Source organism: Polynucleobacter finlandensis, from assembly GCF_018881755.1.
GTDB classification, from domain to species: domain Bacteria; phylum Pseudomonadota; class Gammaproteobacteria; order Burkholderiales; family Burkholderiaceae; genus Polynucleobacter; species Polynucleobacter finlandensis.
The window spans coordinates 1-99,654 of sequence record NZ_JACVPS010000011.1 but is presented as its reverse complement, the minus strand read 5'-3'; the positions used below and the strand labels follow the sequence as shown (position 1 = coordinate 99,654).

Genomic DNA, 99,654 nt, shown 5'->3' with positions numbered 1-99,654 from the left:
GGGGGGTATTTTCACCGCCATTATTGCTGGTGGACTCATTTCACTATTGGGTGGCAGTCGCGTACAAATTGGTGGTCCTGCTGGTGCCTTCATCGTGATTGTGTACGGTATTGTCGACCGCTATGGTGTGGCCAACCTATTACTAGCCACCGCCATGTCGGGCGTATTTCTGTTTGCCATGGGGCTACTTCGCCTTGGCACTCTAGTCCGATTTATCCCTATTGCCGTCATTATTGGCTTTACTAATGGCATTGCCTTCCTAATTGGACTGTCTCAGATTAAAGATTTTTTTGGTCTAGCTATCCCAAAAATGCCAGCCAATTTCTTTGGCAGCATTCAAGCGCTTTATAGCGCAGCCGATACAGTGAATCTGATTGCACTTGCTTTAGCAACAGGAAGTCTATGCTTGCTAATCTTCTGGAGGAAATTTCAAAGTCATCTAGGCTGGTTAAGTCACCTACCTGGCACGGTGGTTGCAATGGTACTAGCAACCATCATGACATCGATGATGGATCTTCCTGTGGATACGATTGGTAGTCGTTTTGGGGGGCTACCTTCCGGTCTCCCCCATTTTCAATGGATCCCTGTGAGCTGGGACACAGCACAATTTGTCATCATGCCCGCCCTCACCCTTGCCTTGCTTGGCTCGATTGAATCGCTACTCTGCGCTAGAGTGGCTGACGGCATGATCCATGCTCGTCATGAGCCAAACCAAGAGTTAATGGCCCAAGGCATTGCCAATTTAGTGAGTCCGTTCTTCGGCGGCATGCCAGCAACCGGAACAATTGCCCGAACGGTAACCAATCTGCAAAGCGGTGGCAGCACACCGCTTGCGGGTATCGTGCATGCACTCACTCTGCTACTAGTCATTTTATTTGCAGCGCCTCTCGCAAAGAATGTCCCCCTAGCCAGTCTTGCCGCCATTCTGATGTACGTCGCCTGGAATATGGGTGAGTGGAGTAAATTTTTTGATTTGAAACAATTTCGTCTCGCTTATCGATTCACGATGCTGTGTGTCTTCGGGTTAACAGTGATTCTGGATTTGACAGTGGCAGTGGAGATAGGTCTGCTGCTTGCATTTATCACTTTCATCTACCGAATTTCTAGTCTGTCTCGTTGCGAGCCTGCTGATCTGAAAGATTTTCCAGTACTAGAAAATCGAGCAGGGGAAATTGATGCCTACCGTATCTATGGCGCTATATTTTTTGGCGCAGTGCAGTTGCTAGAAAGTATAGAGAAAAATTTACCGAGCGAAACTTTAATACTCGACTTAAAAAATGTGATCTACGTGGATGCGTCCGGCATGGACACCATTATGGAATTGAAATATCTATGCGATGCTGCCTGCATTAAATTGATTATTTGTGGCTTAGCTCACCAGCCTCATGATGTAGCTGAACGCAGCGGCTTATTGGACAAGATAAACGCTGACTGTTTATATCCTGATCTCAGTTTAGGTATTCAGGCAGCCACCAAGTCCCTCTAAGAAAAACAAAAACCACCCTTTAATAAAGCTTCAGGCAAAACCCAAGCTCGATAAAGCCCAAATCCTCCAGCCATCAAAAACAGGGCAGCAGACAAATACCGCACCCAAGCGTAATGACCAAACTGAGTCAAAGCTGCTGAAAATTTTGAGATCAGCAATAGGTTCGGCAATGTGCCCAAACCAAAGACAAGCATTAAGGCGGCACCAGTCAATACGTCACCCGATAGAAAAGCTAAGGGAAGAACGCTATAGACCAGGGCGCATGGAACCAAGCCCCAGAGCATCCCACTAAACCACCGCGAGGGGCGGCTAGCCATTTGCCCAAAGTAACGGGCCCAATAGCTTGCTATTTTTGCCCCAAACCACCTACCTGGAGAGGCCTGAGTGGCTCGCCCCCTCCATAACAGACGAATCCCCATCCACACCAAAATAAGGGCAGTAAAGGCGTATAGAGGGCGCTGGAGAGGGATAAGGTCTTGTTGCCAGATAACCACCCCCACCCAAGCAGCTAGGGTCCCAAGGAGCATATAGGTCGTCAAACGTCCTAAGTGCATGATTAATTGGAGGAAAAAGAGTTCTGACCGACTGTTAATGCGAGCTGAAACCACGGCTGGGCGCTCTATCGCAGCCGCAATACCACCACACATCAGGGCGCAGTGCCAACCACTCACCAAGGAGCCCAAAAAAATGGCCAATAGGAGGCTTACCGTCAGCATTGAAGGGCGATAAAACAGGGAAGAAAAGGCTTAGTAATCACCCCAATAGAATAAACTGGTCTCATAATTAGACCCAATATGAATTACACGACCTCAGACTCCCCAAACAGCAAATGTTCAGTTTGCGTTTTAGGGCAATTTTGTCTACCTGTTGGTCTAAGCGCTATCGACGTCAGCAGAGTTGATGCACTAGTCAAAGAAAGAGTTCATCTACAAAAAGGTGAAAGTCTCTATCGCCATGGTGATCCGCTCAGCGCTGTTTATAGCGTTCGCTTTGGCACCCTCAAAACTGAGTACTGCCTCCAGGACGGTCGCCAACAAGTCATTGGCTTTCATTTGCCTGGTGAGATCTTAGGTTTAGACGGTATTGGTGAAAGTCAATATCAATCAGACGCAATTGCGCTGGAAGAAAGTGAAGTCTGCATCATTCGCTATGATGCTTTTGAAGATTTAGCCCAACAGATACCAGTACTGCAGCAACAGTTTCATAAAATCATGAGTCGTGAGCTTACTCAAGATCAACGTCACCTTCTCTCGCTAGGAACGATGCGTGCCGAAGAGCGCTTAGCTGCTTTCCTCTTGAATTTATCGCAACGTTTAGCTGCGCGTGGTTACCTCAATAATGAATTTGATTTACGCATGAGTCGCGTGGAGATCGGCAGCTATTTAGGCATTCAGATTGAGACTGTTAGCAGAATGCTTTCTCGGTTTTCTGAGGCTGGTTTGATTCAAATCAAACAACGTCATATCAAGCTGATCGATATGAATGGCTTATACGAATTAGCTGGCTCCCCAAATCCAGATCGAGGCGGCAGCGCCTGCAGTCCTGAGGCCCAACTAAAAAAAGCTTAAATTAAGCCGCGGTCGACCGGCTTGCCATCTGCGGGAGCTTCTATCCCCGGCAAAATATAAGCAGTTAAAGCGCTCGAGAATGCACAGAACATCCAGATAACAAAGAATCCAAGGGTGTAGATCCCCTCATCAGAAATATCAGGATGGTGGCCAAAGAATAAAAGTTCAGAGGGATGGACCACGCTGAACAATAAGCCCTCAGCCAATCCTGCTACCAGGAAGGATGGCCACATGATCCAAATCAAGAGGCGGTATTTCATTTTGCGACCTGTTCGACCTTTAGGCCTTGCTTCACAACACCGTCACGCAGTGGTTTATCGGCATATAGATTGACTGCCAACCAAATAGTGATGGCACAACCCACCATCGCCACTGCCGGACCGCTAATTAATAACCAAGGCCATAACTGCTTCCACCACGGTTTCATTGTCTGCTGATCTGTCATATTCATATCTCCCTAATCCGCCCTTAAGTCTAACGGGGAATAATAAAAGTGGATTTTTCTTCGCGAGTTCTCAAGATAGGTTTATCACCGTCCATCTCCTGCGCGATTACATCAAAATGAATCGGATAATTTCCCGGATCATTCTCACCAATCGTAGTGCTAATCTTCACGGGCAAAAGCTGATTACTTGCTGGACCCACTGCAATCTCCGTAATTTCTTTGCCTTGAGAATTCAAAATCCTCAAGTCTTTCAAACCAGATGCCTTCACTGCAACCTTCATTGAATGCTCAGAAGCGTTCATGATTTGAATGCGGTAGATATTTTCAATACGCACCCCATCCACCTCACGCGCCAAAGCACCGCGGTCACGCATCACATCCACTCGCAATGGATTGCGCGTCATCAACGAAAACAAGAATGCAGCAGTTAAAACAGTAATGAAGGCGGCATAAATTAACACTCGAGGACGCAAGATATGCCTAATGGCACTTTGATTCGATTCTTTATCTTCAATCGCGCGTTCTGTTGTATATCGGATCAAGCCCTTTGGATACTCCACTTTTTCCATGACCTGATCGCAAGCATCAATACATGCGCCACAGCCGATGCACATATATTGCAAGCCATCCCGAATATCAATACCGGTTGGACAAACCTGCACGCAAATACTGCAATCAACGCAATCACCCAAACCTAAAGATTGTTGATCGGCCGATTTACTTCGGCTACCTCTAGGCTCACCACGCACTTTATCGTAGGTCACCAAGAAAGTATCTTTATCCACCATTACGCTTTGGAAGCGTGCATAGGGGCACATATATTTACAGACTTGCTCACGCATAAAGCCTGCATTGCCCCAGGTAGCAAAACTATAAAAGCACAGCCAAAATAACTGCCATGGGCCAAGCGCTAAATGGACGATGGCGGTGCCTAAAGTCTCAATTGGCGTGAAGTAACCAATAAAGGTGAAGCCAGTCCAGAAAGCCACTAAAAGCCAAATCACATGCTTCGTAATTTTGATACGCCACTTACGAATACCCCAAGGCCACTCCTCACCATCTAAACGAATGCGCGCAAAACGATCGCCTTCAATCTTGCGCTCGATCCACATGAAGATTTCGGTATAGACAGTTTGCGGGCAAGCATAGCCACAGAACAAACGGCCAGCGACTGCTGTAAACAGAAAGAGTGCCAATGCTGAAAGAATCAGCAAGAGCGTCAGATAGATCACATCCTGTGGCCAGAGAACTAAGCCAAAGATATAAAACTTACGCTGAATTAAATCAAAGAGAATTGCCTGGCGACCGTTCCAACTAACCCAAGGCAGGCCATAGAACAGCAGCTGGGTAGCGATAACCAGCACATACCGCCAGCGGGCAAAGAGCCCGCTAACAGAACGTGGATAAATCTTGCTTCGAACCTCGTAGAGGGATTCCTCTATGACGTTAATGGGAATAGGCTTCCCAACTGGCGAATCAGACACGACTACTTAGCTGCTGGTGCTGGCTTATTGTTAGATAGACCCCACACATAAGCAGTTAATAATTGAATCTTCTCAGGACTTAATACTTTGTCCTGAGCAGGCATCATTGCAGTACGACCCTTGGTCACCGTTTCAACAATGGTGGCTTCGGAGCTACCGTACAACCAAGTCTTATCAGTCAAGTTCGGCGATCCCAGAGCAATATTGCCCTTGGCATCTGCACCGTGACAAGCTACGCAATTGGCTTTAAATACTTCAGCGCCACGCGCCGCTTTTAAGTCATCAGCAGGAAGTCCAGAAAGGCTACGAACATAATTGGCTACATCAACGATTTGCTTGCTATCCAATTGTGGGAATGGAGGCATCACACCACCGCGACCATTAGTAATGGTTGTCTTGATGTTCTCTGGTGAGCCACCATAGAGCCAGTCACCATCCGTTAAGTTAGGAAAGCCTTTTGCTCCACCAGCATCAGAACCATGGCACTGAGCACAAGAGTTCAAGAAAAGGCGTTGACCCATTTCACGCGCTTTTGGATCGGCTGCAACTTGTACTACATCCATCTTCACGTACTTAGCATAAACAGGCTTTAACTCATCATTGGCTGTCGTCATAGAGCTCATCAGGGCGCCATCAGTGCTGTAGCCCAAGATACCTGGGAATGAACCTAATCCTGGATACAAAACCAAATACAGCAAACCAAAGATGCAAGAGATCAGGAACATCCACTTCCACCAGCCTGGCAAGGGATTATTGAGCTCGCGTAAATCATCATCCCAAACATGGCCTGTATCTGCAACCGCACCGTCGGCCGTATGAATAACCTTCGCCTTGCGTTGGGAGAATAACAACCAAATACACCAAAAAATACCAAGCAATGCCACTAAGGCGATATAGGTACTCCAGCCGCCACCAAGAAAGTCACTCATGATTTGTCCTTACTAAATTCATCCGGAAGATCAAATGGAAGCTCCGCTGAGGCTTTGTTTTCTGACTGCCTCTTTGGAGACCAGGCCCACCAAACAATTCCCACAAAAAAGATAATGCCAATTAATGTTGAAAATGCTGAGAGGTAAGGTGTGATCTGTTCCATTTGATTTATATAGCTTTAAATTAAAAATATTAGCAATTACTTCGCAACAACTTCATCAACAGTGATGTATCGACGCGAGATACCCATGCCCTGAAGGTATGCAACCAATGCATCAAGTTCAGTTTTACCCTCGAGCTCTTTAGGTGCATTAGCAATCTGCTCATCGGTATATGGCACACCTAAACGACGCATTGCCACCATATGGGACGCAATGGTGTCAGCATTAGCGCTGTTCTTAGCAAGCCAAGGATACGCAGGCATATTCGACTCAGGAACGACATCGCGTGGATTATTCAAATGAATCTGATGCCATGCATCTGAATAGCGACCACCAACGCGGGCTAAATCTGGACCAGTACGTTTGCTACCCCATAGGAAAGGATGATCATATACAGACTCACCGGCTAAAGAGTAGGGACCGTAACGCTCTACTTCTGAACGAAGGGTACGGATCTGCTGGGAATGACAACCTACGCAACCTTCACGCTGATAAATGTCACGTCCAGCTAAACGCAATGCTGTGTAAGGCACAACGCCAGGGCTAGGCTCTGTCGTGGAGTGCTGGAAAAATAAGGGAACGATTTGAACTAGGCCGGCAATCGACACAACAACAATTGTCGCGATGATCAACCAACCCACGTTCTTTTCCAGCGTTCCATGGGAAAAGAATTTATTTTCGGTAGACATTTTCTTCTCCTCTTAGTGGTTAGCAGTGGCCAAAGGAATCGGCGCATTGATAAAAGTTTTACCCTGGACTGTTTTGAAGACGTTGTAAGCCATCAAGAACATACCGCTGAGATAACAGAGACCGCCCATTAAACGAATCACATAGAAGGGGTAAGTTGCTTTCACAGACTCAACAAAGCTGTAAGTCAAAGTACCATCCGCCTCAAAGGCCCTCCACATCAAACCCTGCATCACGCCGGCAATCCACATCGCAGCAATGTACAAAACTACGCCAATCGTTGCAATCCAGAAATGGAGCTCGATCCATTTCACGCTATACATTTCTTTTTGACCAACCAAGCGTGGAATCAAGTAATAGAGAGAACCAATCGTAATCATGGCAACCCAGCCTAAAGCGCCTGAGTGGACGTGACCAATGGTCCAGTCTGTGTAATGGGACAAGCTGTTGACAGTCTTGATCGACATCATCGATCCTTCGAAAGTCGACATGCCGTAGAAAGACAAAGCCACCACCAAGAACTTCAAGATTGGATCACGGCGTAATTTATACCAAGCGCCAGATAAAGTCATGATGCCGTTGATCATGCCACCCCATGAAGGAGCCAACAAAATCAATGAAAATACAGTGCCTAAAGACTGAGTCCAATCTGGCAAAGAGGTGTGTTGCAGATGGTGAGGGCCAGCCCACATATAAGTAAAGTTCAAAGCCCAAAAGTGGACGATGGACAAACGATATGAGTAGATTGGACGCTCAGCTTGCTTTGGAATGAAGTAATACATCATGCCTAAAAAGCTGGTGGTTAAGAAGAAGCCAACTGCGTTGTGACCATACCACCACTGCACCATGGCATCCTGAACACCAGCATATGCTGAATAGGATTTCCACATGCTTGCAGGCATCTCGAGATTGTTGAAAATATGGAGAATTGCGATCGTCAGAATATAAGCGCCAAAGAACCAGTTAGAAACATAGATATGTTTCGTTTTGCGCTTCATGATGGTCCCAAAGAACACCACAGCGTATGCCACCCAAACGACAGTAATCAGAAGATCAATTGGCCACTCTAATTCTGCATACTCTTTAGAGGTAGAAAGGCCTAAAGGCAAAGTCACAGCCGCTAAAACAATCACCGCTTGCCAACCCCAGAATGTAAAGGCGGCTAATTTGTCACAGAAGAGTCGCGCTTGGCAGGTACGCTGCACGATGTAATAAGACGTTGCAAAGAGCGCTGATCCACCAAAAGCGAAAATCACTGCATTGGTATGTAATGGACGCAAACGACCATAACTTAACCAAGGGATGTTAAAAGTGATTTCGGGCCAAATGAGCTGAGCAGCGAGGATAACCCCCACCAACATGCCCACAATGCCCCAAAGCACCGTAACAATGGCGAATTGGCTGACGACCTTGTAATTGAAGGTATCTTGATTACCCCCCACGGTAAGTCCCATGGTTTCTCCTTTTTTGTGACCAAACAGCGACATAATTCAAATGAACTGGGTTCATTATCGAATTAAGCTATATAACGAGTTTTGATCTACATCAAAAAGAGATTGGTTTTACCCCCCATAAACCCCAAACAAGCTCAAACTCAGGCTTTTTGAGCGGGATCGTGGACTTTATCCGCCTTAGGCAGATCATCGTCCATCAAGATGGCCTGACCTGGCCCATCTAGGTCATCAAATTGACCGCTTTTAATCGACCAATTCAAAATCCAGACCAAAAAACCTACCAAAAGTAAAGATATGGGGATGAGTAAAAATAAGCTTTCCATCTCTCAAGTCTAAGGCTTTCTCAGACGCCAAGCATTTAATGTGACAGCCAAGGAAGATAAAGACATACCGACTCCGGCGATCCAAGGATTTACCAAACCCATCATTGCCGCCGGAATGGCTACTAAGTTGTATATCAAAGCCCACAACAGATTCTCTTTAATGACCATTTGGGTTTTATCGGCTAGTAATAATATTTTTGCCAATGGCGTTAGAGAGCTCGCCGTCAAAATCGCATCCGCACCAGCAGAAGCAAGTGGAGCACCAGCACCAACCGCAATAGAGATATCGGCACGAGCTAACAAAGGGGCATCATTCACACCATCACCAATTGCCCACACAAAGCGCCCTGCACTTTGTAATCGCTCGATATAGTCGTACTTATCTTCAGGTGTGCATCCACCTTGATAACTTTCAATACCCACTTTTTGAGCCCACCAAGCGACTGTTGCTGGATCATCTCCTGAGACCAAGTGCACAGTAATATTTCTTGCGCGCACGGCTGATAAAAAATCTTGTAAACCGACTCTTGGTGTATCTAGAAAGATAAAACTCGCAATCAGTCCTTGCTCGTCAGCTAAGTGCACCTGACCATATTGCTCAGTCTGAAGCTCTTGATGTGCACCAATCCAGCTTGAGCTACCCAAGCGATAGGCCCCAGAACTCAAACCTTTACCGAGTTGATTTATCACGGGCCCGGATAAAACTGGCAGTGAGAGATTTTCAAGTTCAGCGGCACGTAGCAAGGAGAGCGCCAAAGGATGTCGCTGACCTCCCTCAAGAGCAGTTGCTAAAGCCAAAGCCTCTTCACGGCGATACCCAGGGCGAAGATTCACAATCTCTTTCAGCTCAGGTTGACCCATGGTTAAGGTGCCAGTCTTATCGAGCACAAGATCACTTGCTTTAATCAAGCCCTCCATCACATGCCCACGAACAATCAATAGACCGAGTCTGGTAACAGCGCCCTGCGCTGCGGCCATCGCTGTTGGCACGGCAAGCGATAGGGCGCAAGGGCAGCTTGCTACCAAGACGGCTACTAAAACTGTCCATGCTTTGCTAGGGTCGATATACAGCCAGATTGCTGATGATAAGAAAGCACAGAGCAATAAGAAGCCCACAAAATAGCCGGCCCACTTTTCTGCAAGACTCACCATCAATGGTTTTGCTAACAAGGCTTGATCGAGTAAAGAAGCAATGCCAGCAATTCTGGTGGACTGCCCTACCGCATCTATTCTCATGATGAGGGGATTGAGAATATTGTGAGTCCCCGCATAAATACGATCACCAATCTTTTTATCGATTGGTTTTGATTCACCAGTTAAGAGAGACTCGTCTACCGAACTTTCACAGGCAATCAACATGCCATCAGCTGGCGCCACCTCACCTGGAGAGACTCTCAATATTTCACCGGGCATACAGTTCACAACAGGAACCAATTCAATCTGCTGAGCCTGTGGGTAATCCAGCACGCGTTCGCACGTTGCAGGAAGTTGTTTAGCTAAGGCCTCGGCACCTCCCTGTGCATCTTGTCTTGCGAGTAATTCAACATAACGCGCTGCCAAAATGAAAGCAACAAACATGGTGATCGAATCAAAATAACTTTGACCGGATCCTGTCACTAAATTGATCGTGCCCGCAATAAATGCCAGCGCCAAAGCTAGTGCGATCGGCACATCCATACCCAACATGTGGGTTTGCCTAAACGATTGAACACTGCGCCACGCAGCCTGAAAAATTGGCCCTGCTGAATACAGCATCACTGGCACTGTCAGCACCCAACTCGTCCAGCCCAATAGTAAATCGTATTCAACCGTGATGTCATTGGCGCCAACGTATGATGGCCACGCATACATCATGACCTGCATCATTCCTAATAAAGCAACCCCAAGCCTAGTGAGTAATTGGCGCTTTTCCTTCTTGGATCTCTCAACAGAAAGTGATGGTTCGAATGGCCAAGCTTCATAGCCAATGCGCTCAATTTCAAAAAGAAGTCTTGCCAAGCTAACCTGCTTTGGTGAAAAAATAATCTTCATCTTTTGCGTGACGTAATTAATTTGTACGTCTTGCACTCCAGGGCTACGGCGCAAGTGTTGCTCGCATAACCAAACACACGCAGCACACCTGATTTTCTCAAGACGTAGCGTTGTTTCAAGATCGCCCTCATCACCGACCGGACGAGTGAAGCGACCCAGCAATGATGGATCATCATACGGCAACAGCTTGGCAGGGATTTGATCAGAGGCAAGGTATGCAGATGGCTTATCGCTCGATTGCACCCGTCTTGCATAAAAGACTTCTAAGCCTTCACCATGAATTGTTTGCGCAATTGCCATGCACCCAGCACAACAAAATGATCTTGAGACACCATTCAAATCTGTAGAGTAAGCCTCATTGGGAAGCAATGAACTTCCACAGTGATAGCAAATACTATTCAAACTCTTGCTCATGATGTCGGCTTTTGCCCAACCCAGCCATTGCGGCGCTCATATATTACGAACAGCACACCCCAAATCACTACTGCTACATATGCCCAAACCCAAGAGATCTGAGAAGTTCTAGAACCTGTTAAATCCAACACAAATCCAAAGATTGCTGGACCGAGTAATCCGCCGCCAAAACCCATTAAGGAATGCAAACCCATTGCTGCGCCTTTAATGTTTTCCTGAGCGCTAGTCACCAAGCCCGCAGTGAGTGTGGCGGAGTCCGCCATAATGAAAATGGCATGCCCAATCGCTAGAGCAACAATTAACCACCATGATTTCCCAGTGGAACAAGCCAAGGCAATACCCATCACTGCACTCATAAGCATCACAAAACATACCCATTTCTGACGCCCTATACGCAAAGCAATCTCATTACCCAAAATGGAGGATGGCACTCCACAGAAATTAATCACACCCGCTAAAGTAGTAGCAGTTAGGAAGAAAGCTTCTCCAGAGACTGCTGCGCATAAACCAAAGAAGGCCACAATCCAACTTCTAGAAGCAAACAACTCTAAAGAATGGGCTGTGTAACCAAAAATGAATCCTGAAGCCTTTTTATCCTGGAGCACTAAACGCCATTTATCCAAGGGGAAAATATCGCGCATGCGAATGCGTAATGGGCCACTCCACTTTTGATGCTGCAGTGGCGGAATCAATAGCCACACAATTAACAATGCAGCGAATGGCCCCATAGCAATCACAGAAAATACATAGCGCCAACCAAAGCTATGCAATATCCATCCGGAACATAGATAAGAAAAGCCAGTGCCGATGCCAAAGAAAGCGGTATAAAACGCGATATGTCGTGTGAGCTCTCCAGACTGGATGCGATCAGACAAAATTTTGAGGCCTGGCATATAGGTGCCAGCTAGGCCTGCACCATTGAGCGCCATAAAAAATAATGCCGTGTAGAAATTATGGGCAAATAAACCCATTCCCAATAATCCACAGGTTGCACAGATGCCTCCGACTAAATACACCTTGCGTGCATCCACTCGATCCGTCAAGGCAGTGGCTAGAGGTACGGCCAACATATAACCAAAGAAGAATGCGCTAGCGATTAAGCCTGATTGGAAATTACTAAGTTGCCACTCGTCTTGCAAAGGGGTTAACACCACCGCATAACAAGCAAAGCCTAAGAGCGCACAAGTCTGCGCCATAAGCATAAGAGGGGTATATCCAGCGGATCGAAAGCGCATAGGGGCTCACTAAAAGACTGTTCATTCTACTCGCCCCAACAGGGTCAAGAACCGCTACACTAGGCAAAATAAGATGGAGACCCCATGAATACCCAATACACCCATAATCGTTTTATTCAATGCTGCGCAGCCTTCTTGCTGCTACTGACAAGCAACATCGTTTTAGCAGATGGCTACCCCAATAAACCCATTAAAGCGATTGTGCCTTTTGCAGCAGGGAGCGCCACCGATCAAATTGGTCGAGCCTTCGCAGTCAAAATGGCTGAGACCTTAGGTCAGCCAGTGGTGATTGAAAACAGGCCTGGTGCAAACGGGATGATTGGCGCAGATGTTGTCGCTAAAGCGCCTGCAGATGGCTACACTCTCCTCTTTGGCACTAACAGTACGAATGCGGCACTGAAAAGTCTTGTCAAAAATTTACCTTATAACCAAGACACTGCATTTACGCCCATTGGTTATTTTGGGTCTGTACCCCTGATCGTGGCCGTTAATAATGATGTGCCAGCTAAAACACTTGGTGGCTTTGTTGCTTTAGCAAAAACTGATCCAGGGAAAATGACTTTTGCTTATGCCAGCACCTCCCAACGCGTTTCCTCAGAAATTTTGGCCAGCGTTACTGGTATCAAGATGACTGGAATCTCTTATAAGAGCGGGCCTAATGCGATGACAGATTTGATTGGCGGTCAGGTCAATATGTTTACTGCAGACTTTGCAGTAATGCTCCCACAAGTCCAAGCTGGTAAGGTGCGCGGTCTTGCAGTGACTTCTCTCAAACGCTCGCCTGCTATCCCTGAGTTGCCAACAGTCAATGAATCATTGGGAATTAAAAACTATGAGTTGATTGCATTTTTTGCAGCTTTCGGTCCGGCCGGCATGCCTAAGGATGTTGTAGCAAAACTCAACAAAGCTATTAACGAGGCAGCTAAATCAAAAGATCTAGTCGATCGCTTTGCTTCATTGGGATTTGAATCTCAACCTGGCAGCCCTGAAATGCTGGACAAGAAAATCAAACTTGAAACTGTGAAGTGGGCTAAGGCAATTAAAGATGCCGGTATGGAGGCTGAGTAATCCATTCAACTCGGATCGATCTCCATCGCTAAGAGCCAATAAGAAAGGCTTTTGCCGTGGGTATCGAGATTGAGAGATAGATTGACTCCGCCCTCCAACACATCATCCATCACAAAATTCAGTGCGCATAAATTTGGCAATTCATATCGCTGCACGGCTGTAGGCTTTCGAAACGAAAAGTGTTCACGCACCTTTTCAGCTGTCACTTCTCTGAGTAAGATGGCAAAATCTTCAGGCCGATAAGCAATCACACTAATGTTTGAGCGATTCCCTTTGTCGCCAGTTCTCGCATGAGCCAATTCATACAAGGGGACTCTTGTCTTAGTTAAATTCATTGTTCACCCGCAAAGAATTCATAAGAGGATTTCACTAGATCACGAGGCACATAAGCCACCAAAGTATTTAAACGAGGCCGCAGACTAGTGCGCACGCCACCGCCTCCCGCTGGTCCGCAGGTATAGAGCGCCGTTAACTCTCGACAAAGCTGATTAGCAATCACTTTATTCATATGAGCCGCAGCAACACGTAGTCGAATATCTTCAAACCCGCCTTGCGCCCTGAAAGATGGTCCACTGCCATCTTCACTTGGAAATACGCTTGCAGACCCGATATAGTCAATCCTTAAATCCAATATATCCGACAATCTCTCGCGAATAATCTGGGCCGCCAATTGGGCACGCTCATAAGCATGATGGCCAGCATAAGAAATTTCCGCTTCAGCCAACCAACCACCATCAATACAAATATTTGCCTTCAAGGTAGCGGGCTTTTCATGACCCAATACCTTGTTGAGTAAAACCTTATTCTCTCCGGTAAGCTCTAATTGGGCTTGGCTGATATCCGCAATCACATCCGGCGTGAGATAGCGAGCCGGGTCATGGACCTCATAGAGAAGTTGCTCAGTTACGGTCATGAGACTCACCACGCCACCAGTATTGGGAGCCTTGGTAACGTAGCAGTTTCCAAACTCATCAAATTCAATGATTGGAAATCCCACACTAGCTAAGCCTGGAACATCTTTTACCCCGGGATCTGCAAAGTAACCGCCCGTAACTTGAGCACCACATTCAAGCAGGTGCCCAGCCATCGTTGCCTGAGCTAAAAAATTCCAATCACTCCAAGATTTTTTGAAATGGGCCATCAAGGGCCCAACTGTGAGCGCGGGATCAGCAACCCGCCCAGTGACCACTACTTGCGCTCCATCATTCAATGCATCCGCAATTTCGCGGGCACCTAAATACACATTCGCACTGACGAGGCTACTATTAGATAAAGCTTCTTGGCTCTGCTGATCGAGACAAGCCATAAAAACTGAGGCAGAAATCTCATCGCCCCTCACAATCGCTATCTTGATGGATGGGAAACCTTGAGCTTTAGCCAGCTTCGCAATGAGGGATGCAGCGCCCTCAGGATTGGCAGCGCCAAAGTTGCCGACAATTGGAATATTATTTAACAAACAATCGGCTAGGATGGGTTCCAGCATTTCTGCTAACAAAGGCTCGAAGCCAAGCGCAGGATTTTGTCGACGATCCAGCTGAGCAAGCGCTAAAGTTCTTTCAGCCAAACTCTCAAAGATCAAACAAGCGGGCTCGCCCAATCTTAAGAATTCATCTACGATGGTTCGAGCAACACCGAGGCGATCACCAGAAAATCCAGCGGCACAACCAACCCGATAAAGAGTGCTCATATCCGGATGAAGTGCAGTAAGTCAGACTTACTGCTGCCCACCATTTGGGGAGTCCTGGAAACCATTTGAGCGATAAGTCAGCACTAAGGTATCTCGATGGCCATGCGCTCCAACCGGCTGTATAGGAGTGGATTCATGAATCATGCGCTCATCATTCATGAGCAACAAAGACCAAGGCTGGCTGAGCGTAAAACGCAAGCCAGCTGAACCATTGGCTTCAAAGACACGTGTTTCACCACCCTTAATACCAACGCGATCTAATATAAAAACTGCTACAAAATCATGGCCGTCACGATGAGCACCCTCAGGTGTTGGGCGACCAATTCCATCGGTGGTATCAATTCTGAATTCATGCGCTTCGACAAACCAAGTATTGACTGGCTTGAGGCTACTTAATACATGCGCCATGCCAAGTAATAATGATTTCCAAGCAGGGCTACTAGTTAACGGCGCTTGCATTGGCTCGAACCAGCGCTCAATACCACCATGTAAGGCGTTGTAATCTACTGACTGCCAATGGGCGCGGTGAGGTACTGCTACAAGAGCATCGCCTTTAATTTCATAACTAGCATGACGGCGATAACGATAGCGACCTCCATCTTTCAAATAGGGATCGCGTGGCAAATCATTCCAAAAAACATTCAAGGCCAAAAGATCTGATAACGAGGTCTTAGTGATCTCTGCAACCGTTTCGGCAGAAACTACTACATAGCCGTTAGTGCGCAGAGATTGAACTAACTCCTTAGCGGGAGTTAGTGGCGGAGATAAGGTTGAAATAGTCATCTTTTGATTTTAGGTCAATCTAACTGAGCACCCGAGGCTTTTACAATTCTTACCCACTTCGCCAACTCGTCCTTTAGTAGTGCGCCTAACTTTTCAGGGGGGACCGGTGTCAAATCTAAACCTTGGGCCATCAGCCTCTCTCTCACTTCTGGCATAGCCAGGGTGGTCTTCATGGCAGATTGAATTTTCTTGACGGCAAACGCATTGGTTCCTGCGGGAGCAAAAATGGCCACCCACACCTCACCCACGCAATCAGGGTAGGTTTCGGCAATCGTCGGAATATCTGGCGCCGCACTAGAGCGCTTAGCAGAGCTAATAGCGATTGCCTGTAGTTTTCCAGCCTTGATGTAATTCAGGGCTGAAGGCAGACTTGCAAAAGCCAGGGGCACCTGGCCACCCAAGACATCATTAATTGCTGGGGCTACACCTTTGTAGGGGATGTGCTGCATCTCAATACCGGCGCTGGTATTGATCATTGCACCCAACAAGTGACTAATCGTGCCATTGCCGGCTGACGCATAAGATAGCTCACCGGGTTTTTTCTTTGCTGCTGCAACAACATCCGCTAAGGTTTTCAACGGGGATCCTGGTGGTGCCACTAATACGTAAGGTGTGGCGCCAATGTAATACAGAGGTACAAAATCATTAATTGGATCAAAGCCGGGATTTTTGTACAAAGCTGGATTAATCGCTTGTGCGCTATTGATAGTCAGAAGGAGTGTGTATCCATCCTTGGCTGCACGCGCTACGCTTTGGGTGCCAATATTGCCACCGGCACCAGGTCTATTCTCAACCACAATAGAGGCGCCTAGCGCCTCACCCAGACCAGGCGCGATTAATCGCGCAACAATATCATTCGTACCGCCAGCCGCTTGTGGCACTACAAGATTGATGGGCTTATTGGGATAAGTCTGCGCAAAAACGCCCGTCGCTAAAGCACTGATGATCACTGCTACGCTTATTTTTACTAGCGTTTCTTTAAGCATGTTGTCTCCTATTATTGTGACCAAGCAGATCACTACTCCATTAAATTCAACCTCTGGCGAGTGTCACCAACGTGTGCTTTTAGGTCATACAACTCCTTAGCATCTAGCCTTGCCACCTTCATATGGGCTACACGTTTTTCGATTGCTGCCAAATCTTTAAAATTCTTCTCACGCAAATCGAGATTAGAGGCATTCTTTTCTAAAATCTTTAGCTCCTCGTAAACCTGAGAAAGCTTCAGCCGCAAAATTAAATTCTTAGCTGCCGGAATGTAGGTAAACAAAGGAATCAAAATCACCAGCAGCGGGATCACAATCTTCACAAATCGACCGACCCATACCGCAGTCCAGAATGGTAAATAGCGATGCAAGAATGATGGCCCATCTTTTAAATAAATATCAGCATCAGCATGAAGCGGAAAATCTAATCCTACCCCCGATGGAAACTCACCAGGCTTTTGTAATCGAGAATACGATTTCAGAATATCGTATGTATCCCCCAACAACAAAGTCACGAGAGCTGGGCTAATATCCGCGTGTCCTACTAGGGTTGCAGTTGGTGCAAGTACCACGATATCTTGCCTTGGCAAATCATTGGCAATGCTCACTACCCCTCTCGGTATGTTTACCTTGGATAGATACAGTAAGTTTCGCGTATAGGCATCGGCCTGCTCAAAACTCATTAAGCGGACCCCTGGAATGGTATAAAACTTTTCCAAGATAGGTGCTTCAGCTGCAGCAACGATAAATACCGCGTCCAGCTCACCATTTTTTAACTTGGCCAAGGCTTCATCAGGCTTGAGTTTTTCGACATGTAATTCCTCATCACTAATGCCGCTAACCTGGAGCAACGCATTGCTTAAGGCCAATGTGCCACTACCAACATTACCAATCGAAACACGCTTGCCTTTTAATTGACTCAAGACACTCAATCGTCCACCATCAGATTTAAAGGCCGGCTCACGATACCAAATCCATATTGGCTCATAAAACATTCCGGCGATGGACACCAAATTCGGGTACTTGGCAACATCAGCGACTCCACCCTGGACCATTGCAAAATCAACCCCAGAGCTTGGATCATCCAATAAGGCCAGGTTATCAATCGTCCCACCAGTAGTCTTCAGATCAAGTGTCACACCCTCTTTAGCAAGGGCGCTTTTTAAACGTTCGCCGAAGTGGTAATACAGGCCCGTAGGAAAACCTGTGGCCATCTCAATGGTCTTTGGTGGTGGCGGTACCAGGACCCACAACACCCCAAATAGGGCGGCAATCAATAAAATGATCGCTACACCAATAGCTATAGGGTTGTAGAGTTGTTTGCGTAGGAAATTCATAGAAATCTCTCGTATAAAATCTCTGATCTTTTTTGCATTATGCCCCCATGCCAAAAATACACAAAAGAATCAACTCTAGCCAAATAATCCGCGATAAGATGTCATTTTTAAAACAATAGTCGAGACAGTAATGAGCCAAGTACAAAATAAGATTGCCCTAGTAACGGGCGCTGGAGCTGGAATCGGCAGGGCTGCTGCCAAAGCACTTCTCAAAGGCGGCTATAAGGTAGTTCTCACTGGCCGCAACCTAGAAAAGCTACAAAAAGCCATTGTTAATATTGGCGGTGATGCAACAGATTGTCTCGCAGTTGCATGCGACGTTGGAAAGCCAGAGCAAGTTAAATCCCTGTTCTCAGAAATTCAGAAACACTATGGTCGGATTGATGTACTTTTTAACAATGCCGGAATGGGTGCCCCAGCTATTCCAATGGAAGAATTAAGTTACGAGCAGTGGATGAATGTCGTCAACGCCAATTTGTGTGGCGCCTTCCTTTGTTCACAACAAGCCATTCGGATGATGAAAGCACAATCTCCACAAGGCGGCAGAATTATTAATAATGGCTCTATCTCTGCACATGCACCCCGCCCGATGTCAGCGCCCTACACTGCTACAAAACATGCCATCAGTGGATTGACCAAAACGATCGCCTTAGATGGGCGCGCCTTCAATATTGCTTGCGGTCAAATCGACATTGGCAATGCAGCGACTGAGATGACCGAGCGTATGGCTAACGGCATCATTCAGGCTGACCTCTCAATTAAAGTTGAACCCCGCATGGATGTAGATCATGTCGGCGAGGCAGTCCTCCATATGGCTCAACTGCCTCTTGAAAGCAATATCCTATCCATGACTATCATGGCCACGAACATGCCTTTTGTAGGTAGGGGCTAATTACCCACAACTGCCTAAGTGTCCGCATTGGGTGCAGTAGTCGCAGCCATCCTTGCGGATCACAGCGTGTGCACCGCATTCAGCACACTTCTTCCCGACCATCACTGGCGGAGTAGATGCTCCACGAATAGGCGCCTCTGAAAGATCATTCGTAGCGCCACCATTACGGCGCTCAATAATATTTTGAATGGCGTAACCAATCGCAGCCACTTCAGAGTCATGCCATAAAGGCATGCGCGTACCATCAATTTTCTCGAAAGTGCCCAGTCTTACTGCACCTCGATCCCAAGCAACTTTGCGCATATCACTTAAAGCGCGCTCTAAAAATCCTCCACGCGCCGCTAATGAAAGCAAACGCATACTTGACGTAATCCATTGTTGCGATTCACCATTTTGGCCAACCGGCATAAAGAACTCGATCGCACGCTCAATTGAGCCACCAGCTTCACCCTTCAGAGGAATCGCAATAAATGACACCACGAGATATAAGGTCTTATGCCCCTCTTGTGTCCAATATTCAATTTTTTCAGCGACCGCAGGCAAGATTCCTTTAGGGCGACTTTCCACCACGATTCTCATCGGGTCGGCAACATCATCATTGGATAACGAAGGCTCTTCCTTATCAGGACCAAGATCCAAGACCGATCCCAAAATACTATTCGGGCGATAAGTAGCTAAGCCCTTCAGGTTCGCACGCCACGCTTGGGTATACAGGCTCTTAAAGTCATCGTAAGGATAATTTGCTGGCACGTTGACGGTTTTCGAGATGGCGGTATCAACAAAAGGTTGCACGGCCTCCATCATTGCAATATGGTCAGTAGCGGACATCTCCAAAGCGGAAATGAAATACTTGGGTAGATTTTCAACATCACCACCCAAATCTCGATACATGCGCCATGCATGATCTTCAACTGCGTACTCACTAGTACTACCATCTGCTTCACGCTTCTTGCGACGATACACCCATGAAAATGCTGGCTCAATACCATTAGAAGCATTATCAGCAAATGCCAAACTCACAGTTCCCGTTGGTGCAATCGAGAGCAAGTGGCTATTGCGAATACCAAACTGACGAATATCATTTTTTAGTTTGTCATCTAGTCGACTCACAAAACTATCACTACCAAGATATTTTTCAACATCCAAATTGGGGAACGCACCCTTCTCTTTTGCCAATTCTACTGATGCCTCATATGCAGCATCGCGCATGACGCGAGCAATCTTGGCAGCCACAATGCGCGCACCTTCTTCGTTGTATGGCAACTTCAGCATGACTAGTGCATCACCAAGACCAGTAAAGCCCACACCAATACGACGTTTAATCCTGGCCTCTTCAGCCTGCTCAGGCAAGGGCCAGTAAGTAGCATCTAAAACGTTATCCAGCATCCGTACCTGAATCTTTACAACCGAGATGAATGCCTCAAAATCAAAGCTTGGTTCGCCAGCAAAACCAAAGGGGTTTTTGACAAAACGCGGGAGGATGACCGGACCTAAATCACAACAACCATATGGTGGTAATGGTTGTTCACCACATTGCCCAGTGACTAAACCATTAAAAATAACTGTGTTGTTGTCATCTTGAGTAACATCAAATACCGGTTCAAAGCCAACAGATTCAATTGAAATAATCTCTGACTGAAAGGATTGCGTCTTAACCAATGCCTTATCTTTCGCCCATTCATTATATTTTTCTGTTTTTTTGGGAAGCACAAAACCAATTTCAAGCATAAAGCGCTCTCGTGATTCACCATCAATCACTAACTCAAAATTATCCTGACACAAATACCCCCTATTTCCTCCTTTGCCGTCTGGTAATTCCCTAATGGCAGACTCTCTTCTTAAATGAATGGCGCTATAGATTCCAAAATTTGATAGAAGAATTTGTATTTCACTGAGCAATGGTTCACAAGAAGAATTTAGGCGAATTGAACAACTATTAGAGTTGGAGCTGACATTAACCGTTCCATCAGCCTGAAATAAACCTCGCAAGTAAGCTTTGACACACTCCTCAGTACCCTTCCATATCACCTCAGGAACGCTTAATTTAGTTTCACCATTAAAACCATAAATATTCAAAATTCTGGCTAATATGGTCGAGCGTATAAATACCATATCCCGCTCAGGAACGGCTACTGGGCGCAGTTGATACTCTCTTTTATTATTTGATTGACCACCAACAAGCGTTTGAATGATTTCGCAAAGCTGTGTTGCAAGCGCTTGATCCTCGCCCCATAAACTAACTACAGCAGCTTGCACACCCTTCCCACGATTAGTAAAGTGTCCGTCACCAGTAATCAAGCCCATCAATAACCCTAAGTCATTGTTACCAGATTTACCAAACTGACCTTTACCAGATTGAATGTATAGAGCATCACCCACAACAAGATCAGACAACTTCACCTTTCCCCTGGAGCAATAAAAATCATGCCAAGCAGTCGCTTTGATAATGTAGCCTGCAGATGTAATGACTTCAAATACTTCTGCATTGTGGGATGTTAAAAAAGCAGGCGTAGCTTTCCTTACCTGCGTACCACCGACTTCTAAACCTAAAGCGCGATTATCTACAGTCACCTCTAGATCTTGACCTGAGGTAAATAATTCTCCTATACGCATCAATCCAAATTGAGTGGCCAATCGCGTATCGGCTGTAACACATGGGTTGGTCGCTGAAATGCTTTCGCAATAATTTAAGTTGTTATCACGATTAATGTTATCTAAAAATAAAATGCCGGGCTCTGCAAAATCATAGGCAGACTTCATGACGGCTTCCCAGATTTCTTTTGCGTCTACCTTGCGATAGACCCATAGTCCATCAGCTCTTTGATATGCACCTCCAGCGATGACATTTTTAGCTGGCTTTGCCTTATGAATTAATTCCCATGATTGATTGCCTTCTACCGCCTTCATAAATGCACTAGACACGCCCACTGAAACATTAAAGTTATTCCAACGACCGGTTGTTCTCTTGGCGGTAATGAACTCAAAAATATCGGGATGATCAATTCGCAGAACACCCATTTGTGCCCCACGCCTTGCCCCAGCACTCTCCACTGTCGAACAAGACATATCAAAGACGTTGATGTAGCTACAAGGGCCAGAGGCTATAGAAGCCGTCCCTTTAACCTCAGCGCCCTTTGGGCGAATGCGTGAGAAGTCATATCCCACACCGCCACCACGACGCATTGTCTCTGCAGCTTGCTTGAGGGCCTCATAGATTCCTGGGAAGCCTTCAGCATCAAAACCTTGAATGCAATCCCCTACCGGCTGTACAAAACAATTGATGAGCGTCGCCTGAATATCCGTGCCGGCTGCACTCATGATGCGGCCCGCACCAATTGCGCCATTACGCAGGTTCTCTAAAAAGAGTTTCTCAACATCGGCACGAATAGCAATGTCTTCTACTACTGACAAGCCTTTAGCAACACGTTGAAAAATTTGGTCAGGTTCATACTCGCCATCTTTGGCGTATTTTTCAATAAGTACATCAGTGCTAATTGGCTGGATTGACATAAGCTACGGGCTCCAAAGATTTTTCTAAAAGTTTGTTGATTAATTCGGAAACGGATTTAATTTGATTACCAAATGGTAGCGTTCCTGCACCGCGGAAAAAGAGGCCTTTCTGTACATTACCAGCTAAAGCGCTCCCCAGTACTTTGTCTATACAGAACTGACCCCACTGATCATTGCCATCACGCAGGCCACAATCATGCAGACAATCAAAAATCATCGTACAGCGTGGTTTTTTCCTGGCTACAGACTTTAAAGCAGGAAGAACCTCAAGGTATTTTTTAAGCCAAGGTGTTTTGACTGCTCGAGCTGGTAAGCCAGCAGCACTCAGAAAATCCACCATATCTTCTGGACCTGCATCTGCTAGAACTTTTTTAAAACTATCACTCGCATCACCTTCAATAGTCACTGCAAATGCGGTACCCAACTGCACGCCGGATGCACCAAGATCCTGCAATCTCTTAATATCTGCGTAACTAGTAATACCACCCGCGGGTATCAATGGAATCTTGCCCTCCAATCCCATTGTTTTGAATATCGCCAGCGTTTCTGGGATGACATTTTCAAAATTGAACTTGGGATTGTGGATATCTTCAATGTTTGCTGCGCCAACGTGGCCACCAGCTAAGCGGGGATGCTCGATGATGATGGCATCAGGTAAGCGCCCTTTTTTCTCCCACTTGCGCAAGAGTAGATGAATACCTCTAGACTCCGAAAGAATCGGAATCAAGGCGACATCTGGAAAATCGCTTGCAAGGTCAGGTAAATCTAGCGGCAAACCTGCCCCAACGACTAGGGCATCAACGCCATTTTCTAGGGAACATTGCACATAAGGTGCATATTCATTAACAGCGCGCATGATATTGACTGCAATCATCCCGCGACCCATTGCTGCTTCTTTAGTAGATTGAATTTCCCTAGCAAGTGCCTCAATATTTGCTTCATTAATCAGCGCCTTGCTTTCGGGGGATGGCAGCAAAGACTTTGTCTTTTCCATTAAATCCGGATGAAGACGTCTCAAATCAATCGAAGAGATCGTGCCCATGCCACCACATGCAGCTACTGCACCAGCTAGCCTGTGTGCAGATACTCCAACACCCATGCCACCCTGAACAATTGGAAGAATGCGTTTGCCCTTAATGGTGAGTGGATGTAAGCCACTGCTGATTAAAGGAAGCTCAAAACTGACTGGTACCCGGACCTGCATTAATCTACTCCCGGCACCAAAAGGCACCTACTCTGACTTATAAAAAATTCCACCATCAGAGCATGATGAAGGCAGTCGCTATCAACGCTTTTGATACATATCAAGAAAGGATTTGGTATTTTTTTAGACTTACTTTAAGCCTGAAATACAAAGCAAAAAGTACTTCAGAATCAATGCTCAGGAGAATTGGAAGCGCAAGTTAGTTGTAGCACCAAGATAGTGAAATTAAGCCTTGACTGCGCCTATTCTGAGTCGCATTTATGAAAAGGGGATTGCTTCTGTTTTGTTGCCAAAACAACGCCATCTCGAATGTTGAAAACACCGTTCATACTCTGATCCAAGATCGATTGCACTTGGAAGTCATCTGAGAACTGAATCAAAGATATTGTGAGATACGTTTCCTTGGTTTGCAAGTTCTCTGACTGAGCCACAGTCTTAATGACTAAGCTAGATTCATCAAACACATCGATGGATTTATAGGTGCCACGCCGAACCACTTGAACCTGATTATTGCTTGGTAGCCTGAGCTCATTAACAAGCTTACCGGCTTTATCGTAGAAGTAGTAAACGCCAGCGCCCTTGAATTTAGGATTAGCACACATGGTCTGACTATCTACTACCCACCTGCCAATAAGCTTTGCTTCGAACTTATTAGGGCTCTGAGCTAGAACTCCAGTAGTAAGGATTAAGCCAAAAACAAGACCGAGGGCAACAGCTAGGCACCTCATTATCCGATCTTGGTTTGAGATATTCACTAAGGTCTAACTTGATCGACCACAACCTTCAGATTATTCGTGCCAACCTTCACCGTCTGGATCTCAGAATACAAATCCCCGGGTTCAGCCTTAGCTTGGCCTGATTTAGAGATCCGCACCTCGATCGTTGCTTCGCTCAGATTGGAGATCAGGGCATCTGGAGTCATTGCCAGGGCATCGTTCAAGACAAAACGCAGAGGAAGATCAGCAGCTTTACCTCGCATAATGGCTACCGGCATACGGGCGCCAGGAGCACGAGCAATCACCATCACGATGTAGTCTGGTTTGATTCTGGATTTGAGATCAGGGTTGATTTCAACAGTGCCATTAATATTTTTACCGCTCACAGCAACAACAGGGGATGTCGCTTGACTTACTAAAGGCTCCGGAGGCAAATTAGCCTTACCGCGAGCTTCCATAATAGAGCCCTGAATCATCTTCATGTCTTCAGAATCAGCAGGCAGTAACTTCGCTAAGCGACCCCAAACTTGTACGGCCCCTTTGTAATCACCCCGATTGTAATCAGCGGTACCAGCCAACCAAAGCGCCATCATGTTATTGGGATCAGCCTTCAAAGCTCTATTAATAATTGCCTGAGGTTTACCTTCAAAACTACCATTGGCATTACTGGCAGACACGTCTGCATAATCAGCCAACAATTGGGGGTCGGTATCCAAATAGGAGCCTGCACGGTCGTAGGCTTTTTCAGCGTCTTTTGGACGGCCCATCACCTTATAGGAACGGGCTAGCATTGCCCAGCCTTTTAGATTGCTTGGATCTTGCTCCATCTTAGCCGCCAATCCAGCCACCATCTTCTCAACATCTTGTTGAGCGACCTGTTGCTTAGCGCCACCATCAGCGATCTGCTGAGCGCTACCTAACCAAAAATACATCGCAGCAGCAATCACTGGAATAAAAATGGTCAGCGCAATGATGGTTTTCTTGGGAGAACCTAATACCGCCACGCCATCATCCTCGCTAGTGTCCTGAAATAAACGCTGACGCATCTCTGCATGAGAGATCTCATAAGTTGCGCCATCAATCAAACCTTCAGAACGCTCTTTCTCAAGCTTAGCAATCTCTTCTTTATAGATGGCTGCGTTTAACTGTTGGCGAGAAGCGTGATGAACAGTCGTCTTCCAAAAGAATGGGCGAAACAAGGCTGCTAGAACGAGTAAAACCAAAACAATGGCGGCAATATAAAAAGTAATCATTTGTCATCTCGCAATAGAGCATCTATGCGCTTATTTTCATCATCAGAAAGTGAGGTAGTGGCCACTTGAGTGTTTCGGCGACGTAAGTACATCAACAGCGCCACAATGCCTGCAAACATCAAAACAAATGGTCCAATCCACAGCAACCAAGTAGTGGGCTTGACCGGCGGACGGTACAAAATAAAATCGCCATAACGATCGACCATAAAGGTCCTGATTTCTGCATCGGTCTTGCCTTGCTTAATTAGATCCCGAATTTCTCGACGAAGGTCTTGCGCTAGTTCTGAACGTGATCCTGAGAGAGATTCGTTTTGACACACTAAGCAACGCATCTCTTCTGAGATAGAAACCAACCGTTGCTCTAGCGCTGGATCGGAAGCTAAAGGGGTAGCTTCATCTGCATGCGCAATATGAATAAATAACGCCAAACAGATACAAGATAGAAATTGCTGAAGTTTGATGAATTTAATATTCATTGCTTATTCCTTTTTCAACTGAGCAATGATGGGATACATCGACTTCTCCAACACCTCTTTGGTAATTGGACCAATTTGCTTAAAGCGAATGATCCCCGCTTTATCAATCACGTAAGTTTCAGGAACACCATATACACCATAGTTAATACCAACGCGGCCATCATTATCGAATGCCGATAAGTTGTATGGGTTACCTTGTCTTGCCAGCATTTCCATCGCATCAGTACGCTTGTCTTTGTAATCAAGTCCAATTAAAGGCGCCACTTGAGACTTACTCATCTCAACCAACATCGGATGCTCTTCACGGCAAGCTACACACCAAGAAGCCCAAACATTTAAAACCCACACTTGCCCCTTTAGATCTTCTGGAGAAAATGACTTGCTTGGGTCCGCTAACTGAGAAACCTTAAATGCAGGTGCAGGCTTATTAATTAAGGGTGACGGCACTTCACGTGGATCACGATTTAAGCCAACTGCCAAGAATCCCACCAATACAATAAAGAGTATTAGTGGAATAACAAATTTTGCTTTCATATTGACTGATCTATTCGTAAGTAAATATGTTGAATTATTTCTTGAGGCGCAGACGATAGCGCTTATCCAATACTGCGAATAGGCCCCCTAAAGCCATTAATAAACAGCCGCCCCAAATCCAATCGACAAATGGTTTGTAGTAAACGCGTACAGCCCAAGCATTGCCTTCCAAAGGCTCGCCAAGAGAAATATAGATATCCCGTGTCAAGCCTGCGTTAATAGCCGCCTCAGTCATTGGCATCGTCGATGAATCGTAATTGCGCTTCTCAGGATATAAAACCTCTTCGGTCTTACCATGACGACCTAACTCAAAGGTGCCACGAGTGGCTTGATAGTTAGGCCCTTGAGCAGGACGCACTTCCACTAACCGAATCTGATAACCACCAACTGACACTGTATCGCCAGGCGCCATGCGCACATCTTTTTCTTCTTGGTATGCGCCCACCATCGTGACGCCAATCACAAATACTGCAATACCAATGTGACCTAATTGCATACCAATAAAGGAGCGAGTCGGCTTGCCAACCTTGAACTGCCGAATGATTTGCAATACACCGGAAGCAATAATCCAGAATGAAAGCAAGAAGCCTAATGCAGTCAAGATCGTGAATTCACCCATCATGCGTGGAATCAAGATGGCTGCAACGACTGCAACGACTGCTGCTAACCATAAGCGCTTAAGCAATGCATTGAGATTGGTGCTCTTCCAATTGGCCCACGGACCAATCGCCAGCAAGAACAGAACGGGAACCATGATCGGTACAAAGACCGCATTAAAGTAAGGGGGGCCTACGGAGATCTTGCCAAGATTCAAGGCATCAATCAGCAATGGATATAAGGTTCCCAGGAGCACAGAGCCTGCAGCCACTACCAAGAAAACGTTACCCAAGAGCATTAATGTTTCGCGTGACATCAAAGAGAAGGCACCGCCCAATGTGCTCTTTGGGGCTCTTAAGGCATACAGGAACAAGGATGAGCCCACTACCAAAGAAAGCAGAATCAAAATAAAGATGCCGCGACGTGGGTCGGTAGCAAAGGCATGTACTGATGTCAGAACACCAGAACGCACCAAGAAGGTTCCGAGCAAGGACATTGAGAAAGCAATAATGGCTAGAAGTACTGTCCAGTTTTTAAAGCCACCGCGTTTCTCAGTCACCGCTAAGGAATGCAATAAAGCAGTGCCAATCAACCACGGCATGAATGAAGCGTTCTCAACCGGATCCCAAAACCACCAACCGCCCCAACCTAATTCATAGTAAGCCCACCATGAGCCGAGCGCAATACCGAGTGTTAGGAAGATCCATGCGGTAGTTGTCCATGGACGCGACCAACGTGCCCAAGCGGCATCAAGCTTGCCAGACAACAGAGAGGCGATTGCAAAAGCAAAGGCTACTGAGAAACCAACATAGCCCATATAGAGCATTGGCGGATGAAACACTAAACCTGGATCTTGCAAGAGTGGGTTTAAAGAACGGCCATCTTGTGCTGCAGGCAATAAACGCTCAAAAGGATTTGAAGTAGCCAACACGAATAGCAAGAGTCCTGTTGCGACTAAACCCAACACGCCCAGCACGCGGGCTACCATGAACTCATCCAATGTTTTAGAGAGTTGCGCAACCGCAAAGGCCCAGCCTGTTAATAAGAAGATCCACAACAATAGAGAACCTTCATGACCACCCCAAACAGCGCCTAAGCGATAAACAGTCGGCAGTTGTGAGTTGGAGTGCTCTGCCACATAGAGGACAGAAAAATCATTGACATAAAAGCACCAAGCTAAGATGGCAAATGAAATCGCCAACAGCACAAAAGAAATCTGGGTTGCAGGTCTAGCCAATACTAGCCATTCGCGACGACCTTGTTGGGCGCCAATCAAAGGCAACACACCTTGAATAATTGAAACGCCAAGAGCGAGGATTAACGCGAAATGGCCGATCTCCGGAATCATTGAGTATTCCATTATTTGGCTCCGTTTTTCTGCGCTTGCTCTAAAGCATGCTTTGCCTCTGGCGGCATGTAATTCTCATCATGCTTAGCAAGCACTTCGCTAGCAACGAATTGTCCATCGGGATCCAACTTGCCTTGGACAACAGCGCCCTTGCCCTCTTTAAACAAATCCGGAAGAATGCCTTTATAAGAAACAGGAATCTCTTGAACCAAATCAGTAATGATGAAGTGCACCACCAATTCATCGCGCTTGAGTGAGCCATCTTTCACCATACCGCCAATGCGGAATGTTTGACCCTTGGGCGCTTTACCAGCAGCAACTTCACTAGGAGTGACGTAGAGGGCAATATTGCTATTTAATGCATTGAGAATCAGAACTGCAGCAATGGCTAATGTCGCTAAGGCACCAACAATCATCAGCGCCCGTTTATGTCTTGGTTTCACTTCATTCCTTCTTTATCGAATTTCTCAGCACGAATCTCGCGCTGCAATCTTTGCACAATCTTTTTACGACGCGCATTAATGGCAATGGGCTCAAGCACCAAAATCAAAGCACAGACTCCAAAGCTACTCCATACATATAAGGCGTATCCGCCCATAGCAAAAAATTCCGCCGGTGAATTCCACATGATTACTTCACCCCTTCCAAAGTTCTCACCCAATCAGAGTGAGACTCACGCTCCAAAATAATCGTTCGCACTCGCATCAACGCAATCGCAATCGAATACATCCAGAAACACAAAGCCACTAAGAGCATTCCCCACAACATGGTGTGCGCCATTGAGGGTGATTTGTTAATAGAAACCGATGCGCCTTGATGCAAGGTATTCCACCACTTCACCGAAAAGTAAATTATTGGAACATTGACTACACCAACTAAAGCCAAAATGGCGCCCGCTTTATCTGCGCGACGTGGATCATCAATCGAGGCCTGCAGGGCCATAAAGCCAAGGTATAAAAAGAGAAGAATGAGTTCAGAAGTGAGGCGGGCATCCCATACCCACCAAGCACCCCACATGGGCTTACCCCAGAAAGCACCAGTCCACAGTGATATGAAGGCCATTAACGCACCGGTAGGCGCTAAAGCTTGAGCCATCATGGCAGACAGGCGCGTATTAAACACTAACCCTAAGCCAGCCCAAATCGCCATCATGATGTAGATAAACATCGACATCCACGAAGCTGGTACGTGGACAAAAATGATGCGGTAGCCTTGTCCTTGCACTGCGTCTACTGGCGCAACGAAGAAGCTAATCCATAAACCAGCAATACCGAAAATGATTGCGAGCGCCCAAAAGAATGGAATGAGTTTCCCGGCTAATGGATAAAAAGTGGCGGGACTGGAAAACTTAAACCAATTGACTAACTGGTTAGTGCGGCCAGAACGACTATCAAGAATAGAACTCATTCGATTGCAATCCTTACTGCAGCGGTGGTTGCCCAGGGAGCAAAAAATAAAGCCAAGACTAGCAAAGCGCCTAATAACGAATAATGTCCACCCACATCAAGCCCAACACTTTGCGCATAGACAGCACCAGCGCCAAAAATGAGCACCGGAATGTAGAGAGGGAGAACTAAAAGACTTAATAAGACGCCACCACCACGCACACCCAGGGTCAATGCAGCGCCAATCGCTCCAATCAAAGACAAAATCGGTGTACCTATTAATAGTGTCAAAATCACAGTTCCTAAGGTGCTGGCATCCAGATCAAACTGAATGCCGATCACCGGTGCCAATAAGGCCAATGGCAAACCGCATACCAACCAGTGTGCAGCAATTTTACCCCCCACGAGCAGGGCCAATGGAGTTGGTGAAAGTGCCATTTGTTCCAGGGTCCCATCGGCAAAATCCGTGGCAAAAAGGCGTTGTAGGCCCAACATGGTCGATAACAAGGCAGTGACCCAAATCACCCCAGGGGCAATCTTACGCAGAAGCGCTGTATCCGCCCCAATGCCCAGCGGAAACAGACTAGTCACAATCACAAAGAAGAACAAGATAGTGAGTACTTCGCTCTTGCGGCGCATTACCAAGAGCAAGTCCCGGCGAATGATGGCTAAGAATGCGCTCATAGCTGGACCACCCTGCCGTTCGGCATCGGAATCTCTTGATGACTAGTCATGATTGCCATGCCGCCAGAAGCAATGTGTTCCAAGATTAATTCGGAGAGCATCTCAACAGCACGCACATCTAGAGCGTTAAAGGGCTCATCCAAAATCCACAGTTTTGCCTGGCGCAACAGCAATCTGGCCAGAAGCACCCTACGCTTTTGGCCAGCTGATAAACAATTAACGGGCAAATCCTCTCGCCCCCTTAAACCAAAGCGATGCAAGGCCAGCAAGATCTTATCTTCAGTAACAGCTATCCCATCCAATGCCGTGGCAATGGAAAGATTTTCAAGCGCAGTGAGATCTTCCTTGAGAGAATCTCGGTGACCTAAAAAGAGAAGATTGCGATGGTACTCAGAAGGATCAGCAGAAATCAATTGCTCATTCCAAAAGATTTCACCTGCCGCAGGTTTTGTTAAACCAGACAAGAGGCGCAACAGGCTAGTTTTACCAATGCCATTTTCGCCACGAACATGCAACCACTCACCAGCAGAAACTTCCAAATCTAAACCCGTAAAAAGGGTGCGCTCACCCCGAACGCAGGTTAATGCATTGGCGCGAAGTGAGGATGGCTTCAAAGACAAATTAGGAGGTTCTGAAATATGAGTAGTCATGAATAGAAAATGGCCGGGATTGAACCATCCCAGCCATTGTCCAAGAGCCTTAACAGGCTGTCAAACCTTAATCGTCAGACTCTTCATACTCTTTAGGCAGTTGATGCGCAATACCCTTATGGCAGTCAATACAGGTCTTGCCAGACTCTTTTGCCTTCATATGCTTCTTATAAGGCGTCTGCTTCTGCAATTCTGGGCTCATCGCATCAAAATCATGGCAGTTACGGCATTCGCGTGAATTATTCCCCTTCATACGCGCCCATTCGTGGCTAGCCAACTCCATACGCTTAGCCTCGAACTTCTCACGCGTATCGATAGAACCCGTAATCTTGCCCCAAACTTCAAATGCAGCCTGTGACTTGCGAATCATCTTATGAGTCCAGTCTTTTGGCACATGGCAATCAGAACAAATAGCACGTACACCAGTACGGTTGCTATAGTGAATCGTTTCTTTGTATTCCTGATACACGTTGTCACGCATCTCGTGGCAAGTGGTACAGAAAGCCAGAGTATTAGTCGCTTCCATTCCAGTATTGAATGCACCCCAGAACAAAATACCCGAGATAAAAGCAACGGAGAAAATGGCCAGTATGGAATACTTGGCACTAGGTTTCTTAACGAAAGCCCAAAAACGCTTTAATGCACCTGGTTGTTTAGTTTCCATAATTTAATCCGTTCTTTTATTTAAAGGTATTCCGAAGGTATCAATCAAAGGTGTAGGTGTAATTAACTGCGAATACATTTACGTTATAACTTGGGGCTGTTTGGTTTGTTGGCATTACACCAGTTGGTGCGCTTCCATACTGATAAGCGTTGTAATAGTAATCATTGCTATACAGATGTTGATACCAGTACATCAACCCAACTTTTGAATTTTTATCAACCTGGTAACTACCCCCCAACTTAATGATCCCCAGATTATTCTGGATGGCAGGCAACATGCCACAGTTATATACTGAGTTTGGGGCGGAACAGCCCGCCGCTACCGTAGCAATTCCAGAACCACTTCCAGCAACCGCATAAGGAATTCCTGTGCTGTATTGTGACGCAGCAAAAGACATTGTGGCATCACCTGTTAGAGTCAATTTGCCCTCAATAAGGTCAGCCTGCTTAAAGCCTACGCCTACAGTAGTAGCCTTGTTTGTCAATGAATTATTCCAAGCACCCGTTGTAGTACTTTGCAAGTTAGTCATTGTTCGGAATTGATTTTGTTGCGTAGCATAAGCAGAAACTGTGCCCTTCTCAGCATAAGCATATGTACCATCTAAATTCAAGCTCCAAGAATTACCATTTTGAACGCCATATGTAGAGTCAGGATAGAGATCATTCGTATATTTTCCACCCAAGGTAATGCCAAGATTTTCAGTCGCTTGCCAATTAGCATTTGCCTTGCCCAAGAATTGCTTGCGAGAAGCTTCGAAGTAAGGCTGGAAGCCGATTGCATTAGCGCCGTTGTAGCCAGGAGCATAACTACTACTGCCATTAATGTTGTTATCCACAAATGCTGCTAATGCCTGCTGATTCCACTGCGTTTTTCGATTACTATAACCGGCTATCGCTTTAAAATTTAAATCTTCATTTGCCTTTAGTTTATAGGCTAAGTTCGCCACGTTTTCGTTACTGCTGGTGGCATTGACACAATTTGTGCCTCCTGGATAGTTGGCTGCATTTCCACCCAAACTATTTGCTGCCCCATACTGATTACACCAGCGTTCAATATTATTGTTTGCCAAAGTCAAATTCAGTTTTTGATCTTTAGTCAAACGATAGTCTCCACCCAATGCCAGTTGGAGCTGCTTATTACTCAAAGGAGTATTGGGATACAGACCCGCAGTCCCGCTCAATGAGGAGAAGTTATATATATTGGACTGGGTTAAATTATTTCTTTCGTCATACTTTGCGCTTGCAGACAGGTTCAAATCTTTAACAGATTGATCCGTAAGTTTAATATCCGCATGAGTTGTATTGACTAAGCCATTCATTGAAGAAGTAGGTAAAGCATATGCAGACTTCAAAGTGCTGTTTTGGCTTGGGGTCACCATGGCAGCATCATATGTGCCACCGAAACCTTGATTTTGAGTATTTTGACCAATTGAAATATTGCTTGTTAATTTAGTCTTCGATGAAAAATCATATCCGCCGTTTAAATTTAATTGATTAAAGGCATTGCTTGGGGCCGTACTCATCGTCTGCATTGGGGTAAGTGCTGTCGAGCCCGATGCATTTGTACTAAAAGCCTGCCAATTAACAGAGTTGTAATTATCTTTGAAGAAAGATCCAAAATACGAGGCAGTTACAAATGAATTCTCACCCTTCCAATTAACTGCCAAATTCAGAGTATCAGTTTGATAATTCGTTGGATTCGGTAGGATGGATACAACTTGAGCATTACCGCTATTTGAACCTGTTCCATTCCCATAAGTAGAGCCGCCAAAAGCCATCAATTTGGCGCCCGTTTGAACCAAATTATTATATTCAAATGTGAAATTAAGGCTCTTATCAACAATCGCAGTACCGTTAAGCGTGGTGTTATATCGAGTAGTTGAAATACCCATACCTTGTAAATCTGAACTTACTACCGATTTGTTTGTACCAACTCCGGCTGGTGAAAATGGTTGACTACCTGGCTGCGTTTTATCAAGACCATTAGGTGATGAAAGGTTGCTTGGCAAGGTAAAGGTATTACCCCCCATAGATCCGTTATATGGGGTCTGATATGTATTCGTAATATTGTGCTGAAGTTGGTCAAAGTTAACTCCAAAATTCCAGCTACCCTGTTCCGCAATAGAGGCGTTAGCAGAGCGCGATGTTAGGCCTAAATTTTCACCAGTGACTGAATAACGAGTGGTGTCACCCTGCTCATTATTGGTATAACCATTACCACCTTTGACACTAAATCCGCCATTTGGATAGGCACCAGATGGATGCCCAGCTAGGCCGTTGTATTCACCGAACTTGGCAGAGTTTTGATCAACCCCAATCATCTCCACCTGGACTGAACTTTTGGGCTGAGTTAGCGCCTTAATTTCCTCATCATCTGCCATCGCAGAACTTACCGCAAACAACCCAAGCACACCTACAGTAATTGCGCTTAGCCGTAAATTAAATTTAGATCTGTTTTTCATACAAGCCTCTTATCGATCAACTGTGTTCATTAACGTTGGAAGAATCCACCAGCAGGACTATTGGAGCCATGAACCATTACGTGACAATTCATGCAAGCTCTACCCATACCGTTTGCACTTGGCTTGCCTTGATACCCACCCTGAACGCCGGTGATATTAGGACCGTATGCACTAGGACTAGCGTGTGGGCCATCATGACAATCCTGGCATAAGAATGGAGGACGATCTTTCAGCAATGGACTGATATTCGAGCCATGAGGCGTATGGCAGTTTGCACAGTTCTCAACCACTGGTTGATGTTCGAACAATACTGGGCCGCGTTTCTCTGCATGGCAAAGGAAGCAGGTTTCATTCAGAGTATTTTTCTTGAGTAATGATGGGCCTGCAGAACCATGTGGGTTGTGACAGTCGGAGCACACTACTTTGCCTACTTCAATTGGATGGGTAGATGTTTTGTAGCTATCTGCACGTTGTTCTTTATGGCAGGTATAGCAAACCTGAGTTTGAGTCTTTTTAACCCTGACCTTGTCTACTGGGTTATGCACTACGTGGCAATCGTTACAGGCCACATCATTCACCTGGTGCTGTGAGCCGTTCCAGTTAGTACGCTTTTCTCCTTTGTGGCAAGTTTGGCAGCGATCCATACGATCTTGACTTGCGCTCTTATCGTAAACGCCCTTCTTAAAGACAAAATCTGGTGATGGACGACCCTTGCCGTCTTTATCGCCAGCCAAGTGTTTGTCACTTTGACCATGACAAGACGTACAGCTTGGTGTGCGGTCGTCACCCTTCACACCATGCTTGGTTTGATAAATAGACAGTACAGGAGCATTTTCACTCTCGTCGTGGCACTTGGTGCATTTGGCATCTTCTTTAAATGCGGCTTTTGCAATGTTCGCTTTTGACTGACCTAAATCAGGCAAGTTATTTTGTGCAAATGCAACGGGCGCCAAACCAATGGCACCCATTACCGCGCTAATTACTAGAAGTTTTTTGAAGATCTTCATTTGCTTTCCTCGTGCTTACGATTTCGAGTGAGTTCTTATTTCTTTGTTTGGTTCTTACTGAGCCAAAATCCACTGAACCAAATTCTTAATCTGCTCTGGATCTTTTGGTGGGGATGTTTTTACAATCTTGTGCTCTTCTTCATGACCATCTGGGAACTTTGCTTTTTCACCAGAAGTAATGTGATTGATTAATTTGGCTTCAGCACCTGGTTTGCCTTTGTATTTCTCGGCAACGCTGTGATAGGACGGGCCATCTTTATCTTTATCGACCGCATGGCATTTGAAGCAGTTGTTTTGCTTGGCCAGTGCTTTAGCAGCATCTGCATCAGGGGCAGCGTGCGCGATTGATGTGAATGCCAAAGCTGCAGCAGCGATTGCTACAGTGCGGATGATTTGTTTAGCTTGCGTCATTTAATTCTCCTTTAGTTCTGGCTCGGGAATACCCAAGGCTTCATTACTTAAGGAGAATTTTATTTTTTGACGCGTCCTATAGATATAGGATTGCTAAGGTAAATAACTATAGGAATATTCCTATAGGAGATAGGACAAATCTGCTTATTTCTGCTTATTTGTCTAAATCGAGCAATTTATGCTCGATGGCATAGCGAATCAGGTCAGCCTGGCTCGCTAAACCCAACTTTGAAAGAATGTGGGTTTTGTGGGTGCTAATAGTCTTAATGCTGAGCGAGAACTCATCCGCAATATCAGTCAGGCTGATTCCTTTAACAATGCGGACCAGAACCTCATGTTCCCGATTAGAAAGTTTGCTATGTGCATGTGTGTGTGCGGCCCCAGGAGAGGCATCCGCAGCTAGTAATTCAGCGACTTTAGGGCTAATGAACATGCCGCCTGCTGCCACTCTACGGATTGCAGGTAAGAAGTTATCACTATCTTCTTCTTTCGACAGATAGCCAGAGGCGCCCGCCCGAATAGCCCGCACTGCATATTGTTCTTCTGGGTGCATACTGAATATCAAGATTGGCAACTTAGGACGCTCAGCCTTGATGAGCTTGATCAATTCAATACCGCTTCTGCCAGGCATGGATAAGTCCAAAATTGCCATAGCCCAATCGCGCTCACGTACCTTCTCCAAGGCTTGATTACCGTTAGCGGCCTCACCAGCCACCACCAAATCATCCGTATCTGCCAATATCTTGCGCAGGCCATCACGAATGATGGCGTGGTCATCAGCAACTAATACTTCGTACTTCATGCATTGGCCTCAGTAAAGATCGGTGAATCAAGTGCAAATTCCACTCGAATAGTAACGCCCTTCAGTTTACCGTTGCTAATAGTAAATTTGGCGCCCAAAGCATTGGATCTTTCGCGCATGCTCACCAAACCAAATCCTCCGGATTGCAATTCTGGAGGGAGACCTACACCATCATCAGAAATGAGGAGCACTAAATGGCCGTTATCTTTATCAAGAGAAATATTGACTGCAGTGGCTTGGGCATGTCGTGCAATATTCGTCAAGGATTCCTGAACAATTCTGAACAGCGCAGTTGCTAAGTTGGTATTGCTGACTCGGACTTCCTCTTTAAGCTCTAAATTAACCGGAATATGAGTGCGTTTGGTAAATTCGCCAACCAGCCACTTAACAGCCTCTTCAAATCCTAAGTCGTCCAAAATAATGGGGCGTAATTCTGTAGAGATGCGACGAACAGATGCAATGGCGCCATCCAATTGCTGCTTCATTTCAGTAATTCGATCTACCGGGAGAGCGTGCCCGTCTTTCACGCGAGTGCTTAACCATGCGAGCTCAAGCTTTAGCCCAGTAAGCTGCTGACCCAGGTCATCATGCAACTCCCTAGCAATTCTGGTTCTTTCTTGCTCACGAATATTTTCTAAAGCCTTTGACAATCCGCGCAGTTGCAGATTCATCTCACGCAACTCAGTCTCGGCCTGACGTCTTTCAGTCACGTCTCGGAGTACCGCAGTCAACTGCTTTTTACCGTTGATCACCGTCTGAGAAATAGTGGACTCAATTGGGAACTCGGTGCCGTCAGCGCGCAGCCCGACAATCCCGAGCTGTGGCCCCATAGTGCGAGAGCCACTATCTGTTTTCTTAAATTTCTGTACATGCGAATGATGGGCGCCACGAAAACGTTCTGGCAATAGCACCAGTAAAGACTCGCCTATCACATCAACAGCCTTAAGGCCGAACATGCGTTCAGCTGATGGATTAAACAAAATGATATTTTGCTCTTCATCTACCGCAATGATGGCATCCATTACGGATTCAATCGTATGCTGATAGCGGTTATGTGCAGCGCCTAATTGATCAGCCAATTTCTGCTGACGCACCGCTTCACGGATCAATAAGCCGGCGGCGGCGATGATAAAAAGACTGACCAATACAGCGCTCATCACAATTGGAATAGCCGTCTCACGTGATGAGGCCAGCGCCTCTTCCTCATCATTGGTCACTGAAATAAATAGTGGGAACTTGGGAACGGCACCCAAGGCGAATAACTCAGCTTCTCCATTACTCTTTTTATGGCTAGAAAATTCAATCTTTCCCGATTCAATGACGGGCAGATACTCTCCTAATTCAGGAGCCCTCTCACCCATGAGACTTTCTCGATGGGGAAAGCTTGCTAACAAAACACCATCATCGCGATACAGTGAAACTGGCCGAGGGTAATCCAACTTCAACAATTGATAAATATCTTCGAAATGGGCAATATCAATTGCGCCAACGACTATCCCCTTAAAAGCACCATCTTGATCTTGAATTTTTCTCGCAAGATACAAGGTCCATTCTTTTTTCTGCGCATCACGAAATGGCTTGCCGATAAAAAGCCCGCCATCTTTTTTATTAGCAAATGCTTTAAAGTAATCTTGATTAACTACAGATATCTTCTTGCTAGGAAATTCAGCGGAAGAATTAACCAACCTTCCATTCGGATCAATCAAAAACAATGCATCTAGCTGCCGCATTCCTAGGACACGGGTGCCAAGCAATAAATGAACCTCGAGACTATCCAGAGGAAACTGAACACCAAATGTTGAGTTCAATCGATCCTGTACGCCCCTTAAGACAAGATCGGCACTCTCAAAACTGCGCTCGGTCTGCTCTACAAAGATTTTGGTAACCCCAATCGTCTCCATACGGGTGTGGGTCAACTCTCGTTTACGCAAGTCCCATAACAACAGGCTCGTAGATACAGCCACGATAACAATGGTGATGGTGGCAAAAAAGCCGATGGGATAGGCAGGACGCCCATGAAAATTCATGGTTTTATCTTAACCGATTGAAGGGGTTTGATCCATATCAACAAATGGGCTGAAATCTCTATTAGCCCATTTGCAAGTCCAATCACTCTTCTTATACTGAATGTCACCAGAGTGTGATCCCATTTGCATAAAAGGATAGATAAGATGAAAACATTAATGTGCCCTCGCTTACATGAGGCTGTGCGTGTCGATATCACCCAAGAGAATTGCATTGCATTTCATGAGTGCCTCGATGATGATGCCTGCCCACTAGCTGGCTGTTTCTCTAAAGAATCAGCGGGCGCTAGGGGCAATGAAACCTATAGCCCATCCAATCCAGCCTGCAAGTTTGGTGACATAGCCTAGTTTTTAGATTGGCCTGCTTTAAGCCCTTGACCCAATCCCTCTTTTTAGGATGTTGGGTAATACACTGAGCTCACGTTTTAGTTCATCTACTTTTTTCTGAATTAACTGATCAACTAACTTCAGATTTTTATCTTGCAGCTTTACTAAGGACTTAATTTCCATTTCGGTGAAAGGGGTCTGCTTGAGGCGCTCCTCCACTACAAAGCTTGGTACTGAGAAAAACCGGCGACTGCCCTCTACCTGCACTAGCTTGCGATAGGTGAGCGCTAAATTCTGTAGCTCACCCTTTTTAATAGCGCCAGATATGCACCCCAAGTAAGCGTCACCAAACTGCTGGATGAGTGCTGTATCGGATTCCAACTCTATCGGTAAGGCTACTAACAGTGCTGGTTTATCAAACTGATGAATCCAGCAGTACTTTAATAACTCAATCAGGTTAAAACTCTTGATAGGCTTTCTGGAACAGAAGGCGTTATCGCAAAAATAAGTGGGGATGGGTTGCTCTGATAAACCATAAATAGAGAGCAAGGCTACCTCAAGGGTGCGCTTGCGATCATCTAAGGTCGGTTCAAAAAAGAGGTACATTCAGACTCCTACTGGTCTTGAAAAATGTACTCCCTATATCTTGCTAGATATTGATATAGCTCAAACTTATAGCGGGTAGTTAGCTATTAGGCTATTTAGAGCTCACTGAAGCATCTTCAATAATGACTTCATAGGCGTAACCGTGACCAAAATCTTTGTCAGTACGCAAGATGCCCTTCACCGTCACTACAGCGCCTACCTTAGCCTGATCCTTGGTGGTAAGTACCAAGTCATTGTTTTTGGCTGCAGCAGTACCAGATCCGTCCCGCAAATGAATCCAGTTTTTACCCATAATCTCTGGGCTAAATTTAACCACTTTGCCCCGCACCAGCACCGGCTTGTCCTTGAGGCTTTTGGATTGGTCGATGATCTCGGCAACCGTATAGGCATTTTGACCCACAGCCTTAGTCACATTGACATCGCCGATCTCAGCGGCGCTAGCTACCGCCCCGTGCGGCGAACTACCGTGGGGGTTCACCATGGGGGCATCGGCAGCATAAGCCAAAGAAGTTAAGCTCAGTAATCCAGCAAGTAGCAGTGTTTTCATAATATTGATCATTAAAGGTAGATTAAAAGTTCAGTAGTCATATTAACCATACTTACAGGGTATGGGTCACAATTTTAAAATCAGGATCTTCTTCAAATTCTTTTACTTTGTACCCAAGACCCGTCATTAATTTGAGCATTCCATGATTGTTAGCCAAAACCAGGCCATCAATTTCTTTTAAGCCTTTGTCGCGGGCAACGTCCATGATGCTCAACATCAGACGTGAACCCAAGCCTTTGCCACCAAATTCATCGGCAACTAACAAAGAGAACTCACAGCTTACGACATCAGGATTGGTGATGTAGCGCGATACCCCAATAATTCTTTGGGTTTCAATCGAGACGCCCTCTTCGTTCACTTTGCGCTCTTTTAATACTGCAACTAGCGCCATCTCGCGGTCATAGTCAATCAATGTAAACCGAGAAAGCATTGCTGGTGAGAGTTCAGAAATAGTCGCCACAAAACGGAAGTACCGACTCTCTGGTGATAGTCCAGCCACCAACTGCTGCAACATATCGGCATCATCTGGATGTATAGGTCGAATGACATACTCGCCACCACCCTTCATGGGCCAAACCTGCTCATAGCGCAATGGGTAAGGGAGAATCGCCAGATGACTGTATACCCGTGACTTTCCATCTACTGGTTGAGGTGGCCGTTCAATCACAATCCGCGCATCTACTGCTACAGCGCCAGCTTCATCAACAATAATTGGGTTGATATCCATCTCGCGCAGTTGAGGTAACTCGCAGGCCATCTCAGACACGCGTAAAAGCACTTGCTCAAGTGCCGCTACATCTACAGCGCTGGCGCCACGCCACTCTCCTAAAGTTTCAGCAACGCGTGAACGCTCGATCATCCGGTGCGCCAAATATTGATTCAGTGGCGGTAGCTCCATGGTTCGATCATTTAGTAACTCAATCATGGTGCCACCGGCGCCAAAGGCAATCATTGGCCCGAAGGGCTTATCTGTTACCAAACCAATATAGAGTTCGCGCCCTCTTTTGCTACGCGCCATCTTTTGCACTGTGACACCATTAATCCGTGCCTTAGGGGCTAGCACTGAAACGGATTCAATGATGCTGTTGTAGACATCACGTACTCCGGCGGCATTCATAATATTGAGCGCTACACCATTCACATCAGACTTATGGCTAATATCCGGTGAATCAATTTTCAAGGCAACGGGATAACCTAACTGCGTTGCAATCATCATGGCCTCGTTTGAGCTAGTTGCCAAAATAGTTTGTGTGACTGGGATATGGAAGGCTGCAAGTAGTGCCTTAGATTCCATCTCCGTCAAGATATTGCGCCGCTCGGCGAGAACGTTCTCAATCAACAAGCGAGCTCCTTCAACATCAGGTTGAGCTAAATGAGAGAGAGGTGGTGGTGTTTGCTGAAGTAAACGTTGGTTTTGATAGAAGCTAGCGATATTTCCAAAAGCACCCACTGCGGCTTCCGGCGTTCTAAAACTCGGAATATTGGCGTTCGCAATCAGATCGCGCGCACTCACGACTGAAGAGTCCCCCATCCAACAACAGAGTAATGGTTTACCGATCTTGGATTTGACATCGACTATGGACTGTGCAATCGCTAAACCATCTACACCTAGCTTAGGCGAGTAAATCACCAATAGGCCGTCGATCTCACGTTCTTTATTGGCTGCCTCTATCGCAGCGCGATATTGCTCTGGCGTCGCCTCTTCAGAAAGATCAATTAAATCGACAAGAGATGCGTTTGAAGAAACGAGGGGTTTTAATGCTGCAATCGCTTCAGGCGACAGCATGCCTAATTGCAGGTGAATCTCATTAATCCAATCTGCCGCTAATACACCTGGGCCTCCACCGTTCGTAATGACTGCCAAATGTTTACCAACCGGACGATAGCGTGAGGCCAGACATTTCGCGGCCGAGAATAATTCTACAAAAGAGCGCACTCTGACAGCACCAGCACGTCGTAATGCTGCATCAAATACTTCATCACTACCAACAATGGCGCCGCTATGCGTTTGGGCTGCTAGGTTAGCAGCTGATTTTCTGCCGGCCTTTAGGATCACCACAGGCTTTGCTCTCGCAGCAGAGCGCAATGCACTCATAAAGCCACGCGCATTAGAAATACCCTCTAGATAAATCACGATGCTATGAGTGCGTGAGTCTGAGGCCAGGTAGTCGAGTACTTGAGCAATATCCACATCGGAGTTTGGCCCCAATGAGACGACATTTGAAAACCCTACTTGATTTTGCTTTGCCCAATCTAAGATCGATGCCGTTAAAGCTCCCGACTGAGAAATCAAACCCAATGGGCCAGCTGTAGCCATGGGTCCGATCACGCTAGCATTGAGTTGCAGTGCGGGCATTTGGAAACCTAAACTATTTGGTCCCAGAAGATGAATGCCGTGACGACGTGCAGCCTCATGAATTTCTGTAGCAAGTCCAGCAGATACTCCCGTGCCAATAACCAGTGCAGCCTTACATTTAATACGAGCGGCCATATCTAAAGCGGCCAGAATTCTGTCATGCGGCAGAGTGATGATGGCCAATTCGGCCTTTAGCTTACCCAACTCTAAAAGAGTGTCGGGGGCATAAATATTGAGGTACTGAATGGAGCCCTTAAATTTCTGGGCACTCAAGTCTTCAGTCAAACCTTTGGCAAAAGGACTCGACAGAACTGGATCATCGGCATCGCCAACAAACACCACAATGCTTTTTGGCTGAAATAAGTAAGAAAGGTAATGTTTGTCCATGGCGATCGATCTATGGTTAACCCTCAGTATCGGTCAACCATGGAGCAAGCAATTTGATATAGAACAAACTTTAGTGCACTGCAGTATGAATTTTGAGTCCTAATAGAACTCAAAAGCATATTAACCCCTTGTTACTGATTATTCTGGCTTGATACCAGCCTTTTTAATTAGGGTGACCCACTGATCGATTTCCGACTTTAGGAAGTTGTTATATGCGCTTGAGCCTAGGGGTGGAATAACAAATCCAACTGACTCCAAACGCTGTTTAACCTCTGGCGCTTGCATTGCCTGAATCATGGCTGCTTCCAACTTATCTAAAACAATCTTGGGCGTTCCCTTAGGGGCGCTAATCCCTGCCCAAGATAAAGCCTGGAATCCCGGATAACCACTTTCCGATACTGTTGGCACATTTGGGTATAAGGGATTACGTTGCAAACTACTCACAGCAATTGGACGTAATTTACCAGCCTGCACATATGGAAGCGCTGCATCTTGATTAATAAATTCCATCGGAATTTCATTAGCAAGGATTGCATTCATCAAGGGGCCGCCGCCACGATAAGGGATTCCGACAATCGGTAGCGGTCCACAATTATTTTTCTTTTTGGGATCGCCACAATTGTTAGTTGTTTGTCGAAGTAATTCCATCGCCATATGACCTGATGATGCATAGGTATACCCATAATCCAGCTTACCTGGATTAGCTCTGGCGTAATCAACAATATCTTTTAAGGTTTTAAATGGACGATCCGGATTCACCACCAGCACGTTTGGGCCCAAATCAATTAAAGAAATATTTGCAAAATCTTTTAGGGAGTCGTATTTCAGATTTGGATCTAAACCATGAGCCACTGCATTTTGGCCAACACCAGTCATGACCAAGGTGTATCCATCAGGAGTAGCATTGGCTCCACGTTCAGCACCAATCACGCCGCCGCCACCGCCAATATTTTCAATAATGAAAGCTTGCTTAAAGATTTTGGTGAGCTGATCCGCAGAAATACGAGCCATGACATCCGTAGTTCCGCCAGCAGGGAATGGAACAATAATCTTCACCGGTTTATTTGGGTAGTCTGCCTGGGCAAATGCGATAGAAGCGGAAACTGAAAACACGCTAGCGCATATCAGCGCCCTAAAAAAGGCCATAAATACGGTCATCAAGTCATCTCCATAGTTTTATTAAATATCAGACTAGAATTTGAAGGGTAAATAGGTATAACTCAGAAAACAAGTGCTGATATACCCTCCCCCGCCTACGGTACTAATATAGAAGCATTTATATAAGAAATAAAACAAATGACAAAAAAGACTAAAGAGACACTACGCAGCGCACGATGGTTTGAACCAGATGATCTGCGCTCATTCGGACACCGCTCACGAGCAATGCAAATGGGATATGGACCGGAGGATTGGTCTGGAAAACCGGTTATTGCCATCATCAATACTTGGTCTGATATTAACCCCTGCCACACCCACTTTAAACAGCGTGTAGAAGACGTCAAGCGAGGGGTTTTACAAGCCGGTGGATTTCCACTAGAGCTCCCTGCAATCTCACTAGCAGAACAGTATGTAAAACCTACCACCATGCTCTATCGCAATATGCTAGCTATGGAAACAGAAGAGCTCATTCGCTCCCACCCTGTTGATGGTGCAGTACTAATGGGCGGATGCGATAAGACAACGCCGGGCTTAATTATGGGCGCTCTATCAGCTGGTCTGCCATTTGTTTACTTGCCTGCTGGACCGATGTTGCGAGGCAATTGGAAAGGACAAATACTGGGCTCTGGCTCTGATGCCTGGAAATATTGGGATGAGCGTCGAGCAGGAAAAATTTCAGAAGCCCAATGGCTTGAAGTTGAAGGTGGTATTGCCCGCAGCCATGGCACCTGCATGACTATGGGAACCGCAGCAACCATGATGGGAATTGCCGAAGCTCTAGGCCTCACATTGTCAGGCGCCTCAAGTATTCCTGCGGCAGATGCAAGTCATCCACGCATGGCAGCTGCATGTGGCAGACGAATAGTGGATATGGTTTGGGAAGACCTCACGCCCGCAAAGATTTTGACTAAAGCAAACTTCATCAATAGCATCGCCGTCGCAATGGCAATGGGATGCAGTACCAATGCCATCATCCACCTAGTGGCGATGTCACGCCGAGCTGGAAAAGACTGCACGATTACGCTTGATGACTTTGATACTGCAAGTAGAAAGGTCCCAGTTATTGCCAATATTCGCCCTAGTGGCGAGAAATATCTCATGGAAGATTTTTATTACGCCGGTGGAATGCCAGCGCTAATGAAACAGATGCAGTCGCATTTAGATCTCAATGCGATGACGATATCCGGAACAACATTAGGCAAAAATATTGAGCATGCGCAAGTACACAATGATGATGTCATCCGCCCATTAAATATTGCCATTTATCAAGAAGGTGCTCTTGCAGTTCTCAGGGGCAATCTTGCACCGGGCGGCGCCGTCATTAAGCCAAGCGCTTGTGCTGCAAAATTCTTGAAGCACACTGGGCCTGCCTTAGTGTTTGATAGCTATCCCGAAATGAAAAAAGCAGTAGAAGATGAAAACCTCGACGTTACCGAAGATCATATTCTTGTCCTCAGAAACGCAGGGCCCAAGGGTGGCCCTGGGATGCCAGAATGGGGAATGCTACCAATACCAGTTAAGCTCGTTAAGCAAGGAGTGCGAGATATGCTCCGACTCTCCGATGCACGAATGAGCGGTACAAGTTACGGCGCGTGTATTTTGCATGCCTCTCCCGAAGCCTATATTGGTGGTCCGCTCGCTCTTGTAAAGACGGGTGATCTCATCACGGTAGATGTTGATGCGAGAAAAATTCATTTGGAAGTTTCTGATGCTGAATTAGCCTCCAGAAAATCAGCCTGGATACCACCACCACCCAAATATGAGCGTGGTTACGGCTGGATGTTTAGCAAACATATCCTTCAGGCCGAAGATGGCTGTGACTTTGATTTTCTGGAAACTGGATTTGGGGCACCCGTTCCAGAGCCAGATATTTTCTAAGGCCGTATAAAGAAAAACCCTGCGACTTGCGCAGGATTTTTCTACTGAAGCTGAAGCAAATTAAAACTGAACTGTTTCACCCTCTGTCATAGGAATAATCTTGATAGAGCTTCCCTTCATCGCCTCTTGGAATTCAGCTACCGTGCCCTTGGTCATCGGATTGGAACCATAGTGCATTGGGATCACCATCTTCGGCTTAACCCAAGTACGCAATGCATAAGCAGCATCTTCTGGCGCCATCGTGAAATTGCCACCAATCGGAATCAATACCAGATCAGGTTTGTAATGCTCGCTAATGAATTTCATATCACTAAAGAGACCTGTGTCACCCATATGCCAAATCTTGAAGCCATTCTCTAGTTGGATGATATAACCCATTGGCTCACCAGCAGGATGAGATTCCATCTTGTCAGTGGCTGGATTTTTCCAAACCAATAATGAAGAATGCTCTGCTTGGACTGCAGTTACCTTAATGCCTGGTAATGGAGTGACACTGCCAGTCTTATTAAAACGATGTCCAAGATCTGGCGGCAAAATTCCCAAGGTAGTTAAAGGTGTCACCATATCGGCGGGGCCATAAAGCTTGGTGTTATTCATTTTGGCAATCGCTGGAGCATCACCAAGATGGTCAACGTGTGCATGCGTTACCAATAACAAATCGATTGGCCCAATCGCAGCTAAATCAGTTTTATACATTGGGGGTGTTTTAGGCCCACCAGTAATCCATGGGTCAATCAGAATCATCTTGCCATTAGGGCTCTTAATCCGAAAGCCCGCCTGCCCCAACCACAATAATTCGGTTTTTCCTTGAGCGCCACTTGTTGCAGGTGCCTGCGCTTGTACGCTAGATGTCAAAGCCAGTAATAAGCCCGCAATGAGGGTGGCACCTACAGAACTTTTCAATGAATGAATACGCATAAATCAGTCTCCAGTTGTATTTTTATAAATCTTCTAAAACTATAGCTCAGAAAAGAGTACTTAGCTTATATGGCAGCGCAACAATTTAAGCTTGAAGGCTTAGAATTTGATTGCACTCAAAGATTAAAAATCAATCTCAGGCATCACTTCCAGAAGACGGATGCCTTTTGTGGCTGGCCAGCCTTTATAGAAAGTGCTCGCTTTTGTTCAACGCCCTGATAGCTTGCTTGCAAAATATATTCGCCAGGCTCAATATTGATCAATATATAAGGGCCATCTGCCTGAGCATCAAAGATGATTTTTTTCTGTGTATTAGCAATCTTGATACTAGCGCCAAAGATCCAAATTCCTCGTCCATTTTCAATCTGAGAAAGCTCCAGCATTAACGGCCATTGTTTAGCCTCAGACAAAATCGCAATAGACTCTTCTTCACCAACCCCACCAGAGATGTACGCAACACCCTCAGAGTATTGCGGACTGGGCAGCTGAGCGAATACTGTTAAGCAAGGGATGAGGCAAGCGCACAGAACCGCGAACTTCAAAATCAGCTTCATCATCGCCTCTTATCTTTAATTTACTGAGATATATGACTGCGGCTTATCTAGGCTGTAGTACTTCACCTCTTTTGCATTGAAATCCATTTTCTTCAGATCAAAAGATTGCACATTGGTTGTCTCAAACATTTTGACGTAATACATCATGTTTTTGTTATCGGCCACAACTGTCCACTCAGTAATCTCTATGCCACCTGCACCACCACCATAGGCATTGCTTGCCGGCAAACTAATTGCGCCCGGAGGGATGTCAAAGCTTCCCAAGATATGCCAGGCAGTATTGGTCTGTTTTGCAGTGGTATAGGTAGTAGGGGCTGACTTAGATAAAAATAGCGCCCGAATAAAACGACTTGGACTTAAGTAATCGCCTGGCAAGCCATGCAAGCCACTACCAGAGCTTGGTGGCACATACGTTGCGCCATTAATTACCATCGCCGGTTTTTCAACATTGGTGAGATTTGCGTAATTACCAATGTTATTTAACTGATCTCTAAAGGCTGGATCATTTGTCATTACGCCAGTAGGATTGTCGGTAACAACTAGCTCACCCTTAAGATATTCAATCACAATACTCTTGCCTTTTGCATCATGCAAAGTCATGCGCACCGGAGCTGAACTATTGTTATACGCAGGAATGATGGAGCGATTCACATAAATCTTTTTAAAGCCTTCTTTAACCTCATCAACCGTAGCAAAATTTGTAAGGGCGTACATCAGCATCTGAATGGAGGCGATGCTCTTAGCAGAATCAGCTGGACTGACGACTTGATAGACCGCAGTGTTAGGGGCATTCAGTAGGCCACCCACTAAGCCTTTTTCATTCATGCCATCAACCAATACAGGCATACCCAAGCCATTCATGCCGACGACAGCATATTTTGTAGTCCAATTTAAGCCCGAGCCAGGCTTACTATCAATCCCCACTCCAGGAACCGCTAAATTTCTAGGCATGACCGTCAATTGGGATTTAAGCGGTAAACCAAATTCCATCGTGCGCCCATATACAAATCCGCCATCGCTACCTTTTAATAAAAAGCTGGTGCAGGCATTGCTTGCAAAAGAAGTAAACGCTAAAGAGGCTGCAAGAGCTGTGGCCAAAATTTGTTTAATGAATGTCTTCTTCACTGTTTCCCCTAGATTTATTGGACTAAGCATACATATTACAACTAGAGACTTTAAAAGAAAAAGCCCCGTACAAGTACGAGGCCTAGTGCATCAAAGCAGGATGTCAGCAGCTCATCAAGGGATCATGATGATGGCGCCTGATACCTTTCTACCCTCAGCAGCTTTATGGGCATCTGCAGCCTGCTCCAAGCTAAATTGAGCGCCAATCTGCACTTTGACAGCGCCACTGGCAATTGCCTCAAATACAGCACGGGCATTTTCTTGCAGCAACTCAGGGGTGGCGTTATGCGGGAACACCGAAGGTCTTGTTAAAAACAGGCAGCCCTTCTTATTCAAGATCTCCGGTTGAATCTCAGGAGCAGGACCTGATGCGGCGCCAAATAGTGCCAAAGTACCAAATGGCGCAACACAATCTAAGGAACCTAAAAAAGTATCTTTAGCTACGGAGTCATAAACCACATTAGCCTTACGTCCACCTGTAGCCTTTAACACCTCTTCAACCCAATTTGCTTGCGAGTAATCGACCACTGCATCGCATCCAGCAGCTTTCGCTGCTGCGACCTTGGCTTGTGACCCAACAGTACCCACCACAAATGCGCCCAAGGCTTTTGCCCAACCAGCAACAATCTGTCCAACACCGCCAGCAGCCGCATGAATCAGAACCACATCACCCGCTTTTACTTTGTAGGTTTTTTGCACGAGATACTGAGCAGTCATGGCCTTGAAGAAAACAGCAGCTGCCACCTCATCAGAAACATTGCTTGGTACAGGAACCAATTTATCGACTGACACATTACGGTGGCTAGCGTAAGCGCCAATACCTGCATTCATATACATCACGCGATCGCCGACCTTAAATCTTATTACGCCCTCACCAAGCGCCTCGACTACGCCGACGGCTTCATGTCCAAGCCCGGTAGGCAGCTCCAAGGGATAGACGCCAGAGCGCTGGTAAACGTCAATAAAATTAAATCCAATCGCCGTTTGGCGCAGTTGCACCTCACCTTTTCCAGGTGCAGGCAATTCCTTATCAATCAATTTGATTACGTCAGCGCTTCCCAGTTCATTGAGGCTTACTATTCGAGCAGTTGTCACGTGTCACCTTATATATTTTTTATTTAAAAAAATATCATACCTTAAGAACAGTGAACACGTGATGCCTCGTCATCATGGGGCCGTTTGAACCCTATGCACCCTTTTTAGTGGCGGCTTTTACAGGTTTCTTGGCTTGCGAACTACCAAGGTTAGATACGTTTTCAACGCTCTTTTCAAAGCTATTAAACGAATCTGCCATTGCAGCTCTCACTAATTCAAAATTCTGTAAGGCTGTATTGAAAGAGGTCTTAAATACAGAGACATAAGCCTCAGATCCAGGGGGCGCATTATTTGTGGCTTCGTTGACGAAATGAATCAGATCTACCTTAGACTCTTCAATCATAGATTCGGCAATTTGATTGAGCTCCTTATTACCACTACTCAGCACATCCATTAACTGAGCCTGATATTGAGAAACCTCCTTGGCGGCATCTTGCAACACTTCAGCATGCACATGATCAAATGCAGCCTTTGGATCTTGGGTCTTTAATAGCTCTGTCACTTTTTTCTGAAAAAGTGCAGCTAACTCTTGAGCGGCTTTCTGATTAATCTGAGCAATCGCTTGAGCACTTTCAGCAGCAACCAGGCCTACAGCCTTGGAAGTCTTGATTACCTTTTGTTGATTTGCCATCACATTTAAATCAAATGGTTTCTTGCTCATAAAGAAAGCTCCTTTTATTCAATGATGCATCTTGATCTCAATCCAATCTACTCTTGAATCAGCAGCTTTCTTATAGAGATATACCACTAGGGGAAATTAATTGAGCTTGTGCGGCTTGCCGAATCGTCCTTCATTCGGATATACCGACGTAGTCGAAACCGGTCCCATGCCGATAATCTGAATTTCAGTATCGCCCTTAATGGCGCCATCAAAGTGCACTACCCCTGCCGGGTGAAACATCATGCTGCCGGCTGGTAAGCCAACCGTCGTAGCTGGATCCCAACTAGCGTCAGTGCCTGCATACCAAGTCCCCTTGATCACTGTGACAAAACGATCTTGTGTGTGGAAATGCGGCGTGCTCATGATTCCAGTGGGGAATATATTTCTGACGACATACATGCCGGGTTTATTAGGGTCGCCATATAAAACGGTTGTTTTCACGCCAGCTGGAGCATCACCCCAAACCACCTGGTCCGGTTTGACGACGACAAAATCCTTTGGACCGCTTTGGGCCTGAACTGAGAATGTCGTCGTAGCTGCTGCTAGGGCTAAAAAAGTTACTTTACAAAAATTCAATAGCTTCATCATCATCTCCAAATATCGTTATTTTTAGTTGCTGCCTTTTGAGCCAATCTAACATGCCAAATAGCAAAGCTCCCTAAGGGATTACCCCTGAGCTAAGCTTATAGACGCTTGTTTTGCGCTAAGCTTCTCAGCATAAAAAGAAGTCATAACAGGAGGCAATATGAAATACGTACTTTGTGGCGCGCTCGCGCTCATGGCTAGCACTTCCTTGCTCGCCCAAGGAAAAGTAAATCCAACAGATCCTCAGCCAAGTTGTTATATGTGTCCAGGAACCTTTATTCCGGTCGATGAGCTCAATGCCTATACGAAAAAAGCAATCGAAGAAAGGCATATTGATCAGCAGGTGCGTGATATTGACATTGGCAAAGCTAGAGTGGGTATCGGCATGGTCTACCGTGGGAAGCTTGATGCGCCCAGTCCAGACTCTGTGGCAGAGCATGATCAAATTAGCGAGGTGTATCACATCATTTCGGGATCTGGCACATTGGTTCTCGGGCCAGACATTACCAATAGACAACGCAGACCAGCTACACAAAAGACCGTGGTTGAATTTAATGGTCCTGGAAATAACGGGACTGAGATTTTAAATGGCATCTCTCGTGATCTAAAGCCAGGGGATGTTGTAGTCATTCCTGCGGGAACTGGGCACTGGTTCACCAAGATTGATGACCACATTAACTATCTGATGATTCGCTTTGACCCCGACAAAGTTACCCCATTAAAAGGTGAGGCGCAATCGAAAGAGTATTTATCAAAACCTGCGACACGCTAAGAAGAACAATATGAACACCTATATTCGTAGTATTTTCCTCATTCTATTCATTGCTATTTGTGGCGGCGCGTATGCGCAATCGGCAAGCAAGGCACCCCAATACAAAGTTGATCCTTACTGGCCCAAGCCTTTGCCGAACAATTGGATTTTGGGTCAAGTGTCAGGAGTTGCTACAGATGCGAACGATCACATTTGGATCATTCATCGCCCACTCACTGTCACCGATGATGAAAAGGGTGCCACATTAACCCCTCGTCGGTCTAAGTGCTGCGTACCTGCACCACCCGTTCTGGAGTTTGATAAGCAAGGAAATCTATTGCATGCTTGGGGTGGTCCAGGAGCCGGTTATGACTGGCCTAAAAATGAGCATGGTATTTACATAGAGCCTAGTGGAAATGTTTGGGTCGGCGGCAATGATGTCACTGATCATATGATCTTGAAGTTCACGCCACAAGGAAAATTTCTCCTACAGATTGGTGGCAAAGGAGAAAGTTTGGGTAGCAATAACACGACTCAGCTCGGTCGCCCCGCCCATATGAATGTAGATCCCGCTGCTAATGAAATTTATATTGCGGACGGTTATCTTAATAAGCGTGTCATTGTTTTTGATTCAAATACTGGAGCTTATAAGCGTCATTGGGGTGCTTATGGCAACGTACCGAGCGATGAAAAGATGGCTAATTTCAATCCTACGTCACCACAATTTGCTAACCCAGTGCATTGTGTACGCTTGATGAAAGACAACACACTCTTAGTATGTGATCGTGCCAATAATCGCATTCAAGTATTTGAGAAGAGCGGGAAATTCATTCGTGAGATGGCTTACGAAACTGAAACCAAGGGATCTGGTTCCGTATGGGATCTCATTCCATCCGATGCTAGCCAAAAATACATCCTCATTGCCGATGGCACCAATAATGAGGTCACTGTACTTGTTCGCGAGACCGGTCAAAAAATGGGCTCCTTTGGAAGAAGCGGCCGAAATGCTGGCGACTTCCATTGGGTGCATAACATCGCCGTGGATTCTGATGGAAGTGTTTACACCACTGAAGTTGATACTGGCAAACGCGCTCAACGATTTACTAAATCAAAGTGATTAAAGGCAAAGATTGAAATACATTCTCAGTAGCATTGCCACCATACTTCTCAGCACATCAGCAATGGCACAACTCACCGTCATGATCTCTGGTGGCTTTAGTGGTCCCTATCAAAAAATGCTGCCGCAATTTGAAAAAGCATCAGGGGTGACTGTCACCACCCTATCAGGCGCATCACAGGGCTCTGGTCCCAAAACGATCAAAGCCCAACTTGATAAGGGTGCAAGTGTAGATGTGGTTATCCTATCCAGAGAAGGTCTTGCAGAGTTAATGACGGCTGGAAAAATCATTCCAGGAACAGATGTTGACTTAGCAACCGCGCCATTGGGTGCAGCAATTCCGACGGGAGCAGTAAAACCCAAGATCAGCACAGTTGCAGAATTAAAACAAAGTCTCATCGATACAAAATTGATCGTAGTACCTGGGAGCACTAGTGGCATCTACTTAGTTGATGAACTTTTTCCACGTCTTGGTCTTACCAATCTGATATCCGTTAAGGTAACCGAGCGAGGCAAAGAAGCCACTACGATGTTGGCTGCAAAAGAGGTGGGGATGGCCATTCAGCCGACAAGCGAGTTGGTCAATATTGCTGGGATTGACTATATCGGTCGACTCCCAAAAGAGGTGCAACTAATACAGACTTTTTCTGCCGCAATTGTGACAGGATCAAAAGAGACTAAACCTGCCCAGCAATTAATCCAACTACTGACCTCTCAACAAGCCACGCAGGCCATACAAAATAGCGGTATGGACCTTATTCAAAGATAAGCCTGCAGTACCATTAGAGCGTGAGTGGCAATACGCTATTTGTAGAGCTCAAGTAATATAGGGTTTATGAGCATAAATACCCTACTACCAAGCAAAGTTCCTGGGTGGTTGGCTCCACTAAAGTCATTTCCTGTTTTTCGAGCGCTATGGTCTACATGGCTAGTTGCCAACGTCTGCATGTATACCAACGATGTAGCCGCGGCCTGGATGATGACCTCGTTGACCACCTCGGCGACATTGATCGCCTTAGTACAAACCGCCGCAAATCTACCGGTACTTTTATTGGGTGTTCCTAGCGGGGCTCTGGCCGATATTTTGAATCGCAAGCATTTTCTGGTCTTTACGCAACTCTGGTTAGCTCTCAATGCCACCTTATTATTTTTCTCTTCAGCATTCGACCTGCTTAATCCTACATTCTTATTAATACTGACCTTTATTAATGGCATCGGTTTGGCAATGCGCTGGCCAGTCTATGCGGCAATTGTTCCCGATCTTGTGCCACGAGATTCACTTCATCTTGCTTTGGGGCTCAACTCCATCGCCATGAATGCATCCCGCATTTTGGGCCCGCTGATTGCTGGACTCATTATTGCGAGTATCGGTACTGAGTTTGTATTTGCCCTCAATATGATTCTTTCCTTGGGGATGATATGGATCGTGGTCCGCTGGAAAAATGAGAGTTATGTTTCTACCCTGCCAGGTGAACGCTTCTTCGGTGCCATGCGCCTTGGAGCTCAATACATCAGGCAATCCAAGCCGATGCGTTCAATTCTGCTGAGATCATTCTTATTTTTTATGCAGTCTTCGAGTTTGCTTGCCCTGCTTCCAGTCATTGCAAAAGATCACTTTCATGGCAATGCCAATACCTTTACCTTATTGCTATCGTGCCTCGGATTTGGTGCCATTCTGGTTGGCTCGCAACTTCAAACTATCAGAGCGCGCTGGAACCCAAATCAACTAGCTACCTATGGAATTATCTTTCTTTCATTGAGTTCCGTTGGAGTAGTGTTAGTTCCCAATATTTGGTACGCAGCTCCACTGATGGTGATGTGTGGAATGTCTTGGTTCTCTGTTGGCAATTCACTGAGTACCGCCTCACAATTGTCACTTCCCAATTGGATTCGCGCGCGCGGGATGTCCTTTTATCAAATGAGCCTCATGGGGGGTAGCGCACTTGGAGCATTTGTTTGGGGGAAGATCACTACCGCACATAATGTCACCGTAAGCATTTGCTTAAGTGCAGTATTTGGATTGGTAATGCTAGTCTTGATTCGCAAGCATCCTGTCAATGGCCATGAGGTAGAAGACTTAACGCCTGTTTGCCCAATTGAGCGCCCACATCCATCTCGAGATATCGACCCCGATGAAGGTCCTGTCATGATCTCCATGGAGTATCACGTCAACAAAGGGCATGTAGAGCAATTTAAGAAACTCATGGCCAAGACTCGCAGATCCAGGCTCAAACAAGGGGCGCTATCTTGGAGTCTGTTTGAAGATGCCGAGCATGCCGGCAAGTTCTTGGAATATTTTGTATTTGAGACTTGGGCCGACTATCTCAGACGATTTGACCGCTTCACAGCCGATGACCTAGCCATGCAAGAAGAGCGGCATCGCTTTCATATTGACTCTAGCCCTCCCAAGCTCACTAGACGCATTGCTTCTGCGCTCAAAAGCTAGTCAGCCGTTGCGCCCGACTGCTTAACTAGCAGCTCCCAATAAGGGATTTCCTTTTTTATAAATGCAGCGAACTGTTCAGGTGTTTGCTCGCTATTAATGGAGCCCATTTTTGCTAAGCTTTCAGCAACTTCAGCCGAGACTAGAATCTTGTTGATTTCTTTATTTAAGATATTCACCAGTGATGTTGGAGTTTTAGCAGGAACAAAAATTCCATACCAGTTCTCAACTACAAATTTTGGATAGCCAAGCTCTTTCATTGTGGGAACATCTGGTAAGTTTTTTGCCCTAACGGATCCTGTTGTAGCTAAGGCTCTAACCTTGCCGCTGTTCAGATGAGGCACCATGGCACCGGTCGATTCAAAGGCCATAGGCACTTGACCTGCTAAGACATCAGCAATAGCAGGGCCTGAACCCCTATAAGGAATATGCGTCATATCCAGCTTTTGCTCGAGCTTTAATAACTCACCTAATAAATGATGGGTGCTACCACTACCTGGAGAAGCGAAACTATATTTGCCTGGTTCTTTTTTAATTAAAGCAATCAGCTCCGCGAAAGAATTTGCAGGGACGGATGAGTTGACATATAAGACCATTGGCACTGCCGCAACTTCAACAACTGGCTTCAGACTGAGAATAGGATCGCTTCTGAGCTTGTATAAATTTCTGTTGATCACAATGCCTGTGCTATTCCCCAGCAATAAAGTGCAGCCATCTCCTGCAGCACTGCTGACAAATTCAGTGCCAATATTGCCACTTGCACCAGTCTTATTTTCGACAATAATATTGACGCCCAATTGCTTCGTGAGTCCCGGGACTAAGATCCTCGCCAGAACATCACTGGCACCACCAGGCGGATATGGAGAGACAATCTTCACGACAGAGCATGGGTACTCGGCATATGCCCCACCAATGAAACCAAAATAAACGACTAAAGACAAACTCAAATCTAGTAAAGATTTTCTAAGCTTGGATCTTGGCAACATTGGGCGCCCTCTCGTATAGATGAATTAATGCTTGAGCATTTGCTCGTAATTAAACTGCTTATCGACATCAATCATTGACTGGCCTTGTCTTAAAGCCTCAACCATGGCGAGCTCTTTCTTGGCAATGGCTTCTGCTGCATCCAAAACTAGCTCAAGTTTTGCAGCTGGAATAGCCACTACACCATTCACATCAGCAACCATGACATCTCCAGGAATAACTGGGATATTGCCAATTCTGACTGGGATATTCCATGCCTCTTGCACAATGCGCCCACGGGCAGTAATGGGTACTGTTCCCCGTGCATGCACTGGAAAGCCGAATTCTTCACAGGTATCAACGTCACGTACAGCCCCATCAACCACCACCCCTGAAATCCCTTTTTTAAGCGCACCCATGGAGAGAATCTCACCCCAACAGTTATTGTTTAGGTCCCCGCGGTTATCGATCACAATCACATCGCCGGGTGAAGCTGAAAAAATGGCATCTACGCCCAAATGCGTCTTACTTTCAACAGCTCCCGCGGCAATCATGCGAATGGTTATCGCTCTCCCAACTACCTTCGTCTTGCCCCACTGAGGAAGAATCCCAATCACCGCCGCAGAAATTCCCAGCTTATCGAGGGCGTCACTGAGATTGGATGTTGCTAACTTTTCTAGGCGAGGTCTATATTTTTGATCAAATTCTTGGGATGTCATCTAAAGCCTTTTTACTTAGGAATTCTGAAGTTGATTCTAGAAAATACTGTTCGAGCATTACCCTCAAAGATCATTGATCGATCCTTCTCGCTCAATGACTTCACTTCATCGATATAACGACGCGTATCGTCAAAATAGAATCCAGTATCAGGATCAATATCTTTCACGGCACCAAAGGTTTCCGAGGCAAACAAAATATTTTTCACCGGAATTACTTCAGTCAATAAATTGATACCTGGTTGATGGTAAACACAAGTATCAAAGTAGATATTATTCAGAAGCTTCTGATTGAGGTCTGGAATATTCATATCCTGAGCCAAGCCTCTAAAGCGCCCCCAGTGGTAAGGAACAGCCCCGCCGCCATGTGGAATCAAAAAGCGTAGCTTTGGAAATTTCTCGAACAAATCAGAAGTTAAACACTGCATAAATGCTGTGGTATCTGCATTTAAATAATGTGCACCAGTCGTATGAAAACACTCATTACAGCTGGTACTGACGTGGATCATGGCAGGTACATCCAATGCGGTCATTTCTGCAAAAATAGGATGCCAGTAGGCATTACTTAAGGGCGGATCGCGCCAATGCCCTCCAGAAGGATCGGGGTTGAGGTTAATACCCACAAATCCATACTCATTAATGCACTTACGCATTTCAGGCAAGCAGGTGCTGATATCGACACCAGGTGATTGCGGGAGCATTGCAGCGCCTACAAAATGCTGAGGGAATAACTGAGTCACTCGATAGCAAAGCTCATTACAGATAGCGGCCCAGGTTGCTGATGTATTGAAATCACCAATATGGTGTGTCATAAAACTGGCTTGGGGCGAGAAAATGGTGACATCAATGCCGCGCTCACGCATCCTTGCCAACTGATTCTGCTCTATTGATTCTCGGATTTCATCATCACTGATCTTGAGGTCTGATACTTTTGGACCAAGCTCAGGAGTGCTTAAGTTGGCAACTTGCGCGTCACGCCATGCTTTTAAAGATTTTGGCGCTGTGGTGTAGTGCCCATGACAGTCAATGATCATTCTGCATCTCTCTAGTTATCATTTTATTTTGCAGCAAGACCTTGAATACCGGAGCGCTCAATAATCGCCTTTAATTTCCCTGAGGCAGTTATTTCATCAACAAAGAGATTTAACTGCTCTGTCGTGCCATTTCTATTTAAAGGCGTTCCTAAAGCAAGGTTTTCATAGCCAATAACTACTGGCAGCACTCTCGATCCAGGTGTGCTTCCCGCCATTTCATACAGAATCGCTTTATTACTTGAAAAACCATCGAGTTCACCAGACTTGAGAAGCTCAATAGCTTGCTTCGTCGACGTGGTTTGTACCAGTGTGGCATTCGGAATAAGGCCTGGGAGTTCTCGCGCAGAGTTGCTGCCCATACTATAGCCAATATTGACTTTCTGTTGATTCAACTCAGAAGGTGAATTAATTTTGCTTCGAGGGCCAATTAAATATCCCTTTTCAATCTGAATCACCGTCTTTGAAAATTGAATATATTGCGCTCTATCAGCACTGGCATTCGTAAACACTAAATCGACCTCACCTTTTTTCACGGCTGCCAGAACATCAGCATTCTTTTCAAAAACTACTGGAGAGTATTTAACATCTAACTTGGTGGAGAGATCTCCGCCTAATTCATATCCGATTCCCCGAGGATCGCCACTGGCTAATTTAGCTGGCAAGATTGAAGTTGGTGTGCCTTTATAGAGGCCCATCTTTAATTCCCCTTGAGGGGCTATAGAGTTTTGCGGTGCAGTGGAGCAAGCGCAGAGGATGAGTGAAAAAACGAATCCGCACACCTTGCCCCAGAAAAAACGATATCTCATCAATTTATTTTCTGGGCATTAATCAGGCTGAATATTGGCATCGCGAACCAGCTTTTCGTAACGCTTGCGCTCTGAATTAAGAAAGGCTGTAAATTGCGCAGTGCTACCGGGATTGACCTCGCCGCCAACCGAAGTTAAACGCTCAATCATGTCTTTCGATTTGAGTGCTTTCTCTACCTCTGTGTGCAATGTCTTCACAATCCCTGCTGGTGTTTTAGCAGGCGCAATTAAGCTATACCAAACAGAAGCCTCAAATCCAGGAAATCCAGATTCTGCAATTGTAGGTACACCTGGAAATAATGGGGAGCGCTTAGCGCTCATCACTGCAATGATTTTAAGATTTCCAGCTTTAACCTGAGGAGCAATTTCAAGCATATTCATTGCGACCAAATCTAACTGGCCTCCGATTAAGTCTGTAATGGCGGGTGCGCCCCCTTTATATGGGACATGCTTAAAGGAAACTCCAGCAGCCTGCTCAAAGAATTTCATGGCCATGTGTGGGGTTGCGCCATTGCCTGGTGACCCGTAGGTAATGAAATCCGGATTTGCCTTTGCCGCTTTAATCAGGTCTGATAATTTTTGATACTTACTTCCAGCAGTTGTAGCTATCACTACCGGGACGCTACCAATCATTGCAATTGGGGTGATGTCTTTATCGACATCAAATGGCTGAGGTTTATAAAGAGCCATATTGGCAGCTAAGGCATTGGCTGCAACCATCAGCGTATATCCATCTGGCGGGCTATCAATCAATTGCTTAACCGCAATATTAGTCCCAGCACCTGGCTTGTTTTCAATGACAAAAGCTTGCCCCATTGAGCCAGAAAGACTTTGTCCCAAACTTCTGGCAACTAAATCTACCGCGCCACCTGGCGCATACCCAACCAGAACCTTAATTGGTTTATTCGGATAGTCCTGAGCCATCGAATGGACTGAGAATAGAAACCCGCAAAACAATAAAACATTGGAGATCATCTTCTTCATCATTTTTACTCTCTAGGAGCCCCTGACATTCTGACAATACCTTCGTAACGCTTAATCTCTGATTGAGAAAACTTTGTGAAATCAGCAACAGAGCCACCATCAACCTGTGCACCTATGGATTGAAGGTGCTGCTTCACCTCAGGATCCCTCAGCACTTTATTAAAAGCTGCATTCAGTTTTTCGGTAATATCTTTTGGGGCTCCAGCTGGGAGCATGACGCCATACCAGGCATTAGCTACCATCGGCACACCTACTTCTTTCATCGTGGGTACATTAGGTAATTCAGGAATACGTTTATCAGCAGCTACACCAAGGGCCTTCAGCTTCCCCGCTTTAATATTATTGAGTGACCCAGTATCCAGCATCATGTCAATATGCCCAGCCATCAAATCTACTGCTGCCGGACCACTCCCCTTATAGGGAACGTGACGAATATCCAAACCAGTCACCGTTTTAAATTGCGCTCCAGCCAAATGCTGAGAGGCGCCGATACCAGCCGAGCCATAAGTAAACTTTCCAGGGTTCTGCTTCGCATCAGTCATGAGATCTTTCATGCTGTTCCAGGGTGATGCAGCTGGCACGACCATGATGTTTGGAATCGTGCAGACCAGCACTACTGGCGTGAAATCTTTAGCGGCATCAAATCCCTGGTTCGCAAATAAGTGAGGGCCAGCAGCATTGGTAGAGCTCGTGGCCATCAAAATAGAGTAACCATCAGGTTTATCTTGTACAAAAGCTTGGGTGCCAATGTTCCCGCCTGCCCCACCCTTGTTCTCAACAAATACTGAAACGCCCAGCTCTTTTGTTAAGGGTTGAACCAAGATACGCGCCACCTGATCCGTTGCGCCGCCTGGAGGCCACGGAACCAAAAACTTAATGGACTTATCTGGATATGCGGCAATGGCATTGATCGCTAGGATACTTAAAGCAAAAGTAAATAGGGCTTTTTTCATAGGGCGCCTTTTTGTTTTAAAGTGGCATCCACCCAAGCATCGTTATATTGACCATCCAAAATGGATTGAATGGTTTTGCGTTCAGCCGTTTCTTTTTCTTTACCCAACTTGGCAGCTTCGAGTGCAATGTTTGGAGATAGAGCAATAATGCCATCGCAGTCACCCAAAATCACATCACCCGGATTGACGACCATGCCACCAATACTAATTGAGGTATTAATCGATCCAGGGCCATCCTTATAAGGGCCGCGCATATTCACGCCACGAGCCCAGCATGGGAATTTGTGTTTCTCAAAAGCATCCACATCACGAATAGCACCATCAAAGACACAGCCAATCGCACCTTTCGATTTGGCAACCGTCATCATGATTTCCCCAAACAGGGCACGCGTTATATCGCCACCACCATCCACTACCAAGACATCACCTGGTTTTAGGATTTGCAAGGCTTTATGAATTAAAAGATTGTCCCCAGCACGAACGCTAACTGTTACGGCATTACCGCAAACGGAGACAGAAGATTTATTCACCGGGAGAATACTGACTGCGCCAATCGTCCTGCCCATGACATCACTCACCACTGAGGTTGCCAGCCCCGTTAGAGCGGAGATGCCCTCTTGAAAGGCTTCTTTTCTTGGATGAATTTCAATCCCAGTTGTGCTCATTAACAAATCTCCTGAATTTATTTATATAGTTTTAACCATGTCAATATAACGCAAATATATTGTCTTGTTCCTAAACTTTAAGGCTAAATTCAGCCTATGATTTACCCTTTTAGCTCAAACTAACGAATGCTCAAAATTACACGCTCAAGTGAGCTCTTAGAGCTTGCGCGCTTAAATCAGGCAAGCTCGGAATGCGGCACTTGCAATGCGCTGATGAATCCGGGGTGGGAGTCTGTACCTGGAAGTTTTGACCTGAAGCTCTTAAAAATCATTGGCACACTACGGGATGAAGACAAGCCAGAAACTTGGGAGGAATACCACCCTCATGGGACAAACTCATGGTCTGCTGATGCACCAATAGCTATTGGCTACCACCCTTACACCAGGTGCGATATCTACGAGTGCATGAACTGCACTCGCAAGTACCTAAGGTATGGTGAGTATGGCGGCTACTATGTTGATGAGCGTGTGCGACCGCTTAACGCAGAATTTATTATTGAAGGCTAGCCACCCGAAGACGGCTAGCGTTTCAGCTAAATACTTACTTCTCTGGCTTAAAGCCGCTATCCAAGAATTCCTGCACTCCCGCAAACATCAACATACGATTCTTTTCCATGATGATGGTGTGAGTACCTTCACTGATTTGGAGCATTTCCTTGTATGGCGCATTTTCTAGCTTAGTAAAATATTCATACATCATGTAGCTAGGTAAGTCAGCATCCCACTCAGCATGAACCAACATTACAGGCACCCGAATATCTTTTGGCTCATAGACAGGCTTACCAGCAGTCCAGTACTCACGCGCATCTTGCACTGTTCCGTTAGGTGCTCGTAACTTCTTAGGTGTCTGCGTCTTGCCCCAAGGGTCGGTATCAAAAGTCGCATTAGCCCATTTCTCAAACCAACCTTCTGGAATCAAACTGGCTTTGGCATTTTCTGGAACACCAGTTAACCAGCGATTTTTAGCATCAGCAATTGATGCGACTCGATATGCCCCAAGTGCACCGCCTTTATCCGTTAATGGTGCACCACCCTGACGTAACCACTGAGGTGCGTATAGGACTAGCTTATTAACTTTCTCATTATGTTCAGTAGTGTACTTACCCATAATGGTTGTACCCCATGACCAGCCGAGTAAATTCATCTTCTGAATATTGCGCTTTTTTAAGATGTAATCGACAGCACTGGAAACATCGCTCACAGCAACATCGGTTCGCACTAGAGGTGCGTTTTGTTCTGCAGGTTGATCCATCTCTGGTGGGCGAGTTGATTTTCCATAACCGCGCAAGTCAACCAACCAAACGTCATAGCCTCTCGATGCCATGTACTCCATCCAAGAGGTTCCGCCTAGCGATAAATCAAAAGCAGTTTCTGCTGGATATGTAGAGCCATGCACATACAGCAGCGTTTTCTCTGCTGTGAATTTCTTCATACCAGTTAAGTGCTTATTGCGTACGTAAAGTGAAATGCCAAGTGTATCGCTTTGCACCATGTATTCATTCATTTGAATTTTTCCGGCAGCAAATACCTGACCAATCCCAACGAAAGAAATCAGTAAAGCAAATATCTTGTAAGTGATTTTCATATGATCTCCGTATGAGTTAAAACTCATTTTTATCGTATTTTTAAATTCTACTAGTTACTAACTCTTAGTATCACCTAAAAATCAACATCGCATCGGATGACTGCTTTGCGCCAAGAAAAAAGCCACCCGGAGGTGGCTAAAACTGCCAAAGCAGTAAGGAGACTTCCAACAAACAACAAAAAAATATTTAGCTAGACATTAAAACCGGCAGAACCATCGTTTTCAAAATATGTCTTGTACCAGCACCCCGACTGATGAATGGGAAGCCGATATGACTATGAGCACCCATAACCAGTAAATCAGCACCTTGATCACAGGCGTTGTTGAGTAGCATATCCATCACGCCAATATCATCAATGATCATGGCCTCTGTTTTAGATTTGATGCCATGGCATGAGAGTTGTACGGCAACCTCTTTACAGGATGCTTCTGCTCGGTCAAAGCTGGAATCAAAAGCCAAGACAACGGCTTGGTCACAATTTAATATCAATGGAAGAGCATCATTTAATGCATGAGCAGCTTGGCTCGATGCATTCCAAGCAATTAATGGATGTTTAAATGAGCCAGAGAATTCACCAACATACGGAATGATGAGTACAGGACGGCCTGCGTTGGTTAATACTTCCTCAACAAGCTCGGCTGGGACAAAATTAAGGCCTGATTCCTCATATTGCCCCATGATGACTAAATCAAAATACCTTGCCTTCTCCGAAACCAGAGCCAAAACAGCAGAGTCACTTCCTCGATTGATGTCTACCCATTCAGCATTTAATCCTTGGGTTGCAGATTCAAATGTCTTTTTGCTCTCTTGGCTAGCCTCAACATACTCTTGTGGGGGCCAGCTTGCCATGCTACCGACAAGCTTAGAGGGTCCTTTTTGGGCAAATACCCCAACCAATCTGGCGCCATTTGCTTTTGCTAAAGCGGTAGCTATTTTCAAACGAGCCTCACAGCGAGGGCTTTGATCTAAATGCACCATTAAATTTTTCAACATGACTTCATCCTAGAAAATGTGTAATTAACTTCATTATGCTTAGGCCAGAAATCTTCGATTTGATCCAAATCAAGCTATTGGCCAGTGGATGAAGAAAGCCCTCAGAATCTTGTTTTCACCCTACATGCACGTCATTAGTGTCAACAAATTAAGGGTCGTTGAAAGCGCGCAGCGCCAAAAAAAACCCAGCTATATGGCTGGGGCTGATCACTGCAAACGACTGACGTCACCAATAGGCTTACAAGAACTGGAACATTGTTCTTCTCGTGTTCGTGAAATGAGGTCTAACCCTGTCGCTCCAGCTGGTATGCCTAACTTTTAACCAAGGTTCGCAACCTAAAACTTCTGGAGAAAGAAGGTCATAGAAAGAAAAGGAATATGGCGCATGATCCAAGTTCAAACAGCGAGTAGCACTGACGCATCCAGGGACGGCCGCTAAACCAGGCAAGTGCTCTTGGTCATACCAGGCAAATAACTCTTCTTGCCACCCTGCCTCGGGATCCGTCTCAACCGCATAACGATTGAGCGGGACTTGATCGCTAGAAAATCCTTTTATTGGATTGGCAAACACAATGCGACTCAGCTTAATTTCAGCCAAAAAGTTTGCCGCCTCACCTAAGAAGGTCTGTGCATCAAGAAGCGCAAGTTCTGTCGGACTGTCGAAATAAAAATACCCATAGAGAGCATTCGATTCGACGCTATAAGTCATGATGATTTCTTTAAATTCGGGCTGCTTTGTATTTTTTAATCTACTAGATATCTCAGCAATATGTTTCGAGCCCCCTATCGGCTTAGCTCTAAGCAGTAGTAAGCTAACCTTCTGATCGCTCATTCTAGTGACCTATGTGCAGTGCGTTTAATAATCTTGAGACCATGTTATAGGCCGAGATCGTGGCAACTAATTCAAGAATCTCTTGATCATTGAAATACGGCCTTACTTGATCAAATACAGTATCGGGCACCTGAATATCTTGAGTCATGACATCAGTTAGCTTGAGTATTAAGCATTCTTTCTCATCAAATACATCGCTGATTTTTGAGTCTTTCAGGGACTCAATCTTCTCCTGACTCATGCCAGCCTTGCTAGCGTGCGGAGCGTGTGCATCAAACTCATAATTAGCACGGTTTAAAACCGCTACCCTCAAAATAATCATCTCTCTTATCGCGGGAGATAGTGAATTGCGGTTACGGATGGCTGTCAACAGAGCTTCCCAGCCCTGCGCAATCTCGGGCGCATTTAACAGAATTTGATACAAGGGAGAGATATTTCCACGCTCCTGCAAAATCTTTGCCTCTAAGGCAGCTAACTCCGCCTTAGTGCCAGGAGTGATCGGCGCTATACGTTTGCTCATTTTTATTCCGGCAAAATTTTCTTGGCTTTAATCAATTGGGTCCACTTGGCAATATCTTTTTTCAAAGTGGCGCTCAACTCTTCTGGCGTGGATCCCACTGGCTCACTGCCAGCCTGTGTTAATTTAGAATTTAAAGGATCCTGTTTAACCACCCTTTTGATTGCGGCACTCAGACGATCAATATCCGCCTTTGGTGTACCTGCCTTCACAAAAGCGGCATACCAATTATTGGTGTCTACACCTTTTATGCCCATCTCATTAAAGGTTTTTACATCGGGTATGGCGCTATTGCGCTTATCTGCAGCAAGCCCAATCGGCTTTAACTTACCACTTTTAATGTAACTAATAAGCCCTGGAATATCGCCAAAGAATCCATCCACGTGACCGGCCATCACGTCAGTAATTGCTGGTGCTGCGCCTTTATATGGCACATGCAAAATCTTGACGTTAGCCGAGTCATTTAACTGCTCTAAGGCAAGATGAGGAACACTTCCAGTGCCAGATGACCCCATAGTTAAATCACTTTTTTTGGCCAAAGCTATAAATTCAGCGGCGTTATTTGCAGGGCTAGCTGGATTAACAACGAGTACTTCTACGTTATTGGCAACCAAAGAAACAGCCGCTAAATCTTTCACTGGGTTATAGGCTAGCTTTTCATAAAGGCCTGGATTAATTGCCACTGCTCCGGCACTGGTAAACCAAATGGTTTTGCCATCTGCAGGATTTGCTGCTAGATATTCAGCAGCAATCGCTCCATTCCCACCAGGTTTATTTTCAATCACGATTTGTGAGTTCAGCTCTTTTCCTAAAGGCTCTACAAGAGAGCGCGCCATTGAATCCACCGGACCACCAGGCGGAAAGGCGACGATCATCTTAATAACATTTGATTGTGCTTGAGCTCCGGCAATGGATAAACAACAAAAAACCCCCAATAGAATCTTTTTCATTTCCAACCTCCTAATCACATCGCGCTGACATACCGCCATCAACAATAATTTCTGTCCCCGTAATGAAGCGAGACTCGTCTGAAGCCAAAAATAATGCCGCATTGGCTGTATCACGGCCATCCCCCATGAATGGCAATGGGATGCGTGATTGTCTTTGTTTTAATAGCAACTCCACATCGCCCCCAACACGCTGTTTTGCCAAGCGACTCTCGACCATCGGCGTATGCAATTGACCTGGAACAACCGTATTTACGCGAATATTCTGTTTTGCGTACTGAACCGCTAATACCCTTGAAAATTGAATAACGCCCGCCTTCGTTGCAGCGTAAGCAATTTGTGCAGAGCCAGTCCAGCGAATGCCTGAAGTGGATGCCAAATTAATAATTGAGCCTGATTCCTTTTGAATCATTTCAGGGAGGGCATATTTGCAAGTCATAAATACGCTCTTGAGATTGAAATCTACCTGAGCATCCCAAATCTCTTCAGTCATCTCTACTGGGCCGCCCTTTGCGGAGCCCCCAACGATATTTACCAAAATATCGAGCGTCCCAAATTCTTTAATACAAGAATGAATACTCTCTTCTATCGATCCAGACTTAGTGACATCCAAAACACCGGTTTGAATATTGCCTCTAAACTCACCGGCCAAGTTTAATGTTTCATCTAGGCGCGTTAAATCAATATCCGTTGCAAACACCTTTGCTCCTTCTTGAGCAAATCTCACTGCTGTTGCACGCCCATTTCCCCATCCAGGGCCTACTGATCCGGCCCCAGTAATAAATGCTACCTTTCCTTCTAAGCGTCCAGCCATCATTTACTCCATTGATATTTTTTATGCAAACCGATAAAACTGTTCCGGATTTCTGACCATGAGCTTCTCAATCTTTTCCTGACTATCAGCAATTCGAGGGATCAGATCAATCAAATGCCCATCATCCGGGATGTGGTGGTGATTTGGATGAGGCCAGTCAGTCCCCCATACACACTTCTCTGTAAATTGATCTACCAGAATTTTTGCCAAGGACACACCATCGTTATAGGGATGACTCTTTGAAATGCGATCAATCCCGCTGACCTTGATATGGAAACGGGCGTCATCTAGCAACTTCAAAAGCCCTTGGAAATCGACATGATCACTACCAAGGGAAGCATCCACCCTGCCTATATGATCAATCATCACGGGTACGGCTGATTGTTTTAGAAGGGGTGCCAGTGAATGAACTAAATCGCTAGAGAAATGAACCTGCAAATGCCAGCCAAATGGCTCCATGCGCTTTGTTAATGCCAAAATATCTTCCATAGAATCACTATTTTTTAAGTGCGACATGAAGTTAAAGCGAATCGCACGAAACCCCTGCTGATCCATCTCTGCAATTTGCTGGGAGGTGGTGCTAGCTGGGGCAAGAGCAACACCTAAATAACTGCCTTTACGAGCCTGCATCGCATCCACCACAACAGCGTTATCAAATCCATGGAGCGCGGTTTGAACAATCACACAGCGCTCAATTCCTAAGGCATCGTGCAAAGCAAACAGCTTCTCCTTACCAGCATCCACTGGAGTAAATGCTCTACTCTCAGCATACGGAAATTGGCTAGCGGGTCCAAAAATATGGCAATGGGCATCACAAGAATTTGCCGGCAACTTAAAAGCGGGTTTGCTTGGCGAACTAAGATAGGTTTGTATCAGGTCACTCATATCTCTAGATCTATTTACTCATCTTTCATATTGGCGCTTTTCACAATCGGCTGAAGACGCTTTCTTTCTTCAGTCAAGAATTTAATGAAATCTGCTTGACTGCCTGGCGCAGGTTCAATACCTTGCGGGATCAAGCGGGCTTTGAGCGCATTTGTATCTAGAGCTGCTTGTATAGCAGCATTCATTTTCTGAATAATCTCGTTTGGCGTGCCCTTAGGTGCAAATATTCCCGACCAATGGCCAATGAAAATATTGGGGTATCCCAACTCTTTAGTAGTTGGGACGTTAGGCAAACGTGTGATGCGTTTATTCCAAGTAGAAGCAATGGGCCTGAGTTTGTTACCTTCAATTTGCGGCAAGACCACTACGCTAGCCTCTGAAGTAGCATCCACTTGTTTTGATACGACTGCAAACACGCCCTCTGAACCACTTTTATAAGGAATGATTTCGTAATTTCCGCCCCCAGCATATAGCTTGAGCATTTCAGCCACAAAGTGAGGGGTGCTGCCGCTGCCTGCAGTGGCAAAAGTCAGCCCCGGATTTCCCTGCGCCTTTTTGATTAAGTCTTTCAAGTTCTGAATCGGAGAATCGCTATTAACCACAATGATGGATGGACTCACAGCCATCATACCCACGGGCACTAAGTCTTCTGGCTTGTAGGGCATGTTGTTACGCAACATTGGAATGGTAACCACGCCGCCTGCAGCCCCAGCATAAAAGGTGTAGCCATCAGGTGCACTCTTGGCAACGTAATCACCGCCAACCACTGATCCCGCCCCAGGCTTATTCTCAACAATAATCGGCTGACCCAATTGCTTGCTAACAGCTTCAGCAACAGCACGCGCAACTAAATCATTGGCACCCCCGGGACCAAAGCCCACAATGAATCTAATGGGACGACTTGGCCAGGTATCTGCAAATGCACCGTTAGCAACAAGCATCGCAAAAGCAAGCGCTAGTACTTTAATTATTTTCATGAAAACTTTTTCTCCAATGAGTCGAAATACTCTTTGTTGACACAACTTTGACGCTCTGCAAAAGTAGCTACTAATACTGGATCTTCTTTCAGTTCACCATATTGCTTGAGATGACTCAATGCGTTGGTCATACCACGTACGGCGCCTTGTAAGGCTGCGTTGGCATATAGCACTATCCCAAATCCCATCTGAGATAAATCTGCGAGAGGCAGCGAAGGCGTCTTCCCACCAATCACGACATTAATCAGTTGAGGACAATAAGACTGCGAGGCAATGATTTTGATCTCTTCAATACTTTCAGGAGCTTCAATGAAAGTCATGTCTGCGCCAGATTGCGCATAGCTAGCAGCCCTGTCGAGCGCATCGTCTAATCCATTGATTGTTCTGGCGTCTGTTCTAGCAATAATTAGAAAGTCATCGTGCTTTCTGGCATCTACAGCGGCCTTAATCTTGCCACACATCTCTTCTTTGCTAATGACTTGTTTGCCAGCAAAGTGCCCGCAACGTTTAGGACTAGATTGATCTTCAATTTGGATGGCGCTAGCACCAGCACGTTCTAAAACCTTAACCGTGTGATGAACATTGACCGCATTTCCAAAGCCGGTATCAATGTCGACTATCAAAGGTATTTGCACAACATCACAGATTGCTGAAGTATGGGCTGCCACGTCATTCAGACTAATAAACCCTAAATCTGGGATGCCATAAAACTGATTTGTTAATCCCGCACCGCTGAGATACACGGCCTCGAATCCTGCATCTTCAATCAAACGTGCGGCCAGTGCATTGCCGGCACCAGGAACTAAAAGGCCACGCTTTTCATTTACGAGTCTACGTAAGGTGCTTCCTAAATGTACGGGCACTTGAGCTCCTTTTTGATAGCAATTATGAAGATTATATGGGCTTAGTTCAAATGGGTTTTTACAAGCCCTTGCAACACGACCCGCACGTTCTGCGGTATTGGCGTTGGCTTATTACTGATGCGGTCTACATAAACGTGTACAAAGTGTCCAAGCGCAGAGGCGATGTCATCATCATTTGCAAAGATGGCAACCTCATACTTAACGCTACTATTTCCAAGGTGAGCCACTTTCAGACCTACGTGGATCATGTCGGGATAGGCAATAGATGAAAAATATTTGCACTGGGTTTCAATTACCAAGCCAATCGTTTCACTTTTGGCAATATCTAAAACATTGCGCTCAATCAAATAACGATTTACAGCCGTATCAAAGAATGAGTAATACACCACATTATTAATGTGCCCATAGGCATCGTTATCCATCCACCTGGAATGAACATCTTCAAATGCAACAAACTCAGCGCGTGTTGGTGGAGAAGGTTTTTTGTCGCTCATAACGCTTCTCTATATAAAGCTGCAGCATCAGCCAAAGTAATTTCACGGGGGCTGTTTTGCAATAATCGGGTTTGTAACATGGCATCGCTAGCAAGCTGATTAATGTCATTTGCCGTAATACCAACTTCTAACAGGCGCTGGGGTAAGCCAAGCTCACCTGCCAGACCACCTAAGTAATCGGACAATTGAGCAGCCTGCTCCTTTGTGGACCCCTGCAATCCAGGTTTAATAATGTTGCCCAATTCTGCATACATTGCATGTGCCGCATCTAAGTTAAAACGCATTACCGGGCCCAACATCAATGAGTTTGAGAGTCCGTGTGGGACATGAAATCTTGCGCCAATGGGGTAAGCCAAGGCATGCACACCTGCTACAGGGGCATTGGTAAATGCCATGCCCGCAAGGCAGGCTCCTAGCAACATATTTTCACGGGCGACGATGTCGCTGCCAGAGTTCACTGCTTTATGAAGATTGGCCGCCAGCAATCGCAAGGCTTCTTTTGCCAAACAATCGGATAGGGGATTTTTTAGGCGCTTGGTTGTGAAGGCCTCAATAGCATGGACCATTGCATCAATACCAGTAGCGGCAGTGACATGGGCTGGCAATCCTAGAGTGAGTTCGGCATCTAGCAAGGCGATGTCAGGTAATAGCTGAGGAGAAACAACACCTTTTTTCTCGCTTTCACTCACCGTTACGATAGAAATCGTAGTGACTTCAGAGCCTGTTCCTGCAGTCGTAGGAACCAGGATAAGGGGAAGGCGCGGACCCTTAGCCATGCCTACGCCATAAACGTCTGTCAGCTTTTCTTTTCCAGGCGCCAATAGTGCAACCAATTTAGCCACATCCATTGAGCTACCACCACCAAAGCCAACAATAAAATCTGCTTTGCATTCTTGAGCTACTTTGATAGCGGCATCAATCACCGACACCGGAGGGTCAGCTTGGACATCTGAAAAGATTTGTACCGGTAAGCCAATTTCCTTGAATTGAGGCAAAGCTTTATTCAACAGCCCCGCAGACAAAACACCGGGATCGGTGACGATGAGCGCTGATTGACCGCCACGCTCTTGGATTCTTTTCGCTAAATTGGCAGAGCCGCCTCTTTCAAGGAGGATGGAGCGAGTGGAATGAAAGTCAAATTGCATGTCTTTCTCCTTCATGAAATAGTCTGGTCGCAGTGTTTGTTTTGAAGGTTTTTGATCATTATCTAGCTTACATTTTATTGGCTAATCATAAGTCACAAAAGACAAAACCCCCACCACTTAGGAGGGAGTTTGCTTTTCTGACGAATCCCCAGGATTTCAAGCTGGGACCGTAGGATAGAGCTCTATAAACAAGGGGGGTGCGGTCCGGCGGCGGTGGCACGCAGTTTTATGTATAGTGAGCTTAAGGGTGAAAAGTTATTATTTAAATAAAGCAGTAAAAAACACCCAAAGAAGGTGGCAATACAAAAATACTATTGCAATATCTATTATTCAATAGTGAAAAAAATAAAAAGGGAGACAGCATGAAAAAGAAAGCGATTTTTAGAAATCTGGCACTTGCAATAACTAGTCTAGCGATGGCAACAAGCGCATATTGTGGAACCTATGTTTATATTTCCAATATTGACGATGCTGATATATCAGCTTATGAACTCATAGCAGGGTCAAGCCCACACTTAAATTCAGTGGGTCGTTTTCCTGCTGGAAAATTTGTGATGCCAATGGCTACCTCACCAGATGGAAAAAATTTATATGCCTCTGTGCGTTCTAAGCCGTTTTCTTTATACATGTATCAAATTGATCAAGGTACTGGTCAACTAAAGTGGACAGGCGCAATCCCATTGGCCGACAGCATGGTAAACGTTTCTATCGATAAAACTGGTAAGTGGTTATTGGCAACCTCTTTTGGCGGCCATAACAATAGCGTTAATCAAATTCAGGCCAATGGCTATATCAACCCCGTTCCAGCAGAGGCGTTTCCAAGCGGGGGGAAGAATCCTCACTCAATCGTCTTTGATCAGTCTAATAAGTTTGTGTATGTGCCCCAACTAGGTACAGATGAAATCAAAATCCACACCTTTAATGCGTCTCAACCCAAGCCTCTCTCAGAAACAGCCAGCTCGGTAGCCCTTCAAAAGCAACAAGGTCCGAGACATATTGTTATCTCAGCTGATAATAAGTTTGCCTACGTCATCACAGAGATGACTGGAGAAGTTATTGTCTTTTCTAGGGATATCAAATCAGGGGGCTTAACTCAACTTCAAGCCACTTCAAGCCTCCCAAGTGACTCCAAGCTAGTCCCTGGAAGACCAAGACCTCCAACCGGATCTCCAGAGGCGACTGCTTTTGATGACTCGAACATGATCTTCTCTGCCGAAATCAAATTGACGCCAAACGGTAAGTTTCTCTACACATCAGAGAGAACCAAGGGCACACTAAGCGGCTTTGAAGTAGATCCACAAACTGGCAAAGTAAAGTATCTGTTTACTGTCCCTACAGAGGAAATGCCTAGAGGTTTCAATATTGATCCTAGCGGACAATTTTTAGTTGCTTCTGGTCAAAAGTCAGATAAGGTTTCGCTTTACTCAATCAATCAATCCACGGGTGAACTAAATCTGATTGAGAGAGTCCCTGGAGGTAAAGGGGCAAACTGGGTCACTATTATAAAAACGAAGTGACATGATCATTTTCAAAATTAACGCCACCTTCGGGTGGCTTTTTTACGAACAAGTAGTTCATTACTCCAGCTGAATATTCAGCCGCTTATTCAAAGTCTTAAAGCGTGTGATCTCCGCCTTCATAAAAGCGGCCATGGCCTCAGGCCCTTTATTGGAAATCTCTAGCGATTGAGCCGACATTCTTTCCTTCACTTCTGGCGTATTCATGGCCTCCGATACGGCCTTTGCAAACTTATTAGCAATGGGCTTGGGAACTGATGCAGATAAAGCAACACCATAAAAAACCTCAAAATTTGCTGCCGGCAAATGTAACTCATCCAAACCTGGAACCTCAGGAAGAAAACGTGAGCGGGATGGAGACGTCACGGCAAGTGCGCGTAATTTACCCGCTTTAATTTGGGCCCCGGCTGCTGCAATAGTCTCTAAACCAAAATCTGCATCGCCACGCATTAAAGCCAAAATGGAATCGCTACTACCTTTGTATGGAATGGGCTCAACATCAATTTGCGCAGCACCTGCAAAAATCTCAGTTGCTAAGTGTGGTGTGGTCCCTGGTCCATAACTGGTATATCTCAAAGATTTGGGTTTAGCCTTCGCCTGCGCAATTAAATCAGCAAGCTTCATATAAGGCTTATCTGCAGAAGTGACGACTACCAAAGGCGTTGTCACAGAAAGATTGATTGGGTAGATATCTTTTTCAACGTCATAAGGCAGATTAGATCTCAACGCCGGCAATACAACAAAGCTACTGCTCGCCGATACCAAAACTGTATAGCCATCCGCAGGGGCGCGAAGTGCAGCCATCACCCCAATAACGGTTGAGCCACCTGGCTTGTTTTCAACAACGGCTGGCTGACCTAACTTTGACGGCAAAGATTCTGAAAGCACCCGGCCTAAGATATCAGTAGCACCACCTGGAGGAAACGGGACAATTAAATTCAGGGGCTTACTTGGCCATACTTGAGCTTGCACCACTGCGCTCATCGCAAAAATAATTGCGCCCAAATAGCACTGTTTTAGATTTTTCATTACGGTCATTTTTGAAGCGCTCAAAATATTAATCCCAAGAAGAATTTGCTGTAGAAGATTTTTCACTCAAATCCCAAAAGATGCCAGCCATCATTTGCAGACCCTCGGCGGCGACAGATTTCAGCATATGCTCATTGGGAGCATGCTGATTACAAGCTGGATAAGAATGTGGCACCCAAATCGTTGGCAAACCCAAAATATCGGCAAATACATCGTTTGGCAAGGAGCCCGCAAGATTGGGCAAAACAGTGACTTGCTTACCAGTCGTATTCTCTATCGATGACTTGACCCAATTCACCCAAGGATTTTTCAAATCCAGGCGTGTAGCTGGTGTATGTGCATTCACCTTCACAACAACATCATCAAAACCTGAAGCCACTAAATGCTCGCGAACGTATTCCAATAAATTCTGCCAATCCGTTCCCACAACAAAGCGCAATTGACAGTGTGCGATAGCCTGCGACGGGATAGCATTAACAGGGCGTTCCGATTGGCCAGATCCAAGAGCTAAAATTTCCAGGGTGTTGCTTGCAAATAGTCGCTCAGCAGAAGTTAACTCTGACTGCCCCCAGCTAAGATCTATTTCAGGATCACCCTTGCCATTGCCAACTGTAACTGACTTCAACGCCTCTTTTATAAGGGAATCCACAGCGGGAGCTTTAATACCATCTAATAAAATTCGGCCACGAGCATCAATCAAACTACTTAACGCATGGACCAGGCGAGTAGCTGGGTTCACAAGCACCCCGCCCCAATTGCCAGAGTGGTACGCCTTATCTCGAGCTTTCACCAGCAAGCTAAAGTTGACAAGCCCTCTTGATCCTAAAAAAATGGTTGGTGTTTCCGCATTGATACGGGGGCCATCACTTGCAATTAACAAGTCGGCTTTGAGTAACTCTTTATTGTTCTCACAAAACTCTGCCAAACCAGGGCTACCAGCCTCTTCACCCATCTCCATTAAGACGGTGACGTTGTAACCTAGCTTTCCACTACGAGCCTCTAGAGCTTTTGCCAGACCAAAAAAAGTGATCGTGTGCTGGCCTTTGTTATCAGCTGAGCCGCGACCATACCAGCGCTCACCATCAACTGATAGCACCCACGGATTTAAACCCTCTTGCCAACGTGAATCTTGTCCATTGACAACATCACCATGGGCATAAATTAATAGGGTCGGTAAATTCACGTCCTCAATTAATCTTGCCACTAAGATTGGAGCGGCATCCGGCAAAGGGTTATCAAATACCGTAGAGATAAAACCCATTCCCGTTAAATATGGAATGATTTCATTTTTCAAATAATCCCAAAGCTCTTGCGGGGCTTCGGGCAAGTCACCCTCAGTTTTATACGCAATACGTTTGGCTAGAACCTCTTGTAACTCGCCTTGCTTAAACCAAGCGTCTACCGAGGATAGGAAATTGTCTCTATTCATAATGCCTAACTATAAAGACTTCTGAATACCCCTGCATCAAGTCCAAAGCCCATCCCTGAGCGCATAAAACCGAGCCGAAGCTTAGTATTTTGATTTCCGGGGTAGGCCTGGACTTAAGCTTTGTTTGGACTTACTTCTCGCTATCTTTTGCTAATCTAAAGCCTAAATGGGACATTGGGCTAAATGGATCCGCTCCACGACGCGCACTTGGACGATAGGATTGGCAGTAATCTTCATTACATAAAAATGATCCGCCACGTATGACTCTTTTAGGAGCATTGGGCGGAACACCGTAATCATCCGGATCATATGAGCTGCTAGGCCCCTGGGGATTGTCAATCACACTATTGCCATGCTCTTTAGCTTGCATCGCAAAATAATCAGCACGATACCAATCAGCAACCCACTGCCAAGCATTGCCCGTCATATCAAAGAGGCCATAGCCATTTTGAGGAAATGTTCCCACTCCGCTCGTACCAACTGCGCCGCCAGCTTTAGGACTCACCACTGGGAAGGCTTGTTTTTTCACATCCCAAATATTGGCGGGCAGCTTACCTTGTTGCTCTAATTGATCACCCCATACATAGGTTGCTTGGTTTAAGCCACCACGAGCCGCAAACTCCCACTCCGCCTCTGTAGGCAATCTTTTGCCAGCCCATTTAGCATAAGCCAAAGCGTCTTCGTAGCTAACTTGCACTACAGGGTGATCGCCCTTGCCCTCAATATTGCTTTGCGGTCCAGTGGGATGCTGCCAATTAGCGCCAGGAACATAGGCCCACCACTGGGAGTAATCATTGAGATTCACTTTAGCCTTCGTGCCCACAAAAACCATCGCCCCAGGTACAAATACTGAAGCAGGCGGCTTAGGTGTTCCAGGCGGTAACTGCACTCGAATCGTTTCCCAATCTGGAACTTGCTCAGCAGTTGTTTTGTAATGGGTTTCTTTAATAAATTGGGCGAATTGATCGTTCGTGACATGGGTGGTGTCCATCCAAAATCCTGATACCTTCACTTTGTGTGTAGGCTTCTCATTGGCTTGTGATTTTTGATGATTGCTGCCCATTAAAAATTCTCCCCCAGGAATCCATGCCATTCCTTTGGGGCCATTCACACCATCGCCTAAACGGATTTCTGGAATCGCTTGTTGAGGTTTGGATATGAAATGACTCCAAACCAAATATGCGCCTAGCCCTAAAGCGAAGAGAACTGCAATCCATAACACCCGACCTTGTACATTCTTCATATGACTACTTTCCTAGTGGGATGCTGATGGTTGCAATCGTGGCATACCCTTCAACTCGGTTCTGCGCCCAATACTCTTTATAAGCACGCAAATTGATATAAGCCTGTTTTTTACCAATATTAAATAGATAGCCAATTTGTGGGCCAATGGCCGCCACGCGAGACTTAAAAGCGCCCATCTTATCCCCGCTACCAGAGTCCCCAGTGAGTTGGTAGTAAGCATATCCTGCAATACCCACTTGCCAGTTTTGCGACAAAAATTGAGAAATAGACCAGTCCAAGTGAGAGTCAACACCATTCTTGTAGTTGGTTTGGTTATTCATCCAGTTATAAGTGGCACCCAGTACACCAGAAAACTCAAGGCCAGTCGTATTATTTAAATAAGTGTAGCCCCCACCGGCATCCATTGCAGCATGCCCGATACCAATAGCCGAAAGACTGGTTGCGCTATATGTACCTACTGGAATATCGCCAGTCACATAGGTCATGAAATTATTATTACCTTTGTTCCACGCCAAACTGGCAAGGGGGTAAATATCAGTGCTACCGTTAACAGAATTAGCGCGATTGAATTCGACATTAGGGCTGGCAATGCTTGCAGATGCCGTGGTGGTATTTGCACCAGGACCCCAACCTACTCCAACATATGGTTGACCGCCGAGTATCTTTTCTTCAGCGGAATAACCCAACTGAAATAAGGCAATCGATTCCCTTGTACTTAATCCTGCATTAACACTCTCGCCGTGCTGAAAAGTTTTTGACTTATCTGCACTGCCGCTATAAACGTAAGGCATTAATACCAATGACCAACCAGGGTTGGATGGCACGGCTGCCATGCTGGCATATTGGCCAGACATCCAAAAAGGAACGCCGCCCTCATCCGCCAATACTGATTGTGACGAAAAGAAGCTGATTGAAATCAAAAGAAGTTTAGAAAAAATTCCTAAACTTCTTTTGCAAATCTGGCTATGCACTCAACATTCTCTCTTAACGCTGATTAAAGTTCGTTAAGTTAGCAGGTGGCGGGTTAGGGAACTTCTTAACCGAGGCAAGATACTCTTGAATTGCTTTGAATGCGTTAACTGAAATTGATTCATAATTTACTAACTGTAAGTCTTCATGCGGATCCATTTCAATGTTGTAAACCTTTGGGTAGTACATTGGAACTGAATTAGCAGCTATGCCGCCAAGCATTTGCTGTCCAGTGCCCGTACGATTCATATCCCTAAAATACATTCTCCACTGCTTCCAGCGAACTGCCACTAAGTCCGCACCAATAAATGACATTAAATGTTCGCGATTACCTGTTTTGCTCTTACCAGTAAGCATATCCAATTGATTCACACCATCAATGGCTCGATCTGTTGGTAGCTTAGCGCCTAAGATAGCGGCAAAGGTTGGCATAAAGTCCATGATCGAAAACATGGAATATGAAGTGGTATTTGGGACGATATGACCAGGCCAGCGAATAAAGCAAAAAGTTCGAACAGCGCCTTCAGTAGCCTCGCCTAAGTCCCCTCGAAATGGGCCATTAGATCCCATGTCAGGAGCACCAAGACCTAATCGATCATAAGTCATCATATATTGCCCAGTGCTACCATTATCAGAGGCAAAAACCAAAATAGTATTGCCCTCAATATTCATTTCTTTGAGGGCATCGATGATTTGGCCAACGTGGTAATCCCCCTCCATCAATTTGTCTCCATACTGACCAATGCGTGACTTACCTGCAAATTCTTTAGAAGATAGATTTGGAGAGTGCCCCATCGAAAATGGTAGATACAGAAAGAATGGTTTGCCAGCTGCATTTTCTTGCTTCATGAATGCAATTGATTTTTGAGTCAATTCATTATCAATCTCTGCTCTGACTTCCATCGTAAATGGCTTTACACGCTGAAGAGGTCCATTTCCCTTTTGCTGACTAATCCAAGGCCCCTTTTCATACAAAACCTTGTCGGGTACATTTGAATAGGAATGTGTTTGTATTGCTTGTGCAACGTAGGTCGCAGAGTCCCAAGAGACATCCGGCGGTAAACCGTAATACTGATCAAATCCGTGAGCACCAGGCAAACTCTGAGGTGATGCGCCCAAATGCCATTTTCCAAAAATTGCGGTTGCGTAACCTGCATCTTTAAATAATTGACCCATTGTGTAGGCTTTGCCTGGCAAAGTACTAGGAGTACCTGACTCTGCAACAAGTGACAAACCATTGCGAATAGAGTATTGCCCGGTCATTAATGCAGCACGAGATGGTGTGCATGCTGGCTCTACCAAATACTGGGTCAGCTTCAGCCCACTCTTTGCCAACTCATCTGTGCGCGGTGTAGGAGCACCACGTAATTCACCGCCACCATAAGGACCCATGTCGCCATAACCGACGTTATCCGCAAGAATGAAAACTACGTTCGGCTTCTTTTGATTGGATGCAGGAGTTGACTGGGCAAATACTGCAGGCGCAGCCACTGAAATAGACAAGAATCCAATCAGTAATCTTTGTAAAAACATTTCAATCCCCATGATGTAGTTAACGCAACTGCTTATTTATTCGAATAGCCCTTGAAATCTTCGCCTACTTTGATATTGGGGTATTTCTTCACACTTTGTTCATAACCCTCAATCCATTTAAAGCTCGGAGCATAAACCCAACCCAAGGTCAGATCCGTATACATCAGATTGTTATCTTCATGCGGATCGCTACTCAGGTCATAAATCATTGGAATCTGAGGTTTCACATAAGGCTTTCCAACAGAGGCTGGTGAGTCTGCATAACGGAAGATGTTCTTGTATGTTTTCCACTTAATTGACATTAACTCACCATCGATACCAAAGAATGGATAAAGATCGCGGCCAGTTGTATTGCTCTTGCCCAACATAAACGGGGCTGCATTAATGCCGTCGATAGGCCGATCTTTTGGCACTAAATTTGAGGCGCCAATCATTCCCGCTAAAGTAGGCATCCAGTCGACCGCCGCAAATATTTCTTGAGTAACAACACCCGAAGGTACATGACCTGGCCAACGAATCATCGCAGGAACACGCATACTCCCCTCGAACGGTACGTTGAAGAAATCACCACGCCACGGCCCATTAGTACTCCCTCCAATCTGAGGTTCTGCGCCACCAGTTGCATTGTCGCTACTGAAGACAAAGATAGTGTTGTCCTCAATACCCGCGTCCTTAACCGCTTGCATCACCTGCCCCACGCGATAATCCATTTCAGCAATAACATCAGCATTTACTCCCCCGCGTTCAGTCGACTTGCCCGCAAAGTTTGGATTGGACATTACCGGCGGATGCATTTCCGAGTAACCTACATAAACAAAGAATGGCTTGTTATCTGAGGCATTACGTTTAATGAAATCAACAGTTTTCGGAATAATGTATTTGCCATCAACAATAGGTCGTACTTTTAGATCTAGTGGCATTACTGCCTTGGATTGCTGACCCTTTTTGCCTTCCCAGAGCATTGGAACAGGAACTCCACTCTCTTTAAATAGCGGCCACTGTGTATAGCCAGACTCATCCCATGTATCGGGAGTGCCCCACCATTCATCAAAACCCTGGTCATTAGGCATACGGCCTTGCGTATTACCTAAGTGCCACTTGCCATATAGGGCAGTAGCATAGCCCGAATCCGAAAAGAGTTTGGCTATGGTGTATTCCCATGGAGCCATTCCAGCTTTACCTTGACCAGGCCAAGGTACTGTATACGTTCCCGATCGAACTGGATGACGCCCCGTCATGATGGCAGAGCGCGATGGGGTGCACTGAACTTCAACGTTGTAGTTATTAAAGCGAATGCCTTGACTTGCTAACTTATCAATATTTGGAGTTGGCACTGTTCCACCATAAACACCAAACGATCCCCACCCCGTGTTGTCAACCAGGAAGTAAACGATGTTTGGTTTCTTTTCAACAGAGGCTGTTTGTGGAGCAGTTTGAGCAATTGAGGTGGTTGAAGTCACTAGAAAGATTGCTAGAGACAGGCCAACGATTGAGCGTTTCAATTTACTAAGCTTCATTTAACACCCCTAAGGATTGATACATCTGGAGTACTAGGGCGGTGATTTAAAAAATACTAAATCTGCTCAAAGGACTAATTCTGGAATTTAACATGAAATTGATGTAGATCAAATGACATACACCCACCATTTCTGCTGAGGGTTTGGTTTTCGAGTGGGTCTAGGAGATTTATTACTCTAGCCAAGCAATCGGTACAAAGACCAACCCAAGTTCAATGCAATTAATGCAGTCAGCGTTCCAAAAGTAAACTTCATCCCTAAAACACGCTGACTGAAATCCGGTGGCGGAATATTCATTCCTTTGGCATGAATCAAGCGCCCAATGATCAACGCGATACCGGGAATAGCAACCAAGCACCAAGGAGCACCATTTAACTCAAGACAGGCAACCAGGATGATCCCAAATGGCACATATTCAGCAAAGTTACCTTGGGTACGAATGGCTCTCTCAAGATCTTCATGACCGCCACTTCCCAATCCAACCTTATTCTTTCTTCTTAGGCCAATGACGGCAAAGGAAAGTTTTACAAAGATGATAGTTAATAGAGAAGCAATGATTGAGGTAACTAATAACATCTAGGACTCCTAAAAAATTAGACCCTTAATAGTCTAATCAGAAAATTTGGCTAAGGCATGCCAACCAAAACTCAGTAGTGGCAGCATGTCTGTAGCAAAGCTTGAGACCTGTTTAATTAAGTCTTTTGAGCAAACAATCGATCGGGGCAACTGCTTTCTAATAATCCAACCCTTGAGCTTGATAGCCGATTCAATTTCTTTTGGCACATCAGCGAACCCTCTAGGAATACGGGCCAAAGTATGTGTGTAATCAAGATCGTAACCTTTGCGCTTCAAAGACTTCTCAAGTGATAGCCAAGCTTTTGGATTGTCCAGAATTCCTTGCCTTAGCTTTTTTAGAATATGGGCTTCAGGTTGCATGTAACCTGCTGCGCATCTACTCCCCAAAGGATCTAAACGAAAATATAAAACTCCGGGAGAATGCTTATCACCTGTTCTGGTAAATAAACCACTGGCATGCATGTTGTAAGGGTGTTTTGCCTTTGAAAACCGAGCATCTCGATTGATTCTAAAAAGTGATCTTTTGGGGTCGCCCCACAAAGGAACATCTTTCTTGGTTAAATTTTCTGAGAGCGCATCAGTAAAGTGTTTCATTGGTTCGCGCACAAAGTCTTCATATTCAGAACGATGTTCTGAAAACCACACTCTATTTTGGTTACTCGTTAACTCTTCCAAGAACTTGAAGGCCTTAGGACTAAATCCCAAAAATTCAATTACCAAACTCAAGATAAAAATCCAGTGGATAACCAAGGCACAAAGGCAATTACCAAAATTCCAATCAGTAATGCAAACAAGTAGCCCATGATTGGTTTGACGCCTTCATCAGGATTTACTTTGCCAATCGCACATGCAGCGTAATAACCAACCCCTAAAGGTGGTGCAAACAGACCGATGCCCATAGATAGAATGACAACCATTGCATAGTGCACTTCATTAATACCTAGCTGACGCGCCACTGGAAATAAGAGGGGGCCAAATAGAACGATTGCAGGAATGCCCTCTAGAACTGAGCCCAGGACCACAAACGCCAAAATTGAAATAAGCAAAAATAAGTTTGGACCACCATTAAGGTCGGCCATGATTTGCGTTACCACTTGAGAGAACCCAGACTGGGTCAATCCCCAAGCCATTCCGGTAGCGGCGCCAATGATCAATAAAATGGCTCCTGATAAAGAAGCGGTATCGATCAACATCGGTAGGATGCGCTTCACATCAAATTTTCGGTAAACCACAATTCCACAAATCAATCCATATACGATCCCGATCGTAGAGACCTCGGTAGCTGTAGCTACACCCTCCACCACCGCAGCACGTATGACAAATGGCAAAGCCAGTGCTGGAAGGGCTATCAAGAAAAGCTTAGACACTGCCAAAATCTTTGGACGCGCAACATTTTCAATCTGGACATGACGATTGCGCCACCAAACCAATAAACACAAAATGAGCCCTAAAATAAATGCAGGTAGCATGCCGCCTGTAAAGAGTGCGGCAATTGAAACCCCTGTTACGGATCCAATCGTAATTAATACCAGACTAGGAGGGATAGTTTCAGTTTGCGCCCCAGTAGCCGCCAATAATGCAACTAACTCGCCGGGCGGCGTATTGCGCTTCATCTCGGGAAACAAGGCTGGTGCGATTGCAGCCATATCGGCTGCCTTAGATCCAGATATGCCCGACACCAAATACATGGCACCAACCAACACATAAGAAAGGCCGCCGCGCACATGGCCAAGCAAAGAAGCTAAAAAGGCAATCATTGCCTTAGCCATACCAGTCATCTCCATCAAGAGACCAAGAAATACAAATAAGGGGACCGCTAACAAGACCATGTGTGACATGGCCTCATCCATACGGCCAATGACTACGGAGATAGGCATGTGGGTACTCAAACCCAAATAAGCGACTGTGCCCAGACCAAATGCAAAAGCAATTGGCACTCCCGCCAAAATACTAAAACCTGCCACCCCAACAAAAAATATTAATAAATTGTATTTGCCAAGATTGGCAAACCAAGGCGAGAAGTAATGCAAAATGCCGAATCCCAACAGAAACAACAGTACGCTGAAGGCAACTACTTTTAAGCTTGCAATTCTACCTAGCCGAAACAAACAGAAGAACATCATCAGAATAATGCCTACCGGAATAGCCGCAGCGCGCCAAGCATTTGAGATCTCAAGCGAAGGCGTGGTAACAATAATCTCTTCAAGGGCAAAGTGAAATGCAGGACGTAGGATGATGACGAGATAGAAAAAACAGGCCGCAATACCAAAAGCCTCTAGATATGCTCTTTTGCTCGCGCTTAATCTGCTGATACATGCCGTCATGCGCATATGCTCGCCACGCTTTAAGGCAATGACAGAACCCATCATTGCGAGCCATAGAAATAAAATGGAGGCTAATTCATCAGACCAAACTAATGGAGCATTCAGTAAATATCGCCCCACCACTCCAGAAAATAAAATCCCAATACAAGCCAGCACAAGAGAAGCAGCGAGCCACTCAACTACCTTGGCAACAACTGCTTCCACACCCGAGATAACACCAACTAAACTCACGCAAGCTTGCCCGTGTATTTCTCAAGCAAAGACCATGCTTCGTCCCCGAATTTCGCTTTCCATTCCGAATAAAAACCAGCCTGTCTTAATTTTTCACGGAATGGGTCTGCGTTAGTGGGGTTAATTGCCATACCCTTTGCCTGCAATTCTGCCTGTAGGCCATCATTCATCTTACGTACATCAGCTCTTTGAAGCACAGCGGATTCCGCAACATTACGAGTCACGATGGCTTGCAAGTCTGGGGGCAACTGCTCAAATAATTTTTTATTACCCATGAACCAATAACCATCCCACATGTGGTTTGTCAGCGAACAATATTTTTGCACTTCGTATAGCTTGGCAGTATAAATAATAGCTAAAGGGTTCTCTTGGCCATCGACTACTTTAGATTGAAGCGCTGAATAAACTTCAGCGAAATTTAATGGTGTTGGAGATGCGCCTAAAGCTTTAAATAAAGAGACCCACATTGGGCCAGGAGGGGTGCGCAACTTAATCCCCTTTAAATCCTCTGGCTTATTGATTGGGCGCACACTATTAGTGACTTCGCGATAGCCGTTGTCCCAGATCTTATCGAATGCAAAGATAGTGCCAGTCGCAGCGATTTGACGACGTACATAGGCACCCAACTCGCCATCCATTGCAGCCCATACCTGCTTGTAATCTTTAAATGCAAAACCTACGCCATTAATTTGTGCTTGCGGCACCAGCGAGCCCAAAATCAATGGTGACAAAGTCATAAAGTCCAACGCACCAGAGCGCAATTGAGACAGCATATCCGTATCATTTCCCAATTGATTGTAAGGAAATACTTGAATATCAACGCGCCCTTTTGTCTCCACTTTAATTTTGGACGCCATCTTATATGCATGAATATTTAATGGATGCGTAGCAGGCAAATTACTGCCAAACTTTAAATTAAACTCTGCGCTTTGTGCAAAGGCATTGCCAGCCACTAAAGGTAATGCTGCAATACCAGCATGCTTCATAAAGTCACGTCTTGTAAATGTCATCTTGTCTCCATTGGATTATTTTTAATACACTTTTAGCACCGCCAAATACTCATTTGGCAATACTCTTAATATACGGTCAGATTTTAATTAAACAGGAAAAATCAAGGGAAAACCAGCAGGCTAATCTCCACCGGGGGCTGCCATATTACGACGTAAGGTAGGCAATCCAACGCCAGATGCTTCAAAACCACCATCTACAGCAATGACTTGGCCATTAATAAATGTAGCGGCATCGCTACATAGGAAGCCAACTGTATTGGCCATTTCCTCGGGGGTGCCATAACGGCCCAAAGGAATAGCATCGTAATAATCCGAGCGTATTGCAACGCTATGCACAAGCTTAGCCATTTCGGTATCTACTGGCCCTGGCGCAATCACATTCACTCGGACATTCACATTACCTAGCTCTACGGCGTATTGCTTAGTTAACTGAATTAAAGCGGCTTTGCTTGTGCCATAAGCCACCCGTAAAGTGCTCGCCCTAAGGCCAGAGATGGAGGCGATATTGACGATTGCACCCCCACCATTTTTGACAATCAAACTACCAAATTTCTGGGAACATAAAAATGCACCATCTAAATTGGTTCCTAGTACCGTGCGCCATTCCTCATAGGAAGTCTCCAGGATAGGTTTAAATACAGCCACTCCAGCGTTATTTACCAAAGCATCAACATGCCCAAACTTGGAAATTACTTCATCAGCTGCACGACTTACTTGCTCTGGATTGGAAACATCACAATGAATACCCAAAACCTGATTTGCTTGGCCGATCCGTTCAACAGTTGCGTCAAGCGTAGCGCCATCAATATCTAAGAGAACAACCCTGTACTGATGGCGTAAAAACCATTCACCAATTGCAAGCCCAATTCCTCGCGCGCCACCCGTTACTACCGCTACGCGTTGTTTATCAGGGGAGTCTATATTCATTATGCTTTTCTAAAAATTGAAGCTTATTTAACAAAGTTATTGATTGCCCAATTAATTCTATAGGAATTACCTTTTAATTCTGACAAAAACCAAAAAGCAATCGCTTTCAAAGACCCCAAAAACCCAACATTTCTAGAGAGCGCTCTTGGATTCAAATAACATCTAAAATAAACTTCTTTTAAATCCAACCAATCAAATAAAAACCAGATGCCTAAAGAAGTTGATCTCAATGTTTTAGGGCAGCCTCTCGTCCCCTGCTCTTTTGATCCCTTAACTGGATTCTTTCGGGATGGTTGCTGCAAAACAGATGATAACGATCTGGGCAGACATCTGGTCTGCGCAATTGTTACAAAGGAGTTTTTGCAATTTAGCCTAGAAAAAGGCAATGACCTTATTACCCCAAGACCCGAATTTGCCTTTCCTGGCCTACTACCAGGCGATCAATGGTGCTTATGCATTAACCGTTGGGCTGAAGCACATGAAGCCGATTGTGCGCCTCAAATTAAGTTGGAGAGTACCCACATTAGCGCCCTTAAAACTGTCCCCCTTCAAACGCTAGAGCAATTTGCAGTTGTAGAGTGAAGGCGTTTTATACCGATCATTTTGTCTTACCATTGCCTTCTGGGCATCGCTTTCCAATGGAAAAGTACTCTCGTTTGCATGATCTTGTCGCTACAGTTCCAGAAATTGAACTCCTTGAGGCGCCTAGTGCAACTGATACACAAATTCTATATGCCCACGATCCAGGTTATTTGATTAAAGTACTTCAGGGCAATCTAAGTCCCGGGGAACAAAGAGAAATAGGTTTTCCTTGGAGCGAACAAATGGTTGAGCGTTCGCGTCGATCTTCCGGCGCTACCGTCGCCGCAGCCAAAACAGCCTTTAAAGAGGGCATCGCAGCCAATCTAGCTGGTGGCACACACCACGCTTATCGAGATCAAGGAAGTGGTTTCTGCGTTTTTAATGATTCTGTAATTGCTGCTAGGGCCTTACAAAAAGAAATTAATCCCAAACTTCAAATTGCAGTGATTGATTTAGATGTTCACCAGGGCAATGGGACAGCCTCTATTTTAAAAAATGATTCTTCTATTTTTACTTTATCAATTCATGGTCAAAATAACTTTCCCTTCACTAAGGAGCAAAGCGACCTAGACGTTGATTTGCCTGATGGTTGTGATGATCAAACTTATCTGAATGCACTTGAAGATTCTCTTGAAAAACTCAAGGCGCGCTTTTCAGTAGATTTCATTATTTATTTAGCAGGCGCAGATCCTCATGAACATGATCGGCTAGGAAGATTAAAACTGACTAAAAATGGGATACAAAGACGGGATGAAACAGTCTTTCAATATGCAATAGGACATCAAATACCTTTAGCCCTCTCAATGGCAGGAGGGTATGGAAAGAATATTGAGTCTACGGTTGATATTCATTTTCAGACAATAAAATCCGCGTTGAAATTTCAACTGCGGTACTAGGATTTTTTTCTTTCGTTTTGACTCTTGCTCGAGCGAAACAATATCTTAGAAGAAAGCTAGTAGCCATTTATATCTACACTGTAGGCGCTTTTTTCCTGCAAGCATCTGAGCAATATTTTACCGATTCCCAGTTTTTGGCCCACGACTTTCTCCACGTCATTTCTTTTTTACAGACAACACAAATTTTTCTTGGTAGAAAACTTTTATTACCCTTAAAAGAAGTGCTCATCTCCAACCCTATAGATTGTTCAGATTATTCAAGAGTTGATCGGCATGCTCCACGATCGACTTCTGGTCTTCATCACTAATTCTTTTAAGGTTTGCTGTCATCAGCCTTGCACGTGGGCTTGACTCAAACTGACTGCGATGTTTAATTAAAAAATTCCAATACAAAGTGGTAATGGGACAAGCGGCATCTCCAAAGCGAACATCTGGCTTGTACTTGCAGGAGTCGCAATAATTACTCATGCGCTTTATATAAGCACCACTGGCAATATAGGGCTTACTAGTGAAGCGCCCACCATTTGCGAATAGAGCCATGCCAGCGGTATTAGGAAGCTCTACCCACTCAATCGCATCAACATAAATGGCCAAATACCAATCACATACTTCTGATGGCAGTATCTCCGACAACAAAGCAAAGTTGCCAGTAACCATCAAGCGCTGAATATGATGGGCATAGCCATATCGTAATGTTTGACCAATGGCATCTTTCATGCAAGCCATATCGGTTTTCCCTGTCCAATACCATTTTGGCAAAGATCTTTGGTGGCCATAGTAATTATCTTTAGCCATCCGAGGCATATCAAGGTAATACATGCCCCTGACAAACTCACGCCAACCTAATATTTGCCGAATAAATCCCTCAACCGTGGAAAGATCTAAGGAGTATTTTTTCCATGCCTGCAAAACAGCATTAATCACTTCACGTGGGTTGAGTAACTTTAGGTTCAGTGAGCTCGAAAGAATCGAATGCCAACCAAGCGGGGTATCAGTCCACATTGCATCCTGAAATATCCCAAAATTTCTGAGGCGGTATTCCACAAAATACTCCAAGGCCTCTAAGGCTTGCTCACGGGTAACCGGCCACCAAAAATCATCTAGCGATCCAGGATGATCGGAATAGGTAGCGTTCACAAACTCAAGAACCTCTTTGGTAACTAAATCTGGCTCAAATAAAACTGGAGCCTCAATCATGCCGGGACCCTTTTTAGGATAGGGCTTGCGATTATCTTGATCAAAATTCCATTGCCCACCCTCAGGGTTTCCTTCTGAATCCACCAAAATATTGTGTGTCTTACGCATCAAGCGGTAAAAGTACTCTAGCCTTAGCTCTTTCTTGCCAGCTGTCCATTGAATAAACTCTTGATGTGAGCAATAAAAATGATCGTCTTCACGCATCTCAAGCCCAATCGATAATTCCTTTGCTAGTTCTTCTAGCTGCTGCTTTAAACGCCATTCACCCGGCTCAACACAGATCAAGTGTGTAATTCTCTCTTGGGCTATCTTTTCCTTTAAAGCTGCGACTATTGATAGAGGTGAGGCCTGAATGTATTCAAGCGGGTAATTAAGCTCTTTCAGGCTTTTCGCAAAGTGACGCATGGCCGATAAAAATAAAGCAATCTTTGCCTTATGGGACCAAACATACTGAGCCTCTGGAATTGACTCGATCATGACCACTTCATCGGTCTTAAAATCAAAATCTCTAAGGGCTGCCCCTTTTAAATCTAACTGATCCCCGAGAATCAGGACCAACCTTTTAAGAGAATTCATTTATTTTTATACTGAGTTGGGCAATATGCGCGAGCCACTAGCTTACTTCGAAGAGCAACATGCTTAGTCGCCCTCCCTGTGACGCGCTTACGACATAGCTCAAAAGAGCCTCGCTTGAGTTGATGGCGCATTAATAGGATCACTTGTGACTCGGATAAGCCAAACAATTTCTCGATTGCATCAAATGGCGTGCGGTCTTCCCAAGCCATTTCAATCAGGCGGGATATATCAGATTCAGAAAGTGTTTTTGGAGAGAATTTTGGCACCATGCAAGTTTATGACTTATTTACTAAACTTGTATTGCACATTAATATTTCAAAAAAATTATATGATTGGAAAAATACGCCGAAAGCTAATAACACTTGGGCCATCTCCATGCCCAAAAGAGCTTGAGATTGCGTGCCCTATTTGCGATCGCCTCATCCCAGAATCTCAAAAAGATGCTCATCACCTTATACCTAAATCTAAGGGTGGAAAAACTACCGAGTACCTACACCGCATCTGCCATCGCCAGATTCATGCGCTATTTACAGAAACTGAATTGGCTATGAAATTAAATACGGCCTTAGCCCTTCAAGAACATCCTGAAATGCAACGATTTATTCATTGGGTTAAATCTAAGCCTAATCACTTTTACGAAAAATCGCGCAAAAGTTCTCGCTTAAAAGAGAATTGAGCCTTACTTAAAGTGGCGCTCAAAAGACAAAACCCCCACCATTTCTGATGAGGGCTTGCTTTTCTGGTGGGCCCACCAGGACTTGAACCTGGGACCAAAGGATTATGAGAGCAGACATCCAAAGAAAACCATTAAGATTTCAAGAGGTTACGTCTCATAAATATCGGTGTGTGAGCTTTTGTGTGACTAGATTATCAAGATCACAATAAACGCTAGCTCACTCTTTGGTTTTCCAAACCATCGGAATTATTGAGCAAACATCTATCACTTGGTTGCTCCAAAGTGTTTTTTCTTGATGTGGTTGAGCGTTGCTAAAAGTAATACTTATTATGGATTGGAAGTCTTTGTCTAGTAGCGACACTAAGCTAATAAACCTATTCATAACGCAATGCTTGAATTGGCTGCATCATCGCCGCTTTTTTAGCTGGATAGAACCCGAAGAAAATACCAATCGCCGCTGAGAACCCTACTGCCAAGATAATAGAGATCAGGGATAACTGTATAGCCCATCCTGCCAATACTGCAATCAGTTCGGACGCCAAAAATCCAAGCAGTATGCCAACCAATCCTCCAAGAGTAGCTAAGGTCATCGCCTCCACTAAAAATTGCTCCAAAATATCCCTGCCCTTTGCACCAATTGCCATTCTCAAGCCAATTTCCCTAGTGCGCTCTGTTACTGACACCAACATGATGTTCATGATTCCGATCCCTCCAACCAAAAGACTGACAGAGGCTACCGCAGCTAACAATGCTGACATCACTTTGCTAGCCGCCTCCTGAGCCTCAAGTATTTCCGTAAGATTCCTAATCGTAAAATCATCCTCTGCTCCTATTTGGGTTCGATGACGTTGTCTCAACAGTTCAGCAATCTTTTGCTCTGTCACCTTCATATCATTGCCATCTTGAACCTTAACAGCAATGCTTCCAACCCTCGCAATTTTTCCCATTGCCTCACCAAAAATTCTGCGTCTACCGGTTGATAGAGGAACAAAGACGCCATCATCTTGATCTTGCCCTTGCATACTTTGTCCCTTTTTTTCTGCAATGCCAATGACAGTAAATGGAACGCCTTTAATTCTGACTTGCTGATCAATTGGATCTTCGCTACCAAATAACTGATTAGCAACAGTTTGGCCAAGAATCACAACCTTCCCAGCACCTGCAATTTCAGCATATTCAAACATCCGACCACTAGCGAGTGGCCACTCCCTGGCCTCGAAAAAATCAGGATTGACCCCATAAATAGTTGTGCCCCAGTTATTACTACTGGAAATGATTTGACCACCGCCCCTACTAATAGGGGCAGCATAGGCAACTTCAGGAATTTCTCTCAAAATTGCATTTGCATCATCCTCAGTTAGAGTTTGCGCATTTCCAGTTCCGAGACGCACCCCTGATTGCAATAATGATCCTGGAATAATGATCATTAAATTTGAGCCGAGACTAGAGATTTGTGCCTTCACGCGAGCCTGCGCACCGCCACCAACAGCAATCATCGTAATGACTGCGGCTACACCAATAATGATCCCCAGCATAGTCAAAGACGATCGTAGCTTATTGACTTTCAGAGCTTGAAAGGCGATGGCTAAGTTAGTTGCAATTTCAATCTTCATATTAGGCGTGATTTATTTTGATACCAATAACCTTGCCGTCCTTAAAGGTAATGGTTCGTTTTGCATAAGCCGCAACATCTGGTTCATGGGTAACTACGATCACCGTCATTCCCTGATTATTCAACTCCGTAAATAAGTTCATCACTTCTGAAGTGGTTTTGGAATCTAAGGCGCCAGTTGGTTCATCAGCCAAAATTAAATCCGGATCATTGACCAATGCACGCGCAATAGCCACTCTTTGTTGTTGACCGCCTGAAAGTTGATTCGGCATATTATCAAGTCGATCTCCAAGGCCCACTTGCTCTAAACGTTTTTTTGCATGGTCTAAACGCTCCTCTTTACTAAGACCAGCCAAAGGGCCTGAACGAGCATATAAAAGTGGGAGCGCAGTATTTTCAATAGCAGAGGTCCGATTCAATAAATTGAATTGTTGAAATACAAATCCGATCCGCCGATTACGAATATCCGCTAGGGAATCTGGATCAAGTGATGCCACATCTTCGCCAGCTAGAAAATACCTACCGTTACTGGGCTGATCTAAACAGCCAATCATGTTCATGAAGGTGGATTTTCCAGATCCAGATGCACCGACAATAGCTACAAAATCACCAGAATCAATATCAATGGAAACAGAATCTAATGCGTGGACAACTTGATCACCTACGCCATATATTTTTGAAAGATTTTCGGTATGTATGAGCACGAAATTATCTAAAACATCCTGGGGCCGTTTTGACGCTTAGGAGATCCCTCTTTAGAGCCTGGAGATTGAATGCCAGTAATAACTAAATTCCCTACTTGAAGAGGAAACTTGGAGTCTGCGTCTGGCAAAAGTTCTGTAAAGCTTCCATCGGTCATTCCAGTCCGAATTTTTAGCTCTATCGGCTTATCCTGCAGGCCACTTCTATCTAGTAGCCACACTTTTCGTATTCCGGAAGATCCCCATCCCCCGGCCCCGCCTCTTGAGGTGCGAGGACTGCCGGTAGTATTCCCAGCTTGAGATGACTTAGCAGCAAGAGAATCATCGGCACTTGGCATCCTAAATCGTAATGCGACATTTGGAACCTTAAGAACCTTTTCTCGCTTATCAAAAATAATGCGAACATTAGCAGTCATGCCGGGTAATAATTTTAAATCTGGATTGTCCGCAGAAATTAATACTGTATAAGTAACGACGTTTTGAATGGTGATAGGCGCTTTGCGAATTTGCAAGACCTTAGACTGAAAAACCCTGCCTGGAAATGAATCTACCGTAAAACTGGCGTCCATTCCTTCCGATAAGCGACCAACATCGGATTCATCAATAGATGCCTCAACCTGCATTTCAGCTAAATTCTGCGCAATGATGAATAACTCAGGCGCCTGCAAACTTGCTGCCACCGTTTGGCCCACCTCTACGCTACGCTTTACAACTACCCCATCAACTGGCGCATGAATTACTGTGTCGTCCAAAGATTTTTTTGCCAAATTCAAAGCGCCTAAGGCGGCCTTGTATGCCCCCTCAGTTTGAACAACTGCCGATTTAGAAATAAAGCCTTTATCGACTAACTTAAGGTTGTAATCATGATTACGCTTTGCCAACTCATAATTAGCAAGAGCTTGGTCATAACGAGCTTGATATTCTCTTGGATCAATTCTAGCGATAACCTGCCCCTGCTTTACAGGTGAATTAAAGTCCACATCGAGCTCTTTAATCATTCCCGTTACTTGCGTACCAACAGTTACAGACTTCACTGGATTTAATGTCCCGCTTGCACTAACCGTAGCCACAATGGGCCCTTCTTCAATAGCGGCTAACCTGAAGTCAGGACTGTTAAGGCCAAATGTGACTTGAACCCCTTTAATCAAAACCAACAGAAAAAGGCTACCAACAAGAAAAATGCATAAAAGACGTAGCCATGTTGATTTGACCCGAGAAGCTAGGGGTAGTCGATCAACCATCAAATTCAAATACTTGAGAGATAAATCAAAATATTTGACGATATTAAGCTTCAAGTTTTTTACTGTCATATTTGCTCAATTTAACGCAATAATGAATTAATCGCTAAGAGATCCTCATCCGATAAGGTAGAGGCGCTTGCCTTTAATCTGATGGCATTCAAAATCGTACTGTAGCGCGATTGCAGCAATTGAGAGCGCGTCGTAAACAGGGTATCTAGTGCTATTAGTACATCAATGTTAATTAAAGTACCCACTTGGAAACCCAGCTTGCTCGAGTCTAGAGCAGATTGGGATGAGCGTTCAGCTGCCTCATACGCCTTTACGCTAGCGAGTCCACCATAAAAACCGGTGAAGGCCGCGCGGGTGTTTTGCGCAGCAGTACGGCGTGCATTGTCATAATTTGCTTTGGCAGCATCAACTAAAGCGGCATTTTGGCGAATGACAGAACTATTAAAGCCACCAGATACTAAGGGAATGGTTAATTGTAAGCTCAGGGTGTTGTTGTATACACTAGTCTGTGCAGGTTGATAACTATTAGGCGTGCCGTTAGAGGTGTTGTATCCACTTGTACCCACTAAATTAAGTGAGGGATAGTTCAGCGCTTGGGCGGCACGATAGGTGCTCTCGGCAAGCGATATCGAGAGTTGACCAGCAAGCACCTTAAAGTTGGCAACTTCAGTTTGTCCAACCCAGTCATCTAGGGTTTGGCCAGGAGGTAGCTGTGGGTTCACGCTCTCGGCAATCACATTGCCTTTGGCATCCTTGGATATCGCCCTAGGATCCTTGAGCACACCATCAATCTTGGCATCTTTCACCAAAGGCCTTAGCTGACCAACCGGATGGCCAACGAGTTGTTCTAATACGCCACACTTTACTACCAAGTCAGCTTGCGCAGCGATCTCTTGCGAGTTCGCTAAGTCATAACTCGCTTGCGCCGTATTGACATCGACAATGGTAGCTAGGCCAGCATCAAATTTGGCTTGGGCAACTTCTAATTGCTGCTTAATGAGGCCTTTTTTATTGCGATAGAGCTCAACGTTATCCTGGCTAGTCAGTGCATCAAAATAGGCCTGCGAGACCCGCAAAATGAGATCTTGCTGAGCCTGGTAAAAATTCATATCCGCAATTTTGGTATTGAGGTCACCCTGTTTAAAGGCCTCTAGTGCGGCTATATTGAATACGGGCTGAGTCAAAGTGACGGTGTAATTCTTTTGATCAAATACCCGTGAATTGCCTGGGCCTGCTGCCACTACGGTTTGACCAACACCATGTTGGTAATAGCGCGTACCGCCAGGGGTGGCACTGGCCTGAGGAAGTAGTAAAGAGAGGCCTTGCCAAAAGAGCTCTTTACTAGCTTGGTAGTTAAAGCGGGCAGCTGTCAGAACGGGATCGCTAAAGGCAGCATCTTGATAAAAATGTATCAAATCCTTGCCATCAGATACTTTGCCAACTGAACTTATTGATATCTCTTTAATTAAAATCGCAGGCTGAGATTTAATAACGATTAGAGGAGGAGTATCTAAGTCAACTAGTTGTTGACTGTTATTGATGATTGGTATCGCAGGTTGGGGCCCGAAAATATTTTGGGCATAAACACTAGCGGCACTATAAATACATAAAAAACTAATGCACCATCTGAAAATAAAAAATAGGAACTTCTGTTTACTGAACACAAATAATCCATTGCCTATTTATATAAAACATTTTATTCCTAGATTTAGACTTCTTTATAACAGTTATAGACCCAACTAATCCTAGCTGGGCAATTTCACGCATTTTGCAAATTTAGACTATCTCGCGGGATAACTAGGCACCTGATTGCCATGGGCATACATACATTGAATATATGCCGTGTTGTATTGACTCTGGCTTTGATTTTGTTTATTTGCAGCATTGCTTGCACCAATTGCAGATCCACCAAGCAAGCCTAAACCAGCACCCGTACCAACTCCTTGATGACTCCCTCCCCCAATGACAGCTCCCGCTGCTGCACCTAACGCCGCCGCTACCGCTGCGCTAGTCATACCTTCTTTTAGAGCGGCATTTGAAGTGCCCTCAACGCTTCCGCTAGCAAACTGACGGCATTGCTGATCCTCCTTTTGAAATATCTCAAAAGGCTTTCCTTGCGCGGGCATCACTGCAATTGTTGGCCCCGTTGGCGCAGATGTACATGCAACCAAGCTAATTACCGCACTGATAAGTATTAATTTCTTCATATTCATTCTTTACTATTGTTTAGGTGGGATAGCAGGAACACTCTTCCAGCCTGCCGGACACTCCGCAACATACGGGTAATACCCTTGGGATGCCTCACAAAAATACCAAACTGATGGCAGTGGTTGACTAGCAAGAACTGCTGGTTTTGGCGAAGAAATCGAAACCACTGGGGGCGCACCGACTACAACTCCAGGAATATAAGGGTCTGGATAAGGATAAATTGGACTTGGGTATGGGTAGTAAACGCCGCCCACTACCCAATACCAGCCAAAGCGCCCTTGGTATCCGCCGTGATACCAATTACCTCCCCGCCAAACTTGCACATGTCTCTCATGAAAACGATGCATTGGGTATGGACCAGAACCCCACTGAGCCAAAACAGGCAAAGAAGCAAAAATACAAAGCACTCCCAATACAGCAGCCACTAATCTATTGACACTAATTACCCTCAAAACCATCCCCCAAAAAATCTATCTCATAAGAAAATATTAATGGTTTACAACCGCAGCTCCTGGCACTGGAACTAAACCCTCGGAGTCATCCGTCTTAACGCATCTGAATCGATATTCATCACCAGATTTAGAGATAAAACTTGCTCCAACATAAAAGTCAGACCTACAATTTTTGTTTGCATAATTCATTGCCTCTTGAGGGCCATCGGTAGAGTTGATCAGACGCAAGGAATCCATGGTCATCACTACTTCAGATGATCCACAAGCAGACAAAGCTAATAGCCCTAGTAATAAGAATAACTTTGAATACATCGGCATCCAACCTCCTTCACAACATCGATAGACCAAACTCAGACAATGCTTCAATTTGCATATGCTTGTTCGGCGGAACCAAGAGCTCTCTCAAAATTATCTGAAAGCATTTCATAACGCTTCATGGCCAATTGCGTTGGATATACATGCTTTTTCCTAGCGTCATCTTGGTCAGCTATCAGATTGATCAGCCCTTTCCTCTCAAGGCTCTTAACTCTTCCATGCAGTGTTGCCTGAGAGGCTATGCTTGCAATAGATATAAGATCTTTCACCAATATAGGCTCATCTTGCTTTGTCGCCATTAAAACAAGCTTATTCAGCAATGATTCCTCTAGCGGGTCAAGCTTTTTCCATCCACCTGTCGAATCAATAACATCTATAAGATGTAAAAAACGAATATACGCTGATAGTGCAATACTCTTTTGAAGAATTTGCTTTGTTTTAGCCAATCTTTCCATATTCAATACCTTTACCAATTACTTATGCATCAATTAATCTTGTGGGTAGATTCATAGTTAATCCATTGCGATTGAGCTGTCTGCATAAGCTCATACTTTTCTTTATTTGCCTCGCCTATGGAAATTTTCCTAGACAACAAGTTCTCATAAACCAGATCGACTTGGTTATAAAAGTTCTGGTAGATACCCGCTAACTCCGGTACGGGAAAATGACTAGATATTGCTCGGCATTGATTTGTAGAGGCTAAGTAGGCCGTTAGTGCCCTTGCTTCTTCATCCGTAATTTTGTTTTCAGTAGTGAATAAATTCATCTTATGATCTGACTTGGGCACGATTTCAAATAACTCATTATTGACAACCTTTGCCTCATCACTCTTCTTGGTCTGATTGATGCAATTAGCAAATTGCTTTTGTGTCTCTGATATTTGTTGACGAACGGTTGGCTCTGGCGTTGCCTGAAACATAGCATTTTGAGAATAAGTCAAACCCACCATTCCCATGGTAGTGAGTATCGCTGCTAATAGTTGCTTTTTCATGATTATCCTTTTGTTAAAAAGGCCCCAAAAACTCCTTTGAGTTCAAGGGGCAAGGGAGAACGCTGTAGATTAAATAGTTGAGAGGCTTAATTCAGATAAGGCGTCAATTCGATGCAACTCTTCTTCCGGAGATGTCAGCAGATGCTGACCCAATAACACGGAAGCAGTGATGATTGCTATCGCAATCAATGCGACAAGCCTAGGATGCAATCTAGCAAGAACCAAAACCTCAGAGAATCGATCCGTTGGTTGATCTCCCTTAGAGACAGCTCGTTGCCAATCTTGATAAATGCGTTTTTCAAAATGGGTAGATGACTCTTGCACTTCGATTTGATCTAACACTTTCTTTAAATGTTTTTTATCATTCGCTCGCATGAGATTCACCTTTTTCTAATTCCATCTTGAGTTTCAACTTAGCCCTATATAACAATTGATCGACGCTATTCTTATTCATACCCATTGCCAGACCAACTTCTTCTGCCGTCATATCTTGATAGGCCCACATCAACATCGCCATTCTTTGTTTGCTACTTAAAACATCCATTGCCTTTTTAATGCTTTCTGGGCTGACGCCCTCTGCGATACTCCACTCAATCTCTTTTATGGGTTGATGCTCAATCTCATCAAACTCCTCGAAGAATCCCTTATTAATACTTTTGATCCGATCCAAACAAAGATTGCTCACGATTGCGTAAAAGTACGTAAAAAGTCCCGACTTTCCCGCAAACGAATCGGCACTTTTCCATAAGCGAATAAAGGCCTCTTGTACGACATCTTCCGCATCTTCTTTGTTGCCAAGCATCTTCCAGGCCAAGGAATATGCGGGGGAACTCAGTAGGTGAATGACTTCTTTTGACGCCTTGGAATCCCCCGCTACAGCTCTTTTTAATAAAGCCTGTTCGATGCGGTGTTGCTTACTAGGAAATAAAGTCAAGCTGATCCTTAATTGCTCATTGGCTTATTCCAATGCTCTTTTTCGTGAGGGTGCGTCTTCATCCACTCTTCACGTTCTTTTTTCATCTCAAGACGCTCTTCAGGAGTCATTGCTGCAATCATGGCTTTGCGGTTATCGCGCAGCTCTTTCTTTTGCTCAGGGCTTAGTGCCTGCCACTGAGCGTGCATTTTGTCGCGCAATGCCTTGCGCTCTTCGGGGCTGAGCGCCTTAAATTTGGCATGAAGTTTTTGGCGATATGCACGGCGCTCTTCTGGAGTAGCTTGTTTAAATTGCTCTCGCAAATCCTTGGACATTTGCAGGCGTTGCTCAAAGCTCATATTAGCCACCACTTGAGGATCCTGTGGCTCAGGCAAAGCTGCGCTTGCAATACCAATCGCTCCCACCATCAAAATACTTGCCATCATTAAACCTTGCATCGTTCTTTTCATCTATTTCTCCTTATTTGTTAATTCTTAGACGCGGGCGCCTATAAAAAACTTACGACCAAGACAAAATAATTATTTTCTTTTTAGAGTAAGTATTTCCCAAAATTACTGTCTAAGAAGAGTTAAGGATATCCAGTTGAAAGAAATATGAATCGAGCCATCATGCCATTGCGCTCAATTATCTTGAGTTTTCTAGTTTTAGTAGCAATTTTGCCCATTAAAGAGTCTTTTGCTCAATGGGGCGGATCCCAAGGCTCTGGAATCCCAGGAATGCCTGGAATGCGAAGGGGTGCCGGGCGCAATGCCTCTAATCCCGACTCTTCCAGCACATCGGCAAATACCCATATCTCAATGCCTACTCCAGGCTCACATCTGCTGACTTATGAGCAAATCGAAATTGGATTGTCTCGCCTTGAGGAAAGTCTTAAGCTAACACCCGAACAAAGCAAGGCTTGGGGTAATTTTGCAATCAAGGTGAGACTTTATGCGAGTGATGTTGCCAAAGAAAGGGCTAAATTGAATAACGATAGTTCCGCCACTATTGATGGACTGAAATTTCTAAGTCAAACTACTGAAGATGCAAAAAATCGATACACCAGCTTAAAAGAGGTAGATGAGACTGCCAAACCGCTTTACAAACTATTGAGTGCTGAGCAAAAGGCATCTTTTGATAGCAAAGTACCTACTTTTATTAATGCAAGCCCAAAAAGGCTGGCGCCAAGCCAACCAAACTACAACTTGCCAGAACTCGGTGGATCACCATCGCCCAACCAAAACCCTGGGTCAGGTACCTTGCCAGGCTACATTCGCCAGTAAATGCGTAACCCCAACAATCTAAGTGGTCATATTCTGCCGACTTCAGGCGCAATGCTTGGGGTATGCATGACCGTTATCAGCATTGTGAAGCTAACCCAAACAAACCGAGGTATTGCCTATTGGGTAGATGACCTCCTAGCCCTAGATACCCTCATCTTTCTAGCAAGCTCTATCTTTTCATACCTATCGATTCGAAGTAATTCAAAAAAGGTTTATTTTGAAGATATTGCGGATAAGTTCTTTATGCTCGCATTGATCTGCATGGGTGCCGCAGTCTTACTCCTAACATATGAAATTGTGTAGGCAGTGCGATGGCTGT

105 protein-coding genes are annotated in these 99,654 nt (G+C 45.2%); 17 read left to right on the top strand and 88 right to left on the bottom strand.

What is annotated here, in order from left to right; genetic code table 11:
• Window positions 1-1,486 (top strand): SulP family inorganic anion transporter (locus tag ICN49_RS08705; RefSeq protein WP_216167574.1); only part of this gene is annotated, 1,486 nt, incomplete at its 5' end.
• On the opposite strand, the gene ICN49_RS08700 is transcribed toward ICN49_RS08705, so the two are convergent.
• Window positions 1,483-2,202, bottom strand: a complete 720-nt coding sequence (locus tag ICN49_RS08700) for a sulfite exporter TauE/SafE family protein (RefSeq protein ID WP_216167572.1) — start codon at window positions 2,200-2,202, stop codon at window positions 1,483-1,485. The two genes, ICN49_RS08705 and ICN49_RS08700, sit on opposite strands and share 4 nt — an antisense overlap.
• A 78-nt stretch (window positions 2,203-2,280) precedes the next feature.
• Between ICN49_RS08700 and fnr the strand changes: the two genes are divergently transcribed.
• Window positions 2,281-3,054 carry a fumarate/nitrate reduction transcriptional regulator Fnr gene (gene fnr / locus ICN49_RS08695; RefSeq protein ID WP_216167570.1) on the top strand — a complete coding sequence of 258 codons (774 nt, stop codon included), beginning with the start codon at window positions 2,281-2,283 and terminating at the stop codon, window positions 3,052-3,054.
• Here fnr and ICN49_RS08690 read toward each other — a convergent pair.
• From ICN49_RS08690 to ICN49_RS08645, 10 genes are all read right to left on the bottom strand, one after another.
• Window positions 3,051-3,314, bottom strand: a complete 264-nt coding sequence (locus tag ICN49_RS08690) for a hypothetical protein (protein WP_216167568.1) — start codon at window positions 3,312-3,314, stop codon at window positions 3,051-3,053. The genes fnr and ICN49_RS08690 overlap by 4 nt on opposite strands.
• Window positions 3,311-3,499, bottom strand: coding sequence for a hypothetical protein (locus ICN49_RS08685; protein WP_216167566.1), 189 nt, complete (start codon window positions 3,497-3,499; stop codon window positions 3,311-3,313). Before ICN49_RS08685 ends, ICN49_RS08690 begins: the two co-directional genes overlap by 4 nt.
• 29 nt (window positions 3,500-3,528) lie before the next feature.
• Window positions 3,529-4,983 (bottom strand): cytochrome c oxidase accessory protein CcoG, encoded by a 1,455-nt coding sequence (gene ccoG, locus ICN49_RS08680; protein ID WP_216167563.1) that lies wholly within the window; start codon window positions 4,981-4,983, stop codon window positions 3,529-3,531.
• Window positions 4,984-4,985: 2 nt separating this feature from the next.
• Window positions 4,986-5,912: a cytochrome-c oxidase, cbb3-type subunit III gene (ccoP, locus tag ICN49_RS08675; RefSeq protein ID WP_216167561.1), complete on the bottom strand. Its 927-nt coding sequence runs from the start codon at window positions 5,910-5,912 to the stop codon at window positions 4,986-4,988.
• Window positions 5,909-6,076: a cbb3-type cytochrome oxidase subunit 3 gene (locus tag ICN49_RS08670; protein WP_216861181.1), complete on the bottom strand. Its 168-nt coding sequence runs from the start codon at window positions 6,074-6,076 to the stop codon at window positions 5,909-5,911. Before ICN49_RS08670 ends, ccoP begins: the two co-directional genes overlap by 4 nt.
• Before the next feature lie 36 nt (window positions 6,077-6,112).
• A complete protein-coding gene (gene ccoO / locus ICN49_RS08665; RefSeq protein WP_216167559.1) occupies window positions 6,113-6,763 on the bottom strand; it encodes a cytochrome-c oxidase, cbb3-type subunit II in 651 nt (216 codons plus the stop codon).
• A 12-nt stretch (window positions 6,764-6,775) separates the two neighbouring features.
• The gene (ccoN, locus tag ICN49_RS08660) at window positions 6,776-8,215 is read right to left on the bottom strand and encodes a cytochrome-c oxidase, cbb3-type subunit I (RefSeq protein WP_216167557.1); all 1,440 of its coding nucleotides are present in this window, start codon (window positions 8,213-8,215) and stop codon (window positions 6,776-6,778) included.
• 140 nt (window positions 8,216-8,355) lie between these two features.
• Entirely contained in the window at window positions 8,356-8,538 is a 183-nt protein-coding gene (ccoS, locus tag ICN49_RS08655; protein ID WP_216167555.1) for a cbb3-type cytochrome oxidase assembly protein CcoS, read from the bottom strand.
• Between the two features lie 9 nt (window positions 8,539-8,547).
• Window positions 8,548-10,983 (bottom strand): heavy metal translocating P-type ATPase, encoded by a 2,436-nt coding sequence (locus ICN49_RS08650; protein WP_216167553.1) that lies wholly within the window; start codon window positions 10,981-10,983, stop codon window positions 8,548-8,550.
• Window positions 10,980-12,218, bottom strand: a complete 1,239-nt coding sequence (locus ICN49_RS08645; RefSeq protein ID WP_216167551.1) for an MFS transporter — start codon at window positions 12,216-12,218, stop codon at window positions 10,980-10,982. Before ICN49_RS08645 ends, ICN49_RS08650 begins: the two co-directional genes overlap by 4 nt.
• 84 nt (window positions 12,219-12,302) lie before the next feature.
• Here ICN49_RS08645 and ICN49_RS08640 point away from each other — a divergent pair, with 84 nt between their 5' ends.
• The gene (locus tag ICN49_RS08640; protein ID WP_216167549.1) at window positions 12,303-13,286 is read left to right on the top strand and encodes a Bug family tripartite tricarboxylate transporter substrate binding protein; all 984 of its coding nucleotides are present in this window, start codon (window positions 12,303-12,305) and stop codon (window positions 13,284-13,286) included.
• A 5-nt stretch (window positions 13,287-13,291) separates the two neighbouring features.
• Here ICN49_RS08640 and ICN49_RS08635 read toward each other — a convergent pair whose 3' ends face one another.
• The 5 genes from ICN49_RS08635 to ICN49_RS08615 are packed head-to-tail and all read right to left on the bottom strand — an operon-like array spanning window position 13,292 to window position 18,076.
• The gene (locus tag ICN49_RS08635) at window positions 13,292-13,621 is read right to left on the bottom strand and encodes an AtuA-related protein (protein WP_216167547.1); all 330 of its coding nucleotides are present in this window, start codon (window positions 13,619-13,621) and stop codon (window positions 13,292-13,294) included.
• Entirely contained in the window at window positions 13,618-14,973 is a 1,356-nt protein-coding gene (locus ICN49_RS08630) for an acyclic terpene utilization AtuA family protein (protein WP_216167545.1), read from the bottom strand. The genes ICN49_RS08635 and ICN49_RS08630 overlap by 4 nt, the downstream gene beginning before the upstream one ends.
• Before the next feature lie 27 nt (window positions 14,974-15,000).
• The gene (locus ICN49_RS08625; protein WP_216167544.1) at window positions 15,001-15,756 is read right to left on the bottom strand and encodes a 2OG-Fe dioxygenase family protein; all 756 of its coding nucleotides are present in this window, start codon (window positions 15,754-15,756) and stop codon (window positions 15,001-15,003) included.
• A 14-nt stretch (window positions 15,757-15,770) separates the two neighbouring features.
• Entirely contained in the window at window positions 15,771-16,742 is a 972-nt protein-coding gene (locus ICN49_RS08620; RefSeq protein ID WP_216167542.1) for a Bug family tripartite tricarboxylate transporter substrate binding protein, read from the bottom strand.
• Window positions 16,743-16,774: 32 nt separating this feature from the next.
• Entirely contained in the window at window positions 16,775-18,076 is a 1,302-nt protein-coding gene (locus ICN49_RS08615) for a TAXI family TRAP transporter solute-binding subunit (protein WP_216167540.1), read from the bottom strand.
• Between the two features lie 130 nt (window positions 18,077-18,206).
• Between ICN49_RS08615 and ICN49_RS08610 the strand changes: the two genes are divergently transcribed.
• Complete coding sequence (locus ICN49_RS08610) at window positions 18,207-18,968, top strand: SDR family oxidoreductase (RefSeq protein ID WP_216167539.1); 762 nt, start codon at window positions 18,207-18,209, stop codon at window positions 18,966-18,968.
• On the opposite strand, the gene ICN49_RS08605 is transcribed toward ICN49_RS08610, so the two are convergent.
• The 18 genes from ICN49_RS08605 to ICN49_RS08520 all read right to left on the bottom strand — a co-directional run bounded on the left by ICN49_RS08605 (window position 18,969) and on the right by ICN49_RS08520 (window position 38,697).
• A complete protein-coding gene (locus tag ICN49_RS08605; protein ID WP_216167538.1) occupies window positions 18,969-22,478 on the bottom strand; it encodes a ribonucleotide reductase barrel domain-containing protein in 3,510 nt (1,169 codons plus the stop codon).
• Entirely contained in the window at window positions 22,459-23,682 is a 1,224-nt protein-coding gene (locus ICN49_RS08600) for an NAD(P)H-dependent flavin oxidoreductase (RefSeq protein WP_216167537.1), read from the bottom strand. The genes ICN49_RS08605 and ICN49_RS08600 overlap by 20 nt, the downstream gene beginning before the upstream one ends.
• A 242-nt stretch (window positions 23,683-23,924) precedes the next feature.
• Window positions 23,925-24,410: a hypothetical protein gene (locus ICN49_RS08595; RefSeq protein WP_216167536.1), complete on the bottom strand. Its 486-nt coding sequence runs from the start codon at window positions 24,408-24,410 to the stop codon at window positions 23,925-23,927.
• Between the two features lie 26 nt (window positions 24,411-24,436).
• Window positions 24,437-25,651, bottom strand: coding sequence for a c-type cytochrome biogenesis protein CcmI (ccmI, locus tag ICN49_RS08590; protein ID WP_216167535.1), 1,215 nt, complete (start codon window positions 25,649-25,651; stop codon window positions 24,437-24,439).
• Window positions 25,648-26,127 carry a cytochrome c-type biogenesis protein gene (locus ICN49_RS08585; RefSeq protein WP_216167534.1) on the bottom strand — a complete coding sequence of 160 codons (480 nt, stop codon included), beginning with the start codon at window positions 26,125-26,127 and terminating at the stop codon, window positions 25,648-25,650. Before ICN49_RS08585 ends, ccmI begins: the two co-directional genes overlap by 4 nt.
• A 3-nt stretch (window positions 26,128-26,130) precedes the next feature.
• On the bottom strand, window positions 26,131-26,661 hold the full coding sequence (locus ICN49_RS08580) for a DsbE family thiol:disulfide interchange protein (RefSeq protein WP_216167533.1): 531 nt from the start codon (window positions 26,659-26,661) through the stop codon (window positions 26,131-26,133).
• Window positions 26,662-26,695: 34 nt separating this feature from the next.
• Complete coding sequence (locus ICN49_RS08575) at window positions 26,696-28,606, bottom strand: heme lyase CcmF/NrfE family subunit (protein WP_216167583.1); 1,911 nt, start codon at window positions 28,604-28,606, stop codon at window positions 26,696-26,698.
• An 11-nt stretch (window positions 28,607-28,617) separates the two neighbouring features.
• Complete coding sequence (gene ccmE / locus ICN49_RS08570; protein WP_216167532.1) at window positions 28,618-29,049, bottom strand: cytochrome c maturation protein CcmE; 432 nt, start codon at window positions 29,047-29,049, stop codon at window positions 28,618-28,620.
• The gene (gene ccmD / locus ICN49_RS08565; RefSeq protein WP_216167530.1) at window positions 29,046-29,234 is read right to left on the bottom strand and encodes a heme exporter protein CcmD; all 189 of its coding nucleotides are present in this window, start codon (window positions 29,232-29,234) and stop codon (window positions 29,046-29,048) included. Before ccmD ends, ccmE begins: the two co-directional genes overlap by 4 nt.
• Before the next feature lie 2 nt (window positions 29,235-29,236).
• The gene (locus ICN49_RS08560) at window positions 29,237-30,013 is read right to left on the bottom strand and encodes a heme ABC transporter permease (protein ID WP_216167528.1); all 777 of its coding nucleotides are present in this window, start codon (window positions 30,011-30,013) and stop codon (window positions 29,237-29,239) included.
• The gene (gene ccmB, locus ICN49_RS08555) at window positions 30,010-30,675 is read right to left on the bottom strand and encodes a heme exporter protein CcmB (protein WP_216167526.1); all 666 of its coding nucleotides are present in this window, start codon (window positions 30,673-30,675) and stop codon (window positions 30,010-30,012) included. The genes ICN49_RS08560 and ccmB overlap by 4 nt, the downstream gene beginning before the upstream one ends.
• Window positions 30,672-31,325, bottom strand: coding sequence for a cytochrome c biogenesis heme-transporting ATPase CcmA (gene ccmA / locus ICN49_RS08550; protein ID WP_216167524.1), 654 nt, complete (start codon window positions 31,323-31,325; stop codon window positions 30,672-30,674). Before ccmA ends, ccmB begins: the two co-directional genes overlap by 4 nt.
• Window positions 31,326-31,392: 67 nt before the next feature.
• Window positions 31,393-31,989, bottom strand: a complete 597-nt coding sequence (locus ICN49_RS08545; protein ID WP_216167521.1) for a NapC/NirT family cytochrome c — start codon at window positions 31,987-31,989, stop codon at window positions 31,393-31,395.
• A gap of 40 nt (window positions 31,990-32,029) precedes the next feature.
• On the bottom strand, window positions 32,030-34,450 hold the full coding sequence (locus ICN49_RS08540; protein WP_216167519.1) for an MtrB/PioB family decaheme-associated outer membrane protein: 2,421 nt from the start codon (window positions 34,448-34,450) through the stop codon (window positions 32,030-32,032).
• Between the two features lie 29 nt (window positions 34,451-34,479).
• The gene (locus ICN49_RS08535; protein ID WP_255535477.1) at window positions 34,480-35,457 is read right to left on the bottom strand and encodes a DmsE family decaheme c-type cytochrome; all 978 of its coding nucleotides are present in this window, start codon (window positions 35,455-35,457) and stop codon (window positions 34,480-34,482) included.
• Window positions 35,458-35,511: 54 nt separating this feature from the next.
• Entirely contained in the window at window positions 35,512-35,868 is a 357-nt protein-coding gene (locus tag ICN49_RS08530) for a c-type cytochrome (RefSeq protein ID WP_216167517.1), read from the bottom strand.
• 154 nt (window positions 35,869-36,022) lie between these two features.
• Entirely contained in the window at window positions 36,023-36,670 is a 648-nt protein-coding gene (locus ICN49_RS08525; RefSeq protein ID WP_216167515.1) for a response regulator transcription factor, read from the bottom strand.
• Window positions 36,667-38,697: a PAS domain S-box protein gene (locus ICN49_RS08520; RefSeq protein ID WP_216167513.1), complete on the bottom strand. Its 2,031-nt coding sequence runs from the start codon at window positions 38,695-38,697 to the stop codon at window positions 36,667-36,669. Before ICN49_RS08520 ends, ICN49_RS08525 begins: the two co-directional genes overlap by 4 nt.
• A gap of 144 nt (window positions 38,698-38,841) precedes the next feature.
• Between ICN49_RS08520 and ICN49_RS08515 the strand changes: the two genes are divergently transcribed.
• Window positions 38,842-39,042, top strand: coding sequence for a hypothetical protein (locus ICN49_RS08515; protein ID WP_216167511.1), 201 nt, complete (start codon window positions 38,842-38,844; stop codon window positions 39,040-39,042).
• A gap of 18 nt (window positions 39,043-39,060) precedes the next feature.
• Here ICN49_RS08515 and ICN49_RS08510 read toward each other — a convergent pair whose 3' ends face one another.
• From ICN49_RS08510 to ICN49_RS08495, 4 genes are all read right to left on the bottom strand, one after another.
• On the bottom strand, window positions 39,061-39,627 hold the full coding sequence (locus tag ICN49_RS08510) for a hypothetical protein (protein WP_216167509.1): 567 nt from the start codon (window positions 39,625-39,627) through the stop codon (window positions 39,061-39,063).
• Between the two features lie 91 nt (window positions 39,628-39,718).
• Window positions 39,719-40,174: an OB-fold nucleic acid binding domain-containing protein gene (locus tag ICN49_RS08505; protein ID WP_216167507.1), complete on the bottom strand. Its 456-nt coding sequence runs from the start codon at window positions 40,172-40,174 to the stop codon at window positions 39,719-39,721.
• Between the two features lie 52 nt (window positions 40,175-40,226).
• Entirely contained in the window at window positions 40,227-42,917 is a 2,691-nt protein-coding gene (locus ICN49_RS08500) for a bifunctional acetate--CoA ligase family protein/GNAT family N-acetyltransferase (protein ID WP_216167505.1), read from the bottom strand.
• A gap of 138 nt (window positions 42,918-43,055) precedes the next feature.
• A complete protein-coding gene (locus ICN49_RS08495; protein ID WP_216167503.1) occupies window positions 43,056-44,075 on the bottom strand; it encodes a Bug family tripartite tricarboxylate transporter substrate binding protein in 1,020 nt (339 codons plus the stop codon).
• 138 nt (window positions 44,076-44,213) lie between these two features.
• Here ICN49_RS08495 and araD point away from each other — a divergent pair, with 138 nt between their 5' ends.
• A complete protein-coding gene (gene araD, locus ICN49_RS08490) occupies window positions 44,214-45,953 on the top strand; it encodes an L-arabinonate dehydratase (RefSeq protein ID WP_216167501.1) in 1,740 nt (579 codons plus the stop codon).
• A gap of 60 nt (window positions 45,954-46,013) precedes the next feature.
• Here araD and ICN49_RS08485 read toward each other — a convergent pair whose 3' ends face one another.
• From ICN49_RS08485 to ICN49_RS08460, 6 genes are all read right to left on the bottom strand, one after another.
• Window positions 46,014-46,871, bottom strand: coding sequence for a metal-dependent hydrolase (locus ICN49_RS08485; RefSeq protein ID WP_216167499.1), 858 nt, complete (start codon window positions 46,869-46,871; stop codon window positions 46,014-46,016).
• A gap of 143 nt (window positions 46,872-47,014) precedes the next feature.
• On the bottom strand, window positions 47,015-47,428 hold the full coding sequence (locus ICN49_RS08480; RefSeq protein ID WP_255535476.1) for a peptidase associated/transthyretin-like domain-containing protein: 414 nt from the start codon (window positions 47,426-47,428) through the stop codon (window positions 47,015-47,017).
• Window positions 47,429-47,440: 12 nt separating this feature from the next.
• Window positions 47,441-48,550, bottom strand: a complete 1,110-nt coding sequence (locus ICN49_RS08475; protein WP_216167497.1) for a linear amide C-N hydrolase — start codon at window positions 48,548-48,550, stop codon at window positions 47,441-47,443.
• Window positions 48,551-48,664: 114 nt separating this feature from the next.
• The gene (locus ICN49_RS08470; RefSeq protein ID WP_216167495.1) at window positions 48,665-49,645 is read right to left on the bottom strand and encodes a quinone oxidoreductase family protein; all 981 of its coding nucleotides are present in this window, start codon (window positions 49,643-49,645) and stop codon (window positions 48,665-48,667) included.
• 91 nt (window positions 49,646-49,736) lie between these two features.
• Window positions 49,737-50,306 (bottom strand): phasin family protein, encoded by a 570-nt coding sequence (locus ICN49_RS08465; RefSeq protein WP_216167493.1) that lies wholly within the window; start codon window positions 50,304-50,306, stop codon window positions 49,737-49,739.
• Between the two features lie 96 nt (window positions 50,307-50,402).
• Complete coding sequence (locus tag ICN49_RS08460) at window positions 50,403-50,891, bottom strand: cupin domain-containing protein (protein WP_216167491.1); 489 nt, start codon at window positions 50,889-50,891, stop codon at window positions 50,403-50,405.
• Window positions 50,892-51,051: 160 nt separating this feature from the next.
• Here ICN49_RS08460 and ICN49_RS08455 point away from each other — a divergent pair, with 160 nt between their 5' ends.
• The 4 genes from ICN49_RS08455 to ICN49_RS08440 all read left to right on the top strand — a co-directional run bounded on the left by ICN49_RS08455 (window position 51,052) and on the right by ICN49_RS08440 (window position 55,205).
• Window positions 51,052-51,663 (top strand): cupin domain-containing protein, encoded by a 612-nt coding sequence (locus tag ICN49_RS08455; protein WP_216167489.1) that lies wholly within the window; start codon window positions 51,052-51,054, stop codon window positions 51,661-51,663.
• Window positions 51,664-51,673: 10 nt separating this feature from the next.
• Entirely contained in the window at window positions 51,674-52,759 is a 1,086-nt protein-coding gene (locus tag ICN49_RS08450) for an NHL repeat-containing protein (protein ID WP_216167487.1), read from the top strand.
• Between the two features lie 13 nt (window positions 52,760-52,772).
• Complete coding sequence (locus tag ICN49_RS08445; protein ID WP_216167485.1) at window positions 52,773-53,528, top strand: substrate-binding domain-containing protein; 756 nt, start codon at window positions 52,773-52,775, stop codon at window positions 53,526-53,528.
• A gap of 66 nt (window positions 53,529-53,594) precedes the next feature.
• Window positions 53,595-55,205: an MFS transporter gene (locus tag ICN49_RS08440; RefSeq protein ID WP_216167483.1), complete on the top strand. Its 1,611-nt coding sequence runs from the start codon at window positions 53,595-53,597 to the stop codon at window positions 55,203-55,205.
• Here ICN49_RS08440 and ICN49_RS08435 read toward each other — a convergent pair.
• The 7 genes from ICN49_RS08435 to ICN49_RS08405 all read right to left on the bottom strand — a co-directional run bounded on the left by ICN49_RS08435 (window position 55,202) and on the right by ICN49_RS08405 (window position 61,323).
• Entirely contained in the window at window positions 55,202-56,188 is a 987-nt protein-coding gene (locus tag ICN49_RS08435; RefSeq protein WP_216167481.1) for a Bug family tripartite tricarboxylate transporter substrate binding protein, read from the bottom strand. The genes ICN49_RS08440 and ICN49_RS08435 overlap by 4 nt on opposite strands.
• Window positions 56,189-56,212: 24 nt before the next feature.
• Window positions 56,213-56,884, bottom strand: coding sequence for an RraA family protein (locus ICN49_RS08430; protein ID WP_216167480.1), 672 nt, complete (start codon window positions 56,882-56,884; stop codon window positions 56,213-56,215).
• An 11-nt stretch (window positions 56,885-56,895) separates the two neighbouring features.
• Window positions 56,896-57,915, bottom strand: a complete 1,020-nt coding sequence (locus tag ICN49_RS08425) for an amidohydrolase family protein (protein WP_216167478.1) — start codon at window positions 57,913-57,915, stop codon at window positions 56,896-56,898.
• Between the two features lie 23 nt (window positions 57,916-57,938).
• Window positions 57,939-58,610 (bottom strand): transporter substrate-binding domain-containing protein, encoded by a 672-nt coding sequence (locus ICN49_RS08420; RefSeq protein WP_216167475.1) that lies wholly within the window; start codon window positions 58,608-58,610, stop codon window positions 57,939-57,941.
• Between the two features lie 129 nt (window positions 58,611-58,739).
• Complete coding sequence (locus ICN49_RS08415) at window positions 58,740-59,708, bottom strand: Bug family tripartite tricarboxylate transporter substrate binding protein (RefSeq protein WP_216167473.1); 969 nt, start codon at window positions 59,706-59,708, stop codon at window positions 58,740-58,742.
• A gap of 2 nt (window positions 59,709-59,710) precedes the next feature.
• Entirely contained in the window at window positions 59,711-60,658 is a 948-nt protein-coding gene (locus ICN49_RS08410) for a Bug family tripartite tricarboxylate transporter substrate binding protein (protein ID WP_216167471.1), read from the bottom strand.
• Complete coding sequence (locus ICN49_RS08405) at window positions 60,655-61,323, bottom strand: RraA family protein (protein WP_216167469.1); 669 nt, start codon at window positions 61,321-61,323, stop codon at window positions 60,655-60,657. The genes ICN49_RS08410 and ICN49_RS08405 overlap by 4 nt, the downstream gene beginning before the upstream one ends.
• Window positions 61,324-61,449: 126 nt before the next feature.
• Between ICN49_RS08405 and ICN49_RS08400 the strand changes: the two genes are divergently transcribed.
• On the top strand, window positions 61,450-61,830 hold the full coding sequence (locus tag ICN49_RS08400; RefSeq protein ID WP_216167467.1) for a hypothetical protein: 381 nt from the start codon (window positions 61,450-61,452) through the stop codon (window positions 61,828-61,830).
• A gap of 34 nt (window positions 61,831-61,864) precedes the next feature.
• Here the strand turns inward: ICN49_RS08400 and ICN49_RS08395 are convergent, their stop codons facing one another.
• The 11 genes from ICN49_RS08395 to ICN49_RS08345 all read right to left on the bottom strand — a co-directional run bounded on the left by ICN49_RS08395 (window position 61,865) and on the right by ICN49_RS08345 (window position 71,376).
• On the bottom strand, window positions 61,865-62,908 hold the full coding sequence (locus ICN49_RS08395; RefSeq protein WP_216167465.1) for an alpha/beta hydrolase: 1,044 nt from the start codon (window positions 62,906-62,908) through the stop codon (window positions 61,865-61,867).
• 187 nt (window positions 62,909-63,095) lie between these two features.
• Window positions 63,096-63,902 carry a universal stress protein gene (locus tag ICN49_RS08390; protein ID WP_216167463.1) on the bottom strand — a complete coding sequence of 269 codons (807 nt, stop codon included), beginning with the start codon at window positions 63,900-63,902 and terminating at the stop codon, window positions 63,096-63,098.
• 238 nt (window positions 63,903-64,140) lie between these two features.
• Window positions 64,141-64,611, bottom strand: coding sequence for a hypothetical protein (locus ICN49_RS08385; protein ID WP_216167461.1), 471 nt, complete (start codon window positions 64,609-64,611; stop codon window positions 64,141-64,143).
• A gap of 124 nt (window positions 64,612-64,735) precedes the next feature.
• A complete protein-coding gene (locus tag ICN49_RS08380) occupies window positions 64,736-65,254 on the bottom strand; it encodes a carboxymuconolactone decarboxylase family protein (protein ID WP_216167459.1) in 519 nt (172 codons plus the stop codon).
• A 2-nt stretch (window positions 65,255-65,256) separates the two neighbouring features.
• Window positions 65,257-66,201 (bottom strand): Bug family tripartite tricarboxylate transporter substrate binding protein, encoded by a 945-nt coding sequence (locus ICN49_RS08375; protein ID WP_255535474.1) that lies wholly within the window; start codon window positions 66,199-66,201, stop codon window positions 65,257-65,259.
• 10 nt (window positions 66,202-66,211) lie between these two features.
• Window positions 66,212-67,012: an SDR family NAD(P)-dependent oxidoreductase gene (locus tag ICN49_RS08370; RefSeq protein ID WP_216167456.1), complete on the bottom strand. Its 801-nt coding sequence runs from the start codon at window positions 67,010-67,012 to the stop codon at window positions 66,212-66,214.
• Window positions 67,013-67,033: 21 nt separating this feature from the next.
• On the bottom strand, window positions 67,034-67,897 hold the full coding sequence (locus ICN49_RS08365; protein ID WP_216167454.1) for an amidohydrolase family protein: 864 nt from the start codon (window positions 67,895-67,897) through the stop codon (window positions 67,034-67,036).
• 14 nt (window positions 67,898-67,911) lie between these two features.
• Window positions 67,912-68,874 carry a Bug family tripartite tricarboxylate transporter substrate binding protein gene (locus tag ICN49_RS08360; protein WP_216167452.1) on the bottom strand — a complete coding sequence of 321 codons (963 nt, stop codon included), beginning with the start codon at window positions 68,872-68,874 and terminating at the stop codon, window positions 67,912-67,914.
• Window positions 68,871-69,737: an isocitrate lyase/PEP mutase family protein gene (locus ICN49_RS08355; RefSeq protein WP_216167450.1), complete on the bottom strand. Its 867-nt coding sequence runs from the start codon at window positions 69,735-69,737 to the stop codon at window positions 68,871-68,873. Before ICN49_RS08355 ends, ICN49_RS08360 begins: the two co-directional genes overlap by 4 nt.
• A gap of 41 nt (window positions 69,738-69,778) precedes the next feature.
• Window positions 69,779-70,231: an acyl-CoA thioesterase gene (locus ICN49_RS08350; protein ID WP_216167448.1), complete on the bottom strand. Its 453-nt coding sequence runs from the start codon at window positions 70,229-70,231 to the stop codon at window positions 69,779-69,781.
• Window positions 70,228-71,376, bottom strand: a complete 1,149-nt coding sequence (locus ICN49_RS08345; protein ID WP_216167446.1) for an iron-containing alcohol dehydrogenase — start codon at window positions 71,374-71,376, stop codon at window positions 70,228-70,230. The genes ICN49_RS08350 and ICN49_RS08345 overlap by 4 nt, the downstream gene beginning before the upstream one ends.
• A 362-nt stretch (window positions 71,377-71,738) precedes the next feature.
• Between ICN49_RS08345 and ICN49_RS08340 the strand changes: the two genes are divergently transcribed.
• Window positions 71,739-72,893 carry a lactonase family protein gene (locus ICN49_RS08340; protein WP_216167444.1) on the top strand — a complete coding sequence of 385 codons (1,155 nt, stop codon included), beginning with the start codon at window positions 71,739-71,741 and terminating at the stop codon, window positions 72,891-72,893.
• A 60-nt stretch (window positions 72,894-72,953) separates the two neighbouring features.
• Here the strand turns inward: ICN49_RS08340 and ICN49_RS08335 are convergent, their stop codons facing one another.
• From ICN49_RS08335 to ICN49_RS08285, 11 genes are all read right to left on the bottom strand, one after another.
• On the bottom strand, window positions 72,954-73,922 hold the full coding sequence (locus ICN49_RS08335; RefSeq protein WP_216167442.1) for a Bug family tripartite tricarboxylate transporter substrate binding protein: 969 nt from the start codon (window positions 73,920-73,922) through the stop codon (window positions 72,954-72,956).
• A gap of 28 nt (window positions 73,923-73,950) precedes the next feature.
• Window positions 73,951-75,351 (bottom strand): M20 family metallopeptidase, encoded by a 1,401-nt coding sequence (locus tag ICN49_RS08330; RefSeq protein WP_216167440.1) that lies wholly within the window; start codon window positions 75,349-75,351, stop codon window positions 73,951-73,953.
• Between the two features lie 130 nt (window positions 75,352-75,481).
• The gene (locus ICN49_RS08325; protein ID WP_216167438.1) at window positions 75,482-76,594 is read right to left on the bottom strand and encodes a formylglycine-generating enzyme family protein; all 1,113 of its coding nucleotides are present in this window, start codon (window positions 76,592-76,594) and stop codon (window positions 75,482-75,484) included.
• A 4-nt stretch (window positions 76,595-76,598) separates the two neighbouring features.
• Complete coding sequence (locus ICN49_RS08320) at window positions 76,599-77,516, bottom strand: SphA family protein (RefSeq protein ID WP_216167436.1); 918 nt, start codon at window positions 77,514-77,516, stop codon at window positions 76,599-76,601.
• 64 nt (window positions 77,517-77,580) lie between these two features.
• Complete coding sequence (locus ICN49_RS08315) at window positions 77,581-79,098, bottom strand: arylsulfatase (protein WP_216167434.1); 1,518 nt, start codon at window positions 79,096-79,098, stop codon at window positions 77,581-77,583.
• Between the two features lie 32 nt (window positions 79,099-79,130).
• A complete protein-coding gene (locus tag ICN49_RS08310; RefSeq protein ID WP_216167433.1) occupies window positions 79,131-80,615 on the bottom strand; it encodes an arylsulfatase in 1,485 nt (494 codons plus the stop codon).
• A gap of 177 nt (window positions 80,616-80,792) precedes the next feature.
• The gene (locus ICN49_RS08305; protein WP_216167431.1) at window positions 80,793-81,191 is read right to left on the bottom strand and encodes an MAPEG family protein; all 399 of its coding nucleotides are present in this window, start codon (window positions 81,189-81,191) and stop codon (window positions 80,793-80,795) included.
• Window positions 81,192-81,224: 33 nt separating this feature from the next.
• On the bottom strand, window positions 81,225-81,917 hold the full coding sequence (locus ICN49_RS08300) for a DUF2461 domain-containing protein (protein ID WP_216167429.1): 693 nt from the start codon (window positions 81,915-81,917) through the stop codon (window positions 81,225-81,227).
• Window positions 81,914-83,746, bottom strand: a complete 1,833-nt coding sequence (locus ICN49_RS08295; RefSeq protein ID WP_369411522.1) for a TRAP transporter large permease — start codon at window positions 83,744-83,746, stop codon at window positions 81,914-81,916. The genes ICN49_RS08300 and ICN49_RS08295 overlap by 4 nt, the downstream gene beginning before the upstream one ends.
• Entirely contained in the window at window positions 83,743-84,756 is a 1,014-nt protein-coding gene (locus ICN49_RS08290) for a TRAP transporter substrate-binding protein (protein WP_216167427.1), read from the bottom strand. Before ICN49_RS08290 ends, ICN49_RS08295 begins: the two co-directional genes overlap by 4 nt.
• Before the next feature lie 120 nt (window positions 84,757-84,876).
• Entirely contained in the window at window positions 84,877-85,683 is an 807-nt protein-coding gene (locus tag ICN49_RS08285; RefSeq protein ID WP_216167425.1) for an SDR family NAD(P)-dependent oxidoreductase, read from the bottom strand.
• A 207-nt stretch (window positions 85,684-85,890) separates the two neighbouring features.
• Here ICN49_RS08285 and ICN49_RS08280 point away from each other — a divergent pair, with 207 nt between their 5' ends.
• A complete protein-coding gene (locus ICN49_RS08280; RefSeq protein WP_216167423.1) occupies window positions 85,891-86,265 on the top strand; it encodes a DUF2237 family protein in 375 nt (124 codons plus the stop codon).
• Window positions 86,262-87,161, top strand: a complete 900-nt coding sequence (locus tag ICN49_RS08275) for a histone deacetylase family protein (RefSeq protein ID WP_216167421.1) — start codon at window positions 86,262-86,264, stop codon at window positions 87,159-87,161. Before ICN49_RS08280 ends, ICN49_RS08275 begins: the two co-directional genes overlap by 4 nt.
• A gap of 73 nt (window positions 87,162-87,234) precedes the next feature.
• Here the strand turns inward: ICN49_RS08275 and ICN49_RS08270 are convergent, their stop codons facing one another.
• The 3 genes from ICN49_RS08270 to ICN49_RS08260 are packed head-to-tail and all read right to left on the bottom strand — an operon-like array spanning window position 87,235 to window position 89,203.
• The gene (locus ICN49_RS08270) at window positions 87,235-87,390 is read right to left on the bottom strand and encodes a DUF2256 domain-containing protein (protein ID WP_216167419.1); all 156 of its coding nucleotides are present in this window, start codon (window positions 87,388-87,390) and stop codon (window positions 87,235-87,237) included.
• Between the two features lie 8 nt (window positions 87,391-87,398).
• Window positions 87,399-88,934 (bottom strand): cryptochrome/photolyase family protein, encoded by a 1,536-nt coding sequence (locus ICN49_RS08265; RefSeq protein ID WP_216167417.1) that lies wholly within the window; start codon window positions 88,932-88,934, stop codon window positions 87,399-87,401.
• Window positions 88,931-89,203 (bottom strand): TIGR03643 family protein, encoded by a 273-nt coding sequence (locus ICN49_RS08260; RefSeq protein ID WP_216167415.1) that lies wholly within the window; start codon window positions 89,201-89,203, stop codon window positions 88,931-88,933. Before ICN49_RS08260 ends, ICN49_RS08265 begins: the two co-directional genes overlap by 4 nt.
• 59 nt (window positions 89,204-89,262) lie before the next feature.
• Between ICN49_RS08260 and ICN49_RS08255 the strand changes: the two genes are divergently transcribed.
• Window positions 89,263-89,610 carry an HNH endonuclease gene (locus tag ICN49_RS08255; RefSeq protein WP_216167413.1) on the top strand — a complete coding sequence of 116 codons (348 nt, stop codon included), beginning with the start codon at window positions 89,263-89,265 and terminating at the stop codon, window positions 89,608-89,610.
• A gap of 374 nt (window positions 89,611-89,984) precedes the next feature.
• Here the strand turns inward: ICN49_RS08255 and ICN49_RS08250 are convergent, their stop codons facing one another.
• From ICN49_RS08250 to ICN49_RS08195, 12 genes are all read right to left on the bottom strand, one after another.
• Window positions 89,985-91,223 carry an ABC transporter permease gene (locus ICN49_RS08250; RefSeq protein ID WP_071465159.1) on the bottom strand — a complete coding sequence of 413 codons (1,239 nt, stop codon included), beginning with the start codon at window positions 91,221-91,223 and terminating at the stop codon, window positions 89,985-89,987.
• A 1-nt stretch (window position 91,224) separates the two neighbouring features.
• A complete protein-coding gene (locus ICN49_RS08245) occupies window positions 91,225-91,926 on the bottom strand; it encodes an ABC transporter ATP-binding protein (protein ID WP_071465158.1) in 702 nt (233 codons plus the stop codon).
• 8 nt (window positions 91,927-91,934) lie between these two features.
• Entirely contained in the window at window positions 91,935-93,233 is a 1,299-nt protein-coding gene (locus ICN49_RS08240; protein ID WP_083393464.1) for an efflux RND transporter periplasmic adaptor subunit, read from the bottom strand.
• Between the two features lie 11 nt (window positions 93,234-93,244).
• On the bottom strand, window positions 93,245-94,588 hold the full coding sequence (locus ICN49_RS08235) for a TolC family protein (RefSeq protein ID WP_255535473.1): 1,344 nt from the start codon (window positions 94,586-94,588) through the stop codon (window positions 93,245-93,247).
• Between the two features lie 366 nt (window positions 94,589-94,954).
• Window positions 94,955-95,380 carry a hypothetical protein gene (locus ICN49_RS08230; RefSeq protein WP_083393462.1) on the bottom strand — a complete coding sequence of 142 codons (426 nt, stop codon included), beginning with the start codon at window positions 95,378-95,380 and terminating at the stop codon, window positions 94,955-94,957.
• 12 nt (window positions 95,381-95,392) lie between these two features.
• On the bottom strand, window positions 95,393-95,833 hold the full coding sequence (locus tag ICN49_RS08225) for a hypothetical protein (RefSeq protein WP_255535472.1): 441 nt from the start codon (window positions 95,831-95,833) through the stop codon (window positions 95,393-95,395).
• A 36-nt stretch (window positions 95,834-95,869) separates the two neighbouring features.
• Window positions 95,870-96,151, bottom strand: coding sequence for a hypothetical protein (locus tag ICN49_RS08220; protein WP_255535471.1), 282 nt, complete (start codon window positions 96,149-96,151; stop codon window positions 95,870-95,872).
• Window positions 96,152-96,195: 44 nt separating this feature from the next.
• Window positions 96,196-96,603 carry a winged helix DNA-binding protein gene (locus tag ICN49_RS08215; RefSeq protein ID WP_071465156.1) on the bottom strand — a complete coding sequence of 136 codons (408 nt, stop codon included), beginning with the start codon at window positions 96,601-96,603 and terminating at the stop codon, window positions 96,196-96,198.
• Window positions 96,604-96,632: 29 nt separating this feature from the next.
• Window positions 96,633-97,139, bottom strand: a complete 507-nt coding sequence (locus tag ICN49_RS08210; RefSeq protein ID WP_216167411.1) for a hypothetical protein — start codon at window positions 97,137-97,139, stop codon at window positions 96,633-96,635.
• Window positions 97,140-97,208: 69 nt separating this feature from the next.
• Window positions 97,209-97,514, bottom strand: a complete 306-nt coding sequence (locus tag ICN49_RS08205) for a hypothetical protein (protein WP_216167409.1) — start codon at window positions 97,512-97,514, stop codon at window positions 97,209-97,211.
• Window positions 97,501-98,073 (bottom strand): RNA polymerase sigma factor, encoded by a 573-nt coding sequence (locus ICN49_RS08200; protein WP_215318733.1) that lies wholly within the window; start codon window positions 98,071-98,073, stop codon window positions 97,501-97,503. Before ICN49_RS08200 ends, ICN49_RS08205 begins: the two co-directional genes overlap by 14 nt.
• Before the next feature lie 8 nt (window positions 98,074-98,081).
• The gene (locus ICN49_RS08195) at window positions 98,082-98,522 is read right to left on the bottom strand and encodes a DUF3106 domain-containing protein (RefSeq protein WP_216167407.1); all 441 of its coding nucleotides are present in this window, start codon (window positions 98,520-98,522) and stop codon (window positions 98,082-98,084) included.
• A 144-nt stretch (window positions 98,523-98,666) separates the two neighbouring features.
• On the opposite strand from ICN49_RS08195, the gene ICN49_RS08190 reads away from it, so the two are divergent.
• Window positions 98,667-99,335 carry a Spy/CpxP family protein refolding chaperone gene (locus tag ICN49_RS08190; protein ID WP_216167405.1) on the top strand — a complete coding sequence of 223 codons (669 nt, stop codon included), beginning with the start codon at window positions 98,667-98,669 and terminating at the stop codon, window positions 99,333-99,335.
• Between the two features lie 66 nt (window positions 99,336-99,401).
• A complete protein-coding gene (locus ICN49_RS08185; RefSeq protein WP_216167403.1) occupies window positions 99,402-99,638 on the top strand; it encodes a hypothetical protein in 237 nt (78 codons plus the stop codon).
• Window positions 99,639-99,654 lie beyond the last annotated feature (16 nt).

Coding starts and splice junctions, on each gene's coding strand:
- ICN49_RS08700 (WP_216167572.1), bottom strand. CDS start 2,202: ATGCTGACGGTAAGCCTCCTATTGGCCATTTTTTTGGGCTCCTTGGTG.
- fnr (WP_216167570.1), top strand. CDS start 2,281: ATGAATTACACGACCTCAGACTCCCCAAACAGCAAATGTTCAGTTTGC.
- ICN49_RS08690 (WP_216167568.1), bottom strand. CDS start 3,314: ATGAAATACCGCCTCTTGATTTGGATCATGTGGCCATCCTTCCTGGTA.
- ICN49_RS08685 (WP_216167566.1), bottom strand. CDS start 3,499: ATGACAGATCAGCAGACAATGAAACCGTGGTGGAAGCAGTTATGGCCT.
- ccoP (WP_216167561.1), bottom strand. CDS start 5,912: ATGAGTGACTTTCTTGGTGGCGGCTGGAGTACCTATATCGCCTTAGTG.
- ICN49_RS08670 (WP_216861181.1), bottom strand. CDS start 6,076: ATGGAACAGATCACACCTTACCTCTCAGCATTTTCAACATTAATTGGC.
- ccoO (WP_216167559.1), bottom strand. CDS start 6,763: ATGTCTACCGAAAATAAATTCTTTTCCCATGGAACGCTGGAAAAGAAC.
- ccoN (WP_216167557.1), bottom strand. CDS start 8,215: ATGGGACTTACCGTGGGGGGTAATCAAGATACCTTCAATTACAAGGTC.
- ccoS (WP_216167555.1), bottom strand. CDS start 8,538: ATGGAAAGCTTATTTTTACTCATCCCCATATCTTTACTTTTGGTAGGT.
- ICN49_RS08650 (WP_216167553.1), bottom strand. CDS start 10,983: ATGAGCAAGAGTTTGAATAGTATTTGCTATCACTGTGGAAGTTCATTG.
- ICN49_RS08645 (WP_216167551.1), bottom strand. CDS start 12,218: ATGCGCTTTCGATCCGCTGGATATACCCCTCTTATGCTTATGGCGCAG.
- ICN49_RS08640 (WP_216167549.1), top strand. CDS start 12,303: ATGAATACCCAATACACCCATAATCGTTTTATTCAATGCTGCGCAGCC.
- ICN49_RS08635 (WP_216167547.1), bottom strand. CDS start 13,621: ATGAATTTAACTAAGACAAGAGTCCCCTTGTATGAATTGGCTCATGCG.
- ICN49_RS08630 (WP_216167545.1), bottom strand. CDS start 14,973: ATGAGCACTCTTTATCGGGTTGGTTGTGCCGCTGGATTTTCTGGTGAT.
- ICN49_RS08625 (WP_216167544.1), bottom strand. CDS start 15,756: ATGACTATTTCAACCTTATCTCCGCCACTAACTCCCGCTAAGGAGTTA.
- ICN49_RS08620 (WP_216167542.1), bottom strand. CDS start 16,742: ATGCTTAAAGAAACGCTAGTAAAAATAAGCGTAGCAGTGATCATCAGT.
- ICN49_RS08615 (WP_216167540.1), bottom strand. CDS start 18,076: ATGAATTTCCTACGCAAACAACTCTACAACCCTATAGCTATTGGTGTA.
- ICN49_RS08610 (WP_216167539.1), top strand. CDS start 18,207: ATGAGCCAAGTACAAAATAAGATTGCCCTAGTAACGGGCGCTGGAGCT.
- ICN49_RS08605 (WP_216167538.1), bottom strand. CDS start 22,478: ATGTCAATCCAGCCAATTAGCACTGATGTACTTATTGAAAAATACGCC.
- ICN49_RS08600 (WP_216167537.1), bottom strand. CDS start 23,682: ATGCAGGTCCGGGTACCAGTCAGTTTTGAGCTTCCTTTAATCAGCAGT.
- ICN49_RS08595 (WP_216167536.1), bottom strand. CDS start 24,410: ATGAGGTGCCTAGCTGTTGCCCTCGGTCTTGTTTTTGGCTTAATCCTT.
- ccmI (WP_216167535.1), bottom strand. CDS start 25,651: ATGATTACTTTTTATATTGCCGCCATTGTTTTGGTTTTACTCGTTCTA.
- ICN49_RS08585 (WP_216167534.1), bottom strand. CDS start 26,127: ATGAATATTAAATTCATCAAACTTCAGCAATTTCTATCTTGTATCTGT.
- ICN49_RS08580 (WP_216167533.1), bottom strand. CDS start 26,661: ATGAAAGCAAAATTTGTTATTCCACTAATACTCTTTATTGTATTGGTG.
- ICN49_RS08575 (WP_216167583.1), bottom strand. CDS start 28,606: ATGATTCCGGAGATCGGCCATTTCGCGTTAATCCTCGCTCTTGGCGTT.
- ccmD (WP_216167530.1), bottom strand. CDS start 29,234: ATGTGGAATTCACCGGCGGAATTTTTTGCTATGGGCGGATACGCCTTA.
- ICN49_RS08560 (WP_216167528.1), bottom strand. CDS start 30,013: ATGAGTTCTATTCTTGATAGTCGTTCTGGCCGCACTAACCAGTTAGTC.
- ccmB (WP_216167526.1), bottom strand. CDS start 30,675: ATGAGCGCATTCTTAGCCATCATTCGCCGGGACTTGCTCTTGGTAATG.
- ccmA (WP_216167524.1), bottom strand. CDS start 31,325: ATGACTACTCATATTTCAGAACCTCCTAATTTGTCTTTGAAGCCATCC.
- ICN49_RS08545 (WP_216167521.1), bottom strand. CDS start 31,989: ATGGAAACTAAACAACCAGGTGCATTAAAGCGTTTTTGGGCTTTCGTT.
- ICN49_RS08540 (WP_216167519.1), bottom strand. CDS start 34,450: ATGAAAAACAGATCTAAATTTAATTTACGGCTAAGCGCAATTACTGTA.
- ICN49_RS08535 (WP_255535477.1), bottom strand. CDS start 35,457: ATGAAGATCTTCAAAAAACTTCTAGTAATTAGCGCGGTAATGGGTGCC.
- ICN49_RS08530 (WP_216167517.1), bottom strand. CDS start 35,868: ATGACGCAAGCTAAACAAATCATCCGCACTGTAGCAATCGCTGCTGCA.
- ICN49_RS08525 (WP_216167515.1), bottom strand. CDS start 36,670: ATGAAGTACGAAGTATTAGTTGCTGATGACCACGCCATCATTCGTGAT.
- ICN49_RS08520 (WP_216167513.1), bottom strand. CDS start 38,697: ATGAATTTTCATGGGCGTCCTGCCTATCCCATCGGCTTTTTTGCCACC.
- ICN49_RS08515 (WP_216167511.1), top strand. CDS start 38,842: ATGAAAACATTAATGTGCCCTCGCTTACATGAGGCTGTGCGTGTCGAT.
- ICN49_RS08510 (WP_216167509.1), bottom strand. CDS start 39,627: ATGTACCTCTTTTTTGAACCGACCTTAGATGATCGCAAGCGCACCCTT.
- ICN49_RS08505 (WP_216167507.1), bottom strand. CDS start 40,174: ATGAAAACACTGCTACTTGCTGGATTACTGAGCTTAACTTCTTTGGCT.
- ICN49_RS08500 (WP_216167505.1), bottom strand. CDS start 42,917: ATGGACAAACATTACCTTTCTTACTTATTTCAGCCAAAAAGCATTGTG.
- ICN49_RS08495 (WP_216167503.1), bottom strand. CDS start 44,075: ATGACCGTATTTATGGCCTTTTTTAGGGCGCTGATATGCGCTAGCGTG.
- araD (WP_216167501.1), top strand. CDS start 44,214: ATGACAAAAAAGACTAAAGAGACACTACGCAGCGCACGATGGTTTGAA.
- ICN49_RS08485 (WP_216167499.1), bottom strand. CDS start 46,871: ATGCGTATTCATTCATTGAAAAGTTCTGTAGGTGCCACCCTCATTGCG.
- ICN49_RS08480 (WP_255535476.1), bottom strand. CDS start 47,428: ATGATGAAGCTGATTTTGAAGTTCGCGGTTCTGTGCGCTTGCCTCATC.
- ICN49_RS08465 (WP_216167493.1), bottom strand. CDS start 50,306: ATGAGCAAGAAACCATTTGATTTAAATGTGATGGCAAATCAACAAAAG.
- ICN49_RS08460 (WP_216167491.1), bottom strand. CDS start 50,891: ATGAAGCTATTGAATTTTTGTAAAGTAACTTTTTTAGCCCTAGCAGCA.
- ICN49_RS08455 (WP_216167489.1), top strand. CDS start 51,052: ATGAAATACGTACTTTGTGGCGCGCTCGCGCTCATGGCTAGCACTTCC.
- ICN49_RS08450 (WP_216167487.1), top strand. CDS start 51,674: ATGAACACCTATATTCGTAGTATTTTCCTCATTCTATTCATTGCTATT.
- ICN49_RS08440 (WP_216167483.1), top strand. CDS start 53,595: ATGAGCATAAATACCCTACTACCAAGCAAAGTTCCTGGGTGGTTGGCT.
- ICN49_RS08435 (WP_216167481.1), bottom strand. CDS start 56,188: ATGTTGCCAAGATCCAAGCTTAGAAAATCTTTACTAGATTTGAGTTTG.
- ICN49_RS08430 (WP_216167480.1), bottom strand. CDS start 56,884: ATGACATCCCAAGAATTTGATCAAAAATATAGACCTCGCCTAGAAAAG.
- ICN49_RS08425 (WP_216167478.1), bottom strand. CDS start 57,915: ATGATCATTGACTGTCATGGGCACTACACCACAGCGCCAAAATCTTTA.
- ICN49_RS08420 (WP_216167475.1), bottom strand. CDS start 58,610: ATGGGCCTCTATAAAGGCACACCAACTTCAATCTTGCCAGCTAAATTA.
- ICN49_RS08415 (WP_216167473.1), bottom strand. CDS start 59,708: ATGATGAAGAAGATGATCTCCAATGTTTTATTGTTTTGCGGGTTTCTA.
- ICN49_RS08410 (WP_216167471.1), bottom strand. CDS start 60,658: ATGAAAAAAGCCCTATTTACTTTTGCTTTAAGTATCCTAGCGATCAAT.
- ICN49_RS08405 (WP_216167469.1), bottom strand. CDS start 61,323: ATGAGCACAACTGGGATTGAAATTCATCCAAGAAAAGAAGCCTTTCAA.
- ICN49_RS08400 (WP_216167467.1), top strand. CDS start 61,450: ATGCTCAAAATTACACGCTCAAGTGAGCTCTTAGAGCTTGCGCGCTTA.
- ICN49_RS08395 (WP_216167465.1), bottom strand. CDS start 62,908: ATGAAAATCACTTACAAGATATTTGCTTTACTGATTTCTTTCGTTGGG.
- ICN49_RS08390 (WP_216167463.1), bottom strand. CDS start 63,902: ATGTTGAAAAATTTAATGGTGCATTTAGATCAAAGCCCTCGCTGTGAG.
- ICN49_RS08385 (WP_216167461.1), bottom strand. CDS start 64,611: ATGACTTATAGCGTCGAATCGAATGCTCTCTATGGGTATTTTTATTTC.
- ICN49_RS08380 (WP_216167459.1), bottom strand. CDS start 65,254: ATGAGCAAACGTATAGCGCCGATCACTCCTGGCACTAAGGCGGAGTTA.
- ICN49_RS08375 (WP_255535474.1), bottom strand. CDS start 66,201: ATGAAAAAGATTCTATTGGGGGTTTTTTGTTGTTTATCCATTGCCGGA.
- ICN49_RS08370 (WP_216167456.1), bottom strand. CDS start 67,012: ATGGCTGGACGCTTAGAAGGAAAGGTAGCATTTATTACTGGGGCCGGA.
- ICN49_RS08365 (WP_216167454.1), bottom strand. CDS start 67,897: ATGAGTGACCTGATACAAACCTATCTTAGTTCGCCAAGCAAACCCGCT.
- ICN49_RS08360 (WP_216167452.1), bottom strand. CDS start 68,874: ATGAAAATAATTAAAGTACTAGCGCTTGCTTTTGCGATGCTTGTTGCT.
- ICN49_RS08350 (WP_216167448.1), bottom strand. CDS start 70,231: ATGAGCGACAAAAAACCTTCTCCACCAACACGCGCTGAGTTTGTTGCA.
- ICN49_RS08345 (WP_216167446.1), bottom strand. CDS start 71,376: ATGCAATTTGACTTTCATTCCACTCGCTCCATCCTCCTTGAAAGAGGC.
- ICN49_RS08340 (WP_216167444.1), top strand. CDS start 71,739: ATGAAAAAGAAAGCGATTTTTAGAAATCTGGCACTTGCAATAACTAGT.
- ICN49_RS08335 (WP_216167442.1), bottom strand. CDS start 73,922: ATGAAAAATCTAAAACAGTGCTATTTGGGCGCAATTATTTTTGCGATG.
- ICN49_RS08330 (WP_216167440.1), bottom strand. CDS start 75,351: ATGAATAGAGACAATTTCCTATCCTCGGTAGACGCTTGGTTTAAGCAA.
- ICN49_RS08325 (WP_216167438.1), bottom strand. CDS start 76,594: ATGAAGAATGTACAAGGTCGGGTGTTATGGATTGCAGTTCTCTTCGCT.
- ICN49_RS08315 (WP_216167434.1), bottom strand. CDS start 79,098: ATGTTTTTACAAAGATTACTGATTGGATTCTTGTCTATTTCAGTGGCT.
- ICN49_RS08310 (WP_216167433.1), bottom strand. CDS start 80,615: ATGAAGCTTAGTAAATTGAAACGCTCAATCGTTGGCCTGTCTCTAGCA.
- ICN49_RS08305 (WP_216167431.1), bottom strand. CDS start 81,191: ATGTTATTAGTTACCTCAATCATTGCTTCTCTATTAACTATCATCTTT.
- ICN49_RS08290 (WP_216167427.1), bottom strand. CDS start 84,756: ATGACATTTACAAGACGTGACTTTATGAAGCATGCTGGTATTGCAGCA.
- ICN49_RS08285 (WP_216167425.1), bottom strand. CDS start 85,683: ATGAATATAGACTCCCCTGATAAACAACGCGTAGCGGTAGTAACGGGT.
- ICN49_RS08280 (WP_216167423.1), top strand. CDS start 85,891: ATGCCTAAAGAAGTTGATCTCAATGTTTTAGGGCAGCCTCTCGTCCCC.
- ICN49_RS08270 (WP_216167419.1), bottom strand. CDS start 87,390: ATGAGCACTTCTTTTAAGGGTAATAAAAGTTTTCTACCAAGAAAAATT.
- ICN49_RS08265 (WP_216167417.1), bottom strand. CDS start 88,934: ATGAATTCTCTTAAAAGGTTGGTCCTGATTCTCGGGGATCAGTTAGAT.
- ICN49_RS08260 (WP_216167415.1), bottom strand. CDS start 89,203: ATGGTGCCAAAATTCTCTCCAAAAACACTTTCTGAATCTGATATATCC.
- ICN49_RS08255 (WP_216167413.1), top strand. CDS start 89,263: ATGATTGGAAAAATACGCCGAAAGCTAATAACACTTGGGCCATCTCCA.
- ICN49_RS08250 (WP_071465159.1), bottom strand. CDS start 91,223: ATGAAGATTGAAATTGCAACTAACTTAGCCATCGCCTTTCAAGCTCTG.
- ICN49_RS08240 (WP_083393464.1), bottom strand. CDS start 93,233: ATGACAGTAAAAAACTTGAAGCTTAATATCGTCAAATATTTTGATTTA.
- ICN49_RS08230 (WP_083393462.1), bottom strand. CDS start 95,380: ATGAAGAAATTAATACTTATCAGTGCGGTAATTAGCTTGGTTGCATGT.
- ICN49_RS08220 (WP_255535471.1), bottom strand. CDS start 96,151: ATGCCGATGTATTCAAAGTTATTCTTATTACTAGGGCTATTAGCTTTG.
- ICN49_RS08215 (WP_071465156.1), bottom strand. CDS start 96,603: ATGGAAAGATTGGCTAAAACAAAGCAAATTCTTCAAAAGAGTATTGCA.
- ICN49_RS08210 (WP_216167411.1), bottom strand. CDS start 97,139: ATGAAAAAGCAACTATTAGCAGCGATACTCACTACCATGGGAATGGTG.
- ICN49_RS08205 (WP_216167409.1), bottom strand. CDS start 97,514: ATGCGAGCGAATGATAAAAAACATTTAAAGAAAGTGTTAGATCAAATC.
- ICN49_RS08195 (WP_216167407.1), bottom strand. CDS start 98,522: ATGAAAAGAACGATGCAAGGTTTAATGATGGCAAGTATTTTGATGGTG.
- ICN49_RS08190 (WP_216167405.1), top strand. CDS start 98,667: ATGAATCGAGCCATCATGCCATTGCGCTCAATTATCTTGAGTTTTCTA.
- ICN49_RS08185 (WP_216167403.1), top strand. CDS start 99,402: ATGACCGTTATCAGCATTGTGAAGCTAACCCAAACAAACCGAGGTATT.